Source organism: Telluria mixta (genome assembly GCF_029223865.1).
GTDB lineage: Bacteria > Pseudomonadota > Gammaproteobacteria > Burkholderiales > Burkholderiaceae_D > Telluria > Telluria mixta.
This window is the reverse complement of record NZ_CP119520.1, coordinates 5,083,832-5,199,174: the sequence shown is the minus strand read 5'-3', so window position 1 is coordinate 5,199,174 and position 115,343 is coordinate 5,083,832. Positions and strand designations below refer to the sequence as shown.

General features: G+C 69.2%; 95 protein-coding genes and 1 pseudogene (2 of these 96 running past the window's edge). 43 read left to right on the top strand and 53 right to left on the bottom strand.

The features are described 5' to 3' along the window. The 4 genes from P0M04_RS23050 to gcl all read right to left on the bottom strand — a co-directional run. Positions 1–1,220 carry the 5' portion of a glycerate kinase type-2 family protein gene (locus tag P0M04_RS23050; RefSeq protein ID WP_259449451.1) on the bottom strand. 46 nt of this gene lie to the left of the window's left edge, so only the first 1,220 of its 1,266 coding nucleotides appear in the window; it begins with the start codon at positions 1,218–1,220; the stop codon falls past the left edge of the window. 153 nt (positions 1,221–1,373) lie between these two features. Then, positions 1,374–2,258, bottom strand: a complete 885-nt coding sequence (locus tag P0M04_RS23045; RefSeq protein ID WP_259449452.1) for a 2-hydroxy-3-oxopropionate reductase — start codon at positions 2,256–2,258, stop codon at positions 1,374–1,376. 23 nt (positions 2,259–2,281) lie between these two features. After that, positions 2,282–3,073 (bottom strand): hydroxypyruvate isomerase, encoded by a 792-nt coding sequence (gene hyi / locus P0M04_RS23040; protein ID WP_259449453.1) that lies wholly within the window; start codon positions 3,071–3,073, stop codon positions 2,282–2,284. A 15-nt stretch (positions 3,074–3,088) separates the two neighbouring features. Then, positions 3,089–4,858 carry a glyoxylate carboligase gene (gene gcl, locus P0M04_RS23035; RefSeq protein WP_259449454.1) on the bottom strand — a complete coding sequence of 590 codons (1,770 nt, stop codon included), beginning with the start codon at positions 4,856–4,858 and terminating at the stop codon, positions 3,089–3,091. A 124-nt stretch (positions 4,859–4,982) separates the two neighbouring features. Between gcl and P0M04_RS23030 the strand changes: the two genes are divergently transcribed. Further along, on the top strand, positions 4,983–5,888 hold the full coding sequence (locus P0M04_RS23030; protein ID WP_259449455.1) for a LysR family transcriptional regulator: 906 nt from the start codon (positions 4,983–4,985) through the stop codon (positions 5,886–5,888). Between the two features lie 9 nt (positions 5,889–5,897). Here the strand turns inward: P0M04_RS23030 and P0M04_RS23025 are convergent, their stop codons facing one another. From P0M04_RS23025 to P0M04_RS23015, 3 genes are all read right to left on the bottom strand, one after another. Beyond that, entirely contained in the window at positions 5,898–7,943 is a 2,046-nt protein-coding gene (locus tag P0M04_RS23025; protein WP_259449456.1) for a GGDEF domain-containing protein, read from the bottom strand. A 93-nt stretch (positions 7,944–8,036) separates the two neighbouring features. Then, a complete protein-coding gene (gene map / locus P0M04_RS23020; RefSeq protein ID WP_259449457.1) occupies positions 8,037–8,804 on the bottom strand; it encodes a type I methionyl aminopeptidase in 768 nt (255 codons plus the stop codon). Beyond that, complete coding sequence (locus tag P0M04_RS23015; RefSeq protein WP_056124858.1) at positions 8,801–9,010, bottom strand: ParD-like family protein; 210 nt, start codon at positions 9,008–9,010, stop codon at positions 8,801–8,803. The genes map and P0M04_RS23015 overlap by 4 nt, the downstream gene beginning before the upstream one ends. Before the next feature lie 144 nt (positions 9,011–9,154). Between P0M04_RS23015 and P0M04_RS23010 the strand changes: the two genes are divergently transcribed. Further along, positions 9,155–10,945 carry a bacterial transcriptional activator domain-containing protein gene (locus P0M04_RS23010; RefSeq protein WP_259449458.1) on the top strand — a complete coding sequence of 597 codons (1,791 nt, stop codon included), beginning with the start codon at positions 9,155–9,157 and terminating at the stop codon, positions 10,943–10,945. A 6-nt stretch (positions 10,946–10,951) separates the two neighbouring features. Here the strand turns inward: P0M04_RS23010 and P0M04_RS23005 are convergent, their stop codons facing one another. Continuing rightward, positions 10,952–11,896, bottom strand: a complete 945-nt coding sequence (locus tag P0M04_RS23005; protein WP_259449459.1) for a LysR family transcriptional regulator — start codon at positions 11,894–11,896, stop codon at positions 10,952–10,954. Between the two features lie 106 nt (positions 11,897–12,002). Here P0M04_RS23005 and P0M04_RS23000 point away from each other — a divergent pair, with 106 nt between their 5' ends. Together P0M04_RS23000 and P0M04_RS22995 are read left to right on the top strand one after the other, a co-directional pair. Continuing rightward, on the top strand, positions 12,003–12,416 hold the full coding sequence (locus tag P0M04_RS23000) for an HAD family hydrolase (RefSeq protein ID WP_259449460.1): 414 nt from the start codon (positions 12,003–12,005) through the stop codon (positions 12,414–12,416). A gap of 110 nt (positions 12,417–12,526) precedes the next feature. After that, the gene (locus P0M04_RS22995; protein ID WP_259449461.1) at positions 12,527–13,825 is read left to right on the top strand and encodes an NAD(P)/FAD-dependent oxidoreductase; all 1,299 of its coding nucleotides are present in this window, start codon (positions 12,527–12,529) and stop codon (positions 13,823–13,825) included. Positions 13,826–13,839: 14 nt separating this feature from the next. Here P0M04_RS22995 and P0M04_RS22990 read toward each other — a convergent pair whose 3' ends face one another. After that, positions 13,840–14,580, bottom strand: coding sequence for an SDR family NAD(P)-dependent oxidoreductase (locus P0M04_RS22990; RefSeq protein ID WP_259449462.1), 741 nt, complete (start codon positions 14,578–14,580; stop codon positions 13,840–13,842). 120 nt (positions 14,581–14,700) lie between these two features. On the opposite strand from P0M04_RS22990, the gene P0M04_RS22985 reads away from it, so the two are divergent. Beyond that, on the top strand, positions 14,701–15,582 hold the full coding sequence (locus P0M04_RS22985; RefSeq protein ID WP_259449463.1) for a LysR family transcriptional regulator: 882 nt from the start codon (positions 14,701–14,703) through the stop codon (positions 15,580–15,582). Positions 15,583–15,683: 101 nt separating this feature from the next. Continuing rightward, a complete protein-coding gene (gudD, locus tag P0M04_RS22980; protein WP_259449464.1) occupies positions 15,684–17,024 on the top strand; it encodes a glucarate dehydratase in 1,341 nt (446 codons plus the stop codon). Positions 17,025–17,042: 18 nt separating this feature from the next. On the opposite strand, the gene P0M04_RS22975 is transcribed toward gudD, so the two are convergent. From P0M04_RS22975 to P0M04_RS22960, 4 genes are all read right to left on the bottom strand, one after another. Beyond that, positions 17,043–18,326 (bottom strand): glycoside hydrolase family 28 protein, encoded by a 1,284-nt coding sequence (locus P0M04_RS22975; RefSeq protein WP_259449465.1) that lies wholly within the window; start codon positions 18,324–18,326, stop codon positions 17,043–17,045. 89 nt (positions 18,327–18,415) lie between these two features. Next, positions 18,416–18,634: a hypothetical protein gene (locus P0M04_RS22970; RefSeq protein ID WP_259449466.1), complete on the bottom strand. Its 219-nt coding sequence runs from the start codon at positions 18,632–18,634 to the stop codon at positions 18,416–18,418. A gap of 145 nt (positions 18,635–18,779) precedes the next feature. Further along, positions 18,780–20,414, bottom strand: coding sequence for a ShlB/FhaC/HecB family hemolysin secretion/activation protein (locus P0M04_RS22965; protein ID WP_259449467.1), 1,635 nt, complete (start codon positions 20,412–20,414; stop codon positions 18,780–18,782). Between the two features lie 16 nt (positions 20,415–20,430). Then, entirely contained in the window at positions 20,431–28,938 is an 8,508-nt protein-coding gene (locus P0M04_RS22960; RefSeq protein ID WP_259449468.1) for a YDG domain-containing protein, read from the bottom strand. A gap of 444 nt (positions 28,939–29,382) precedes the next feature. On the opposite strand from P0M04_RS22960, the gene P0M04_RS22955 reads away from it, so the two are divergent. The 3 genes from P0M04_RS22955 to P0M04_RS22945 all read left to right on the top strand — a co-directional run bounded on the left by P0M04_RS22955 (position 29,383) and on the right by P0M04_RS22945 (position 32,178). Beyond that, a complete protein-coding gene (locus tag P0M04_RS22955; RefSeq protein WP_259449469.1) occupies positions 29,383–30,237 on the top strand; it encodes a universal stress protein in 855 nt (284 codons plus the stop codon). A 116-nt stretch (positions 30,238–30,353) separates the two neighbouring features. Further along, complete coding sequence (locus tag P0M04_RS22950; protein ID WP_259449470.1) at positions 30,354–30,779, top strand: hypothetical protein; 426 nt, start codon at positions 30,354–30,356, stop codon at positions 30,777–30,779. 211 nt (positions 30,780–30,990) lie between these two features. Continuing rightward, complete coding sequence (locus P0M04_RS22945; RefSeq protein ID WP_259449471.1) at positions 30,991–32,178, top strand: PEP-CTERM sorting domain-containing protein; 1,188 nt, start codon at positions 30,991–30,993, stop codon at positions 32,176–32,178. Positions 32,179–32,233: 55 nt separating this feature from the next. Here P0M04_RS22945 and P0M04_RS22940 read toward each other — a convergent pair whose 3' ends face one another. From P0M04_RS22940 to P0M04_RS22930, 3 genes are all read right to left on the bottom strand, one after another. Further along, entirely contained in the window at positions 32,234–33,352 is a 1,119-nt protein-coding gene (locus P0M04_RS22940) for a YncE family protein (protein ID WP_259449653.1), read from the bottom strand. Between the two features lie 159 nt (positions 33,353–33,511). After that, entirely contained in the window at positions 33,512–34,351 is an 840-nt protein-coding gene (locus P0M04_RS22935) for a creatininase family protein (RefSeq protein WP_259449472.1), read from the bottom strand. Between the two features lie 119 nt (positions 34,352–34,470). Beyond that, positions 34,471–34,722, bottom strand: coding sequence for a hypothetical protein (locus tag P0M04_RS22930; protein ID WP_259449473.1), 252 nt, complete (start codon positions 34,720–34,722; stop codon positions 34,471–34,473). 181 nt (positions 34,723–34,903) lie between these two features. Here P0M04_RS22930 and P0M04_RS22925 point away from each other — a divergent pair, with 181 nt between their 5' ends. The 5 genes from P0M04_RS22925 to P0M04_RS22905 all read left to right on the top strand — a co-directional run bounded on the left by P0M04_RS22925 (position 34,904) and on the right by P0M04_RS22905 (position 38,413). Further along, positions 34,904–36,112 carry a cation:proton antiporter gene (locus tag P0M04_RS22925; protein WP_259449474.1) on the top strand — a complete coding sequence of 403 codons (1,209 nt, stop codon included), beginning with the start codon at positions 34,904–34,906 and terminating at the stop codon, positions 36,110–36,112. Positions 36,113–36,137: 25 nt separating this feature from the next. Then, the gene (locus P0M04_RS22920; RefSeq protein ID WP_259449475.1) at positions 36,138–36,683 is read left to right on the top strand and encodes a DNA-binding protein; all 546 of its coding nucleotides are present in this window, start codon (positions 36,138–36,140) and stop codon (positions 36,681–36,683) included. Positions 36,684–36,753: 70 nt separating this feature from the next. Beyond that, positions 36,754–37,014: a hypothetical protein gene (locus P0M04_RS22915; RefSeq protein ID WP_259449476.1), complete on the top strand. Its 261-nt coding sequence runs from the start codon at positions 36,754–36,756 to the stop codon at positions 37,012–37,014. After that, positions 37,002–37,622 (top strand): ABC transporter ATP-binding protein, encoded by a 621-nt coding sequence (locus P0M04_RS22910; protein ID WP_259449477.1) that lies wholly within the window; start codon positions 37,002–37,004, stop codon positions 37,620–37,622. The genes P0M04_RS22915 and P0M04_RS22910 overlap by 13 nt, the downstream gene beginning before the upstream one ends. Continuing rightward, positions 37,619–38,413 carry an ABC transporter permease gene (locus P0M04_RS22905; RefSeq protein WP_259449478.1) on the top strand — a complete coding sequence of 265 codons (795 nt, stop codon included), beginning with the start codon at positions 37,619–37,621 and terminating at the stop codon, positions 38,411–38,413. Before P0M04_RS22910 ends, P0M04_RS22905 begins: the two co-directional genes overlap by 4 nt. Before the next feature lie 6 nt (positions 38,414–38,419). On the opposite strand, the gene P0M04_RS22900 is transcribed toward P0M04_RS22905, so the two are convergent. Next, complete coding sequence (locus P0M04_RS22900) at positions 38,420–39,181, bottom strand: class I SAM-dependent methyltransferase (protein ID WP_259449479.1); 762 nt, start codon at positions 39,179–39,181, stop codon at positions 38,420–38,422. A gap of 90 nt (positions 39,182–39,271) precedes the next feature. Here P0M04_RS22900 and P0M04_RS22895 point away from each other — a divergent pair. Together P0M04_RS22895 and P0M04_RS22890 are read left to right on the top strand one after the other, a co-directional pair. Beyond that, a pseudogene (locus P0M04_RS22895) lies at positions 39,272–40,068 on the top strand (helix-turn-helix transcriptional regulator). A gap of 29 nt (positions 40,069–40,097) precedes the next feature. Further along, positions 40,098–41,105, top strand: a complete 1,008-nt coding sequence (locus P0M04_RS22890; RefSeq protein WP_259449481.1) for a ferritin-like domain-containing protein — start codon at positions 40,098–40,100, stop codon at positions 41,103–41,105. On the opposite strand, the gene hpnA is transcribed toward P0M04_RS22890, so the two are convergent. Continuing rightward, a complete protein-coding gene (gene hpnA, locus P0M04_RS22885; RefSeq protein ID WP_259449482.1) occupies positions 41,102–42,103 on the bottom strand; it encodes a hopanoid-associated sugar epimerase in 1,002 nt (333 codons plus the stop codon). The genes P0M04_RS22890 and hpnA overlap by 4 nt on opposite strands. 146 nt (positions 42,104–42,249) lie before the next feature. Here hpnA and ispH point away from each other — a divergent pair, with 146 nt between their 5' ends. From ispH to P0M04_RS22855, 6 genes are read left to right on the top strand one after another with little or no spacing between them, the layout of a single operon-like run. After that, on the top strand, positions 42,250–43,194 hold the full coding sequence (gene ispH / locus P0M04_RS22880; protein WP_259449483.1) for a 4-hydroxy-3-methylbut-2-enyl diphosphate reductase: 945 nt from the start codon (positions 42,250–42,252) through the stop codon (positions 43,192–43,194). Positions 43,195–43,210: 16 nt separating this feature from the next. After that, positions 43,211–44,353: an adenosyl-hopene transferase HpnH gene (hpnH, locus tag P0M04_RS22875; protein WP_259449484.1), complete on the top strand. Its 1,143-nt coding sequence runs from the start codon at positions 43,211–43,213 to the stop codon at positions 44,351–44,353. Continuing rightward, positions 44,353–45,549, top strand: coding sequence for a bacteriohopanetetrol glucosamine biosynthesis glycosyltransferase HpnI (gene hpnI, locus P0M04_RS22870; protein ID WP_259449654.1), 1,197 nt, complete (start codon positions 44,353–44,355; stop codon positions 45,547–45,549). The genes hpnH and hpnI overlap by 1 nt, the downstream gene beginning before the upstream one ends. A gap of 35 nt (positions 45,550–45,584) precedes the next feature. Next, positions 45,585–47,015, top strand: a complete 1,431-nt coding sequence (gene hpnJ, locus P0M04_RS22865) for a hopanoid biosynthesis associated radical SAM protein HpnJ (RefSeq protein ID WP_259449655.1) — start codon at positions 45,585–45,587, stop codon at positions 47,013–47,015. Next, complete coding sequence (gene hpnK, locus P0M04_RS22860; RefSeq protein WP_259449485.1) at positions 47,012–47,926, top strand: hopanoid biosynthesis-associated protein HpnK; 915 nt, start codon at positions 47,012–47,014, stop codon at positions 47,924–47,926. The genes hpnJ and hpnK overlap by 4 nt, the downstream gene beginning before the upstream one ends. Beyond that, positions 47,923–48,948 carry a lysylphosphatidylglycerol synthase domain-containing protein gene (locus P0M04_RS22855; protein ID WP_259449486.1) on the top strand — a complete coding sequence of 342 codons (1,026 nt, stop codon included), beginning with the start codon at positions 47,923–47,925 and terminating at the stop codon, positions 48,946–48,948. Before hpnK ends, P0M04_RS22855 begins: the two co-directional genes overlap by 4 nt. Here P0M04_RS22855 and P0M04_RS22850 read toward each other — a convergent pair. Continuing rightward, entirely contained in the window at positions 48,930–49,541 is a 612-nt protein-coding gene (locus tag P0M04_RS22850) for an MlaC/ttg2D family ABC transporter substrate-binding protein (protein WP_259449487.1), read from the bottom strand. The two genes, P0M04_RS22855 and P0M04_RS22850, sit on opposite strands and share 19 nt — an antisense overlap. 113 nt (positions 49,542–49,654) lie before the next feature. Between P0M04_RS22850 and hpnN the strand changes: the two genes are divergently transcribed. Continuing rightward, positions 49,655–52,279 carry a hopanoid transporter HpnN gene (gene hpnN / locus P0M04_RS22845; RefSeq protein ID WP_259449488.1) on the top strand — a complete coding sequence of 875 codons (2,625 nt, stop codon included), beginning with the start codon at positions 49,655–49,657 and terminating at the stop codon, positions 52,277–52,279. After that, complete coding sequence (locus P0M04_RS22840) at positions 52,276–53,016, top strand: MlaA family lipoprotein (protein WP_259449489.1); 741 nt, start codon at positions 52,276–52,278, stop codon at positions 53,014–53,016. Before hpnN ends, P0M04_RS22840 begins: the two co-directional genes overlap by 4 nt. On the opposite strand, the gene P0M04_RS22835 is transcribed toward P0M04_RS22840, so the two are convergent. The 7 genes from P0M04_RS22835 to P0M04_RS22805 all read right to left on the bottom strand — a co-directional run bounded on the left by P0M04_RS22835 (position 52,980) and on the right by P0M04_RS22805 (position 61,185). Beyond that, positions 52,980–53,675: a phosphorylase family protein gene (locus tag P0M04_RS22835; RefSeq protein WP_259449490.1), complete on the bottom strand. Its 696-nt coding sequence runs from the start codon at positions 53,673–53,675 to the stop codon at positions 52,980–52,982. The two genes, P0M04_RS22840 and P0M04_RS22835, sit on opposite strands and share 37 nt — an antisense overlap. A gap of 3 nt (positions 53,676–53,678) precedes the next feature. Then, complete coding sequence (shc, locus tag P0M04_RS22830; RefSeq protein ID WP_259449491.1) at positions 53,679–55,691, bottom strand: squalene--hopene cyclase; 2,013 nt, start codon at positions 55,689–55,691, stop codon at positions 53,679–53,681. Positions 55,692–55,705: 14 nt separating this feature from the next. Then, the gene (gene hpnD / locus P0M04_RS22825; RefSeq protein ID WP_259449492.1) at positions 55,706–56,554 is read right to left on the bottom strand and encodes a presqualene diphosphate synthase HpnD; all 849 of its coding nucleotides are present in this window, start codon (positions 56,552–56,554) and stop codon (positions 55,706–55,708) included. Between the two features lie 13 nt (positions 56,555–56,567). Next, on the bottom strand, positions 56,568–58,346 hold the full coding sequence (gene dxs / locus P0M04_RS22820; protein WP_259449493.1) for a 1-deoxy-D-xylulose-5-phosphate synthase: 1,779 nt from the start codon (positions 58,344–58,346) through the stop codon (positions 56,568–56,570). A gap of 137 nt (positions 58,347–58,483) precedes the next feature. Then, positions 58,484–59,374 (bottom strand): LysR family transcriptional regulator, encoded by an 891-nt coding sequence (locus P0M04_RS22815; protein ID WP_259449494.1) that lies wholly within the window; start codon positions 59,372–59,374, stop codon positions 58,484–58,486. 14 nt (positions 59,375–59,388) lie between these two features. Continuing rightward, positions 59,389–60,438, bottom strand: coding sequence for an NAD(P)-dependent alcohol dehydrogenase (locus P0M04_RS22810; RefSeq protein ID WP_259449495.1), 1,050 nt, complete (start codon positions 60,436–60,438; stop codon positions 59,389–59,391). Between the two features lie 138 nt (positions 60,439–60,576). After that, on the bottom strand, positions 60,577–61,185 hold the full coding sequence (locus tag P0M04_RS22805) for a hypothetical protein (RefSeq protein ID WP_259449496.1): 609 nt from the start codon (positions 61,183–61,185) through the stop codon (positions 60,577–60,579). Between the two features lie 51 nt (positions 61,186–61,236). Here P0M04_RS22805 and P0M04_RS22800 point away from each other — a divergent pair, with 51 nt between their 5' ends. Continuing rightward, complete coding sequence (locus P0M04_RS22800) at positions 61,237–61,596, top strand: winged helix-turn-helix domain-containing protein (RefSeq protein WP_259449497.1); 360 nt, start codon at positions 61,237–61,239, stop codon at positions 61,594–61,596. Between the two features lie 124 nt (positions 61,597–61,720). Here the strand turns inward: P0M04_RS22800 and P0M04_RS32925 are convergent, their stop codons facing one another. The 6 genes from P0M04_RS32925 to P0M04_RS22770 all read right to left on the bottom strand — a co-directional run bounded on the left by P0M04_RS32925 (position 61,721) and on the right by P0M04_RS22770 (position 68,787). Continuing rightward, positions 61,721–63,370 (bottom strand): pilus assembly protein, encoded by a 1,650-nt coding sequence (locus tag P0M04_RS32925; RefSeq protein WP_371877893.1) that lies wholly within the window; start codon positions 63,368–63,370, stop codon positions 61,721–61,723. A gap of 2,354 nt (positions 63,371–65,724) precedes the next feature. Next, positions 65,725–66,294, bottom strand: coding sequence for a PilX N-terminal domain-containing pilus assembly protein (locus tag P0M04_RS22790; RefSeq protein ID WP_259449499.1), 570 nt, complete (start codon positions 66,292–66,294; stop codon positions 65,725–65,727). Next, positions 66,291–67,337 (bottom strand): PilW family protein, encoded by a 1,047-nt coding sequence (locus P0M04_RS22785; RefSeq protein WP_259449500.1) that lies wholly within the window; start codon positions 67,335–67,337, stop codon positions 66,291–66,293. Before P0M04_RS22785 ends, P0M04_RS22790 begins: the two co-directional genes overlap by 4 nt. A gap of 8 nt (positions 67,338–67,345) precedes the next feature. Next, entirely contained in the window at positions 67,346–67,918 is a 573-nt protein-coding gene (gene pilV / locus P0M04_RS22780; RefSeq protein ID WP_281042076.1) for a type IV pilus modification protein PilV, read from the bottom strand. A gap of 9 nt (positions 67,919–67,927) precedes the next feature. Continuing rightward, positions 67,928–68,383, bottom strand: coding sequence for a GspH/FimT family pseudopilin (locus P0M04_RS22775; protein WP_259449502.1), 456 nt, complete (start codon positions 68,381–68,383; stop codon positions 67,928–67,930). Then, positions 68,377–68,787 carry a type IV pilin protein gene (locus P0M04_RS22770; RefSeq protein ID WP_281042075.1) on the bottom strand — a complete coding sequence of 137 codons (411 nt, stop codon included), beginning with the start codon at positions 68,785–68,787 and terminating at the stop codon, positions 68,377–68,379. Before P0M04_RS22770 ends, P0M04_RS22775 begins: the two co-directional genes overlap by 7 nt. Before the next feature lie 155 nt (positions 68,788–68,942). Here P0M04_RS22770 and P0M04_RS22765 point away from each other — a divergent pair, with 155 nt between their 5' ends. After that, the gene (locus tag P0M04_RS22765) at positions 68,943–69,428 is read left to right on the top strand and encodes an MgtC/SapB family protein (protein WP_259449503.1); all 486 of its coding nucleotides are present in this window, start codon (positions 68,943–68,945) and stop codon (positions 69,426–69,428) included. A gap of 3 nt (positions 69,429–69,431) precedes the next feature. Here P0M04_RS22765 and P0M04_RS22760 read toward each other — a convergent pair whose 3' ends face one another. From P0M04_RS22760 to P0M04_RS22685, 16 genes are all read right to left on the bottom strand, one after another. Then, positions 69,432–70,724, bottom strand: a complete 1,293-nt coding sequence (locus P0M04_RS22760; RefSeq protein WP_259449504.1) for an ATP-binding protein — start codon at positions 70,722–70,724, stop codon at positions 69,432–69,434. A 123-nt stretch (positions 70,725–70,847) separates the two neighbouring features. Further along, a complete protein-coding gene (gene galB, locus P0M04_RS22755; protein WP_259449505.1) occupies positions 70,848–73,373 on the bottom strand; it encodes a beta-galactosidase GalB in 2,526 nt (841 codons plus the stop codon). Between the two features lie 115 nt (positions 73,374–73,488). Further along, on the bottom strand, positions 73,489–76,626 hold the full coding sequence (locus tag P0M04_RS22750) for an EAL domain-containing protein (protein ID WP_259449506.1): 3,138 nt from the start codon (positions 76,624–76,626) through the stop codon (positions 73,489–73,491). Further along, the gene (locus P0M04_RS22745) at positions 76,623–77,681 is read right to left on the bottom strand and encodes a chemotaxis protein CheB (RefSeq protein ID WP_259449507.1); all 1,059 of its coding nucleotides are present in this window, start codon (positions 77,679–77,681) and stop codon (positions 76,623–76,625) included. The genes P0M04_RS22750 and P0M04_RS22745 overlap by 4 nt, the downstream gene beginning before the upstream one ends. Next, positions 77,678–79,825 carry a hybrid sensor histidine kinase/response regulator gene (locus P0M04_RS22740; protein WP_259449508.1) on the bottom strand — a complete coding sequence of 716 codons (2,148 nt, stop codon included), beginning with the start codon at positions 79,823–79,825 and terminating at the stop codon, positions 77,678–77,680. Before P0M04_RS22740 ends, P0M04_RS22745 begins: the two co-directional genes overlap by 4 nt. A gap of 7 nt (positions 79,826–79,832) precedes the next feature. Next, positions 79,833–81,467 carry a methyl-accepting chemotaxis protein gene (locus P0M04_RS22735; RefSeq protein WP_259449509.1) on the bottom strand — a complete coding sequence of 545 codons (1,635 nt, stop codon included), beginning with the start codon at positions 81,465–81,467 and terminating at the stop codon, positions 79,833–79,835. A 15-nt stretch (positions 81,468–81,482) separates the two neighbouring features. After that, positions 81,483–82,088 carry a chemotaxis protein CheW gene (locus P0M04_RS22730; RefSeq protein ID WP_259449510.1) on the bottom strand — a complete coding sequence of 202 codons (606 nt, stop codon included), beginning with the start codon at positions 82,086–82,088 and terminating at the stop codon, positions 81,483–81,485. After that, positions 82,085–83,395, bottom strand: coding sequence for a CheR family methyltransferase (locus P0M04_RS22725; RefSeq protein ID WP_259449511.1), 1,311 nt, complete (start codon positions 83,393–83,395; stop codon positions 82,085–82,087). Before P0M04_RS22725 ends, P0M04_RS22730 begins: the two co-directional genes overlap by 4 nt. Continuing rightward, positions 83,382–83,891, bottom strand: a complete 510-nt coding sequence (locus tag P0M04_RS22720; RefSeq protein ID WP_259449512.1) for a chemotaxis protein CheW — start codon at positions 83,889–83,891, stop codon at positions 83,382–83,384. Before P0M04_RS22720 ends, P0M04_RS22725 begins: the two co-directional genes overlap by 14 nt. Before the next feature lie 300 nt (positions 83,892–84,191). Beyond that, positions 84,192–85,166, bottom strand: a complete 975-nt coding sequence (locus tag P0M04_RS22715; protein ID WP_259449513.1) for an HDOD domain-containing protein — start codon at positions 85,164–85,166, stop codon at positions 84,192–84,194. Positions 85,167–85,308: 142 nt separating this feature from the next. After that, positions 85,309–85,812 (bottom strand): response regulator, encoded by a 504-nt coding sequence (locus tag P0M04_RS22710; protein ID WP_259449514.1) that lies wholly within the window; start codon positions 85,810–85,812, stop codon positions 85,309–85,311. Further along, complete coding sequence (nosR, locus tag P0M04_RS22705) at positions 85,790–87,139, bottom strand: response regulator c-di-GMP phosphodiesterase, NosR family (protein ID WP_259449515.1); 1,350 nt, start codon at positions 87,137–87,139, stop codon at positions 85,790–85,792. The genes P0M04_RS22710 and nosR overlap by 23 nt, the downstream gene beginning before the upstream one ends. Before the next feature lie 16 nt (positions 87,140–87,155). Next, positions 87,156–87,986, bottom strand: coding sequence for an HDOD domain-containing protein (locus P0M04_RS22700; RefSeq protein ID WP_259449516.1), 831 nt, complete (start codon positions 87,984–87,986; stop codon positions 87,156–87,158). Further along, positions 87,983–90,568 (bottom strand): EAL domain-containing protein, encoded by a 2,586-nt coding sequence (locus P0M04_RS22695; protein ID WP_259449517.1) that lies wholly within the window; start codon positions 90,566–90,568, stop codon positions 87,983–87,985. The genes P0M04_RS22700 and P0M04_RS22695 overlap by 4 nt, the downstream gene beginning before the upstream one ends. 135 nt (positions 90,569–90,703) lie before the next feature. Next, positions 90,704–92,089 carry an oxygen-independent coproporphyrinogen III oxidase gene (gene hemN, locus P0M04_RS22690; RefSeq protein ID WP_259449518.1) on the bottom strand — a complete coding sequence of 462 codons (1,386 nt, stop codon included), beginning with the start codon at positions 92,087–92,089 and terminating at the stop codon, positions 90,704–90,706. A 12-nt stretch (positions 92,090–92,101) separates the two neighbouring features. Next, complete coding sequence (locus tag P0M04_RS22685) at positions 92,102–93,292, bottom strand: NnrS family protein (protein WP_259449519.1); 1,191 nt, start codon at positions 93,290–93,292, stop codon at positions 92,102–92,104. 198 nt (positions 93,293–93,490) lie between these two features. Here P0M04_RS22685 and P0M04_RS22680 point away from each other — a divergent pair, with 198 nt between their 5' ends. The 4 genes from P0M04_RS22680 to P0M04_RS22665 are packed head-to-tail and all read left to right on the top strand — an operon-like array spanning position 93,491 to position 97,683. After that, the gene (locus P0M04_RS22680; protein WP_259449520.1) at positions 93,491–95,794 is read left to right on the top strand and encodes a nitric-oxide reductase large subunit; all 2,304 of its coding nucleotides are present in this window, start codon (positions 93,491–93,493) and stop codon (positions 95,792–95,794) included. A gap of 22 nt (positions 95,795–95,816) precedes the next feature. After that, the gene (locus P0M04_RS22675; RefSeq protein WP_259449521.1) at positions 95,817–96,221 is read left to right on the top strand and encodes an Rrf2 family transcriptional regulator; all 405 of its coding nucleotides are present in this window, start codon (positions 95,817–95,819) and stop codon (positions 96,219–96,221) included. Next, positions 96,218–96,433 (top strand): DUF2249 domain-containing protein, encoded by a 216-nt coding sequence (locus P0M04_RS22670; protein ID WP_259449522.1) that lies wholly within the window; start codon positions 96,218–96,220, stop codon positions 96,431–96,433. Before P0M04_RS22675 ends, P0M04_RS22670 begins: the two co-directional genes overlap by 4 nt. Beyond that, positions 96,433–97,683 carry a hypothetical protein gene (locus P0M04_RS22665; RefSeq protein ID WP_259449523.1) on the top strand — a complete coding sequence of 417 codons (1,251 nt, stop codon included), beginning with the start codon at positions 96,433–96,435 and terminating at the stop codon, positions 97,681–97,683. Before P0M04_RS22670 ends, P0M04_RS22665 begins: the two co-directional genes overlap by 1 nt. Here the strand turns inward: P0M04_RS22665 and P0M04_RS22660 are convergent. Both P0M04_RS22660 and P0M04_RS22655 read right to left on the bottom strand, forming a co-directional pair. After that, on the bottom strand, positions 97,594–98,340 hold the full coding sequence (locus P0M04_RS22660; protein ID WP_259449524.1) for a PEP-CTERM sorting domain-containing protein: 747 nt from the start codon (positions 98,338–98,340) through the stop codon (positions 97,594–97,596). The two genes, P0M04_RS22665 and P0M04_RS22660, sit on opposite strands and share 90 nt — an antisense overlap. 13 nt (positions 98,341–98,353) lie before the next feature. Continuing rightward, on the bottom strand, positions 98,354–100,519 hold the full coding sequence (locus tag P0M04_RS22655; RefSeq protein WP_259449525.1) for a phosphocholine-specific phospholipase C: 2,166 nt from the start codon (positions 100,517–100,519) through the stop codon (positions 98,354–98,356). A 240-nt stretch (positions 100,520–100,759) separates the two neighbouring features. Here P0M04_RS22655 and P0M04_RS22650 point away from each other — a divergent pair, with 240 nt between their 5' ends. The 5 genes from P0M04_RS22650 (at position 100,760) to P0M04_RS22630 (ending at position 107,450) form a co-directional block, all read left to right on the top strand. After that, positions 100,760–102,310 (top strand): L,D-transpeptidase family protein, encoded by a 1,551-nt coding sequence (locus P0M04_RS22650; RefSeq protein WP_259449526.1) that lies wholly within the window; start codon positions 100,760–100,762, stop codon positions 102,308–102,310. Positions 102,311–102,374: 64 nt separating this feature from the next. Next, positions 102,375–104,141, top strand: coding sequence for a PHA/PHB synthase family protein (locus P0M04_RS22645; protein ID WP_371877311.1), 1,767 nt, complete (start codon positions 102,375–102,377; stop codon positions 104,139–104,141). 34 nt (positions 104,142–104,175) lie between these two features. After that, a complete protein-coding gene (gene fabI / locus P0M04_RS22640; RefSeq protein WP_259449658.1) occupies positions 104,176–104,937 on the top strand; it encodes an enoyl-ACP reductase FabI in 762 nt (253 codons plus the stop codon). 3 nt (positions 104,938–104,940) lie between these two features. Further along, a complete protein-coding gene (locus P0M04_RS22635; RefSeq protein WP_259449527.1) occupies positions 104,941–106,347 on the top strand; it encodes a bifunctional enoyl-CoA hydratase/phosphate acetyltransferase in 1,407 nt (468 codons plus the stop codon). Beyond that, complete coding sequence (locus P0M04_RS22630) at positions 106,344–107,450, top strand: acetate/propionate family kinase (protein ID WP_259449528.1); 1,107 nt, start codon at positions 106,344–106,346, stop codon at positions 107,448–107,450. Before P0M04_RS22635 ends, P0M04_RS22630 begins: the two co-directional genes overlap by 4 nt. Here the strand turns inward: P0M04_RS22630 and P0M04_RS22625 are convergent. Continuing rightward, positions 107,438–108,142: a Crp/Fnr family transcriptional regulator gene (locus P0M04_RS22625; protein ID WP_259449529.1), complete on the bottom strand. Its 705-nt coding sequence runs from the start codon at positions 108,140–108,142 to the stop codon at positions 107,438–107,440. The two genes, P0M04_RS22630 and P0M04_RS22625, sit on opposite strands and share 13 nt — an antisense overlap. A 127-nt stretch (positions 108,143–108,269) precedes the next feature. Between P0M04_RS22625 and P0M04_RS22620 the strand changes: the two genes are divergently transcribed. From P0M04_RS22620 to P0M04_RS22585, 8 genes are all read left to right on the top strand, one after another. Continuing rightward, positions 108,270–108,662, top strand: a complete 393-nt coding sequence (locus P0M04_RS22620; RefSeq protein WP_259449530.1) for a ribonucleotide reductase subunit alpha — start codon at positions 108,270–108,272, stop codon at positions 108,660–108,662. A 65-nt stretch (positions 108,663–108,727) separates the two neighbouring features. Further along, positions 108,728–109,738, top strand: coding sequence for a ubiquinone anaerobic biosynthesis protein UbiU (gene ubiU, locus P0M04_RS22615; protein ID WP_259449531.1), 1,011 nt, complete (start codon positions 108,728–108,730; stop codon positions 109,736–109,738). Positions 109,739–109,758: 20 nt separating this feature from the next. Continuing rightward, entirely contained in the window at positions 109,759–110,646 is an 888-nt protein-coding gene (ubiV, locus tag P0M04_RS22610; protein WP_259449532.1) for a ubiquinone anaerobic biosynthesis protein UbiV, read from the top strand. Then, positions 110,643–111,044, top strand: a complete 402-nt coding sequence (gene ubiT, locus P0M04_RS22605) for a ubiquinone anaerobic biosynthesis accessory factor UbiT (RefSeq protein WP_259449533.1) — start codon at positions 110,643–110,645, stop codon at positions 111,042–111,044. Before ubiV ends, ubiT begins: the two co-directional genes overlap by 4 nt. Positions 111,045–111,056: 12 nt before the next feature. Continuing rightward, positions 111,057–111,455 (top strand): putative zinc-binding protein, encoded by a 399-nt coding sequence (locus P0M04_RS22600; RefSeq protein WP_259449534.1) that lies wholly within the window; start codon positions 111,057–111,059, stop codon positions 111,453–111,455. Between the two features lie 55 nt (positions 111,456–111,510). After that, positions 111,511–113,976, top strand: coding sequence for an adenosylcobalamin-dependent ribonucleoside-diphosphate reductase (locus P0M04_RS22595; RefSeq protein WP_259449535.1), 2,466 nt, complete (start codon positions 111,511–111,513; stop codon positions 113,974–113,976). Between the two features lie 88 nt (positions 113,977–114,064). After that, entirely contained in the window at positions 114,065–114,313 is a 249-nt protein-coding gene (locus P0M04_RS22590) for a heavy-metal-associated domain-containing protein (protein ID WP_259449536.1), read from the top strand. Then, the gene (locus P0M04_RS22585; protein WP_259449537.1) at positions 114,306–114,506 is read left to right on the top strand and encodes a hypothetical protein; all 201 of its coding nucleotides are present in this window, start codon (positions 114,306–114,308) and stop codon (positions 114,504–114,506) included. The genes P0M04_RS22590 and P0M04_RS22585 overlap by 8 nt, the downstream gene beginning before the upstream one ends. A 34-nt stretch (positions 114,507–114,540) precedes the next feature. Here the strand turns inward: P0M04_RS22585 and P0M04_RS22580 are convergent, their stop codons facing one another. Both P0M04_RS22580 and P0M04_RS22575 read right to left on the bottom strand, forming a co-directional pair. Then, complete coding sequence (locus tag P0M04_RS22580; RefSeq protein WP_259449538.1) at positions 114,541–114,924, bottom strand: hypothetical protein; 384 nt, start codon at positions 114,922–114,924, stop codon at positions 114,541–114,543. A gap of 188 nt (positions 114,925–115,112) precedes the next feature. After that, a protein-coding gene (locus tag P0M04_RS22575; RefSeq protein ID WP_281042074.1) for a methyl-accepting chemotaxis protein crosses the window boundary here: on the bottom strand, positions 115,113–115,343 show its end. The gene runs 1,329 nt beyond the window's last position; the window shows 231 of its 1,560 coding nt (coding positions 1,330–1,560); the start codon falls outside the window, past its right edge — the gene reads right to left on this strand; it ends in the stop codon at positions 115,113–115,115.

Sequence of the window (115,343 nt, the reverse complement as noted above, 5' to 3'; positions counted from 1 at the left end):
GGCCCCGTGATCAGGGAATCGCCCAGCGCCCGGAAAAACGTGTGCGCATCGTTGTTCTCGAGGCTCGCGCGCGGCGGCAGGCCGCGTTCCCAGCCGCGGGCCAGCGTGTCCGGCGTGACGAACGCGCCGGCGATTTCCTCGGCGCCGTCGACGCCGTCGGTGTCCCCGGCCAGTGCGTGGATGTCCGGCGCGCCGTCCAGCGCGACGGCGAGCGCCAGCAGGAATTCAACGTTGCGGCCCCCGCGGCCGTTGCCGCGGATGGTGACGGTCGTCTCGCCGCCGGACAGCAGCACGCACGGTCCCGCGACCGGCTGGCCGTGGCGGCGCGCCTGCAGGGCGATGCCGGCCATGACCTTGGCCACGTCGCGCGCCTCGCCTTCGATGCTGTCGCCGAGGATCAGCGGCGTCACGCCGGCCTTGCGCGCGACTTCCGCCGCGGCCTCCAGCGCCATCTGCGGCGATGCGACGATGTGCGTTTCGACATGTTCCAGGCGGCGGTTGCCCGGCTTGACCGTCTCGCCATCGCCGGATTCCAGCAGGCGGCGCGCGCCCGCCGGCAGGTCGATCCCGTAGCGGCGCACGACTTCCAGCGCATCCGCGCAGGTCGTCGGGTCGGCCACCGTGGGACCGGAAGCGATGTCCATCGGGTTGTCGCCCGGGACATCGGAAATCAGGAGGTTGACCACGCGCGCCGGGTGGCAGGCCGCGGCCAGCCGTCCGCCCTTGATGGCGGACAGGTGGCGGCGCACGCAATTCATTTCGGTGATGCTGGCGCCGGAGGCGAGCAGCGCGCGGTTGATCGCCTGCTTGTCTTCCAGCGTGACGCCCTCGCCCGGCAGCGGCAGCAGTGCGGAGCCGCCGCCGGAGATCAGGCAGATCACGAGGTCGTCCGCCGACAGGCCGCGCACCGTGCGCAGCATGCGCTGGGCGGCTTCGCGGCCGGCGGCATCGGGGACCGGATGGGCGGCTTCGACGATTTCGATGCGCTCGCACGGCACGGCGTAGCCGTAGCGCGTGACGACGAGGCCCGACAAGGGCCCTGCCCAGCTGCGTTCCAGCGCCTGCGCCATCGCGGCGGACGCCTTGCCGGCGCCGATCACCACCGTGCGGCCCTTCGGTGGCGCCGGCAGGTTGCGCGGGATGCACAGCGCGGGCTGGGCCGCGTCGACGGCGGCGGTGAACATGCTGGCCAGCAGTTCGCGTGGGGTCATCGTAGTCATCGTTGTCTCCATTTGGTTCCCGAGTGCCGCCTCGAATCGGACGGCTTTTGTAGGGTGGGCGGTTCTCCGCCCACGCGTTCAACCAGACCGTGAATGGCCGTAGTGTTCGTCCGTGCCCGAGCCGGTTGAACGCGTGGGCACGTGGTGCCCACCCTACGAACCGATCTCGAAGTTCGACATGATCTCCAGCGCGCGCACCATCGCCGAGTGGTCCCAGCTGCCGCCTTCGTGCGCGGCGCAGGTGTTGAACAGTTCCTGCGCGGTGGCGGTGTTCGGCAGCGCGACGCCCAACTGGCGGCCGGTGGTCAGCGCCAGGTTCAGGTCCTTGCGGTGCAGGTCGATGCGGAAGCCCGGCGCGAACGTGCGCTTGACCATGCGTTCGCCATGCACTTCGAGGATGCGGGAGTTGGCGAAACCACCCATCAGCGCCTCGCGGACGCGGGCCGGATCGGCGCCGGCCTTGGCGGCCAGCAGCAGCGCCTCGCCGACGGCTTCGATCGTCAGCGCCACGATGATCTGGTTCGCGACCTTGGTGATCTGGCCGTCGCCGTTGCCGCCGACGAGCGTGATGTTCTTGCCCATCTTTTCGAACAGCGGCTTGACCGTCGCGAATGCCGCCTCGCTGCCGCCGACCATGATGGTCAGGCTCGCGGCCTTGGCGCCCACTTCGCCGCCCGACACCGGCGCATCCAGGTATTCGCAGCCCAGCGCATTGATGCGGCGGGCGAAATCCTTCGTGGCGACCGGTGAGATCGAGCTCATGTCGACGACGATCTTGCCGGCGGTCAGGGCCGAGGCGACGCCGTCCTTGCCGAACAGGACCTCGTCCACCTGCGGGGTGTCCGGGACCATGACGAAGATGATGTCCGCCTGCGCCGCCACTTCGGCGCCGTTCAGGCACACGCGGGCGCCTGCTTCGACGAGGGCCGACGGGGTCGGGCCGACGGTGTTGGTGAACAGTGTGTGGCCGTCGTTGATGAGGTGTCCCGCCATCGGGGCACCCATGATGCCCAGGCCGATGAATCCGATGTTTGCCATGATGTGTCTCCTTCGTGTATTGCTTAGTTGGCCAATTGAGCGGCGAAATTGGCGATCCAGTCCAGGCCCGCGCGGGTGTCGGCGGCGGGCTTGTATTCGCAGCCGATCCAGCCGTCGTAGCCGATGCGGTCGAGGTGTTTGAACAGGAACGGGTAGTTGATCTCGCCCGTGCCCGGCTCGTTGCGGCCAGGGTTGTCCGCAACCTGGATGTGCGCGATGCGGGCCAGGTGCTTCTCGACCGTCTTCGCCAGCTCGCCTTCCGTGCGCTGGGCGTGGTAGACGTCGTACTGGACGAACAGGTTGTCCGCGCCGACCGAGTCGATCAGGTCCAGCGCCTGCTGCGTCGTGTTCAGGTAGAAGCCCGGAATGTCGTACGTGTTGATCGGCTCGATCAGCAGGCGGATGCCGGCCTGCTTCAGCTGCGTCGCCGCGTAGCGCAGGTTCTCGACGAGGGTGCGGCGCACGGTGCCTTCGTCGACGCCGGCCGGCGCGATGCCCACCAGGCAGTTCAGCTGGCGGCAGTTCAGCGCTTTCGCGTAGTCGATGGCGCGGGCGACGCCCTCGCGGAACTCGGCCTCGCGGCCCGGCAGCACGGCGATGCCGCGCTCACCCTTGTCCCAGTCGCCGGCCGGCAGGTTGTGCAGGACCTGCGTGAGGCCGAATTCCTGCAGGCGTTCCGCCAGCGCCTCCTTTTCGAAGCCGTACGGGAACAGGTATTCGACGCCCTTGAACCCCGCATCGCGCGCCGCTTCGAAGCGGTCGAGGAACGGCAGTTCGTTGAACAGCATGGTCAGGTTGGCAGCAAATCGTGGCATGTCTTTCTCCTTGCTTCAGGCGCGGATCGCGGTCGGTGCGTCGCCCGGATGGTCGGCGAGCGGCTCGAATTCGTTGATGGCGTCGATCTCCGTGCCCATCGAAATATTGGTCACGCGCTCCAGGATGATCTCGACGACCACCGGCACACGGTGCTGGGCCATCAGGCGGCGCGCTTCGGCGAACGCCGGCTGGATGTCGTCGACGTGGCGAACGCGGATCGCCTTGCAGCCCAGGCCTTCGACGACGGCCACGTGGTCGACACCGTAGGAGCCGAGCTCCGGGGCGTTGATGTTCTCGAACGCCAGCTGTACGCAGTAATCCATGTCGAAGCCGCGCTGCGCCTGGCGGATCAGGCCGAGGTAGGCGTTGTTCACGACGACGTGCAGGTACGGCAGCTTGAATTGCGCGCCGACGGCCAGTTCCTCGATCATGAACTGGAAGTCGTAGTCGCCGGAGATCGCGACGACGTCCGTCTTGGCGCCGGATGCCACGACACCCAGTGCGGCCGGCACGGTCCAGCCCAGCGGGCCCGCCTGGCCGCAGTTGATCCAGTTGCGCTCCTTGTACACGTGCAGGAACTGCGCGGCGGCGATCTGCGACAGGCCGATCGTGCTGACGTAGGTCGTGTCCTTGCCGAAGGCGCGGTTCATCTCTTCGTACACGCGCTGCGGCTTGATCGGGTTGTTCTCGAAGTGCGTCTTGCGGAGCATCGTGCGCTTGCGTTCCTGGCACTGCGCGACCCAGGCGCTCCTGTCCGGCAGGCCGCCGATGGATTTCATGCCGCTGGCCACGTCGATCAGCAGGTCCAGTGCGGCGCCGGCGTCGGAGACGATGCCCAGGTCCGGCCCGAACACGCGGCCGATCTGGGTCGGTTCGATGTCGATGTGGACGAACTTGCGGCCCTTCTTGTAGACGTCGACGGAACCGGTGTGGCGGTTCGCCCAGCGGTTGCCGATGCCGATCACGAAGTCGGATTCCAGCATCGTCGCGTTGCCGTAGCGGTGCGACGTCTGCAGGCCGACCATGCCGGCCATCAGCGGGTGGTCGTCGGGGATCGCGCCCCAGCCCATCAGGGTCGGGATCACGGGCACGCCGACGATCTCGGCGAATTCCTGCAGCCTGGCGGCCGCGTCGGCATTGAACACGCCGCCGCCGCAGACGATCAGCGGACGCTCGGCGGCGTTCAGCATCGCCAGCGCCTTTTCGGCCTGGGCGCGGGTCGCGGCGGGTTTGTAGACCGGCAGCGGTTCGTAGGTGTCGATGTCGAATTCGATCTCGGCGACCTGCACGTCGAACGGCAGGTCGATCAGCACGGGGCCCGGACGGCCGGAGCGCATCAGGTGGAATGCCTGCTGGACGACGCGCGGCAGCAGGTCCGGCTCGCGCACGGTGACGGCCCATTTCGTGACCGGCTTGGCGATCGACTCGATGTCGACGGCCTGGAAGTCTTCCTTGTACAGGCGGGCACGGGGTGCCTGGCCCGTAATGCATAGGATAGGTATCGAATCGGCCCAGGCGGAGTACAGGCCCGTGATCATGTCGGTGCCGGCCGGACCCGACGTGCCGATGCAGACGCCGATGTTGCCGGCCTTGGCGCGGGTATAGCCCTCGGCCATGTGCGAGGCGCCTTCCACGTGGCGGGCGAGCACGTGCTCGAAGCCGCCGTTCTTCTTCATCGCCGAGTAAAACGGGTTGATCGCGGCGCCGGGCACGCCGAACACCGTACTCACACCTTCCTTGCGCAGCACTTCCGCCGCTGCGTCGATTGCTCTCATTCGGGCCATGTTCTCCTCCGTTGCTATGGTTAGTCTTGGACTGATGACCCAGCATAGCCATAACCCACGGCAAGTTGAATTGCTGCTATTATCGGCTCTGTCGATACTTTAAGTATTGAATGGGATAAAAGGCATGGACCGCTACACCGAAATACGCAGTTTCGTACTCATCACCGAAAAGGGCAGTTTCGCCGGCGCCGCCCTGGCGGAAGGCGTGACGCCCGTCGTCATGGGCCGCCGCCTGGACGGTCTCGAAAAACGTCTCGGCGTGCGCCTGATGCACCGCTCGACGCGCGGCCTGACGCTGACGGCGCTGGGCGAACAATTCATCGAACCGTGCCGCCAGCTGCTGCGCGATTTCGACATCACGGAAAACAGCATCAGCGCGGGCCGCAGCACGGTGCGCGGCCACCTGGTGGTGTCGGCGCCGGCCGCGTTCGGCCGCAAGCACGTGGCGCCGCACGCGCCCGCCTTCCGCGCCATCCACACGGAACTCAAGATGTCGTTCAACTTCACGGACAGCGTCGTGGACCTCGTGCGCGAAGGCTACGACATGTCGATCCGCATCGGCGAGGTGACGGACCCGAACTACGTCGCGATTCCGCTGTTCCCGAACCGGCGCGTCGTGTGCGGCACGCCCGACTACTTCGAGCGCAACGGCGTGCCGCGCGCACCGGAAGATCTCGCGCGCCACAACTGCCTCGCCTTCAACCTGCAGGGCGGCCAGCAGCGCGGCTGGACGTTCCAGCGCGACGGCAAGCTGTTCGCCGTGCGCGTGGACGGCGACCTCGCGTGCAACGACGGCGAGCTGTTGTTCGACTGGGTGAAACAGGGATTGGGCATCGGCTGGCGCTCCACGTGGGAGATCCAGGCCGAGCTGAAACGCGGGGAACTCGTGACGGTGCTGGACGACTACGCGGTCGGGAACTACCCGATCCAGGCCGTGTTCCCGCAGCAGCGCTATTTACCGGCGAAGATCCGGCACTTCATCGACCACCTGAAGGCGGTGTACAACACGGCGGGATATTGGGAGTCCTGACGACGGCAGTCAGGCGGCCGCCCGGACCGGCGGCGCGGCCGGCCCCATGACGGTCGCCAGCGCGAGCACGCCGTCCGCGGCCGCCCGCGTCAGGTCCGCATCCGCCGCGGCGATCACGTACGGCGCCAGCACGGCGGCGTCGAGGATGCCCACCGCCCGGTTGCGCCCGCCCTGCTTGGCCGCGTACAGGCACAGGTCGGCGAGATGGACCAGTTGCTCCCAGTCCGGATCGACGTCGCCCGGGTTCAGGGACTTGGGGCAGAAGCCGATCGAGATCGTCACGTTCAGCGCGCGGTCGTCCAGGGCGATCGGCGTGCCGCCCACGGCCGCGAGCACGCGCGCGCACACCTGGCGGGCCTCGTCCGTGCCGATGCCGGGCAGGTAGGCGAGGAATTCCTCGCCGCCCCAGCGCACCAGAACATCCTGTTCGCGCAAGGTGGCGCCGAGCCGGGCCGCCACGTTCTTCAGCACGACGTCGCCCGCGCCATGGCCCAGCGTGTCGTTGATCGACTTGAAGCGGTCGACATCCATCAGCAGGAACACGCCGCCCGTGCGCCCTTCCGCGCCGGCGCGCCGTTCGGACGCGGCGCCCGCCTTGCGGTGGTGATGCGGCACGACCTGTTCGTAGAAGTAGTGGCGGTTGAAGAGCCCCGTCAGCGAATCGCGCGTACTTTGCAGGAACAGCTGCTCGTTCTTCTGCTGCAGCGATTTGTTCGCCTTCGCCACGCGCCGGTACAGGAAGGCGATCATGACGATGGCGACGCCCGCCGTCGCGCACAGTGCCACCCACAGGCTGCGCTGGCGCCGGGCGTTCTGCAGGTCCGCCGCCTTCAGCATGCTCTCGTGGTGAAGCGCGGCGAGTTCGCTCTGCTTCTTCTGGTTGTCCCGGGCGCGCTGCAACGCCTCGTAGGACAACTGCTTTTCCTTGCGCCACGCGGCCAGCGACACGGAGCCGGCTTTTTCGTAGATCGTCAGGGCGGCTTCGCCGAAACCGACCTGGCCCAGCGCATGGCCGTAGTTGAGCAGCATCCGAACGTACTGGTCGTCGTTCTTGAGCGCCTCGAGCGCCTTGTCGGCCATGGCCCTGCCCTCGGCGATATTGCGGAAGTAGATCTGCGTGAGTCCGAGTTCGAACGTGGCGAGCTGGATGCCGTAGTCGTCGCCGACGGCGCGCGAAATGCGCAGCGCCGCAGCGGCGGCCCGTTCCGCCTCGCCGAAGCGCCGGCTCTGCATGTAGAGCTCCGCCAGGTTCGCCAGCGGCACCGCCAGGCGCTCCTGCGCATCGAGCTTTTGAAGAAGGTCTACCGCGGCCTTCAGCGCGCTCTCCGCCCGCTTCGGATTGCCCGTGCGCGCGGCCGTCGCGTACTCGGCGAGGCGCGCATGCGCGAGCTGGCCTGCAATGCCGCGGGCGCGGGCGGCGGCGATCATCTCGTCGGTGCGCGCCAGCGCGTCGGTGTATTTGCCGACGCCGGCCAGCAGGCGTGCCTGTTCGCGCAGCGCCATCTGCAGCGCGTCCGGATCGTCGCCGGCCCGCGCGACGTCCACCGCCCGGGTCACGAATTCGATGCCGCTGGCCGTGTCGCCATCCTCTTCCGCCAGCAGTCCCTGCGTGACGAGCGCCTGGGTTTTCAGGTACGGGTCGGCCGAATCGTCCGCGAGCCGGGCGGCCCCCTGGATCAGCCGGCGCGCGGCTTCCTGGTCGTGCACGTACATGGACAAGGCATACGCATGGCTCAACATCGCCCGCGCCAGCAAGTCGTCGTCGTGCAGTTCGCGGCCGAGCCGCTCGGCCCCGAGGGCCGCATCGACGGCGCGATTCTTGTCCTTCAGCCACCAATACGCGCGGCTCGTCGCGACGAGCACGTGGCCCAGTTCGCGTCCCGTGTGCGTTTGCCGCAACGCGTCCAGCCGGTGCAGCGCCGCGCGCGGCATGACGTAGGCCTCTTCGCGGATGACGGTCAAGTCGCGGGTGAAGTCGTCATACGGTTCGCCGGATTGGACCACGGCTGCCTGGCAGACGAGCAGCAGGCCCAACAATATCCGGCGTACAACCATGCTTCCTCCAAACGTAGCCCTGAATAGTAACATCAGGAAACGTCAGATTCCACAAATCAAGTTGTAACGTGTCTATTGACCCACGGAAACGTATTAGTCCATCATCGTTTCCCCGGCCCGCAAGGTCAGCACGCGCACGCCGTTGCGCGTCACGGCCACGGTATGCTCGAACTGGGCGGACAGCGCGCCGTCGCACGTACGCACCGTCCAGCCGTCATCCTCGGTGCGCACGGCGTGGCGGCCCGCGTTGAGCATCGGCTCGATCGTGAACACCATCCCTTCGCGCAGCACGAGGCCCGTCTGCGGGCGGCCCCAGTGCAGCACCTGCGGCGGCTCGTGCATCTCGCGCCCGATGCCGTGCCCGCAGTATTCGCGCACGACCGCATAGCCGTGGCGGCGCGCATGCCGCTCGATGGCATGGCCCACGTCGCCGAGCCGCGCGCCGGGACGCACGGCGCGGATACCCTTCCACATCGCCTCGTACGTCACCTGCACGAGCTTCTTCGCCGGCGCCGCCACCTCGCCGACGAGGTATGTCTTGCTGGAGTCGGCGATATAGCCGTTCTTTTCCAGCGTGATGTCGAAGTTGACGATGTCCCCGCTCTGCAGGATCTCCGCCGGCGACGGCACGCCGTGGCACACGACGTCGTTGCGTGACGCGTTCAGCGCGAACGCATAGCCGTACTGGCCCTTGCTGGCCGGGCGCGCACCGAGGGTGTTCACGATGAAGTCGTCGACCAGGTCGTTCACCTGCATGGTCGACATGCCGGCGAGATCCAGCCGGTCGAGCTGTGCGAACACGTCCGCCAGCAGCTTGCCGGCCGCCGCCATCAGCGCGACCTCCTCCGGCCGCTTCGTCATGACGCCACCTTGAGCGCCTGTGGCACGACGCCCGCCGCCCTCAGCTCGCGCGCCATGATCTCGTTGAAGCTCTGCGTCGGATTCAGCTCGCACAGCATGCCGATGCGGACCCAGAACGCGGCCTGCGCGTTGATCGAGCGGCACGACACCGTGCTCGCCTTGCGGATCTGGTCGTGCAGTTCGTCTTCGATATTCACGATGCCCATCATATGCTCCATATACAATCCATATATGGAGTATATATTGGTGTTGCCTACCCGGCAAGTCATTTATTGACATAACATACAAAGACCGTGTCACAATCGTTGCCGGCCGTGCACCGGCATGGCTCATGCGGGAAAGGACAGGTCATGTCGATTCGCTCCGTCGCGCTGGCTGCCGCCGGCCTCCTCGTCGCTCTGCACGCCGGCGCCGAGCCGGCCGGTTCCGTCGCCGCTTCCCCTGCCGATGCGGTCCAGAGCATCACCGTCACGTCCCAGCGGAACCCGTCGAAATGGTTCCGTGCGGAGAGCCAGCACGTAATCCTGTATTCCGACACCAGCCAGGACGAAGCGCAGCGCCTGCTGGACAACCTGGAGCGGCTGGACGACCTGCTACGCATCTACACGAAGGGCTATGCCAGGACCGGCGGGCCGGAAAGCAGGATCACGCTCTACTACACGGCGCGCTTCGACGATCTCGCCCGACTGGGCGCCGGGCTTGGTTCGCCGTCGCGGGAAACCGTCGGCGTCTACAGCAGCTGCAACGACGGTGTGGCCGGATTCGGTACGCAGCTTGAGACCATCGACACGCTCGACAACGACAAGCTGGCCCGGTATCCGTTGAACGTCAGCCTGTCATTCCTGTTCGAGGCGTATGCGCGGCATTTCCTGTACCGGCACACCGACCTGCGGGCCCCGACCTGGTTCATCGACGGTTTCGCGCACTATTTTTCGACCGTGCGCTTCACGGACAGCCGCATGGCGGTCGGACGCTGGCCGACCATCCTCGGCCGCTACTTCGGCCTGCTGGACGGGGAAATGGGCAGCTACGCCCTGTACTACCGCGATGTGCTGGAGCAGAACGAGAACGCCGGCGTGGGCCCCGACGGCCGCATGCGCCAACAGGTCGAGTATGCGGCGCGGTCCTGGCTGCTCGTCCACTACGCCCTGTCGTCGGAAGACAACCGGCGCCGCCTGGGCGCCTACCTGAAGGCGTTCCATGATGGGGTGCCGTCCGTGCAGGCGTTCGAGCGGAGCTTCGGCATCCCCGTGGACGACCTGTCGGCGGCGATGTGGCGCTACCGCCTGAAAGGCTTGCAGGTGCTGCACGTCGACCGGCCGGGGCTGCCGCGCGCCGTCGTCAACGTCGATGTCCTGCCGGAAGCGTCGTCCGACTACCTGCTGGCCGAGGCCGCGCTGAAATCGTGCCCGTCCGGCGCGGCCCGGCAGGCGACGATCGAACGTGTGCTCGACGGGGCGCCGCCACCGGGTCCGTCCGCGAGCGTGCAGGTGCAGCGCACGGTGGCCCGCGCGCTGATCGACGCCGGCCGCCCCGCCGACGCGCTGCCCTACCTCGACGCGGCGCTGCGCAAGGACGACGCCGACGCGGACCTGCATGTGCTGGCGGGCCAGGCCCACCTGCGCCTGGCCAGGGGCGGCGCCGCCGACAGGACATTGCGGCTGGCCGAGGCACGGCGGCGTTTCGCGCGCGCGCTCGAACTCGCCCCCGCCCTGCCGGGCGCCGCACTCGGCAAGCTGTCCGTCGACATCATGGCCGGCGGCGATCCCGGCCAGGACGCCATCGACGACGTCCTGACGGCCTGGCACGGCAGCCGCGACGTGGGGGGCCTCGGCCGTACCGCGGCGCTCGTCTACGCCTGGCGCGGTGACGGCATCCGCGCCGCAAACCTGCTGCGCTCGATGGCCAGCAACGGGCGCGACCCGTACACGGCGGCCTGGGCCGCCGCCTGGCAGCGCCGGCTCGACGCCGGCCTGACCCGCGATGCGATCCGCGCCGGACTGGCCGCATTTCCCTGGTCCGGTCCTGCGTTCCGCGAATGGACAATCGATGCGACGGCAGATATCAACAGGATCGAACTGAGCGCCGGCCTGCAGAAGGTGGGAAGGTTGTTCTTCGCCCCGCCGCAGCCATTTCAATGACGTCCGTCACGCCGGGTCGCGGCGCGGCCAGGCCAGGTTTTCCAGCTCGTCCGAAATGACCTGCTGGCCGTGCTCCACCATGAATTCGTGGAACGACGCGGCCACGGTCGGAATCGCGCGCGCCGCCTTGTGCATCACGTGCCATTCCCCCTGCACGACGACGCCCGGCACCGGCAGGACGCTGAGCAGCCGGTTGCGCACTTCCAGCGTGCACGCGTGGACGGACAAAAAGGCGACGCCCAGCCCCGCCGCCGTCATCTGCTTGATCGCCTCGTTGCTCGACAGCTCCGAGCTGATCGCCAGCGCCACGCCCTCTTCCTCGTAGCGCCGCTCGATCGCCGCGCGCGTGCCCGACCCGCGTTCGCGCACGAGCAGGTTGTGGGCGGCGATGTCGGCCAGCGTCACGTTGTCCTTTGCCAGCAGCGGGTGGCCCGGCGCGACGAAGAACGCCATCGGATGGCGCGCGAAGCGGCTCGCGCTGGTCGGGAATTCGCGCGGCGGCGTGCCCATGATGGCGAGGTCGATCTCGTCGCGCGACAGCATGCCGATCACCTCCGGGCGCGAGCCCACCTGCAGCTTGATGCGCACGTGCGGACGGCCCGTCGTGAAGCGCACGAGCATCGGCGGCAGCAGGTGCTCCGCCGTCATCACGGCGCCGATGCGCAGCGTACCGGACGTGACGCCCTTCAGTGCCGCGATCTCGTCGCCCGCCTCTTCCCACAGGCCGAGGATGCGCTCCGCGTAGCCCACCAGCAGCTCGCCCGCGGCCGTCATCTGGATGTTGCGGCCCTGGCGGCGCGTGAGCGGCAGGCCGGCCGCTTCCTCCAGCAATTTCAGGTGCAGCGACACGGCCGGCTGCGTGACGTGCATCGCCTCGGCCGCGCGCGACACGCTCTGGTGACGCGCCACCAGCATCAGCGCCTGCAGTTGTTTGAAGCTGGCTGGATACATAAGCTATACCTTATCGAATTCTAATAAAGATTTATTTTTATTTTATCCCGCCCAGCCGTATAGTAAAAACAATTCAAGCGACAATGACCTGCAAAAGGAGATCATCATGACGGCACAAGCGTTCATCTTCGACTTATCCGCATTCCGTTCGACGGACATCCCGGCCGACGCCGAGCGCCTGCTCGACCAGGCGATCGAAGACGGCCTGCCGTGCGCCCTGATCTCCGAACTGCCGCACCAGCAGGCGGGCGAACAGCTGCGCCGCCGTTTCGGCGACACCGCGCACCACATCTTTTCCGTCGTCCTGACGGGCGCCGATTTCGAAGCGCGCGGCCACAAGGCCCCGTATTCCGTGGTCCTCGACCAGCTGGGCGTACAGCCCGACGCAGCGCTGGCCGTGACGACGTCGCCGCGCGCCATCGCGGCCGCCCGCACCGCGCGCATCGGCGTACGCACGCCCAAGGCGATCGTCATGCGCAAGGACATGCGCAAAGTAGCGATGCAGACCACGACCCACTAAAGCAGTCTTCCCGGCATCCGGCGGGCGCTGCTCCCGCCGGATGCGCGAACGCAGCGCGGCGCGGGGAGCCCCCGGTGCCGCATCGATTCGAAAAAAGAAGGGAGCACACCATGCAGTCCATCGTCATCGTCGGAGGCGGCGTCGCCGGCCTCGAACTTGCCACCCGCCTGGGACGCCGACTCGGCGCCCGCCACCGGGAACGCGTGATCCTCATCGACAGCGCACCGACCCACTTCTGGAAGCCCCTGCTGCACGCCGTCGCCGCCGGTACCATTGACCCGGCCGACCACATGATCGACTATGCGCGCCAGGCCATCGACAACCACTTCACGTTCGTCTGCGGCGAAGTGATCGACGTCGACCGCACCCGCCGCACGCTTACCGTCCGCAGCCGTTTCGACGACGCGCCGGATGCGCACACCGTCATCGATTACGAACGGCTCGTGCTGGCCTACGGCTCCGTCACGAACTTCTTCGGCATCCCCGGCGCGCAGGAACACTGCCTGGCGCTCGACAGCGTGACAGGCGCCGAAGCGTTCCGCCAGCGCTTCCTCGGCCTGTGCGCCCAGGCGGGACGGCGCCGCAATGCCCGCACGGATGCCGGCGCGCCGCTGCTGGACATCGTCATCGTGGGCGCCGGCCCGACCGGCATCGAACTGGCGGCCGACCTGCGCCACACGGTCGACACGCTGGCCCACTACGGCCTCGCGGGACTCGAATCGCCGCACCAGGTGCACATCCGCATCGTCGAGCGCGGGCCGCAGGTGCTGCCGTCGCTGGATGCCGAAGCCTCGGGCCTGGCCGTGCGCAAGCTGCGCGCGATGGGCATCGAGATCTGCACCGACACGGCGATCGCCGAGGTGCGCGAGGACGAGGTCATCACGACGGACGGCCGCGTGTTCCCCGCAGCGATCACCGTGTGGGCCGCCGGCGTGAAGGGGCCGCGCTTCAGCACGGGCCTGAACGTGGCGCTGAACCGCAACGACCAGGTGGTCGTGGATGGGCACCTGGCGAGCGTGACGGATCCGGAGATCCACGCGATGGGCGATTGCTGCACGCTGCTCAATCCGGACAAGACGGCGATGGCGCCGCCCAGCGCCCAGGCCGCGCGCCAGCAGGCCATCTACCTGGCGACGCTGCTGACGCACAAGGCGCCGGACGCGCTGCCGGGCTTCCAGTACCGCGACTACGGCACGCTCGTGTCGCTGGGACAGGCGGGCGCGGTGGGCATCCTGCGCCGCGCGATCGGCCAGCGCCACCTGCACGTCAAGGGGCCGTTCGCGCTGGCGATGTACGGCCTCACCTACCAGCGCCACGTGATGGGACACCTCGGCCTGGTGCGGATGTGCGGCAACCTGCTGGCGCGCTGGTTCCGGTCGAAGATGCTGATGCCGGTGCGCTGGCACTGATACCGGCGGCGCGGCTACAACCGCGCGAGGCGCGCGCCATCGACCCGCAGCGACGCGCCGTCGACGAAGCGGGCCTCGTCGGTGAGCAGGAACGCGATGGCGGCGGCGAGGTCCTCGGGCGCGCCCACGTCGGCCTTGTCGATGACTTCGACGCCCGCCTTCACGTTCGGGTTATCCCACAACATGGGCGTGTCGACGGCGCCGGGCAGCACGGCATTCACGCGGATGCCTTTCGCCTTGCCCTCCAGCGCCGCCGAGCGCGTGAGCGACAGCAGCGCCGCCTTCGCGGCCGCATACGGCGCGACGAGGGGCTCGGTTTCCACTGCATGCACGCTGGAGACGTTGACGATGGCCCCGCCCCGGCGCATGCGCAGGAAGGCCTGCTTGGTGAAGAAGAAGGCGCCCAGCAGGTCGACGTCGAGGATGCCGCGCCAGTCCTGCTCCGTCTGTTCTTCAATTTTCTTGAACAGCATCGTGCCCGCGTTGTTGACGACATAGTCCCAGCCGCCGAGCTGGCGGATCGTGGCATCCACGGCGGCGACGACCTGGTCCTCGCGCGACACGTCGCAGGCGATGGTGGCCATGCGGGCGGGATCGAACTCCTTGCCCAGGTCCGCGCGGACGGCGTCCAAACGGTCCAGGTGCAGGCCCGCGAGCATCACGCCGGCCCCGTCCTGCAGCAGGCGCCGCACGGTGGCCCGGCCGATGCCGCCGGATGCGCCGGTGACGATGGCGATGCGCTGGTCGAAACCCATTGTCCCCTCCTGTGCACGTCCTGGATCCGGCACGACGATACCACGGGCTACCGGAGGGGCGCGCATCGATTACACATCGGTCATAATTGCGGTCGCCGCCAACCATCGCCCAGGAGACCCATGTTCGAGATCAGCCAGCTCCGCTGCTTCGTCGCCGTCGCCGAGGAATTGCATTTCAGCCGCGCAGCGGAGCGCCTGAACATGACGCAGCCCCCGCTGAGCCGCCAGATCCGCCTGCTGGAACACCATGTCGGCGCCCAGCTCCTCGAGCGCAACAGCCGCACGGTGAGGCTGACGGCCGCCGGCAAGGCCTTTTTCCCGGAAGCGGCGCGCATTCTCAGGATCGCGGAGGAAGCGATGTTTGCCGCCCGCCGCGCCGCGAAGGGCGAACAGGGCATCCTCGCCATCGGCTTCACGTCGGCGTCCGGCTACAGCCTGCTGCCGGAAGTCGTGCGGCGCCTGCGCGAGCGCTCGCCGGGCGTGTCGCTGACGTTGAAGGAACTCGTCAGCACCATGCAGGTGGAAGCACTGAACGCGGGCGAGCTTGACCTGGGCCTGATGCGTCCGCACCCCGTCAGCGGCGACCTGGACAGCCAGTTGATCGCGACGGAAGCCCTGATGCTGGCCATCCCCGACAGCGACGCCGACCTATGGCCTCTCGAACCGACCCTGGCCGACCTGCACGGCCGCCCGTTCGTCATGTATTCGCCGTACGAGGCGCGGCCGTTCTACCAGATGCTGAGCGAGCGCTTCGCCCGCGCGGACGTGGTGCCGGAGGTCGTAGAGCACATCGGCCAGGTGCACACGATGCTGGCGCTGGTGCGCGCGGGGATCGGCGCCGCCCTCATCGCGGAAGGCGCGGCCCGGCTGAAATTCGACGGCGTCGTCATGCGCCGGATCGCCACAGAGCCCGTCGACACGGTGTGCACCTATCGCCGCAACCATGACAACCCGGTACTGCAGCTCTTCCTGGACGAAGTACTGCCGACATTCCGGACCTGATGAATTCAATTTTTGGATGATTGCCATCCTAATTTGGTTTGCTGGTGAATTGATGTAACGATATCATGGGGAACGATTTGTTCCTTACCGATACAGCCAACATGACCACCATCGTTACCAGCGCCCCCGTCGTCACCGAACTGCGCGTCGTCCCCGTCGCCGGCCAAGACAGCATGCTGCTGAACCTGTCCGGCGCGCACGGCCCCTGGTTCACCCGCAATATCGTCATCCTCAAGGACAGCGCGGGCAATACGGGCCTCGGCGAGGTGCCGGGAGGCGAAAAGATCCGCCAGACCATCGAAGACGCGCGCCCCCTCGTCGTCGGCAAGACGCTGGGCGAGTACAACAACGTCCTGAACGCCATGCGCGCCGCCTTCGCCGACCGCGACGCGGGCGGCCGCGGCCAGCAGACGTTCGACCTGCGCACGACGATCCACGCCGTCACGGCCGTGGAATCCGCCCTGCTCGACCTGCTCGGGCAGTTCATGGGCGTGCCCGTCGCCGCGCTGCTGGGCGAAGGCATGCAGCGCAACGCCGTCGAGATGCTGGGCTACCTGTTCTACGTGGGCGACCGCAAAAAGACGGACCTCGCGTACCGCGGCGAGCCGGATGCGGACAACGACTGGTTCCGCCTGCGTAACGAGCAGGCGCTGACGCCGGACGCCATCGTGCGCCTGTGCGAGGCCGCGCGCGACCGCTACGGCTTCAACGACTTCAAGCTGAAGGGCGGCGTGCTGTCGGCCGACGACGAGATGGATGCGATCGTCGCGATGCACGAGCGCTTCCCGGATGCGCGCATCACGTTGGACCCGAACGGCGCGTGGTCGCTGGCGGAAGCGATCCGCGTGTGCCGCGACAAGCACGGCATCCTCGCGTACGCGGAAGACCCGTGCGGCGCCGAGAACGGTTTCTCGGGGCGCGAAGTGATGGCCGAATTCCGCCGTGCCACCGGCCTGCCGACGGCGACCAACATGATCGCCACGGACTGGCGCCAGATGGCCCACTCGATCCAGCTGCAATCCGTCGACATCCCGCTCGCCGACCCGCACTTCTGGACGATGCAGGGCTCCGTGCGCGTGGCGCAGTTGTGCCAGATGTTCGGCCTGACGTGGGGCTCGCACTCGAACAACCACTTCGACATCTCGCTCGCCATGTTCACGCACGTGGGCGCGGCGGCGCCGGGCAAGGTCACGGCGATCGACACGCACTGGATCTGGCAGGACGGCCAGCGCCTGACGAAGGAACCCCTGAAGATCGAGGGCGGCCTCGTGCACGTTCCGGCCAAACCGGGCCTCGGCATCGAGCTGGACGAGCTTGAACTGGAAAAAGCGCACCAGGCGTATAAGAACATGGGCCTGGGCGCACGCGACGATGCCGTTGCGATGCAATTCCTGATCCCCGGCTGGAAGTTCGACAACAAGCGCCCCTGCCTCGTGCGCTGACCGACGAACCGGCAAGCCTTACACGACGTAGGGCTTGCCGTTGACCACGACGTTCTCCACCACCGGCTTGCCCGCGTCTTTCACCTGCAGCCGCTCGTCGGTTAGTTGCAGATCCATGTTCCGCAGCACGAGCCCGCCGATGTCGGTCTGCCCCGGGTTCGGCGCCACGATGCCGAAGGCGCCGAAGCGGCCGCGCAGGCCGTCCAGCACGAGGCCCCGCACGCTCGAGCGCGGCGGCGCCTCGCCTTTCAGGTCGAAGTACTGGCTCCACGGCCGGATCGCCACGATCTCGCCCTTGCTTGACTCCAGCACGAGGTCGCGGAACGTAATGTCCTCGTAGCGCTGCGGCGTGTCCGGCCGCAGCTTCAGGTGCGCGATGGCGCCCACGTCCTGCACGCGGCAACGCTCGACGACGACGTCACGCACGACGGTCGCCTCGCTCCCGCACGTGAACAGCGCATGGCCGCGCCGGAACGTGCAGTTGCGCACGCGGATGCGTTCCGTCGGCGGGCTGTCCTTGTCCTCGAGCGCGTGCGGACCCTTCGTACCCTTCGCGGCGATGCAGTCGTCCGTCACGGAAAAACGGCAGCCGTCGACGAGCACGTCCTGGCAACTGTCGATGTCGATGCCGTCCGTGCTGGGGGCCTGCACGTAATCGTCCGGCACCTCGAAGGCCGCGTTCCTGACGACCACGTCGCGGCAGCGGTACAGGTGCAGGTTCCAGAACTGTGAATCCTTGAACGTGATGCCGTCGATGGTCACACCGCGCGAGCCTTCGATGACGGCCAGCCGGGCACGCGGCACGTCCAGGTTGCGGAAGTTGCCCTTCTCCTTCGACGCGTTGCGCAGTTTCCAGAACTGGTCCCAGATCGGGCGGCCGGCGCCGTCGAGCGTGCCCTCGCCCGTGATCGTCAAGCCGTCGCAGCCCGAGGCATTGATCAGGCCCGGATTGAACCGCTCTTCGAAGTGGCCCTCGATGCGCGTGCGCTGGACGGGGAAGTGGCGCATGTCCGTCGAGCAGCGCAGCACGGCGCCCTGGTCGAGGTGCAGATGGACGCGAGGCTTGAGGAACAGCGCGCCGCTGACGAAGACGCCGGAGGGCACGACGACCGTGCCGCCACCCTGCCCGGCCAGACGGTCGATGGCGGCCTGGATGGCGCGCGTATTGACCGTGGTGCCGTCGGCGACGGCACCGGTGTCGGCGATGGACACGCGCTTGCCGTCCGACGCCGCATGGCTCCAGAGCGGGAAGGACAGCAGTGAGAAGGCGAAACGGCGGCGAGAGAATGAAGGCAATGGCATGGTGGTCCGGATCGTGGTCAGATCCGGTTCATGCTAAAGCAGCCGCGCCGTTTGTGCGGCTCAATTCGCTGATCGATTCGCCGAGCGATTCACCCGAACAGCGATCTGAACGCCCACACGATCGTCTTCGCGACGAACTGCGCGAACGGCAGGGCCAGCACGACCAGCAGGATGATCTGCGCGACACGGAGGACGGGCTCGAACGCATGCCAGTCGCGGTGGATGTGCGGCATGTGGAAATGCGGGCGGTGGATATGCGACAGGTGCAGGTGAGCTTTTACGCGGCCGGGTGCGATTCCGAATTTCATCTTTGTCTCCGCTATATGTATATGCAATTCGAGCATATGCTTGTGCGGCGCGCTCTGCCGATGATTTTTTCGATCGCGCGGCGGTACGACATTGACAGAATCAATTTGCCGTTCCGCCGGTGTGAACTATTCTTAAAGGCTGTGCTCAGAAGCGATAGGCGACGTTCGCCAGCACGGCCGGCGAATGCGTGGCATCGTCCGTCTGCGACGCGCCGCCGTGCGAACGCCACGCCACCGTGACGCCGGCCGCCCACGCATCGCGCGCATAGCGCACGCCGATACCGCCGCCGCCCAGGGAACGGTGGTTGTCCAGCGTGGTCCACGGCGACTTGTTCAAGGTGACGCGGCCCGCATCGTAGAACAGGTAAGGCACCACGGCACCGACCGCATAGCGGACTTCCGTCTGCGCCACCCAGCCCATGTCGCCATAGCCTTCGCCGTTCGGGTAGGCGCGCACGCCGTTCACGCCACCCAGGCCCAGCTTCTCCGACGAATCCAGGTTATGGCCCGTCCACTGCGCCGACACCCGCGCGTACACGTCCAGGCGGTCATTCAGCGACTGGATGCGCGCCAGGTCCAGGTTGAAGCGGTTGAAGCCGCCCGCCGAACGGGCGCTGGCGGAATCGATCGCCTCCGTGTCGCCATTCATGCCCAGCTGGCCGCGGGTCCAGCTCAGCGCGCCGAACGTGATGCCGGCGTGGAGGAACTGGTCGCGCACGTCGAACGACAGCGTCACGGGGACGACGGTGCTCGATTTCTGCGTGTTCGTCAGCGTGGCATCCTGGCGGTCGTGCAGGCGCTTGTGGTCGACGCTGGCCGACAGGGTCAGGTTGCGCACCTGCGAACGCACGATCGGGTACGACAGGCCCACGCTGGCCACGTCGGCCGTGCCGCGCGCGCCCAGCGCGGCAAAGCTGCCGGCGAGGTCGTAGTAAGAATGCGTGTAGCTGGCACGGCCGCGCAGGCCGCCGTAGCCCAGCGGCGCCGAATAGGCCAGGGAGCCGAACCACATGCCCTCCTGCGTGTACAGCGCCTGCGCGGCGATCTGGTCGCCCAGCATGAACGGGCTGTCCACGTCGACGCTCGCGTGCGCACGCATGCGCCCCGTCGCGCGGGTGCCGTAGTTGTCCAGGCCCGCCTCGCCCTTGTAGCGGTGGTCGCGCTTCACGTCGACGAGCAGGTCGCCGGTGCCCACTTCCTCGCCCGGCCGCACGAGCGGCACCGTGCGCACGCCCGGCTGGTCGTCCAGCAGCAAGGTCACGCGTTCCAGGCGGCCGCTTTCGATGATGTCGCCGTGCGGCAGCGCGGACAGGAAGCCCTGCGCGCCGCCGATGAACGCCGGTTCGCCCTGGGCGACGACCTTGCCATAGCGGCCTTCCAGCACCTCGATGCGCAGCTCGCCGCTGGACAAGTCCTGCTGCGGCAGGTAGGCGCGGGCGAACGGGTAGCCGGCCTGCTGGTAGTGCGCCGTCACGCGCGCGGCCAGGGCCGCGAGGCCGGCGAAGTCGAACGACTTGCCTTCCACGGGACCGATGGCTGCCAGCAGCGCGTCGCTGCCGATGCGCGTATTGCCGCTGATGACGACGCGGCGCAGCAGCACCTGCTGGCCGCCCGCCTGCACGGGGGCCGCGGCAGGAGTCGGTTGCACGGCGGGGACGGTGCCCGTGCGGGGCTGCGGCAGTTGCCGCGCGTTTTCCTGCAGCGACGTCTGTTGCGCCAGGGCCGGCAGGGATGCCGCGACCAGCATGGCCAGCGGCAGGAGTTTCAGGTGATGAGTCATGCGTTGTCCATGTTCGTTACGGGTTCGTGGCGTCCTTGCCGCCCGACTGGTCGTTGCCGGCCGCCGGCATGCGGATGCCGCCGGACACGACGAGCACGTTCAGGAATTTCACGTCGCGACCCGCGGTCAGCGCCTGGCTGGACGACTGGCGGCGGTTGGTCGCGCTGACGGTCGAATCGCCGCCCTGCCCGTCCGCGGCCGCTGCGCCGCCACCGCTTACTGCGCCCGTTTCCGGGACCGCGAGGTAAGCGAGGCCGCCGGCGGACGGCGCCGGCAGCACGGGCGCGAGACCCAGCGACTGTGGTGCGATCGTGGCCGCTACCACCGAAGCGGTCGCGGGAGCCGGTGCCGGAGTCGGGACCGGCACGGGGGCCGGCACCGGGGCCGGCGTCACGACGACGGGCGTCGGTTCCGGCGTCGGCACCACCACGACCGGGGTCGGCTCGGGCGTCGGCGTCGGGGTCGGCGTCGGCGTCGGCGTCGGCGTCGGCGTAGGGACCGGGGTCGGCGTCGGAACCGGTATCGCGGTGGCGATGATGGTGCCGGTCGTCGCCGTGCGGCCGTCGAACGCGTAGTTGCCCGCGTCCGCGCCCGTCAGCGCGAGGCCGTTCACATCCACGGCGATGCCGGTGCCGGCCATCGCCTGCGCGAACTGCGCGGTCGCCGCGTTGCCGTTCACGGCCACGTTGTCGCCCGCGATGGTCCCCTCGAGCGTGCCCGGTGCCGTCAGGGTTGCCGCCGCCGTGCCGTCCGCCGTCTTCTGGGCGACGGCCGCGCCGGTCACCGTCAACGTCTTGCGGTTGATGTCCGCCGTGGCCGCGCGCTGGATCTCGGCCGCGTAGTTGCCCGCGTCCGCGCCGCCGATGCTGCCGGTGAGCGCAACGGTCTTGCCGCTGCCTGCGTTCTTGTCGCCGAATGCGCCGGTTGCCGCGACCGTCACCGCGTCGCCGGCCACGAGGCCCGCCAGCGTCGCGTTGGCACTGCTGACCGTGGCCGCCGTCGTGCCGTCGTACGTCTTGTTGTCCGCGGTGATGCCGGACACCGTCAATGCCTTCGGCGTGATGGCGGCAACGGACGTGGACTGGCCCGTGATCACATAGTTGCCGGCATCGAGACCGTCGAACGTGTTCGCCAGGGTCACCGTCTTGCCGTTGCCCGCGTTCTTGTCCGCGAACGTGCCGGTGGCGCCGACGCGCACGTCGTCGCCCGCGACGAGGCCCTGGATGACCGCGCCGCCCGTCGCCACCGTGGCCGCCGTCGTGCCGTCGTAGACTTTGTCCGACGCCGTGATGCCCGCCACGGTGGCGGCCTTCCGGCCGATCGACGCCGTCACGCCGCCCGGCAGCGCCAGGCTGTAGTTGGCCGCGCGGCCCGTGCCGTTTTCCAGCACGCCGCCGCCGACCGTGACGCCCTTGGCGGAGCCCGCGTTCTTGTCCGCGAACGTGCCCGTCAGGCCCGACAGCACCAGCGTTTCGGTGCCCACGAGGCCGGACAGCGTGCCGCCCGCAAGCGTCGCGGCTGTCGTGCCGTCGTAGGTCTTGTCCTGTGCCGTGAGCCCCGTCAGCGTCAGCGCTTTCGGCGTGATGGCGGCGACGAGATTGGCCGGCAGGGTGATGCTGTAGTTGGCGGCGCGGCCCGTGCCGTCCCCCGGCGCGCCCGTCACGGAAACCGACTTGTTGGCGCCCGCGTTCTTGTCCGCGAACGTGCCGGTCATCCCGGACAGGTCCAGCGTCTCGCTGCCGACGAGGCCCGTGAGGGTGCCGCCCGACAGCGTGGCCGCCGTCGTGCCGTCGTACGTCTTGTTCGCGGCCGCCAGGCCCGTCAGCGTGACGGTCTTCGGCGTGATGCTCGCCGTCGTCGCGGCTGGGCCGGTGATCGTGTAGTTGCCCGCATCCGCACCGCCGAACGACGTGGCCAGCGCCACCGTCTTGCCGCTACCGGCGTTGGCGTCGGCGAAGCTTCCCGTCGCGCTCACGGTGACGTCGTCGTTGCCGACCAGGCCCGCCAGTTGGGCGTGCGCCGTCGAGACGGTGGCCGCCGCGGTGCCGTCGTAGGCCTTGTCGGCCGCCGCGATGCCGGACACGGTCAGCGCCCTGGCCGCGATCGACGCGGTGGCGCTGGTCGGCGCCGTCAGGCTGTAGTTCGATGCGCGGCCCGTGCCGTCGGCAAGCGTGCCGCCGGCGATCGCGACCGTCTTGCCGGTCCCCGCGTTCTTGTCCCCGAAGGTGCCCGTCAGGCCCGTCACGCCCAGCGTTTCGCTGCCCACGAGGCCGACGAGCGTGCCGCCGGCCAGCGTGGCCGCCGTCGTGCCGTCGTACGTCTTGTCCGCGGCGGACAGTCCCGCCAGCGTCAGCGCCTTCGGCGTGATCGCAGCCTGCGTCGCCGCCTGGCCCGCGATCGCGTAGTTGCCCGCATCCGCGCCGCCGTACGTGCTGGAGAGCGTCACCGTCTTGCCGCTGCCGGCGTTGGCGTCGGCGAAGGCGCCGGTCGCGCCCACCGTGACGGTGTCGCCCGCCACGAGGCCGGCCAACTGCGCCTGCGCCGTCGATACCGTGGCCGCCGTCGTGCCGTCATAGACCTTGCTTGACGCCGTGATGCCGGACACCGTCAAGGCCTTCGGGGTGATGGAAGCGGACAGGCCCGCCGGCGTGGCGATCGCATAGTTGGATGCCAGGCCGGTACCGTCCGTGATGGTGCCCGACACGGTCACCGCCTTGTTCGTGCCGGCGTTCTTGTCCGTGAACGCGCCCGTCAGGCCGCCAAGATTCAGCGTCTCGTTGCCGACCATGCCGGACAGCGTGCCGCCCGTCAGCTGGGCCGCCGCCGTGCCATCGTAGACCTTGTTCGACGCCGTGAGGCCCGTGAGCGTCAGCGCTTTCGGCGTGATGGCGGCCGTCGTGGACGCCTGGTCCGTGATGGCGTAGTTGCCTGCATCCGCGCCGCCGTGCGTGCTCGCCAGCGTCACCGTCTTGTTCGTCGCTGCATTGGCGTCGGCGAACGTGCCGGTCGCGCCCACGGTCACCGTGTCGCCGGCCACGAGACCTTGCAGGGTCGCGCCGCTCATGGACACCGTGGCCGCCGTCGTGCCGTCGTAGGCCTTGCTTGCTGCCGTGATGCCGGACACCGTCAGCGCCTTGGGCGTGATCGCAGCCAGCGCCGTCGTCTGACCGCCGAGCGTATAGTTGGCCGCGTCCTGGCCGGACAGGCCCGTCGTCAGCGCCACCGTCTTGCCGGTAGCGGCGTTCTTGTCGGCGAACGCGCCGCTCGCGCTCAGGCCGACGTCGTCGCCGCCGATCGCGCCGCCCAGCGTCGCCGCCGCGACCGACACCGTGGCGGCCGTCGTGCCGTCATAGACCTTGCTTGACGCCGTGATGCCGGACGCCGTCAAGGCCTTCGGGCTGATGGAAGCGGACAGACCCGCCGGCGTGGCGATCGCATAGTTCGATGCCAGGCCGGTGCCGTCCGAGATGGTGCCCGACACCGTCACCGCCTTGTTCGTGCCGACGTTCTTGTCCGCGAACGCGCCCGTGAGGCCGCCGACGTTCAGCGTCTCGTTGCCGACCATGCCGGACAGCGTGCCGCCCGTCAGCTGGGCCGCCGTCGTGCCGTCGTAGACCTTGTTCGACGCCGTGAGGCCCGTGAGGGTCAGCGCTTTCGGCGTGATGGCGGCCGTGGTGGAGCCCTGGTCCGTGATCGCGTAGTTGCCTGCGTCCGCGCCGCCGTGCGTGCTCGCCAGCGTCACGGTCTTGTTCGTGGCCGCGTTGGCGTCCGCGAACGTGCCGGTCGCGCCGACGGTCACCGTGTCGCCTGCGACGAGACCTTGCAGGGTCGCGCCGCTCATGGACACCGTGGCCGCCGTCGTGCCGTCGTAGGCCTTGCTTGCTGCCGTGATGCCGGACACCGTCAACGCCTTCGGCGTGATGCTGGCAGTCGCACTGGTCTGCCCGCCGAGCGTGTAGTTGGCCGCGTCCTGGCCGGACAGGCCCGTGTTCAAGGCCACCGTCTTGCCGCTGGCGGCGTTCTTGTCGGCGAATGCGCCGCTCGCGCTCAGGCCGACGTCGTCGCCACCGATCGCGCCGCCCAGCGTCGCCGCGGCGACCGACACCGTGGCGGCCGTCGTGCCGTCATAAATCTTGTCGGATGCCGTGATGCCGGACACCGTCAAGGCCTTCGGGCTGATGGAAGCGGACAGACCCGCCGGCGTGGCGATCGCATAGTTCGATGCCAGGCCGGTGCCGTCCGTGATCGTGCCCGACACCGTCACCGCCTTGTTCGTGCCGACGTTCTTGTCCGCGAACGCGCCCGTCAGGCTGCCAAGATTCAGCGTCTCGTTGCCGACCGTGCCGGACAGCGTGCCGCCCGTCAGCTGTGCCGCCGTCGTGCCGTCGTAGACCTTGTTCGACGCCGTGAGGCCCGTGAGCGTCAGCGCTTTCGGCGTGATGGCGGCCGTCGTGGATGCCTGGTCCGTGATCGCGTAGTTGCCCGCGTCCGCGCCGCCATGCGTGCTCGCCAGCGTCACGGTCTTGTTCGTGGCCGCGTTGGCGTCCGCGAACGTGCCGGTCGCGCCGACGGTCACCGTGTCGCCGGCGACGAGACCTTGCAGGGTCGCACCGCTCATGGACACGGTCGCCGCCGTCGTGCCGTCGTACGTCTTGTCGGATGCGGTGATGCCGGACACCGTCAGCGCCTTCGGCGTGATGGCAGCCAGCGCCGTCGTCTGGCCGCCGAGCGTGTAGTTGGCCGCATCCTGTCCGGACAGGCTCGTGTTCAAGGCCACCGTCTTGCCGGCAGCGGCGTTCTTGTCGGCGAACGCGCCGCTCGCGCTCAGGCCGACGTCGTCGCCGCCGATCGCACCGCCCAGCGTCGCCGCGGCGACCGACACCGTGGCGGCCGTCGTGCCGTCGTATATCTTGTCGGATGCCGTGATGCCGGACGCGGTCAGGGCCTTCGGCGTGATCGTGCCGATCACGCTCGCGGGCACGGTGAGACTGTAGTTGGCCGCGCGGCCCGTGGCGTCGGCGAGCGTCCCGCCCGACACCGCCACGGTCTTGCCCGTGCCGGCATTCTTGTCCGCGAACACGCCGGCGAGGCCGGACAGGTCCAGCGTTTCGCTGCCCACGAGGCCGGACAGCGTGGCGCCCGTCAGCGTGGCCGTCGTCGTGCCGTCGTACGTCTTGTTCGCGGCACCGAGGCCGGTGATCGTCAGCGCCTTGGGCGTGATCGCGGCCATGGCGGACGCCTGGTCCGTGATCGTGTAGTTGCCCGCGTCCGCGCCGCCGTGCGTGCTGGCCAGCGCGACCGTCTTGCCGGTGCCGGCATCCGCGTCGGCGAACGTGCCGGTCGCGCCGACGGTGACCGTGTCGCCCGCGACGAGGCCCTGCAAGGTTGCGCCGGTCGTGGACACCGTGGCCGCGGTCGTGCCGTCGTACGTCTTGTCGGATGCCGTGATGCCCGACACGGTCAAGGCTTTCGCCGTGATGGATGCCGTGACGCCCGCCGGCTGCGCCAGCGTGTAGTTCGACGCACGGCCCGTATTGTCGGCGAGGGTACCGCCGGCCAGCGCCACGGCCTTGCCGGCACCGACATTCCTGTCCGCGAAGGCGCCGGTCAGGTTCGACACGGTCAGCGACTCGCCGCCCACGAGGCCGGACAGCGTGCCGCCCGTCAGCTGGGCCGTCGTCGTGCCGTCGTAAACCTTGTCGGACGCCGTCAGCCCCGTGAGGGTCAGCGCCTTCGGCGTGATCGTGGCCGTGTTGCCCGCGCCGGCCGCGTTCAGGCCCGGCAGGCGGTAGTTGTTCGCGAGGCCCGCGGTGCCGTTCGCCAGCGAGATCGCGCTGACGTACTGTGCGTCCGCGACGTCGGCGCTGTTGGCCGTGATGCCGGACGCGACGAGGTCTTCGCCCGCGACGAGGTTGCCGAGGGTGACGGTCGAGAAGTTCGCGGAGCCGTCGTACGTCTTGGTCGCGCCGAGCGTCACCGTGCGCTGCGTGATGCTGGCCGTCGCGCTGGCCGAGTTCCCCGCCAGCGTGTAGTTCGCCGCGTCCGTGCCGCCCAGCGCGATGTTGCTGATGCTGACCGAGTACGTACCCACGTTCTTCGAGCCGAAGCTGCCGGTGCCGCTGGCCGTGACGTTGTCGCCGGCGATGACGCCGGACATGGACACGGCCGCGGTCGCCGTGCCGTCGTACACCTTGTCCGATGCGCTCGGGGTCAGCGATTTCGGCGTGATCGTGTAGTTCCCGTTGTAGAAATAGCCGACGGCGTACGTGGTGCCGCCCGACGTGACGTTGCGCGGGTTGGTCGCGCCCGGCGTCAGCGTGCCATACGTGCCCACGTTCTTGCTGCTCGTATTGAACGCGGGCGCCGGCGACAGGCTGGCCGCCGTGAACCCGGCGGGACCGCCGACCGACGAGAAGCTCATGCCCGTCGCGAGCGTGGTGCCGTCGTAGACCTTGGTGCCGCCGCTCGCGCCGAGCACGTAGATCGGATTGGTCGACATGTCCACGGCCTGGTAGGACGCGTACAGGTACGAGTTGTTGGTGCCGCTGACGACGAGGTAGCCGCAGTTCGGATACGGGTTCAGGCAGCCGGACAGCTGCGGCGCCTGCGTGTAGGCGGACGGCTTCGGCGCGCCGTTGATGTACACGAGCCAGGCCGCGACCGACGGCCCCTGGAACGTGATCTGTTCGCGGCTGCCGTAGTTGACCATGCCGATCGCCCCCGCGTCGCGGTCGTCGTTCGTGATGTTGTTGCCGGTGGCGGTATTGACGGCGTTGATCAGCACCGTGCCCGCGCCGGGCGCGCTGCCGACGGTCGTCAACGTGCCCGAGCCGCCCTGGAAGCCGATGCCGAACTCCTTGACGCCGGTATCGCTCTGGCCCGTCATCATCAGGTTGCCGCTGCCGGCGAGGATCGTCGCGCCGGACTTGATGTAGATGCCGGCCTTGGTGGCGTCCACGCTGCCGCTGTTCGAGCCCAGGGTCGTCTTGCCGTTGATGGTGATGTTGCCGCCGGTCGAACGGATGGCGACGTTGTTGCCGATCGTGACAGCCGCCGAGCTGGTGTCGGCGTTGCGGGCGAAGTTGATGCCGCCGGATGCGCTGCCGCTGGCGCCGCCGATCAGGATCGTGCCGCCGTTCGACAGCAGGTTGGCACCCACGTTCACGCCGCCGGTCGTCGCGGCCGCCGCATTCGCCGACGACAAGGTCAGGTTCAGTTTCCCACTCGTCGACGTGATCGCACTGTTGACGAAGATGTTGCGGTCCGCGCGCAAGGTGAGCGCCGCGTCGGCGCCGCCCGTCTTGGCGATCGGGCTGGCGACGGTGATGTCGCCGCTGCCCGAGGCGACCGTGCCGTAGCTGGTGTTGCTGGACTGCGTCGTCACCGTCACGCTCGTGCCCTGGTTCAGCGCATTCGAGATCGTCGTGGCGCCGGCCGCGTTGATGGTGTAATCGTACGGGTCGACGAGCCATTCGCCGCCCTTGCCGGCAGCCGCGCCCGCGTTGACGGCGAGGCCCGGGGCCGTGGTCACGTACGCGGCCGACGTCTCGATGTTGCCGCCGTTGCCGCCCGCCGGTGCGCTCGCGTCGAAGGTGCCGCCCACGTTGGCGGAGCCGGTCTGCATGTCGCCCAGCAGCAGGATCTGGCCCTGCGCACCCGTCGCCAGCGTGCGCGCCTGCACGATGCCGCTGTTGTTGATGACGGAGCCGGACAGTTCGCCGGCCGACTTGGCCGTCATCAGCACCGTACCGCCGTCCGCGCGGATCGCGCCGCCGTTGTCGACGAGCGCATCCAGCGCGCCCTTCCGCACCTGCAGCTTGACGGGGCCGCCGAAGTCGACGACGACGTCGCTGCCTGCGCCCAGCAGTGCATTGCCGCTGTTGGTCCCTGCCTTGGCGGCGATCTCGCCCGTGTTGACGACGCGCGCCGCCACCAGCGCGACGTTGCCGCCACGCAGCTGACCCTGGTTCTCGACGGCCTGTGCGCTCGTGCCTTGCAGGTGGTAGCGTCCGGCCATGAAGTCGTCGTTGCTCATCGCCAGCGTGGACGCAAGCAGGCCACCCACGTTGACCTGGGCCGTCGGGCTGAACAGCACGCCGTTCGGATTCAACAGGAACACATGGCCGTTGGCGTTCAGGGCACCCTGGATCATCGACGCATCGGCGCCGAGCACGCGGTTCAGCGCGACGGCGTTGGCCGAGGGCTGGACGAAGTTCACGGTGTGGCCCTGCCCGACCGAAAAGCCGGCCCAGTCGATGGCCGCCTTGTTGCTGCCCTGGTTGACCGTGAGCGTCTTGCCCGCATAGTTCAACGTCGCCTGCCCGGCCGTGACGTGGCCACCCGTGGGCAATGGATCAGCAGCATGCGCGCCCGCCGCAGCGGCGGCAGCCAGCGCCATCAGCGCCAGCTGGCGGCGCCGGCGCGCGCGCCCGGTCGACGATTTGGTCCGCTTGGCGCCGAGTTCCGACACGACTTGCCAAATGTTTTTTGCTGCATTCCAAACGATGCGATAAATGCGGTTCACGTGAATTCCGGGCGGCAAAAGAGAATTCGCGTAGTGTAGGATATTTCCTATCAGGAAATCGCTAAAATCGATAAATTGTTCGCTAAGAGTCGCGCCTGGACAACGAATTACTGAAAAGAATTATCGCAACGATATGAAATACAAAGATAGGCGACGATAAATCCAGATTCACCGGATTTACTCATCAATTCAAGCAGTTAAGCGCGTGCGAAAAAGTTTCATATGACAGTCTTCATGCATGAAAATATGATGCATATACGGATATATTTATACACAAAAATATTCCGCCAAATATATTCGCTAGTTATCGAATTTCGATAATTGCGTCGTGAAAATTTAAATGCCGACGAGTTTTGTATCCTCATTTGATTTGATAAAAATCAAATGAATTCCTAACGCATGCGCCGCCATGGCATACCCTATTCGCATGCCGGAACCAACGCGATGATCAAGACCATTCTCATGCATGTGGACGGCGGCCCCGCGCAGGACAGCCGCCTGCGTGCCGCCGCCGCGCTTGCGAGCGCCTTCGACGCCCACCTCGTCGGCAGTGCCGACACCGGCATCGGCTGGCCCGACTACGCCCTCATCACAGGGGCCGTGGCCGCCACGACGGCAGGTACCGATTTCCAGAACCTGCGCGCCGCCGCCCGTGCGCGCCTGGACGCGTTCGACGCCGCAGCCGGCCGCCTGGGCGTGGCCTCCGTCGAGACCCGCATGGTCGAGGACGAAGCGCGCTACGCCCTGCTGCTGCAGTCGCGCTATGCGGACCTCGTCGTGCTGAGCCGCGATGGCCGGGCCGCTCCTGGCCGGGCCGATCCCGCGCAGCCCGCGCGCGCCCGCGCCCTGCCGGAATACGTGGCGCTGCACGGCGCCCGTCCCGTGCTGGTGGTGCCGCCGGAGGACGCGGACCAGCCCCTGCCCGGCACGGCCGTCGTGGGATGGGACGGCAGCATGCAGGCCATCGCCGCCATCATCGCGGCGCTGCCGCTGCTGGTGCGCGCGGACGGCGTCCGCCTGGCCCTCGTCAACCCGGACACCTTGAGCGACCTGCACGGCGAACAGCCGGGCGCCGACATCGCGCTGTACCTGGCACGCCACGGCGCGCGGGTGGACGTGGTGGTCGAACGCACGCGCAGCACGGTCGGCACCGCGTTGCTGGGCCTGGCGCGCGACTGCGGCGCGGGCCTGATGGTAACGGGCGCGTATGGCCACAGCCGCTATCGCGAAGGGATGGTCGGCGGGGTCACGCGCGAGCTGCTGGAAAAGTCCCGCGTGCCGCTACTGCTCGCGCATTGAGACGGTGCGATGGCGATTTACCGGAGACGGAATCCCTGGCTTTTGAGGCAGATCAAACAATAAACCCCGCGTCGCCCGGAAACTGCTCGTCAACATCGACGAGAGTGAGGTAGATCATGCATTTCCATCATCCCGACGCCGATCCGCTCGCGGCATGCGCGGCCCTGCGAACGAGTCGGGCGCGCCTGCGCGCCCGCATCGCCGCCCTGCGGGCGCAGCCGGACGACGTGTTCGTCCAGGATTTCCCGGCCGTCGTGGCGGCCGTCGAAGCCGATTTCCGCCGCGAAGAAGCGTTGCTGGAACGCCTCGGCGACGCCGCGCTGCACCCGCGCCGGGCCGACTACGCCGTGCTGCTGTGCGCCCTGCACCGCACGCTGCCCCAGATCGAAGGCGGCGACGTGGGACTGGGCCGCCAGGTCGCCGATGCGCTGGAGGCCGTGCTGTCGCTGCCGTGGGATGCCGGCACGGAGGTCGCCGCCGCCACGCGCCAGGCGCGGCCGCCGGGCACGCGGCCGCAGCATGTGCCCGCGCATCTGCATTGAGACAACGCACAATGTCACGATGTTTCCGCAGGAAACTTTTATTGATGTCGAGAATCTTTACATGTCGCCCAGGCATTGATTTTTGTTCAAAATAAATTTCCTTGAAGAACAGATAGTTATAGTTTTTGGCACGTTCCTTGCGTTAATACGGTGAGAAAAACAGAAGTGTCACAACACCTCCTCATCGTTTGATCAACTCAAAGGAAACAACATGCTGAAAACTACCCTGAATGCTGCAGTCCTGGCCGCCGTGAGCGCGATCGCACTGGCCCCGACCTTCGCGCACGCGTCCGTCCTCACGTTGACGACCGATAAAGTCGCCTTCGACGTGAACAACTCGGTCTCCGACACACTCGGCGCCAGGACCGCGAGCACGAACGGCAGCACCAGCGGCACGGCGAACACGAACATGGATGCCCAGCAGAAAGCCGCGGTCGCCCTGTTCGACAAGAGCAAGGGCGTGCTGACGGGCGCCACCGTCAATCTGGCGTCGACCTACAAGCAGACGACGAGCGTCACGGTGAACAACGGCGGCACGAATGCGAACGACAGCGGTACGTATACGGCTTCGGGCAAGGGCAGCAGCTCGATCAGCCTGGGCATCCCGACCGGCGTCACCGGCGCGTCGGCCTCGCAGAGCAATCTCCAGGATGGCTGCAGCTACACCGGCAAGATCAAGACGGGCTGCAACGACGGTGTCAGCTACAAGGAAGTGAACAACAACACGACGGTGGGCAGCAACTCGCTGAACGCCTACGTCGGCAACGGCAGCGGCAGCTTCCTTGCCGACCTGCTGGCCGTCTCGAACGTCGCCGAGACGACGTCGAACCAGTTCGCCACCGATGCCACGACCACGTCGACGATCAACTGGAAAGGCGACCTGAGCGCCACCTACACCTACCTGCTGCACGCTGCCCAGTCGTTCGACGGCAAGTCGGCGGTGACCGAGCTGACGCTGGATTTCGGCGACGTCTACCTTAATGACCTGGTGAAGGCCAAGGATTTCTCGATCGCGAACCTGGCCGACACCGACCGTGTGGGCCTGAAGCTGACCGGCGTGGCGGAAACCGACGCGAACAACGTGTTCTCGACCGACCTGTCGCTGTTCAACAATCTGGCGCAAGGCGGCTCGAACGGGTACACGGTGTCGTTCCTGGCCACCACGCTCGGCAAGAACACCGCGACATACAAGCTGACCCTGGCCGACGCGAATCCTGACGTCGCATTCGCTTCCGACAGCCTGGGCAAGGGCTATAACCTGACGCTGAACCTGACGGCGAACGTGGTGGAACGCCAGGCCGACGCCACCGGCGGCCAGGTGCCGGAACCCGCGTCGCTGATGCTGCTGGGCCTGGGTGCCGCCGGCCTTGCAGCAGCACGCAAGCGCCGCCAGTCCTGACCTGCCGCAGCGCGCGCGGCGACCATGACCGCGCGCGCTGCCGCCGATGAGCGGATCAGCGCAGGTTGCCCGTGTGGCCCAGCGAGTAGCGGCCCGGCTGCGGCCAGACCGTCAGGCCGTGCGGTTCGCCGCCGACCTTCACCTTCTGCATGTCGCCCGTCTTCGTGTCGATGCGGTAGACGACGTCGTCGAAGCGGCCAGACAGCCACAACCACTTGCCGTCCGCGCTGACGTTGCCCATGTCCGGGCTGCCGCCGCCCGGTACCGGCCAGTTCGCGACGATCTTGCCGGTGGCGAAGTCCAGCACGCCAACGCTGCCCTTGCCTTTCGGTTTGCCATGGATGCGGTGCGTGCCGCGGCTCGCGATGTACAGGTATTTGCCGTCGCGGCTCGGGTACAGGCCGTGCGTGCCGATGCCGACGGTGACGAAGCCGATCTCCTTCAGGTTGTCGCCGTCCACCACGTGCACGCCGTCCGCGTCCATGTCGGCGATGTAGAAGCGCTTGCCGTCGGGTGAAATGCGGATGTCCTGCGGCATGCCCTTCTTCGACGTGCAGATCTCGCTGGCGTCCGGCGCCGTCGGGTCGACGCCTTCGCGGAAGCGCGTGGACGGCATCGTCAGCTTCAGGTAGCCGAGCACCTTGCGCTCCACGAGGTCGATCTTCGCGAGGCTGCCGTCGAATTCGCACGTGAACAGCGCATAGCGGCCGTCGATCGAGAACTCCGCGTGGTTGATGCCGCCGCACTTCGGCACCTCGATCGCGTACTGCATCGCCATCGTGTGCGGGTCGCGGAAGTCGAGACGGTGGCGCGCTTCCGCCACGACGATGGCCGACCTGCCGTCCGGCGTGAAGTACATGTTGTACGGGTCGTCGACCGGGACGTTCGCCCCGGGCTTGCCGGTACGCGGATCGATCGGCGTGAGGCTGCCCTCGGCGGTGCGCTCGGCATTGTTCGCGACCCACAACGTGCGCAGGTCCCACGACGGGATCACGTGCTGCGGGCTCTTGCCGACCTTGAAGCGGTCGACGACTTTCATCGTCGCGGGATCGATGACGCTGACGTCGTTCGAACGCAGGTTCGGCACGTACACGCGTTCCAGGTCGCCTTTCACGGCGGGGCTCAGCTGCCTGATCTCGCTGTAGACGTTGTCCGGATCGACGACGCGCGGCATGCCGGGCACGGACACGACGGCCGTGGATGCGGTGTGTGCCGGCGCGGGCACGGACGCGGGCGCGGTCGCATCGACGAAGCGCGACGCGACGACGCCGCCGGCCACGACGGCCAGGGCCAGGACGGCACCGATGGTGGTTTTGGATGACACGATGGCTCTTTACTTTCGATGGGAGGGATTCGGAATCGGTTCGCGGGCGGCACGGATCGCGGCGACCGACGCATCGACGATGCGTTCGACGCCGATGCGGCCGAGGTCCGCCGTGGCACGGGTCGGATCGCCATGCACGCCCGCGCGCACGCCGCCGCGGCTGCCCGCCGCGCTCTGCGCGGGACGCACGAGCGCCGGGTCGGCGGCCAGCGACAGCGCCGTGTCCGCGAGGCCCGCGTGCGTGCCGATCTCGGCGTCCGTGAAGCCGCGCTGTTTCAGGTCGGCGTTGAACGTGGTCGTGGCGGCGTCGTAATAGGCGCCCAGCGCATGGGCGCGGCAGCCGCCGCTGCGGTTCACCCGCGCGGCGGCCTTCGCTTCATTCGTTTGATAGCCGCCGTGGTCGCCCAGGAAGAACACGTCGCGCATACCGTGCTGGCACAGGCTCTTCGCGGTGGATTCCAGCAGCGCCTCGAACGCGGCGTCCGGGATCGAGATCGTGCCGGCGAAGCGCATGTGCGCGGCCGGCGGCGCGATCGCCCCTTCCGGCACGTAGGCGACGACGGGCGCGACGACGGCATCGCCGAGCTTCGCGGCGATGCGTCCCGCCAGCACGCGGGCGCGGACGTTGTGCTTGCCGAGGACGATGTGCGGGCCGCTCTGCTCGGTGCCGCCGATGGGCACGAGTGCCGTCGTGGTGCCGGCCGCGATGCGGTCGCGCAGTTCCGGCGACGTCATGTCGTCGAGATAGACGCCGGGAGATACCGACGAGGCGGCAAACCCTGCGAGAGGCAGGGCAAGGCTGGCAATCGCCAGCGCCCGCCGGACGACCGAAGTGTGCAGGTGAAGCATGTGATCCGTGTTCCTGATGCTTTACAACTATTGTAGAGCATCCGTGCCGACGGGGCGGAACGCGGACCGGGAAATTTTATTACAGGACCATTACAGTTGGATCCTGGTGACAGTGTGCCTCAACCCTCGCGGCGGCTCGTGCCGCGGTCCGCCGTCGCCGCGGCATTGTCCGGCGTCTGGACGGCGTCGCCGGTGCGATCTGATTGCATGCTGTCGCCCGCCCGTGCGGCGTTGCCCGTACCCCCGGGGACCGGTTCCGTGGCGCTGCCGTGACTGCTCTGCGGCCTGCCCGGCGGGTTGACGTTGCTCTCCGGCGCCGCCGCCGGGAAATCCGTGTAGCGGCCTGACTGGTTGCGTTTGTCTTCTTTCATTGCAGCCTCCTGAGTGATCACCCTGCATGTGGGTACGGCACCGACCGTGGCCAATCAGACATTGCGACGCCGGCGTGTAGGAAGAGGACTATCACTTTTGCTAGTCATGAAATCCTTTTCATATGTTCAATTTCTCGCTACCATCCCCATTACATAATTACGTAATACAACAAGGAGACCCATGAGCACCACCGAAATCTTCCTGCTCGCGATGCTGATCATCTTCGTCGTGCCCTATGCCATCTGGCGCCTCTTCCGCACGGATTACGTCGCGCCGCTCGTCATCGTCCAGATCATCATGGGCGTGGTGCTCGGCCCCGGTGTGCTGGGCGCGGCATTCCCCGAATATCATAAATTCGTGTTCAACCCGGACGTCGTGAAGACGCTGAACGGCATCGCCCAGTGGGGCGTCATGCTGTTCGTGATGCTGGCCGGCATCGAGCTCGACCTCAAGAAGGTATGGACCTACCGCCGCGAGAGCGCGACGACGGCCGGCCTGGCGCTGGGCACGCCGCTGCTGTTCGGCTGCGCGGCCGCCGTGCTGCTGATGGCCTATCCGGGCTGGATGGGCGCGAAAGCGGCGCCGTGGCAGTTCACGCTCGGCACGGGCATGGCTTGTGCCGTGACGGCGTTGCCCATTCTCGTGCTGCTGATGCAGAAACTCGACATCCTGCGCCTGCCGATGGGTCAGCGCATCCTGCGCTACGGCAGCCTGGACGACGTCGCGATCTGGGGCGTCCTCGCCCTCATCCTGCTGGACTGGGAACGCATCGGCCGCCAGCTCGGCTTCCTCGCCGCGTTCGCCGTGCTGACGTTCGTATTCCGCCGCCTGATGACCCGCCTGGACCGGAGCGACCGCTGGTACGTGGCGCTGATCTGGCTGATCGCCTGCGGATTCGGCGCCGACTGGGCCGGCCTGCACTTCATGGTGGGCGCGTTCCTGGCGGGTGTCGTGATGGATGCCGACTGGTTCGAACAGGAACACCTGGATATGCTCTTCCAGAACATGCTGCTCGTGCTGATGCCCGTGTTTTTCCTCAGCACCGGCCTGCGCACGAAATGGGACCTGGGCGGCTACGCCGTGTTCTTCGCCGCCGGCCTGCTGCTGTTCGCCTCCGTTGCGGGCAAGCTGGCCGGCGCCCACGTCGCCGGGAGGATCCTGAAATGGAAGGACGGCGAGGCATCGATCATCGGCTGGCTGCTGCAGACGAAAGGCCTCATCGAGATCATCTTCGCCAACATCCTGCTCGACAAGCAGATCATCACGAGCGAGACGTTCACGGCGCTGCTTTTGATGGCCGTCGGCAGTACAATGCTGACTGTCCCGGTCGTGCATCCGAAACTGAATCGCGTGCAGCACCGCGGACTGGTGAATCAGGCCAGTTCCTGATCGGATTCGACGAAGTGGAGTACTCATGGCGCGCAGCGGACTTACGAAATCACAGGTCAGGGAAGCCCGCGACCGGCTGCTGGCGGAGGGCCGCCACCCCTCCGTCGACGCGGTGCGCCATGCGCTGGGCGACAGCGGGTCCAAGTCGACCATCCACAAATACCTGAAGGAGCTGCGTGCCGATGACGGCACCGCGGATGCCGTGCCGGGCATGCGCCGCGAAGACACGGGCCGCGCGCTGCACGCCCTCGTCGACGAAGTGGCCGACCGCCTGCACGCCGACTTCGACGAGCGCATGCGCATGCTGCGCGCCGCCCACGACGAGGCGCTGCGCGCGCGCGACCGCGAACTGGCGGAACTGCGCAGCACCGTCGCCACCCTGACCGCGCGTGTAAAGCAGCTGGAGCTGGAAGCGCAGTTCGGCGCCGACGAGGCGCCCCTGCGCCACTGGCAGGACCGCCCCGGCGTGCCGGGCGGCTTCGGCCACTTCGACAACACCCTGCTGAACTCCCGCTCCGCAGTACGCGACATCTCCCCGTTCGACCTGATCCGCGCCGCCGCCCGTTCGTGATCGCCACCGCACGGACGCGCCGCCGCGGACGTGTTACAACGTGACGACCGATCGGACTGGAGAGCGAACGATGCTAAAACTGGACAACATGGACCGCGCGCGCGTGGACCGGCTCGGCGCACTGGCGGCGCACGTCGTGGAACACGCACTGGCCTCGGGGCTGGCCTGGGACGAAGCGATCCTCGCCTTCGGCATCGCCGCCACGGCCCTCGCGATGAAGGCCTCCGACCAGGGCGCCGGCACGCCCGAGCAATGCGCCGCGCAGGCCGAGCGCCGCCTGAAATCCGGCATGACGCAGAGCGCGGACGTGTTGCGCGCATGGCTGGGTTGAGCGCGACAGTCCTCTTGTCCGCACGCGACCTGGTCTCGCCGTTCGGCGGACCATTCACGTTCGACGTACACGCGGGCGAATGCATCGCGATCCAGGGTCCGTCCGGCGCCGGCAAAAGCGTCCTGCTGCGGATGCTGGCCGACCTCGACCCGCACGACGGCGACGCCCTGCTCGACGGCCGGGCCGCGTCGTCGATGTCCGCACCCGACTGGCGCGCCGCCGTCGTCTACCAGGCGGCCGAACCGGCATGGTGGGAGGATACGGCCGGGGCGCACTTCGCCAATGCCTTCCCGGCCTTCATGGACAGCACGCTGGCCGCCCTCGGCCTGTCCCCGGCCCTGCTGGACACGGAGATCACGCGCCTGTCGACGGGCGAGCGCCAGCGCCTCGCCCTCGTCCGCTCGCTGGCCCGGCGCCCGCGCGTGCTGCTGCTCGACGAACCGACGGCCGCCCTCGACCCCGACGCCGTCGCCCGCGTGGAGGCGCTGCTGCGCGACCGGCTGGCGGACGGCATGGCCGTTCTGGTCGTCACGCACGCAATGGAGCAGGCGCGCCGCCTCGCGCAGCGCATCTTCCGGCTCGAACACGGAAAGCTGACGACGACATGAATGCGATCCATCTGGGCACCTGGGACCTGGTCGCGGCCGCGATCCTGATCGTCCTGGACGCCGCGCTGTCGCTCGCACTGGGCCTCGGGCTGCACCGCCAGATCCTCGTCGCGGCCGTGCGCATGGTGGCGCAGCTGGCCATCGTCGGCCTCGTGCTGCGCCACGTGTTCGCCACCAGCTCCGCGGCGGCGACGCTCGCCGTCGTGCTGTTCATGATCGCGGCCGCCGCGCGCGAAGTGGCGACCCGGCCGAAGCAGCGCTTGAAGCGCCACATGAACTACCGGATCAGCGCCGCGGTCGTCTCGTGCGCCGGCGTCGCGACCGTGCTGCTGGCACTGACGACGGCCGTGCGCCCGACGCCGTGGTACGAACCGCGCTACGCGATCCCGCTGATGGGCATCGTCCTCGGCAGCGTGCTGAACGCCGCCAGCCTCGCGCTGGACGGCATCCTCGACGGCGTCGTGCGCGAGCGCGCCCGCATCGAGGCGCGGCTCGCACTCGGGACGCCGTTCCGCGTGGCCATCGGCCCGCTCGTGCGCAACGCGACGCGGCGCGGCATGATCCCCGTCGCGAACCAGATGTCCGCCGCCGGCATCATCACCCTGCCCGGCATCATGACGGGCCAGCTGCTCGCGGGCATGGACCCGATCGAAGCCGTCAAATACCAGATCCTGCTGATGTTCCTGCTGGCCGGCGCGAGCGGCCTGGCGTCCGTCGGCGCCGCGCTGCTGGCCGTGCGCGCCCTCAGCGACGACCGGCAGCGGCTGCGCGTGGACCGCTTACTTGGCTAAGGGCGGCTAGACTGGACGGGCCGCGATGAGGACCGTGTCGACCGTGAAGCTGCCGTCCTCCCCGATCTCGAAATAGTCTTTTACTTCGCTCGCCGCGCGCGCCTGCAGCGAACGGATCGCGGCCACGTGGACGTCGGGCGTGCGCATCCGCGCGATCCACGGACCGAACTCCAGGCGCAGCCTGTACGTGACCACGTCATCGACCGCGAAGCCGACGGCCGCCAGCGTCGTCTTCCATTCTTCCACCGACGCGTTGCGCACGTGGGACGGGTCGCGCAGCAGTTCCAGCGTCTGCAGCCACGTGTCCAGCAGCGGCACGCCGGGCGAGACGACGTCCATGAACAACGCCAGGCCATCCTGCCTGACGACGCGGCGCATCTGCGCGAGCCCGTCCCGGAACGCGCCCCAGTGGTGCGCGCTGTAGCGGGTGGCGACGACGTCGAACGACGCATCCGGACACGGCAACGCCTCGGCCGCCCCCTGCTTCGTGACGAGATTGTCCAGGCCCCGCTTGCGGGCTTCGCCGGCGACCGTCTCCAGCATCGGCGCGGACAAATCGTACGCGACGACCTTGCCGACCTGGCCCGCCATGCGGAACGCCACATGGCCGCCGCCGCAACCCATGTCCAGCGCGACGGCATCCGGCCGGTGGCCGATCAGGTCCGCCATCCGCTCCAGGTCGGCGCCGGCGGCGTGCACGGCGCTGGTGAGGTAGGCCTCGGCGCGGGAATCGTATTGTTCGAGGACGGTGGCGTCGTGGTTGTGCATGTTGGCTCCAAGGGTTTTTATCGTGGGGCTATTGTCTGCCCGGCCAATTCCTGTTACAAGGAGCCTGCTTATCCTAGTATAAGGAGCACCATGACCGACACGCACCAGCGCCAGATGCTCGGCGCGTTCATCCGCGCCCATCGCGCGCGCCTGACGCCCGCCAGGCCCGGCATCCGTCGCCGCACGCCAGGCCTGCGGCGTGAAGAACTGGCCGACGCGGCCGGTCTCGGCGTCACATGGATCACGTGGCTGGAACAGGGCCGCGACGTGCAGCCGTCCGTGGCGGCGCTGTCGCGCCTGGCCGACGCGCTGCAACTGTCCACGGCCGAGCGCGCGTCGCTGTTCGACCTCGCCGGCAAGAAAGACCCGCGCGCGGCGCCCGATCACGTCGACGACCTGTCACCCGCGTTGCTGGCCTTGCCAGGGCTGATGTCCGCGCCGGCCTACCTGCTCGACCACACGTGGACGGCACGCGCCTGGAACGATGCGGCGGCCGCGCTGTTCGTCGGCTGGCTGGACGCGGACGCTGCCGACCGCAACCTGCTCCGCTACGTCTTCCTGCATCCCGCCGCGCGCGAGCTCATCGTGGACTGGGATACGCGGGCACGGCGGCTGGCGGCGGAATTCCGGGCCGACTACCACCGCCGGCCGGCCGACGGGGACATGCAGGCGCTGGTCGAGCAACTGTGCAGGGACAGTGTGCTGTTCGCACAGTGCTGGGACAAGCAGGACGTGCTGCACCGGGAAGGCGGCGAGCGGCGGTTCCGGCATCCCGTCCGGGGGAGCTGGGATTCGTGCAGACGACGTTGCTGGTGGCGTTGCAGATGGAGATCAAGCTGGTGTGCCTGGCAAGGGAACCTCGCGTGTCCGGGCCGGTCGATACGTAAAAGATGCGTTTCGTGTCGAAAGGATGTACATGGACGCCTACGCGACGGATGCGTTCGACGTTGCCGATCTGGTGCCCGGCTTCCGGCCTCCGCCGCAGCCCGCGCCCGGCCACGACGAGGCGCAACTGGCCGCGGCCGATGCCCGCATGCGGCACTGGCGCGACCCGGCCGGCGGTCCGCTGGTCCCCGGGTCGGCCCGCCACGCCGACGCCGCGTGCCGCATGTTCCACGACACCTTCAACCCCTACCGCCCCGCCGTGCTGGACTGGCCCATCCTGGAACCGGCAGTGCGCGACCGCATCGTCGCGCTGCCGATCTGGGACATCGCCGTCCAGACGGAAGGCAAGGCGCGCCTGCGCATGGCAGCCTATGCCGGGACCCTGCGCGATCCCGGCATGCGCGACGCCCTCGCGCTGAACGCGTGGGAAGAGCAGCGCCACAAGGACGTGCTCGCGCGCATGGTTGCAGCCTACGGCATCGACCTCGCGCCCGAACCCGTCCAGCGCCCGCCGCGCGATCCGGAATGGGCCTACCTCGTCACCGGCTACAGCGAATGCATCGACAGCTTTTTCGCGTTCGGCCTGTTCGCCCTGGCGCGGCAATCCGGCCTGTTTCCGCCCGCGCTCGTCGACACGTTCGAGCCCGTGATGCAGGAAGAGTGCCGCCACATCCTCCTGTTCGCCAACTGGGCCGCCTGGCACCGCGCCCGCCTGCCCTTCCTGCGCCGCGTGCGCTTCGAAGCGAAGGTCGCCGCCGTCTGGGCGTTCCTCGCGTGGGAGCGCATCGGCCTCGCACGCGCCATCGACGCGGACGCAGACGCCGATGCACGCGCGCAGGACAATAACTTCACGCTGCACGGCGCACAATCGGTGGCGGACGACGGCGTCGGCGTCCGCGACCTGCTCGCACTGTGCCTCGCAGAAAACGACCGGCGCTTTGCCGGGTACGACGAACGGCTGCTGCGCCCCCGCACCGTGCCGCGCCTGGCCCGGCTCGCGCTAAGGTTAACCAGGCTGACGAGGCTGTTCGGCCGCTAGTCGAGATAGCCTTCCCGCCCGAACCACGCGACCGCCGCCCGCACGCCGGCAACATACGGCCCGGGCCGGTAGCCCAACTCGCGCTCCGCCTTCCCGGACGAAAAGAACATCCGGTTGCGGGCCATCTTCAAGCCGTCCACCGTCAGGAACGGCTCGCGCCCACGCAGCCGCGCGATCGCCTCGGCCGCGTGCGCCAGCGGCACCAGTGGCGCGGCCGGCAGTCGTACGCGCGGCGGCCGGCGGCCCATGAGTTGCGCGATCTCGCCCAGCAGCTCGCACAGCATCACGTTCTGCCCGCCGAGGATGTAGCGCTCGCCCACGCGCCCATGCGCGAGCGCGAGCAGGTGACCTCGCGCCACGTCCTCGACGTCGACCACATTCAGTCCCGTCTCGACGAACGCCGGCATGCGCCCCCGCGCCGCCTCGACGATGATGCGCCCCGTGGGCGTCGGCCGCACATCGCGCGCACCGACCGGCGTCGACGGGTTGACGATCACGGCCGGCAAGCCGTCCTGCGCGACCATGCGCTCGACGAGCCGTTCGGCCGCTACCTTGCTGCGCTTGTACGCGCCGATCGCTTCATGCTCCGCCAGCGGCTCGTCTTCCGTGGCCGCCACGGTCGACGGCCCCACCCGCAACGTGGCCACGCTGCTGGTGACGGCCGCGCGCTCGACCCCGGCGGCCAGCGCGGCCCGCATCACGGTCGCCGTGCCCTCCAGGTTGTTGCGCGCGATCTCGCCAGGGTCCGGCGCCCACAACCGGTAATCCGCTGCGACATGCAGCAGGAAGCGCACCCCGGCCAACGCACGCCCGACCGCGGCGGCGTCGCGCATGTCGCCTGCGACGATCTCGGCGTCGAGTCCCGACAGATTGCGGCGCGGGCTGCTCGGGCGCACCAGGGCACGGACGGCATACCCCTCTGCCAGCGCCGCGCGCGCCACGGCGGCACCGACGAACCCGGCCGCGCCCGTGACCAGCACGAGGTCCCTCCCCGCCACGATGGCCTCCTTCCGGCATCCATCCGCAACGCATTCTAACGAAATATGCGATGCGCATACGCATCTGGATCAAACGCGGCGTGCGAACTTGCGCGCCGGCGCGGACTCCAACCTGCACCGAACGGAAAGCACCGCAGAGAACCGTCATGCATGTGATCCTAGCCCAGCCGCGCGGGTTTTGCGCGGGCGTCGTCCGAGCCATCGAGATCGTCGAGCGCGCACTCGAACGGCATGGTGCGCCCGTGTATGTGCGTCACGAAATTGTCCACAACAAAGCCGTCGTCGACGGGCTGCGCACCAAGGGCGCCGTGTTCGTCGAGGACCTGGACGAAGTGCCGCCGCGGGCGGTGACGATCTTCAGCGCCCACGGCGTCGCGCGCACGGTCGAGTCCGATGCCCACGCGCGCGCCCTGCGGGTGCTGGACGCGACCTGCCCGCTCGTCGCCAAGGTCCACATCCAGGGGCGCCAGTACGCGGCCAGCGGCCGGACCGTCATCCTGATCGGCCACCCCGGCCACCCGGAGGTGGAGGGCACGATGGGGCAGATCGACGGCCTCGTGCTGCTCGTGCGCGACGAGCGCGAGGCCGAGGCCCTCGACCTGCCGCCCGACACACCGGTCGCCTACGTGACGCAGACGACGCTCAGCGTGGACGACACGCGCGGCGTCATCGCGGCCCTGCGGCGGCGTTTCACGGACATCGTCGGTCCCGACGTGCGCGACATCTGTTATGCGACGCAAAACCGCCAGCGCGCCGTGCGCGACCTGTGCCGCCAGGTCGACGTGCTGCTCGTCGTCGGGGCGCCGAACAGTTCGAATTCCAACCGGCTGCGCGAGATCGGCGCGGAGACCGGCACCCCGACCTGGCTGCTGGCCGACGGCGGCGAGCTCGACCCCGCCTGGGTGGCGGGCGCGGCAGTGGTCGGGATCACGGCCGGCGCGTCCGCGCCCGAGGCCATGGTCGAGAACGTGATCGACGCCCTGCGCGCGCTCGGGCCCGTCGAGGTGTCGACGATGAACGGGATCGAGGAACACATCGAATTCCGGCTGCCGCGCGCGCTCGCGGACGAACCCCGGACCGGCCTGGACTGATTGCGAGGATACCGGCATGGCGATCCCGTTCCTGCAAAAAGCCCTGGTCGGCGCCTACGTGCTGCGCAAGCACCTGGCCGGCGAGCGGCGCTATCCGCTCGCATTGATGCTCGAGCCGCTGTTCCGCTGCAACCTGGCATGCGCGGGCTGCGGCAAGATCGATTATCCGGGCGAGATCCTCGACCAGCGCCTCTCGGTCGACGACTGCCTCGGCGCGGTGGACGAATGCGGGGCCCCTGTCGTCTCGATCGCGGGTGGCGAGCCGTTGCTGCACAAGGACATGCCCGCGATCGTCGCCGGCATCGTGGCGCGCCGCAAGTTCGTCTACCTGTGCACGAACGCGTTGCTGCTGGAGCGGCAACTCGACCAGTACCGCCCGAGCCCGTTCTTCACATGGTCCGTGCACCTCGACGGCGACGAGGACATGCACGACCGCTCGGTCTGCCGGCCGGGCGTGTACCGGCGCGCGGTGGCCGCCATCCAGCGTGCCAAGGCGGCGGGTTTCCACGTCAACGTCAATTGCACGCTGTTCGACGATGCCCGCCCGGAGCGGGTGGCGCGCTTCTTCGACACGTTGAAGGAGATGGAAGTCGACGGCATCACCGTGTCGCCCGGCTATGCCTACGAACGCGCGCCGGAACAGCAGCATTTCCTCGCCCGCAATCGGACGAGGCAATTGTTCCGGGACATACTCGCACGCGGCGAAGGCGGACGCCGCTGGGCGTTCAGCCAGTCCAGCCTGTTCCTCGACTTCCTCGCGGGGAACCAGACCTACCGCTGCACGCCGTGGGGCAACCCGACGCGGACGGTATTCGGCTGGCAGCGCCCCTGCTACCTGCTCGGCGAAGGCTATGCCGCATCGTTCCGGGAATTGATGGACGACACCGACTGGGACGCGTACGGCACGGGCCGCTACGAGAAATGCGCGGACTGCATGGTGCACAGCGGCTACGAGGCGAGCGCCGTGCGGGATACGCTCGCCCGTCCCCTCGTCGCCGCCCGCGTCGCGCTGCGGGGCGTCGTCACCGACGGGCCGATGGCACCCGACATTCCGCTGGGTGGCCAGCGGCCCGCGCAACACGTGCATGCGCAGCAGGTCGCCATCCGGCTGGAAGAGATCCGCGGCCGCAAGGCCGGGCTCAAGAGAGGCGCCCGATGATGCCGTCGTTCGCCACGCTGGCCGGCACGGCGCTGACGGTGCTCGCGACGCTGTACGCGCTGGCGGCCCTGTTCTGCCGCGGCCGCGTCCGCCGCGTCGACGTCGTGCGCGTCGGCCTCGTGCGCGCCGACCGGCAGCCCGCCTGGACGCCCGTCACCGTGCTCAAGCCCCTGTGCGGCGCCGAGCCCCGGCTGGAAGAGAATCTCGCCGGCCTGTGCACGCAGACGCATCCACATGTCCAGCTCGTGTTCGGGGTCCGCGATCCGGCCGACCCGGCCATTGCCGTCGTGGAGCGGCTGGCCCGGCGCTTCCCCGCCGTCGACATGCGGCTCGTCGTCGACCCGCGCGACCACGGCAGCAACCGCAAGGTAAGCAACCTCATCAACATGATGCAGGCCGCACGCCATCCCTGGCTCGTGCTCGCCGACAGCGACATCGCCGTCGGGCCCGATTACGTGGCGCGCGTGACCGCGCCGCTGGCCGAGCCGCAGGTCGGCATCGTCACCTGCCTGTACCACGGCCGGCCGCTGGACGGCTTGTGGCCGCGGATCGGCGCACTGTTCATCGACACGTGGTTCGCACCGTCGGTCCGCGTCGCGAGCAGCGGCGGCAGCTGCGCCTTCGCGTTCGGTGCGACGATCGCCGTGCGGGCGGCGACGCTGCGGGCGATCGGCGGCATCGAGGTGCTGAAGAACCGCCTGGCCGACGATTACCGGCTCGGCGAACTCGTCCGCGGCCTGGGCCTGGAGACGGTGCTGTCCGACGTCAACGTGGGAACCGACGTGACCGAACGCAGCCTGCGCGCGCTGTGGGCACGCGAGCGGCGCTGGATGCAGACGATCCGCTCGCTCAATCCGCTCGGCTACGCCTTGTCCTTCATCACCTTCACGCTGCCGATGCTGCTCCTGGGCGTGTACCTCACGCCGACGGCGGGGAACGCGGCGCTCGCACTCTGCGGTGCGACGGCGCGCATCGGCCTGCACTGGCGCAGGCCGGCGCCGGATGTCCCCGCCCCCGGTCATGCGTGGCATGCCCCGCTGCGCGACGTCCTGTCGATGCTGGAGTGGGCGAGCGCCTTTGCCGGGACGACGACGCACTGGCGGCAGCACCGCCTGCCCATCGACACGGGCCGGGCGGCGGCACCGGACCGGCCTTCCGCCGCGCCCGCTTCGCACGACCGGCCGTCCTGGCGCTAACCATCATGGACACCACGGACATGACGACGGCAATGCTGAAAACCCTGTTCCTGCAGGCACCGTCGTTCGACGGCTTCGACGGCGGCGCCGGCTCGCGCTACCAGGCGAAGCGCGAGATCCGCTCGTTCTGGTATCCGACCTGGCTGGCCCAGCCCGCCGCCCTCGTGCCCGGCAGCCGGCTGCTCGATGCCCCGGCGGACGGTCTGTCCGTCGCCCAGGCGCTGGACGTCGCGCGGCAATACGACCTCGTGATCATCCACACGAGCACGCCCTCGTTTCCGGGCGACGTGCGCTTCGCCGCGATGCTCAAGGACATCCATGCGGCCGTACGCGTCGGCATGGTCGGCGCCAAGGTCGCCGTCGATCCCGGCGGGTCGCTGCAGGCAGGCAGTGCCGTCGACTTCGTCGCGCGCGAGGAATTCGACTACACCTGCCGCGACATCGCGGGGGGCCTGCCGCTGGCGGAGGTCGATGGCGTCAGCTGGCGGGATGCAGGCGGTGCGATCCATCACAACCCGCCCCGCGCGATCATCGAAGACATGGACGCGCTGCCGTTCGTCGCGCCCGTGTACCGGCGCGACCTGAACATCCGCAATTATTTCATCGGCTACCTGAACTATCCGTACGTGTCGCTGTACACGGGACGCGGATGCCGCTCGCGCTGCACGTTCTGCCTGTGGCCGCAGACCGTCGGCGGGCATCGCTACCGCACGCGCTCCGCGGACAACGTGCTCGCGGAAGTCCGCTGGATCCGGGAGAACATGCCGGAAGTGAAGGAAATCATGTTCGATGACGACACGTTCACGGACTTCCGCCCGCGCGCCGAAGAAATCGCACGAGGTCTCGGCAAGCTGGGCGTGACGTGGTCGTGCAACGCGAAGGCGAACGTGCCCTATTCGACGCTCAAGATCATGAAAGAAAACGGCTTGCGGCTGCTGCTGGTGGGCTACGAGTCCGGCGACGATCAGATCCTCCTGAACATCAAGAAGGGATTGCGGACCGACATCGCACGGCGCTTCGCCGCCGACTGCCGCGCGCTCGGGATCACCGTGCACGGTACGTTCATCCTCGGCCTGCCCGGCGAGACGAGGGAGACGATCGCGAAATCGATCGCATTCGCCAAGGAGATCAACCCGCACACGATCCAGGTCTCGCTGGCGGCGCCGTACCCGGGCACCCGGCTGTACGAACAGGCGCTGGAAAACGACTGGATACCGCCGCACAAGACCATTCCGCTCGTCGACGGCAGCGGCGTGCAACTGGCCGCGCTCAGCTATCCGCACCTGTCGAGCGACGAGATCTACCATGGCGTGGAACAGTTTTACCGCAGCTTCTATTTCCGTCCCTCGAAGATCTGGGAAATCGTCAGCGAGATGCTGCAGAGCTGGGACATGACGCGGCGGCGCCTGCGCGAAGGCGTCGAATTCTTCCATTTCCTGCGCGCCCATGGCGCTTCCCATTCATGAGCACGCTGCGTGGACGGGGCCTCATCGTCACCGCCGACGACTTCGGCCTGCACCCGAGCGTGAACGCGGCCGTCGAGCGCGCGCATCGGGACGGTATCCTGACCGCGGCCAGCCTGATGGTGGGCGCGCCGGCCGCCCGGGATGCGGTCGACCGTGCGCACGCGTCGCCGGGACTGCGGGTCGGCCTGCACCTCGTCCTGGCCGACGGCGCGTCCGTACTGCCGCCGCGGGCGATCCCCGATCTCGTCGATGCGCAGGGTCGCTTCGGTGCGCGCATGGTACGCGACGGTGCGCGCTTCGTCTGCCTGCCGCGCGTACGCCGCCAGCTGGCGCTGGAGATCCGTGCCCAGTTCGAAGCGTTCGCCGTCACGGGTCTTGCGCTCGACCACGTCAATGCGCACAAGCATTTCCACCTGCATCCGACGGTCCTGTCGCTCATCATGGGTATCGGACGCGAGTTCGGGCTGCGGTCCGTCAGACTGCCGCGTGAAACGGGACCGCCCGGGATATCTTCGACATGGTGGCTCCGTCCCTGGCTGGCGCTGCTCGAAGCCAGGCTGGACGCCGCCGGCATCCGCCACAACGACTACTTAATGGGCACCCACCAGTCCGGGCGCTTCGACGAGGCGGCCTTGCTGGATGCACTGTGCAATTTGCCGACGTCCGGCATCGGCGAGCTGTACCTGCATCCGGCGCTCGCGTCGGGCGCGGCGATCGCGCCTTCGATGCGCGGCTACCGCCACGCCGCCGAGTTCGCGGCCCTCGTCTCGCCGCATGTGCGAGCGGTGTGCGGCGCCCTCCGCGCCCAAGGCTGGCGCTTCGGCGGATTCACGGACCTTGTCGCAGCGGCAGGCGACCCGCGTGGCACATGGGCCGACGATGCCGTCACGGGCGGCACCGGCGGCCCATGAGCCGCACCGGCACGATGGGCTGGCTGGCCTGGTCGGCATCCATCGCCGGGCTCGCGCTGCTGGCCGCGCTCGTCGTCGCGGAAGGCTGGTCCGGCATCGTGGGCGCGTTCGAGCGGGCCGGCTGGGCGCTGCTGCTCGTCGTGCCGGCCCGCGTCGTCACGCAGGCGCTCGACACCCGCGGGTGGCGGGTGCTGCTCGCGCCGTTCGACCCCGGGCGCGCGGCGGGCCCGCTGTTCCTGTTGTGGGTCGCGTTCGTGCGCGAGGCCGTCAACCGGCTGCTGCCGGTGGCGAACATCGGTGGCGAGGTCGCCGGGGTGCGGCTGGCCTGCGTGCGGGTGTCCGACACGGCGGGCGTCACGGCCAGTGTTGTCGTGGAAGTGTTGCTGACCATCGTCGTGCTGTATCTCTTCTGCGGCGCCGGTGCTGTGCTGATGCTGAAGCTGGCGGCCGGGCCGGGCCTCGTCGGCATCGTCGCGGCGGCGCTGGCGCTGTCGCTGCCGCTACCATTGCTGGCGTGGTGGCTGCTCCGCCATGGCGCGCCGTTCGCGCGGCTGGAACAGTGGGCGCTGCGCCTGCTGGGGCCGCGGAACCGGATCGCGCCGCACCTGGACGGCGCCGCCATCGATGCCGCCATCGGCCGCCTGTTCCGGCAACGCGGCCGCCTCGCGCGGGCGGCGGCGTGGTCGCTGCTGGCCAACGTACTGGGCACGTTCGAGACGTGGTTTGCGCTGGCCCTCCTCGGCCATCCCGTCGGCCTGCAGGCCGCGCTCGCCATCGAGGCGCTCACGCAGGCCGTGCGCCACGCCGGCTTCATCGTGCCCGCCGGCCTGGGCGTGCAGGAAGCCGCCGTGCTGTTGTTCGGCCAGCTGGCCGGCGTGGGCGGGGATGTGGCGCTGTCGCTGGCACTCGTCAAGCGCATGCGCGAAGTCGCGACCGGCGTTCCCGCCCTCGTCTCCTGGCATTGGTTCGAGGTGCGCCGGCTGCGCCTGCTCAGGGTCCTCGCTCAGGGTCCCCGGTTGTGAGCAGCCAGGTACCTGACGAGGCCGTCGATACCTTCCGCCGTCAGCCGGGCCGCGAACTGCTGGCGGTACACCTGGATCATCCACGCGCCCATCATGTTGATGTCGTAGATCTTCCAGCCGGCCGGCGTTTTATGCATCCGGTAGTCGATCGGCATCGTGTCGCCGCCCGTGACCACGGTGGTCCTGACGACGGCGTCGGTGGCGTTCGGGGCGGGACGGCCCGCCGGCGCGTAGCGGAACTGCATGTTTTCCTGCTGGATCTGCGTCAGCTGGATGGCGTACGTGCGCGCCAGCAGGGTCTGGAACTCGCGGAACAGCGCCTCGCGCTGGGCCGGTGTCGCCTGCGCCCACGCGCTTCCCACCGCGTACTGCGTCGTCAGCATGAAGTCGGTGGACGGCAGGAAGTCGCGCCGCACGATCGCCAGCGTCCGCTCGGGGTCGCCCGCACGCGCGCCGGGGTCGCCGCGGATGGCCGTCATGACCTTGTCGATGGTGCTTCTCAACGTTTGTTCCGGCGTGCGCTCGGCCGTCTGCCCGGCACAGGCCAGCGGCATCGAAAAGACAAAGGCGAACAGGAATGGAGACAGTTTCATGGGAGCCTCGATCAACACGTCCATAGGACCGTCTACCGGCCATCCGTGTTCCCGCGCACGGCTGCGCCAGATCATGCGGTGACCCGGGCCGCATCCGGTCTAATGAACGCACCATGCTGACTCACCAGATTGCCAGGCTCGTCCACCTGTCATGCCGCCACCCGTGGGCGGTGGTCGGGGCGTTCGTCCTGCTGGTCCTTGCATCCGGGCTTTATGTCGCGCGCCATTTCGCGATCAATACGGACGTTGGGCAGTTGATCGACGCGAACGCCCCGTGGGCCCGGCGCGACGCCGCCATCGCCGCCGCGTTCCCGAACCGGGGCGACACGACCCTGGCAGTCGTCCGGGCGCCCGCGCCCGAGTTCGCGGCGCAGGCGGCCCGGGAACTGGCCGACCGCCTGCGCCGCCAGCCCGCGCTGTTCCGCGCGGTGGACCTCGGCGCCGGTGACGATTTCTTCTGCCGCAACGGCTTGCTGTACCTCGACGCCGCCGAGGTCCGCGACCTGACGGCGCGCCTCGTCGACGCGCGTCCCCTGCTCGATGCGCTCGCGCGCGACCCGTCGCTGCGGGGCATCGCGAACCTGCTGTCGGTCACCTTGGGCGCGCCCCTGCTGACGGGCCAGGTCACGCTCCCGCAGATGGCGCCGCTGCTGGCGCGCAGCGCCGCGACAGTCGAGGACGTCCTCGCCGGACGGAACGCCGCCCTGTCCTGGCAGGCACTTGCAACCACCGGCGCAGCCACCGAGCCCGGCCTCGTGGAAGTCCGGCCCGTGCTCGACTACGCCGCCCTGCTGCCGGGCGCCGCGTCCAGCGACGCGATCCGCGCGGCCGCCGCCGACCTGCGGCTGGCCGAACACTATGGCGCCCAGGTCACGCTGACGGGGCCCGTGCCGCTGTCGGACGACGAGTTCGCCTCGCTGCAGGAAGGCTCGCCGCTCGTCGGCAGCATCCCCGTCGTGATCGTGCTCGTGCTGCTGTGGCGCGCGGTGCGTTCGGCACCGCTCGTGCTGGCGCTGTGCATCACGATGCTGGGCGGCCTGGCGCTCACGGCCGCGCTGGGGCTCATCATGGTGGGGGCGCTGAACCTGATTTCCATCGCGTTCGCGATCCTGTTCGTCGGGCTCGGGATCGATTTCGGGATCCAGTTCGGCATGCGTTTCCGCGAACTGCGGCGTGTGCGGCCCGGTACCGGCACGGCGCTGCTGGCGACGGCGCGCGCGCTCGCGCTGCCGCTCACCCTCGCGGCGACGGCCACCGCGTTCGGCTTCCTCGCCTTCCTGCCGACGGCCTACCGCGGCGTGGCCGAGCTGGGGCAGATCGCGGGCGTGGGCATCCTGTGCGTCGCCCTGCCCGCCTGCCTGACCGTGCTGCCCGCGCTGATCCGCATCAGCGATCCGCCGGCGGGGCTGCTCGCGCCCGGCTACCCATGGCTGGCCGGCATCGACCACGCGCTCCAGACCCACCGCAAGACGGTGCTGGCGGCGACGCTGGCGCTCGTCGGGGCCGGCATTCCCCTGCTGTGGCGCCTCGAGTTCGACTTCGATCCGCTGCACCTCAAGAACCCCGGCAGCGAGTCGATGGCGACGCTGGCGTCGCTCGCGCGCGGCACCGACATCGGCCTCGACAACGTGCAGGTGCTCGCCCCGTCGCTGGCGCAGGCGACCACGCTGGCGGCGCGCCTGGAACGCCTGCCCGACGTCGCCCATGTCCTGACGGCGGCCAGCCTCGTCCCCGACGGCCAGACCGGCAAACTGGACGCCATCGCGGCCGCCGCCGCCCGCCTGCTGCCCGTGCTGGAGATGTCGCCCATCGCACCGGCGTCGGACCCGCAGCGCGCGGCGGCGCTGCGCACGGCCGCGCTGTCGCTGCACAACGCGGCGCTCGACCATCCCGGGCCCGGGGCGGCCGAAGCGTCACGGCTCGCGCGGGCGCTCGCTGCCCTGGCACGGGCGGGGCCGGCCGCCCGCGACCGTGCCGACCAGGCGCTGGCGGGAACGCTGCGCCTCGCGCTGGACGCCCTGCGCCTCGCACTGCAGCCGCAACCCGTCACGCTGGCGACCCTGCCCGCCCCGATGCGCCGCAACTGGATCGCGCCCGATGGCCGCGCGCTCGTCGACGTCAGCCCAAGGCGGCCGACGGGGCCGACGGGAACGAGCCGCGAGGACGCCAGCCGGCTGCGCCGCTTCACCGATGCCGTGCTGCGCATCGCGCCGGATGCGGCCGGCGGGCCGATCTCCGTGCGCCATGCGGCGGACCTGATCATCGCCGCGTTCGTGCAGGCGGCGCTGCTGGCCGTCGTCACCATCGCGCTGCTGTTGTGGATCGCGTTCCGGCGCGTGGGCGACGTGCTGCTGACGATGGTGCCCCTGCTCGTGTCGAGCCTGGTCACGCTGGAGGCCTGCGTGCTGCTGCGCATCCACCTGAATTTCGCGAACATCATCGCGCTGCCGCTGCTGCTGGGCGTCGGCGTCGCGTTCAAGATCTATTACATCATGGCGTGGCGCGCGGGGCAGCCGGCCCGGCTGGAACATCCGCTCACGCAAGCGATCGTCCTCAGCGCGGCGACCACCGGCACCGCATTCGGCAGCCTGTGGCTGTCGCACCACCCCGGCACCGCCAGCATGGGCAAGCTGCTGGTGCTGGCGCTGGTCTGCACCCTGATCGGCGCCGTGTTCTTCCAGCCCGTCCTGCTGGGGCAGCCCCGCGCCCCGGCTCCTGCCGAACGAGGACCGCCATGACCCATCCGCCGCCGCGCCGGCTCGTTGCGACCACGCTGCTGTTACTCCTGTCCGGCTGCGCCACCGGCCCGGAACGTGACAAGGCCGATCCGCTGGAACCGCTCAACCGCGCCACGTACCGCTTCAACGACTCGCTCGACCGCCACATTGCACAACCGGTCGCGCGCACGTACAACCGTGCCGTGCCGCGCTTCGTCCGCACCGGCGTCGAGAATGTCTTTTCCAACCTGGGCGACGTCACCGTGATGCTGAACGATTTCGCCCAGTTGCGCCTGATGGACGGCATGAACGACCTGATGCGCGTGGCCGTCAATTCCACGTTCGGGCTGCTGGGCGTGCTCGACATCGCCACGCCGGCCGGCATCGCCAAGCGCGACCAGGACTTCGGCCTCACGCTGGGCCACTACGGCGTACCGGCCGGTCCCTACCTCGTGCTGCCGCTGTTCGGCCCGAGCACGTTCCGCGACACGGCCGGCTTCGCCGTCGACCAGTACGGCTCGCCCGCCACATACGCGAAGCCGGCGCTGCGCAACACGCTGTGGGGCGCCGACTTCGTCAGTACCCGGGCCCGCTACCTGAACGCGACCAACCTGCTGGAGCAGGCCGCGCTGGACCGCTATCTGTTCGTGCGCGATGCCTACCTGGGCCGGCGACGCGCGCAGCTCGACGAAGGCAGGGAGACGCCGCTGCCAGACTATGGTCAGAACGATGGCGGCAAGGACGACGTCACCAGATAGCGCCCCAACGCCGGCCCGAGCCGCGCGCGCACTCGCAACAGCGAACGCCGCGCCACCCACGCCTCGCCCGCCAGCACGCACAGCGGCACGATCTGCCCCGGCGCACCGGCCAGGCTGCGCAGCACGGGCCAGACCCCGCCGACGTCCAGGCCGGCCAGCGCGGCCGCGGGCACGTTGCGCCAGGCCGGATCGAGCACGACGCGGCACGCCGCGAACGGCAGGCCGTGGCGCCGTGCGGCCAGCGCGGCCGCATGGGTTTCCATATCCACGGCGATGGCGCCCGCCTCACGCCACAGGGCGGCCTTGGCGGCGGCCGTGGCGAGGGGCGCGTCCGTGCCGGCGAGCAGTCCCGGCCGGGCGCCCGTCACGCGGTCCAGCAGCACGCGCGACCAGTCAGGGTCCGTCGCGATGACGCCGTCCGGCGTCAGCACGCTCGTGGCCACGACGCAGTCGCCGCTGGCGAGTTCCGGGTCCAGGCCGCCGGCGCACCCGAAGCTGATGATGCCGCCCCAGCAACCGTCGCCGTCCAGCATCGCGTGCAGCCGCTGCGCGACCCGCCACGGCCCGGGGCCATGGATGCACACGACGCCGGGCCCGTCCGCGATCGCGGCCTCGAACGGCATGCCGCAGACGGCGAGCACGCGCGCCGCATCGGCCACGGCTCACATCCCGAAGGGAACCCGCCCGCTGCCGCCGGCCCGCAGGTTGCGGTAGCGGGCCAGCGCCCACAGTGGAAAGTAACGGGCGTACCCGTGATAGCGCAGGTAGAACACGCGGGGAAAGCCCGTGGCCGTGTGCTGCGGTTCGTCCCACAGGCCGTCCGCGCGCTGCCGGTCGACGAGCCAGGCGATGCCGCGCGCGACGGCCGGCGTGTCGACGGCGCCCGCTGCCATCAGGCCCAGCAGCGCCCATGCCGTCTGCGACGCCGTCGACGGCGCCCACGCGTGGCCGGCATAGTCGAGCCGGTAGCTGTCGCCGCCCTCGCCCCAGCCGCCGTCCGGATTCTGCACGTACGCGAGCCAGCGGGCGCCCCGGGCGACGGGCGCCGCATCGGATGGCAGGCCGGCCGCCGCCAGGGCGCACAGCGCGCACCACGTGCCGTAGACATAGTTCACACCCCAGCGCCCGTACCAGCTCCCGTTCTTCTCCTGCCGGCGCAGCAGCCAGCCCAGTGCCCGCGCGGCCGGCGACCGGCGCCGCGCACAGGCGCCCGGCTCCAGCTGGGCCAGCATCGACAGGCAGCGCGCGGACACGTCGGCCGTCGGCGGATCCAGCAGCGCGCCGTGGTCGGCGAACGGGATGTGGTTCAGGTAATGGTGCGTGTTGTCGGCCTCGAACGCGCCCCAGCCGCCGCCCCTGCCCTGCATGCCGACGATCCATTCGCGGGCGCGGGCGACGGCGTCCGCGTACCGGTCCGGCAACGGTTGCGGTTCGACGTGCGCGGCCCGGTGCATGGCCATCGCCACGACGGCGGTGTCGTCGACGTCGGGATAGCACGCGTTTTCGTACTGGAACGCCCAGCCGCCGGGACGCACGTCCGGCCGGCGCGCGGCCCAGTCGCCGGACCGGTCGAGGATCTGCAGCGGCAGCAGCCAGTCGAGTCCGCGCCGCGCCGCGGCCAGCGCGGACGGCGTGCCCGCTTCCAGCAGCGCGTGGCACATCAGCGCCGTGTCCCACACGGGCGACAGGCAGGGCTGGCAATAGGCTTCGGCACCGTGGTCGACGAGCAGCCGGTCGATGGCGCGGCGCGCGGCGGACGACTCGGGCGCATCCGGCGGCAAGCCCAGCACGTCGAGCATCTGCACGGCGTTGACCATCGCGGGGAAAATGGCGCCCAGGCCGTGCTCGCCGTTCAGGCGCGCACGCACGAACGCGGCCGCCTGCTCGACCGCGCGCCGGCGCAGGCGCGCGGGCAGGCGCGGCGCCAGCAGGCGCATCTGCGACTCCAGCGTGCGGAACAGCGCGAACCACATGCGGTCCTGGTGCGGCGCGCGCGGCGCCAGCCCGAGGCTGGCCGGCGGCGCAAGGAACAGTTCCGCGACGCCCACGGCGCGCGGATTGCGCGCCCGCGGCCGCAGCGCGCCCAGCACGAGCAGCGGCGTCAGCACGGTGCGGGTCCAGTACGAGACCTTCGACAGGTGGAACGGCGACCAGCGCGGCAACAGCGCGATCTCCACCGGCATCACGGGCACGGCCGACCACGGCATCTCGCCGAACAGCGCCAGCAGCATGCGCGTGAAGACATTGCTGCGTTCGGCGCCGCCGTGGTCCCGGATCGCCGCACGCGCCCGCACCATGTGCGGCGCGCCCGGCGGATCGCCGATCATCTTCAGCGCAAAATAGGCCTTGACGCTGGCGCTCGGGTCGAACGCGCCGCCGTGGAACAGCGGCCAGCCGCCGTGGTCGCCCTGGCGCCGGCGCAGATACGTGCCGATCTTGCGCTCAAGGGCCGTGTCCGGCGTCTCGCCCAGGTAGTGCACCATCAGCACGTACTCGGCGGGGATCGTGACGTCCGCTTCGAGTTCGTAGACCCAGTGGCCGTCGTCGCGCTGGTCGGACAGCACGGCCGCGAGCGCCGCGTCGATGGCCGGCTCCAGGCGTGCGCGGCTGGTGAGTGTGCGTTCCGCTTCGACGGCGCCGGCCTGCGCCATGGACCGGAATGACGAGTAGCGCATGACATCCCCCGTGGCTACCGGAGCGCGTGCCGCACCAGGATGCCGACCTTGGCCAGGCGTCCCAGCCGGACAGGCGTGCGCGGACTGCCCCACCCGCGCGCCGCGAGCCGCGCCAGCAGGGCCGCATACACGGCCCCCATGAGGCGCGGCGCCCGGGCCGCACTGCCCCGGTGGCGGCGCAGTACGAAGTCGGAGGCGGCGTAGTGCCGGCGCGCCTGCGCGGCCAGGTCGGCGCACGCCCGGGGCAGCGCCGGATGCGCCGCGATGTCGTCCGCGCCGGCCGCGCACACGCGGGCTTCGACGCCGGCCGCGAGCAGCAGTTCGCGCGGCACGTAGGCGCGGCCGATGGCGGCGTCCTCGTCGATGTCGCGCAGGATATTGGTCAGCTGCAGCGCGCGGCCCAGGTGGTGGGCGAGCAGGAGGCCGTCGTCCTGCGGCAGGCCGAATACGCGCACGGACAGCCGCCCGACGGCGGCGGCGACGCGATCGCAGTACAGGTCGAGGGTGTCGGCCGGCGGTGCGCAGATGGGGCGGTCCTGCGCATCCATCAGCATGCCGTCGATCACGGCGTGGAAGTCGGCGCGCGCGAGGCCGTACGCGGCGATGTGCGGCGCCAGCGCGCGCAGGCGCGGGGCCCGGCCGCCGGCGTACGCGGCGTCGACGTCGGCCCGCCACCGTTCCAGCGCGGCGCGGCGTTCACGGGGCGGCGCGGGGCCGTCGGCAATGTCGTCGACGGCGCGGCAAAACGCGTAGATGCCGAACATCGCCGCGCGCCGCGGCGCGGGCAGTACGCGCATGGCGATGCCGAACGAGCTGGCCGGCGTGTGCACCGGCACGGTGAGCGCATCCGTTTCGGGGAGCATGGGGCACCTCAAGCTAATCACTATTTGCTACGAGCAAAGGCGCATCGGCACGATAAAGCTGGCGGATGGCACCCGCGATGCCGGCCGCGTCGAGCCCGGCCGCGCCCAGCAGCGCGGCGGGGTCGCCGTGCTCGATGAACATGTCGGGCAGGCCCAGCATTAACAGCGGCCGCTGGATGCCGGCGGCGGCCAGCGCCTCCGCCACGGCCGCCCCCGCACCGCCCATGACGGCGCCCTCCTCGACCGTCACGAGCTGCGCATGATCGCGCGCCAGCGCCGCCACGAGGTCGGCGTCGAGCGGCTTCACGAAGCGCATGTTGGCGACTGTCGCCCCCAGTTCCGTCGCGGCGTCGAGACTCGGCGCCAGCATCGGCCCGAACGCGAGGATCGCGATGCCGGACCCGCGCCGGCGCACCTCGCCGCGGCCGAACGGAATGGCATCCAGGTCCGGTGCCGGCCCGACGCCCGGTCCCGGCCCGCGCGGATAGCGCACGGCCGCCGGGCCGGGATGGCGGTAGGCGGTCGTCAGCATGCGCCGGCACTCGGCTTCGTCGGACGCCGCCATCACGACCATGTTCGGCACACAGCGCAGGTAGGCGATGTCGTAGTTGCCCGCATGCGTGGCGCCGTCCGCGCCGACGAGGCCGGCACGGTCGATCGCGAACGTCACGTCCAGGTGTTGCCGCGCGACGTCGTGGATCAACTGGTCGTAGGCACGTTGCAGGAACGTGGAATAGATGGCGACGACGGGTTTCATCCCGTCGACGGCGAGGCCGCCCGCGAACGTGAGCGCATGCTGTTCGGCGATGCCGACGTCGACATAGCGGTCGGGAAAGCGCTGGGCGAAGCGCACGAGGCCGGAGCCTTCGCGCATGGCGGGTGTGATGCCGACGAGGCGCGGGTCGTGCGCGGCCATGTCGCACAGCCAGTCGCCGAACACGTCCGTGTACGCGGGTCGGCCGCGCGCGCCGTCCGGCAGGCCCTTCCCGGGATCGAAGCGGCCGGTACCGTGGTACAGGGTGGGCGCCGCTTCCGCGCGCGCATAGCCCTTGCCTTTGCGCGTGACGACGTGCAGCACCTGCGGGCCCGTGCGCCGCCGGGCGGCCTCCAGCGCGGGAACCAGGGCATCGAGATCGTGGCCGTCGACCGGGCCCGAGTACGCCAGGCCGAGCGCCTCGAACAGCGATGCGCCCGGGCGCACGCGGCCGGATGCCAGATCGGACAAGTGACGGTCCAGCGCGCCCACGGCGGGAGAAATGGACATGCCGTTGTGATTGACGACGACGAGCAGGCGCAGCGCAGGGTCGATACCGGCGTTGTTCAGCGCTTCGAACGCCATGCCGGCGGACAGCGCGCCATCGCCGCAGACGGCCACGACATGGCGATCATCGCCCTGCAGCTTCGCGGCCAGCGCCATGCCGAGCGCGGCGGACAACGCCGTCGACGAATGCGCCGTGCCGAAGCAGTCGTGCACGCTCTCGCAGCGGCGCGGGAAGCCCGAGAGACCGCCGGCCTGGCGCAACGTGTGCATCTGCGCCCGACGCCCCGTCAGCACCTTGTGGCCATAGCTCTGGTGGCCGACGTCCCACACGATGCGGTCGCGCGGCGTGGCGAACACGTAGTGCAGCGCGATCGTCAGTTCGACTGTCCCCAGGTTCGACGCGAGATGGCCGCCGGTGCGCGCCACCGTGTCGACCAGGAAGCGGCGCAGCTGGCGCGCCAGCGGCTCCAGGCGCGCGCGGGGCAGCGCACGCAATGCGGCGGGGTCGTTGATTGCCTCGAGCAGGTCCATGCGGTCCTCCATGCGGCGTGCGACAGGCACCGCAGGCGACCCATTCTAGAACATCCCGGCCATCCGTTCAGGTATTCGGTTCAACCGTGCGCCGGCCTCTTCGGAGATATGGTATGCACGAAAAATCCCAGCAGAAATCAGTCCTTGTGCCGGATCGCATCGAGCACGACGGCCAGTGCGCGCGACGCATGGCGCCGGCTCGGGTAGTAGGCATGCAGGCCGGGGAATTTCGGACAGCAGTCCGCCAGCACGCTGACGAGGCGGCCGGCCTGCACATGCGGTGCCGCCATGTCCTCGGTCATGTAGGCGAGGCCGCTGCCGGACAGCGCCGCGTTCAGCATCTGGTAGACGCCGTTGAACGTATAGCGGCCGCGCACGCGCACGTCGACGGCTTCGCCGCGATCGAGCATCTCCCACGCGTACACGCCGCCGCCGGCGAGGCGCAGGCGGATGCACTCGTGCTTCATGAGGTCGTCGATGGATGCGGGCACCGCGCGGTGCGCGAAGTACCCGGGCGCGCCCACGACAAGCGTCTGCGTGTCGGGCGTGAGGCGCACGGCGATCATGTCCTTCTCGACCTGGTCGCCCCAGCGCACGCCGATGTCGTAGCGTTCCGCGGCCACGTCCACCATGCGGTATTCGGCACTGATCTCGAGGTGGATGTCCGGGTACTGCGGCAGCACGGCGGCGAGGCGCGGCCACAGCACGTTGTCGATGACGTGGTCCGTCGCCGTGATGCGGACGGTGCCGGCGGGCCGGTCACCGAGCTCGCTGACGGCGGCGATCTCCGCGTCGATCTCTTCCAGCCGCGGCGCCACGTTCTGCAGCAGGCGCTCGCCGGCCTCGGTGGGCGACACGCTGCGCGTCGTGCGCGTCAGCAGGCGCACGCCCAGCCGCGCTTCCAATGCACGGATCGTGTGGCTGAGGGCGGACTGCGTCATGCCCAGTTTTACGGCCGCGCGCGTAAAACTGCGTTCGCGCGCGACCGCGAGGAAGACGAGGATGTCGCTGAGGTTATCGCGTGCCATGCCGCGATTCTAAATCAGGCGCCCAGCGTCGCGTTGTCGATCACGAAGCGGTACTTCACGTCGCCCTCGAGCATGCGTTCGTACGCGGCGTTGATCTCGTCGGCCCGGATCATCTCGATGTCGGCGACGATGCCGTGCTGCGCGCAGAAGTCCAGCATCTCCTGGGTTTCCGGGATCCCGCCGATCATCGAGCCGGCCAGCGCGCGGCGCTTCGTGATCAGGTTGAACACCTGCGGCGACGGGTGCGGCGTCGCGGGCGCGCCGACCAGCACCATCGTGCCGTCGCGCTTGAGCAGGTTCAGCCAGGCGTCCAGGTCGTGCGGCGCGGCGACCGTGTTGACGATCAGGTCCAGGCGCTTCGCCCGCGCGGCCATGGCGGCGGCGTCGCGCGACACGACCACCTCGTGCGCGCCCAGCGCCTCGGCGTCCGCGCGCTTCGATTCGGACGTCGTGAAGGCGACGACATGCGCGCCCAGCGCGCGGGCCAGCTTGATGCCCATGTGGCCCAGGCCGCCGATGCCGACGATGCCCACCGTCTTGCCGGGACCCGCGTTCCAGTGGCGCAGCGGAGAGTAGGTCGTGATGCCGGCGCACAGCAGCGGCGCCACGGCCGCGAGCTGCGCTTCCGGATGGCGCACGCGCAGCACGTAGCGCTCGTGCACGACGATGCGCTCGGCGTAGCCGCCCAGCGTGTGGCCGGGTGCGTCAGCCGTCGGGCCGTTGTACGTGCCGACCATGCCGTCGCAATAGTTTTCGAGGCCATCCTCGCAATCCGCGCAGTGCCGGCAGCTGTCGACCATGCAGCCGACGCCGACCAGGTCGCCTTCCTTGAAACCCTGCACGTGGGCGCCGACGGCGGAGACTTTACCGACGATCTCGTGGCCCGGCACGCACGGATACAGGGTGCCGGCCCACTCGGCCTTCACCGTGTGCAGGTCGGAGTGGCACACGCCGCAATAGGCGATCTCGATCTGCACGTCGTGCGGACCAGGTGCGCGGCGGGTGATGTCCAGGGATTCGAGCGGTTGGTCGGCGGCGTGGGCGCCATAGGCCTTGACGGTCATGGATGATCCTTTCGTAAGGTTGTCGTTTGCATCGCAGGCCGACGATGGTAACGGCAAACCTCCCGCACGGGACCGGCCGGGATTGCTTGACCTTATGAACTGGATTCATGAATCCGCAGCGGAATCATGTCCGGCGCGTCATGAAAGATCGTTGCGGCGGGGAGCCGGCGTGGGCAGCAGCCCCAGCATGCCCTTCAGTGCGTACAGGACGACGAGCGCGCCCAGCATGTCGCCGGCCGCCATGACGGCGAAGCCCTGCGCAAGGTCGACCTGGTCGCCATGGAGCCAGAACCACAGGTGGTGCATCAGCGGGCTGGCCACGCCGAACAGCGGCACGAGCAGCAGCAGGCGGCGCGACGTCAGGTTCGACAGCGACGCCTGCATCCCCAGCACGCGCAGCGCGAACACATACACCAGGTAGGGCGCGAGGGCCGAGCTGATGCCGCCCGCGAACGAGCGCAACGGGTCGTCCGGATACAGGTGGAAGAAGCACTCGCACCACGACCCGACCAGAACGCCGACCGCACCCGGCAAGCCCAGCAGCAATGGGCACAGCAGCCGCGCGCCCGCCGGCAGGTAGATCCAGCCCACCCCGCGCATGAACTCGACGTTGGGGAACACCCAGTCCTGCAACCGCGCCAGGAGGAGATAGAACACCACCGAGCCGACGACGCTCGCGCAGGCGATACGGGCGCGCTCGGACACGCCGGGTCCGGCGCCGTGACCAGGAGTTAAGGGGGATGGCATGATGCTCGGTAGGTAATGGAGTTCGTGTGGCTCTCGCATTATAATCTGCGCATGAGCAAATCTAACCGTCCCGCCGACATCTATCTACGCTTTCTGCAACTTGCGGAAGCCTTGCGCGGGTTGCCGTCCCTCCCCTCGCTCGACCCGCTGGAAGAACGCATCCTCGGCACCGTCGCGCGCGCCATGCAGGAAGGCGAACGCCTGTGCGTACGCGACATGATGGCCAAGAAGGAACTCGGCGCCCCCGCCACCGTGCACAGCCGCCTGACGTCGATGCGCGAAAAGGGCTGGATCATGCTGACCGATACCGAAGACACGCGGCGCAAGCAGGTGACGCTCACGCAGGCGGCGCTGGCGCACTTCGACAAGCTGTCGAAGTGCATGGTCAAGGCGGTCGAGAAGGCCGGTTGAGCTAGCGTTCGAACGTCGTCCCCGCGGAGGCGGGGACCCAATTTTGCCAGCGCTGCCGCGACGCATCGAACTTGGCGGGATAGCGCCGCTGGCGCTATCCCGCCTGCGCAGGAACGACGTCGTGTTAATCCCCCGCCGTATAGGTATACACCCGCTTGCGCTTCTGCGCGATCGCCGGTCGGATCCGTTGCGGCGAGATCGACACGCTGGCCCCCGCCGACGCCGCGCCGCCCTTCTGCACCGCGCCCAGCACGACCGACACCGCCTTGCCGCCGATCGGCACGCTGCTGGCCTTCACCGGCGACGGCGGCAGGCCGCCGCCCACGAAGACCGACGAGCGCGCGCCGCCGCACAGGCCCGGCACGTTGATGGCGCCGGAGCCGTTCAGCAGGTTGACCCAGTAGCCGCGCGCCTCGCCCAGCGACGTCGAACAGCTCGCCGCATCGGGCGGCACGGGACGGTTGGTACTGAACGTGACCATGCCGCTCGCGATCAGCGCCGACGTCACCACCTGCTCGCCCTGGCCGTACTGGTTCAGGTCCATGAACCAGCCCTTCGTCCCCGAATTCGGCAATACCTTCGCGGCGGCGCAGTCCGTGTTCGTCGTGTAGTCCGTCATGGCGTCCATGTTCGTCGCGGGCGTCCCGGAGGCCGCCGCCAGGTCGTCCAGGTAGACGTAGAACCGGTTCGTCACGTTGGCGTACGGGTATTGCGACTGCAGCGGATGCTCGCGGTCGCCGCTGCCCAGCGCCACGTAGACCCTGCCCTGGCTGGCCAGCAGCGCGGGCGTGAACAGGAACTTGCGGCCGGCACCCGTCGTGTACGCGACCTTGCGCGCCGTCCAGGCGTCGCCCGCGAGCGGCGTGCGCCCGGCGTAGCTGCCCACGAAGTCGACGCGGTAGATGCCGCCGCCCAGGTCGGCCGCGTAGGCATAGTCGGGATAGCCGTCGTTGTCGACGTCGACGAGGGCCACGTCGGCCGCCACGCCGCGGTCGGTCGGGAACGAACGGATCACCGCGCCCGTGTTCGCGTCCAGCACGTACACGAAGCGGCCCTTGCCGCTGCCGCATGCGGGCGATGCCGTGTCGGCGTCTTCGCAGGCATCGTAGCCGCCGCCCACGACCAGCACCGGCGTCGTCGTCGAATACCCCTTGATGAAGGCGACGTTCGGCGTCGACCAGGTCTGGCCGACGCCGGACATCCCGGCCGTGCAGCCGATGTCGTCGGTCAGGTTCGGGCAGCCGGCCTTCCACTTGTACACCGGCTGGTCGGGATGCGTCACGTCCAGGCCGTACAGCATGCGCCCGCCCCGGCGCATCGACGGGAAGATCCACACCCTCGAATTGTCGGCGTTCTGGTACAGGCCGATCGAGCCGTCGAAGAAGTAATCCTTGCGCGCCGGCGCCGGCGAGATCGCGCTGCTCAGGTTCGGATAGCTAACGAGCGGAGAATTGTCCATCAGGCGCTGCAGGCGGCCGAAGAATTCGGGTGCGACGAACGACCAGGTCTCGACGCCGGTATTGGCGCTCACCGCGTGCAGCGCGCCGTCGTTGGCGCCGTAGAACACGCGCACGCCGGTCGTGCCGCCAAAGTTCACGGGCAGCGGGCGCGAGTGGATCACGTCGCCGTGGATCGAAGGCCGCGTCGTCGTCGTGGCGCCGGCGCCCTTTTCGTTGTTGACGTCCGCGCCCTGGATGAAGTTGACGAGGTTCGCGGACAGGCCCGTATTGGCCGTGTTGAACGTGGCCAGCGTCGTGCCCGACAGCGTCAGCATGTTGCGGTTGACGGCCTGGTTGCCGCTCCACGCGCCGGCCACGTTACCCTGCCTCAGGATCTCGGCCGCGCCGCCCTTTTCCACCTGCGGGCCGTCCGGCAGGTCGGAGTACGGGCTCACGCCGTCCGGTGCGCAGGCGCCGGACGGGTCGGGGTTGATACCGAGGCCGCTCCAGTACGTGCCCGAATCCGACGTCCAGTAGCTCGCCGCGCACGGCGTGACGAAGCCGGTCAGCGTGTTGACGGCGATCTTGCCGTTGACGTCGCCCAGCTCGATGTTGGCGCCGCTGGCGATCAGCTGGTAGCGCTTGAGGTTGCCGAACCAGCGCGGCTTCGCGTCCGGGTCGGGGCGGAACATGCCGATGAAGACCTGGTTCTCGTTCTGCGACCGGTTCGTGGCGTTGACCGGCAGGCTGGTCGAGGCGAACGTCGTGTTCACGGCCTGGATCTCGATGATGATCTGGCGCAGCGCGTCGAGGATCGCCTGCTCGTTCTTCGCGGCGAAATACTTGCCGCCGCCGGCCTTGGCCATGCTCATCAGCAGGGCCGTGTGGGTGGCGTTCGGCTGGGCGTTGTAGACGTCGATCGTGTACGTCGTCACGGGCGACCGCACGGTCGACCCGGTGACGGGGACGCCCTTGTCGTGCAGCAGGCGCGACCATTCGTCGGCGTTGCGCGGGCCGGTGTCGGTCGACGTAGTCCCGGTCGGGACGTCGGTCAGCACGATGTTCGTCCCGACGATGTTATAGGCGCTCGTGCCGGCCGGGCAGGATGCCAGCGTGGTGCTGGTGGGCGTGTTGTTGTACGTGCAGCTGATGTTGGTGCCGGTGCACGACGCGGCGTAGTCCGGCGTCGACGTCGGCGGTGTCGGATAGCACTGCGACGTCATGCCCAGGTTCGTGGTCGTCGTGTAGGCCGGCGTCGTCGTGTCGCTGACCGACGTGGGCGTCACCGTCTGCGTGATCGTGTACTGGCGCTTGCTCGTCGCGGTCTGGGTGACGTTCACCTGGCGGTAGCCGCTGCCCTGGCAGCCGCTGGCGTTGCTGGCCAGTGCACCGGAATACGTGCAGGTGCTGTTGGCCGGGCAAGACAGGCCGCCGAAGTCCGTCGTCGCCGCCGGGTTCCAGTTGCCGGCTGCGGTGCCGACGCCCGTGTAGCAGCCGGCGCCCCGGCTGTTCGCATCCAGGCTGGCGGTGGCGGTGGCGGTCGCCGTGGTTGCGGTGCCGACCGGCGCGCCGACCGTGTACGAGCAGCTGTACGTCGTCGTGGTCGTGCTGTTGCCGTTCGTGGTCGTCTGCGTGGCCGGGCAGGTCAGGTTGCCGTGGTCGCTCCCCGGGACGTCGCCCGCCGTCGCGTAAAAGCCGGTCGTCGTCCCTGTGGACGTCGTGACCGTCCCCGGCACGGGCTGGCCCGGGCTCGTCGTGGCCGGGTGATACACGGACTGCGTCACCGTGTACGACCGGCTGCCGGCCGGACAGGCGATGGGATTCACGTTCGCCGTCGCGGCGCCGATCGAGCAGCCCTCGGTGTAGCTCGCGCACTGCGCCGCGTACGCGTCCACCTCGCCCGCCGCGGCCGCCGGGCTCGCGTAGCAGGCGTTGGTGACGCCCAGGTTGCTGGTCGTCGTCGCGTTCTGCGTCGTGAAGTTCGGCAGGCCGAGCTGGCTCACGGTGCTGCCGTTCAGCCCGTTGAGCAGGGCCGTGTTGGCCGCCGTGTCGCTGGCCGGCCCGGAAGCATTCGGGTTGCCGATGAAGATCACGAAGCTCTTGCCGCACGTGTTCGCGGCTGTCAGCGGCGAGCGGAACGTCGAATACGGCGTCGTGTAGCCGGCGGCGTCGGCAATGCTGGCGATGACGCCGCCCGGCGAATACGCGTCGGCGCCCGCGAAGTAGTTATAGACGTCGTACATCAGGTCGCCGTACGGCGTGTGCGAATTGCGCTTCTCGTTCGGTGAATTGATGTTGTCGTAGATGGTCGAGAGCTGGCTCGTGAAGCTCGTCTTGGCCGAGTTGTCCAGCGGGCGGATCGCGGAGCGGATGAAGCCGCCGTCGTCGTTGGCGTTGCCGCCCGTGACGAATTCCATCAGGCCCAGGCTGACCGTGCTGTCCAGCGTCGTCAGCAGGTTGCTGATCGCGCGCGCTTCCGACTGGCCCTGCTGCAGGCCGCCCGGCCATTGCTGGCTCTGGCGGGCCCAGTTCGACGTGTTGTCGAGCACGATCAGGATGCGCGGGTTGATGTTGTTGCCGGCGGATGCGCCGGTGAAGATGTCGATGTCGTCCGCCGCCGCGACGATGGGCAGGCCGGCGAGGCACGCGGACAGCGCCAGCGCGAGTGTGGGTCGGATCATGGTCTTGCTCACGGTTGCGGACAGTTGGTGGCGACGTCGTCGCGCGAGATGCGCACGCCGACGCCCTGGACGACCTTGACGGAGGCCTGCGTCGCGTCGTCGGTGGCGACCGCGCTCAGGTCCCAGACGCTGTTGTCGCAGTCGGAATTGCCGTCGTTGGCACCGGCCACGCCATGCATCTGGGAGGCGCCGACCGCGCAGCCGATGTCTTCGTCGTCGTTCAGGTTGAGGTCGGAATTCTTGATCGGCTGGACCTTCACGCAGCTGGGCGGCGGGCTGAGGGTGACCTTGATGTCGGTCCTGCCGTCGCCGTCGGTATCGACGCAGCGCTGGTTCGGCGCGCCGCACGTGTTCGACAGCGCGCTGTTCGGCGTCTGGGTGAACGTGGGCGAACTGATCGTCTCTTCCAGCACGGCGTGCGCGGCGGCGAGGGCCTGGTCGCGGCGCTGCATGTTGCCGACCACCTGCAGGTTCGAATTGCCCAGGTTGACGCTGGCCAGCGCCAGCATCGTGAGCAGCAGGAGCATGATCAGGGCGGTCACCAGGGTGATGCCCCGCTCGCGGCGCGGCGTCCTCATGGCTGTTTCCTTCCCACTGGATTGGCCAGGGTCACGAACGTCTGGAACACGTGGCGCTTGTAGCCGTCGTTGAACGGCCCGGCCGTGCGTGCGGTGCCGTCGGCGGCCGTGCCGAGGTTGTAGGTTTTCGAGTCGGTCCAGCCGGGCGTCGTGCTCGGGCTGCGCGCCAGCACGTGCAGGCGCACGGCGACCACGTTGCGCCAGTTCGAGACCGCGCACGCCGGCAAGGTGCACCCGTTGGCGCCGGCGGGCGAGCTCGTCGTGACGCCGACACTCCCATTGCCGCTCGTGTCGATGCCGTATTCGAGCTGCAGGTTCTCGACGCCCTCCGCCAGCGGCACGGTCTTGAACTTCAGCTGGTTGTCGACATAGCGCAGTTCGGCGCGCTTCAGGGTCGGGATGCCGTCGCCCGGCTCGTCGTTGTTGGCGACGAAATAGATGTGCGTCTGGTAGCGGCGCGTGACGGCCGCCGTCGTACAGTCGCGCCGGGTGCGCAGCAGCTGGGCCGGGTCGATGTCGAGCGCATACCAGTCGGCCGGGTCGGCCGAACCCAGCTCGCCCGCATCGCTGCACAGCGACGCCTGGAACAGCGGGCCGGCCGGATCGTTGGCGCTGCAGTTCGGATCCCCGCTGACGCAGGCGCGCGTGTGGCGCACGACGATGAGGGCCGTGCCGGCGCGCACGTCGGACACGCAGGACGGCAGCGTATCGGCAGGGCTGAACCCTTGCACGTGCAGCGGCAGCATGGCCTTCAGCGCGGCCAGCGTGGCAGCGCACGGGTCGGGGACGGCCGCCGGGTCAGGCAGCAGGGTCGGGTCGAATTCGCCGTAGAAGCCGGCGTTGCGCAAATCGTTTGCGAGCAGGTCGACGGCATAGCGGCCGCTCTCGATCTGACGGTTGGCGCGCTCGACCTCGGCCTGGGCGCGGCTGTTGTGGAAGAACAGCGTGACCATGCCGACGACGATCAACAGGCCCATCGTCACGGACACGAGCAGCTCGGGCATCGAAAAGCCGGCGGACCGGCGCTTGGACAGGACAACCATCGCGTCTCCTAAATGCACGAAGGCAGGCCGATCGCCAGCTGCACGGCGATCGCGCGCCGGTTGGCGTCGTCCGCACCGTACTGGTTGGCGCCGCACGCGAGCCCCGGCGCCCTGGTCGGATGCAGCCCCTGCCACGCGACGCTCACGCGATAGATGCCGGGCTTGCACACGCCGGCCGCCGGGTCGGGCGCCTGCAGCTGCTCGACGCAGCCGCGCGCATCGATCATCGCGCCGGTTGCCGTGCCGGCGCCCGACTGCTCGGCGGCGCCTTTCAGTTCCTGGCTCCATTCGCACTGGTCGCGCGCGGTGCCGACGGCCACGGTGGTGCAGTCGGCCGGCTGGGTATCGCTCTTGCCGAGCGGGGTTTCCGTCACGTAGTCGGCCGCATGGGCCGGGTTGCCGAGGATGCGGGCGCGCATGTCATCCACCAGCACGACGGCCTGCGCGCGCTGGTAGGCCTCGATCGATCCCACCTGCACCTTGGCCTGCAGCGCGGCGATCCCCAGCAGGCCGAACGCGAGCACGACGACGGTCACGAGCACTTCGACAAGGCTCAGGCCCGCGCTGGGAAGTGGCGGCACGGTGCGCATTCAGCACCCCGACGCCTGCAGGCGCGGGCGCCCGCTCAGGTCCACCTGCACGCAGCGGTGGCTCGCAGCGCCGTCGACGGCGATGTCGAACGACGGCGGCGTATCGCTCGCGACGCGGCCGTTGGGCAGGTACACGACGGCGGTCGGGCCGGTGATCGTCGCACCCTGCACGGCGCCGTGGTTCGCGACCGGGTGCCCGGTGTCGGACGGATTCGGGATGCGCCAGCCGGCCTGCCACGTGTCGGCGGCCGGCTGCAGGGTGACCTGGGTAGCGCGCTTGATCGCTTCGCTGCGCGCGAGCACGAGGGCAGCGTACAGGTCGGTGCTGGTGGCGCGCGCACGCTGGCCGGCCACGAGCCCCTTGAAGGACGGCGCAGCCATGGCCGACAGGATCGCGGTGATGGCCACGACCGTCAGCAGTTCGATCAGCGTGAAGCCGCGCGCACGCTTTACCATAGGTTGGTCGGCGTCCGGGCGCCGCTGTTGTCGATGGTGAGGTTGCCGTCGCCGGCCTGGCGCGTCCCGAGCACCGGCGTGGCCGTGATCGTGAACGACGGCGGCGGACCGCCGGCGGCGTCGATGGTGATCGTATAGTAACTCGCGACCTCGGCCGGCACGGGCAGGTTGAGTGCGGTCGGCGTGCCCCCGTACTCGTGGGCATCGGCGAAGTACTGCGCCTGCGCCTGCGCCAGGTTGAGCAGATACGCCTGCGCCGCCGCGCGGTTGCCGCGCACGAGATATTTGCCGTAGGCGGGCAGCGCGATGGACGCCAGGATGCCGACGATCGCCACCACGATCAGGAGTTCGATCAGGGTGAAGCCGCTGCGACGCGAAGGAATGAACGGAATTCGGTAAGACATGGTGGACCTCATGGGGTGCGTGGGCCAACATTACATATTTCCACATGGAAATTCTATCAGAATGTGTCACTCCGTGGCATATGCACGACACTTGATTCAACAAGACTTTCGCGCGCACGCCGTACAATAGTATCCCCTCGACAACAAACCGACGCATGGACTACCTCGAAATCCTGCTGCGCCTGACGGTCTCGGTCCTGGTCGGCGGCCTGATCGGCCTGGACCGCAACCTGCACGGCAAGCCCACGGGCATCCGCACGCTGGGGCTCGTCTGCCTGGGCGCCTGCGTGCTGACCCTGGCCGGCGCCAACTTCCTGACCGGCGACGGCCAGGCCGACCCATCCGCCGTCAGCCGCGTGATCCAGGGCCTGGTGACGGGCATCGGCTTCCTCGGCTCGGGCGTGATCATCCGGGAAAACGGCAGTGACCGCGTGCGCGGCCTGACGACGGCCGCGTCGATCTGGATCACGGCCATCCTTGGCATCCTGTGCGGCATGGGATCCTGGCAGATCGCCGCGATCGCCCTCGTCCTCGTGTTCGTCCTGTTCGTGTGCGGCAAGCCGATCGAGCGCGCGCTGCACCGGCGCTGGCTGGACAAGCCGGAGAAGGAGAAGCAGGCGATCAGCCTGCACGAGGAGTGAGCGTCAGGCCGTCGGGGCTTCCGTCACCGACGACGGCGGCATCACCGGCAGCTTGATCGTGAAGACGGTACCGACGTTCGGCTTCGACGCCACGTCGATCCGCCCGCCATGCTTGTTGACGATGCTGTACGACAGCGACAGGCCGAGGCCCGTCCCGCTGCCGACCGGCTTGGTGGTGAAGAACGGTTCGAAGATGCGTTTCAGGTTCTCCTGCGGGATACCGCAGCCGTTGTCGCTGATCTTCACCCACACCCAGCCGTCGTTCGACCCGGTGGCGATCGTGATCACGCCCTTGCTCTTGATGGCCTGGGCGGCGTTGACGAGCAGGTTCATGAACACCTGGTTCAGCTGCGAGGCCAGGCACTTGATTTCCGGGAGCTTGCCGTAGTGTTTCTCGACCGTCGCCTTGTACTTGATCTCGTTGGCGACGATGTTGAGCGTCGTGTCGAGGCCCGAGTGCACGTCCGCGTACTGCCAGTCGTTCTGGCCGACGTGCGAGAAATCCTTCAACGCCTGGACGATGTCCTTCACGCGCTTCAGGCCATCCATCGACTCGCTCACGAGGTCGGCGATGTCGTCCTTCAGGTAGCCGAGGTCGGCCTGGCGGTTGATGGCATCGATCTGCGCTTCCAGCGCCGAGCCGGGCGCCGCCTTGTGCACGGCCTCGCCGTACGCGTCCACCACGTTCAGCAGGGTGTCCACGTAGTGGCGCAACGTGCCCATATTGGAATTGACGAAGCCGATGGGGTTGTTGATCTCGTGCGCGACGCCCGCCGCGAGCTGGCCGATCGACGCCATCTTTTCCGACTGCAGCAGCTGCTCGTGCGCCTCGCTCAGGCGCGCGATCAGTTGCTGCTGTTCCTGCTCCATGCCCTTGCGCGCGGTGATGTCGGTCAGCGAGCCGATGACCTCCACCGGCGTGCCGTGCTCGTCGCGGATCAGGCGCAGGCGGTCGTGCATCCACACGTACTCGCCGCTGGCCGTGCGGAACCGGTATTCGTACGTGCGTTCGCCTTCCACGAACAACTGGGCCAGGCTGGAAAAGATCGCCGGGGCGTCGTCCGGGTGGAGATGGTCGAACCAGAAGTTCGGGTCGGCCAGCATCTCTTCCGGCCGGTAGCCGAGGACGTTGTACGCGTTGTTGCTCACGAACGTCATCTTGAAGTCGCCGCTGGGCACGGTGGCGTAGATGATCGCCGGCGTGTTGTCGATCAGGTATTGCAGCCGGACGAGCGGCGACGTGGCCTCGACCGGCGCTGGGCTCGACGACAGCGATTCAAAGACTTCAAATTCCATGGCGATGGCTCGGCGTATCTACGGAGATTCTATTATCCGGAGGAAACGCCGAGTGTGGGGGCTTTCTTGAAACTCTTGCATGCAAGAGTTTCGGTTGCTATCGCCTGATTACAACAGTTGCCCTTACTGCGCCTGGCTGTCCAGCGTCACCTGCGCCCCTTCGAGGCCGTCGGCGCTGGCCGTCAGGGTCAGCTTGCCGGCTTCGCCCGCCTTCGTCTTCACGATGGCCAGGGCCAGGCCGTTGTACGCCTTGCGCTGGGGCGACTGGAACGCTTCCAGGTCGGTCGCGTCGCCATTGTCCGTTGCGACGATCTCGCCCGGCCCGGACAGCTTGAACGTGATGCGGTCATGCGTGCGCGGCACGGGGCGGCCGTCCTTGTCCGCGATCGTGACCGTCACGAACGACAGGTCCTTGCCGTCCGCGCGGACCTGCGCACGGTCGGCCGACACGAGCAGCTTCGCGGGTTTGCCCGTCGTCGCGACGGTATCCTCGGCCCAGCGCTTGCCCTTCCTGTAGACGACGGCCTTCAACGTCCCGGGCTGGTACGTGACGTCGTCCCAGCGCAGGCGGTAGTCGCGCGGGCCGCGCTTCTTGCGGCCGAGCGATTTGCCGTTCAGGAACAGCTCCGCCTCGTCGCCCGACGTGTACAGGTGCACCGGCGTCACCTGGCCCACGCGCTCCGGCCAGTTCCAGTGCGGCAGCAGGTGCGCCATCGGCAGTTCCGGGCGCCAGCGGGCCTGGTACAGGTAGAAGCGGTCTTTCTTGAAGCCGGCCAGGTCGATGATGCCGAAGTACGAGCTGCGCGACGGCATCGCGATCTTCTTCAGCGTGGCCAGTTCCTGCGCGGCGCGCGCCTGCTGGGCGGGGTCGGTAAAGTTCAGCAGGTTCGTCGTGTCGTCGTTGTACGGCGTCGGCTCGCCGAGGTAGTCGAAGCCGGTCCACACGAATTCGCCCGCGACGAACGGGTTGTCGTCCTGGCCCTTGAATTCGACGTCGGGCGACGTCGCCCACGGCGGTGCCGTCAGGTCGTAGCTGCTCACCTGGAAGTTCGCGGCGCCCTTCGATTTGTCGTCGCTGACCGGGAAGAAGTATTCGCCGCGCGAGCTGATCGTCGACGCGGTCTCGCTGCCGTAGATCGGCAGGTAAGGCGCGGACGCGTGCATCTTGCCGTATTCGCCCGGCTTGTAGTTGTAGCCGAAGATATCGACCACGTTCTGGAAGCCGTTGTAGCCGGAGTCGGTGTGGTTGTACGCCGACGTGACGGGACGCGTGCGGTCTTCCCCGCGCGCGATCTCGGCCAGGTGCGCGGCCAGTTTCCAGCCTTCCGGCTTGCCCTGTTCCGGGATCTCGTTGCCGGTGCTCCAGGCGATCACGCTCGGGTGGTTGCGGTCGCGCCGGATCTGCGCGCGCAGGTCCTTCTCGTGCCATTCGTCGAACGACGTGTGATAGTCGTTCGGCGTCTTCTTCTCGTGCCACATGTCGAACGCCTCGTCCAGCACGACGAAGCCCATGCGGTCCGCGAGGTGCAGCAGCTCCGGCGCCGGCGGATTGTGGCTCGTGCGGATCGCGTTCGTGCCCATCTCGCGCAGCAGTTGCAGCTGGCGCTCCAGTGCGCGCTCGTTGATCGCACTGCCCAGCGCACCCAGGTCGTGGTGCATGCACACGCCGTTCAGCGGCACGCGCTGGCCATTCAGCAGGAAGCCGTTCTTCGCGTCGAATACGGCGGAGCGGATGCCGAACGGCGTCTCGACGACGTCCGTCACCTGGCCGTTTTCCGTGACGGTCGTGACGGCCACGTAGCGCTGCGGGCTCGCGATGCTCCACAGCTTCGGCTGCGGCACCGTCAGGGTCTGCGTGAGCTGGGCCTGGCGGTCGCTCTCGACCTTGGTGACCTTGGTCGCCGCCTGGCGCGCGACCGGCGCCGCGCCGCGCTTGCCGGCCGCGTCGAGCGTGTAGATCTCGGTCGCGACCTGCACCTGCGCCGCGCGGCCGTTGCTTTCCACCGTCGTCTGTACCGACACCGTCGCCTGGGCCTTCGACACCTGCGGCGTCGTCACGAACGTGCCGTACTGGGCCACGTGCACCGGCGCCGTCTTGACGAGCCACACGTGGCGGTAGATGCCGCCGCCGGGATACCAGCGCGACGATTTCTCCGGGTTGTCGAGGCGGATCGCCACGACGTTGTCGCTGCCCGGTTTCGCAAACGGCGTCAGGTCCACGCGCCACGACGCGTAGCCGTACGGCCAGCCGCCCACGTACTGCCCGTTGACCCAGACCTTCGCGTGCGACATGGCGCCGTCGATGTCCAGGTAGACGCGGCGGCCGGCATCGCCCGCCGGCAAGGTGAAGTGCTTGCGGTACCAGCCCACGCCCCACCATGGCAGCTTGCCCGTCTCGCCCGGGTATTCCTGCTTGAACGGGCCTTCGACGCCCCAGTCGTGCGGCAGGTCGAGCTTGCGCCACGCGGCGTCGTCGAAGCCCGGCTGGGCGGTCGCGTCCGGCGCGGTGCTGCCGCCCGGATCGCCCTTCGCGAAGCGCCAGCCGGCGTCGAACGACAGGCGCTCGCGGACGTCGGCGGCATGGGCGGCGCCGCACAGCAGGGCGACGCCGAAGGCAACGATGGTGAGGGAACGGGGAAGAAGCGTCATGGTCTCGTCGTTATGGTTATGAGAAGGGAAACCTGAAGTATGAGCCAGCCTCCCCCGCCCACCTATATGAAATGGGCCGGGCGGGTATCCAAAAGCGCGATAGCAGCCTCCTCCTTCACGGGTTCCCGTGCAACCGTTTCGCCTCGAATTCCGCGAACGCCTCGCGCACCGCCTCGTCCAGTTCCGTGTCGATCCACGGCTTCGTCAGGAACTTGAAGATCGCGCCCCGGTTGACGGCGTCCGTGACCGACTGCAGGTCCGTGTACCCCGACAGCACCATGCGCACGGCGAGCGGATACATCTGCTTCACGCGCGCGAGGAATTCCGTGCCGCTCATCCCCCGCATGCGCTGGTCGCACACGATGACCCCGACCTCGGTCGTCGCGAGGATCTCGAACGCCTCGCGCGCGCTGCTCGCCACCAGCACGCGGTAGCCGCTCTGGCGCATCGCGCGCCGGATCGCCGCCAGCAGGTTCACCTCGTCGTCCACGTACAGCATGGTACGGTGGTAGGGCTGCGGCTGCAGTTTCTCCAGCGCGAGCGCCTTCTCCTCGCGCAGCATGCGCTCGCAATCGTCCGCGGACGCGGGCCGCCCGAACAAATAGCCCTGCACCTCGTCGCAGCCGTTCTGCGCCAGCAGCGCCAGCTGCCCTTCCGTCTCCACGCCCTCCGCGATCACCTCCAGCCGCAGGCCGTGGCCCATTGCGATCACGGCGCGCGAGATTGCCAGGTCGTCCGGGTCGGACGTCAGGTCGCGCACGAACGACTGGTCGAGCTTCAGGCGGTCGACCGGGAAGCGCTTCAGGTAGTTCAGGTTCGAATAGCCGGTGCCGAAATCGTCGATGGCCAGGCGCACGCCCATGTCCTTCAGCTTGCACAGGATGTCGACGGTCTTCTCCGGGTCTTCCATCGACGCGCTTTCCGTCAGCTCCAGTTCCAGCAGCTTCGGCTCGAGTCCCGTCTCGGCGAGGATCTTCGCGACCGTGTCCACGATCCGCTCCGAGAACTGGCGCGCCGACAGGTTCACCGAGACCGGCACCGCGCGCAGGCCCTCGCGTTGCCAGGCCATCGACTGTTCGCACGCCAGGCCCAGCACCCGCTCGCCGATGGGCAGGACCATGCCCGTCTCCTCGGCCAGGCCGATGAAGCGGCCCGGCGGGATCAGGCCCAGTTCCGGATGCTGCCAGCGCAGCAGCGCCTCGAAGCCGATGAGCTGCCCGGTGGCGAGGCTCGCCTGCGGCTGGTAGTAGACGATCAGCTCGTCGCGCTCCAGCGCGCGCCGCAGCGCGTTCTCGAAGCGGAAGCGCTCGTACACGCCGTCGTTGAGCTCGGGCCGGTAGAACGCGTAGCGCTCGTCCTTGCTGGCCAGCGCGCGCTGCAGGGCCGCCTCCGCATCCTGCGTGAGGCCGTCGTAGTCGTCGGCGTCGTTCGGGAACAGCGCGATGCCGATGCACGGGTCCAGGTGCACGTTCTCGCCGTCGTGGACGAACGCCTGGTCCATGCGCTCCAGCACCAGGCGCGCCAGCGCGGCCAGCTCCGCCTCGTTCGCGCGCAGCGCGGCGAGCGTGAACGTGCGCTCCCCCGTGCGCGCGACGGTGAGGTCGGCGTCCTGGAGTTCCCCCAGGCGGGTGGCGGCCTGGCGCAGCAGCGCCTGTTCCGCTTCCAGCCCGACGCTGGCCCGGATCACCTGCAAACGCGTCAGCCGCAGCAGCATGTAGCCGAGCAGCGGCTTGCCGTCGATGACGCGGGCCTGCATCTGGCGCACGCGGTCGCGCAGCAGCACGTCGTTCGGCAGACCGGTCTCGCGGTCGAAGTTGGAGAGATAGCGCAGGCTCTCTTCCGCGCGGCGCAGCTCCGTCACGTCCATCCCCGCCGTGACGACGTACTGCACGCTGCCGTCGACGCGGCGCAGCATGGTCGACGACCAGATCACGGCGCGGACGGACCCGTCGCGCGCGACCCATTCGCCGCTCTGCTGCACCGGGACGGCGCCGGCCGGCGACGCATTGAACTCGATGGGCGCGTTGTCGGCGCGGCGGAACAGGTCGCGGAACGGCCGCCCCAGCACCTCCTCGGCGCGCCAGCCGGACGTCTGCTCGCAGGCCGGATTGAACAACCGGATGCTGCCGTCGCCGTCGACCACGCAGACGAGCGCCCCGGACAGGTTCACGACGGCCGCCAGCAGCGCGCGTTCCGACTCGAGCGCGGCGGTGCGCTCGTCCACCAGGCGCTCCATGTTGCCGTACAGGTGCGCGCGCTCGACGGCGACGGCGATCTGGCTGCCCACCGTCTCGAGCACCTGGCGGTCGTCCTCGGCCAACGGGCCGTCGCCGACGGTCAGGCACATCATGCCGCGGCTGCGCGTGCCGGTCGACAGCGGAATGCGCAGGCTCGGGAAACCGCGGCAGGTGGAACGCGCCACGGCGCCGGTCACCGGCGGTGAGCAATGACACGGCTCCATGACCGCGCCGGTGCCGTCGCGCGCGACCGCGAACGTGGGCCGGCCGTCGTGGTCGTGCAGGCGGATCGTCGCGCCGGTGACGCCCGGCAGGTCCAGCACGCGGTCGAGCGCACGCTCGGCCACGTCCTGCTCCGACAGCACCGGGTTGATCGCTTCCGCAACCCGGTACAGCCCTTCCAGCGACTGGTAAGAATGGGCGATGCGCTCCTGCTGGGCGCGCAACTGCTCCGTCATGTGGATCGCTTCCTCGTACGTGGAGATGAGGAGGTCGAAGATCTGCTGGCGTTCCGCCGTGATGAAATGGGTCTGCCCGCCCAGGTTGATCTTCATCCCCAGCTGCACCCGCTCGTTGGAACGCAGCGCGCGGTTGGCGAGGATGAAGCGGATGCGCCCGAGCAGGTAGTCCGCCTCGAACGGCTTGCGGATGAAGTTGTCCGCGCCGCAGTCGAGGCCCTTGATCACGTCGTACAGGCTGGAGAGGGACGTGAGCAGGATCACCGGCACGTCGAGCAGGCCGGCATCCTGCTTGATCGCCCGGCACATCTCGAAGCCGTCCATGCGCGGCATGTTGATGTCGGTGACGATGAGCGTCGGCGGTCGCTGTCGGGCAGCCTCCAGGCCCGCGCGGCCGTCGGAGGCGACGCGCACGCGGTAGCCCGCGGTTTCCAGCAGTTGCGCCAGCTGGCGGGCCTGGGTGGCGCTGTCCTCCACCACCAGGATCTCGATGTCGTTCGCGCTGTCCCTCATTTGGTCGGAATCGCGTTCGACGACATTGTCGGGAGACGTGCTCATGGATGGTCTCCATTCGTTGGGAAAACAGAAGACGGAAACGGCTCGGCCGGCAACCGCGCCAGCACCTTGCCGATTTCCGCGGGCTCGAGCACCAGCATCGCGGCGTCCAGCCGCAACGCCTCGCCCGGCATGCCGTAGACGACGGCGCTCGCGCGGTCCTGCGCGATCGTCAGCGCGCCGTGTTCGCGCAACACCTTCAATTCGGCCGCGCCGTCCTTGCCCATACCGGTCAGCAGGACGGCCGCGGTGGCGGCACGCAAGTCGGGATCGATGGCGCGGAACAGGTGCGACACGGACGGGCGCATGCCGTGTTCCGGCGGCGCCGGCACGAGCCGGCCGACGAGCCCCGGGCCCAGCGCCGCCTGCCAGCCTTCCGGGACGAGGCATGCGCGCCCGCCGGTCAGCGGCGCACCGTCCTTCAGCACGTCCACCGGGTAGCCGCTGGCGTCGGCCAGCCAGGTCGCCAGGCCGTCCATGAACCCGGGCGCGAGGTGCTGCACGATCACGACGGGCAGCGGGTAATCCTTCGGCAGTTCGGCCAGGATGTCGCGCAGCACGGTCGGGCCGCCCGTCGACGCGCCGATGGCGACGAGGCGCCGCGGCGCCCCCTGCAGCGGACGCGCCGCGCGCCGCGCATCGCTCCAGCGCCGCACGACGCGCACCTCGGCCATCGCCTTCACCGTGCGCACGAGGTCGCGCGCGCGGTCGGCATGCGCCGGGTTGCCGATGCCGGGGGGCCGCCGCACCAGCACCAGCGCACCCGCCTCGATCGCACGGAAGCTGGCGTCGACTTCCGCCCGGTCGTCGCTGCCGCTGACGACGACGATGCGCGTCGGGCAATCGCGCATGATGCGCCGGATCGCTTCGAAGCCGTCCATGCGCGGCATGTGCAGGTCCATCGTGATCACGTCCGGCTGCAGCTCGCGTGCGAGTTTCAGCGCTTCCTCCCCGTCGGCCGCGCAGCCCACGACCGCGAGGCCCGGGGCCGTGCCGAGAATGTGCATCAACAGCGCGCGCACGGAGTTCGAATCGTCGACGACCAATACCCGGATCATGATCCCTCCATCCCCGCCACGCGGCGCACCGTCGCCAGCAGGCGGTCCTGGTCGAAGCTGCCCTTGGTGAAATACGCGTCCGCCCCGGCGCGCAGCCCGGCCTCGCGCTGCTCGGGCGTCTGCAGCGACGTCACCAGGATCACGGGCAGCTCGGCGGTGGCCGGCGTCGCCCGGATGCTGGCGGTGAGCGCGAGGCCATCCATGTTCGGCATCTCGACGTCGCTCACCACCACGTCGTAGCGCCCCGTGCGCAGCCGCGATTGCGCGTCGAGGCCGTCGACGGCCGTGTCTACCGCATAGCCGGCGCCTTCCAGGATGTGCTTGAGCAGCAGGCGCGACGTCACGGAATCCTCCACGACGAGCACCTTGCGCGGCCCTGCCGTCGGCGCCGGCGCGGCCGCCGCGGCGGCGTTCGCGAGTCCGCGCGCGCCGATGTCGTCGAGCGCGATCACGGGCGCGAGGGTGCCGTCGCCCAGCTGCGCCGCGCCGCTGAACCAGCGCACCCGGCGCAGCAGCGGGCCGAGGGGCTTGGGCAGCAGGTCCTGCTCGGCGACGATGGCGTCGACATGCAGGGCGAACGCCTGGCCGCCCGCCTGCGCCGCGATCACCACGCCCTCTCCGGCTGCGGCGCCGCCGCCGGGCCGCGTCGTGCCGAACAGCGCCCCGAGGCGCACGAGCGGCAGCACGCGGCCGCCCATCAGCACGGTCTCGCGGCCCTCGACGGTGCGGACGGCCGCCTGCGCCGCGCTGCGCACGGCTTCCAGGCCCGCAAGCGGCAGCGCGTAGCGGTGGCCGTCGACTTCCACGACCAGCGCGTGCAGGCTCGCCACGCCCACCGGCAGCAGCAGTTCGAACGACGCGCCGGCACCCGGCACCGTGCCGACGACCAGCTGGCCGCCGGCGGCGGCCACCTTGTCCGCCACGATGGCCAGGCCCACACCGCGCCCGGACACGGACGTGACCTCGGTCCGGGTCGACACGCCGGCGCGCAGCGCGAGCTGCAGGCGCTGCTGATCGCTCATCTGCGCGAGTTCGGCGGCATCCACGCCGGCGCGGCGCGCGACCGCGTCCGTGTCGATGCCGGCGCCGTCGTCGCGCACGCGCACGCACACCATGCGCGCGTCGCGCTGCGTCACCGCGATCTTGATGCGCCCGGCCGGATCCTTGCCGGCGCGCGTGCGCTGGTCGGGCGTTTCGATGCCGTGGTCGACGGCATTCGTGACGAGATGGATCAGCGCTTCGCGCACGACGCCCAGCACGCGCCGGTCGAGGTCCACGTCGGCGCCGAAGGTCTCGAGCCGCACCTGCTTGCCGCGGCCGCGCGCGAGGTTGCGCACGAGCGCGGGCAATTCGCCGAACGCGGCGGCGGCCGGCACCAGCGCCGTTTCCAGCACCGCATCGAACAGGCGGGCGCGCACCGCATGCAATTCCTTGCCCGTGTTTTCCAGCCCGGTGGCCAGCTGCGCGCAGGCGAGCTCGATGCGCACGGCTTCGTCATCGAAGGCAGCGGGCCCTTCGCGGCGCCGGGTCGCGATCCCGGCCGCGAACAGCCGCAATTCGTCGACGTGATGGCGCAGCTTCAGTTCGACGGGCAGCAGGCCTTCCGCGTGGGCGCGGATCGAATCGATGCAGCGGCCGTCGACGCGGATGCGTTCGTCGGTCCGGTTTTGCTCCGCCTCTTCGACTGGCTCGTCGACGGATTCCGGTTCTTCCGGCGCAGGCGCTGGCGCAGGCGCAGGTGCTTCGGCCGTCTGCACCGGCGCCTCGCCCGCGGCGGCGTCGACCTGCGCCGCCAGCAGGCCGGCCACCTTGCGGCTGCGCAGGCCAGGCGCGTCGACGACCTGGCGCGCGGCCGCGGCGGCCCGGTGCAGCAGGTCGAACTGTTCGGCCGTGGCGCGCGCGCGCACGACGGGCAGCATGCCTTCCAGCGCATGGCACAGGCGCTCCAGTTCGAGCTCGTCGACCGTGCGCGCCGCGCCCTTGAGGGTGTGCAGCACCTTCAGCAGGCGCTCGACCAGGACGTCGCGCTGGCCCACGCCCGCCTGCTCGAGCGCCACCAGGTTCACGTCGATCTGGGCCAGGTGCTCGCGCGCCTCCTCGCCGAAGATGGCGCGCAACCGTTCCCGGAACGCTTCGTCGCTCATCGCGGGATCAGAACTGGAAGCGGTCGATGGTCTGGCGCAGCGACTGCCCCAGCGCATGCAGGTTGCGCGCCGACGCCTCCGCCTGGCGCGAGCCGGCCGCGTTTTCCGTGCTGGCCTGCTGGATGTTCTCCATCGCCAGCACCACCTGGTCCATGCCGGCCAGCTGCTGCTGGCTCGACACTGCGATCTGCACCGCCGCCTGCGCCGCCTCCGTCATGGTATCCGCCAGTTCGCGGATGGCCTCGCCGGCCTGATTCGTCTGCTCGACGCCCTGCGCGACCGTCCTGGCGCCCTGCTCCGTGATCATCACGGCCGCGCCCACGCTCTTCTGGATCTCGCCCAGGATCTCGCGCACCTGGCGCGTGGCCTGGCGCGACTGCTCGGCGAGGCTCTTGACTTCCTGCGCCACGACGGCGAAGCCGCGGCCATGTTCGCCGGCCTTGGCGGCCTCGATGGCCGCGTTCACGGCCAGCAGGTTGGATTGCTCGGCCAGGCCCGCGACCGTCGCGGTGATCTCGCCAATGGCGTGGCTGCGCTCGGACAGGCGCACGACGGTGCTCGCGATCGCCTCCATCTTTTCCTGGATCGATCCCATGCCCTTCACGCTGTCCTCCAGCGCGCGCCTGCCGTCGGCAGCCGTGCGCGCGGCCCGCTGCGCCGCCTCCGACACGGTGCGCGACTTCTCGGACGCCAGCAGCGACGTCTGCTTGACCTCCTCGACCGTGGCGGTGGTCTCGCTCACGGCGGCCGCCGTCTCGGCCGTGCTGGCCGCCGCCTGCGCGCTGCTGGTCAGGATCTCGCCGGCGGCCCCGGTCAGCGTCGCGACGCCGCGCGTCGTCTCGGCCGCGAGCACACGCCACGACTGCACCATGTCGCCCAGCGCGCGCATCAACTGCCCGACCTCGTCGCGGCTCGTGCCGGCCGGGACGTCGGCGCGCAGGTCGCCCGTCGCGATGCGTGAGGCCACGGCGGTCGCGTCGCGCAGCGGGACGGCGATGGCGCGGTTGAGCCAGACCGTCTTCGCGAACGCCAGCGCGACGACCGCCAGGTTCAGGACGATCAGGGTCGCGCCCGCGGTTTCCACGAGCGCCTCGCCGTCGCGCATCCGCGACCGCGCTTCCGCCATCTGCTTCGTCGCGATCTCGTCGGCGACGGTCCGCAGGCGGTCGAACGTGTTCTGCAGGCGCCCCGTCGCGGCCTCGCCGGCGGCCGCGCGCTGCCCGGCCCGCACCTGCGCGAGCACCTCGTTGTCGCGCACGTTGTCGTACTCCTGGTAGGCGTTGGCGAGGCGCGCATAGTCCGCCGCAAACGATTGATCGGCGTTCTTGTGCTCGGCGAGCTCGCCGAGCAGCCCCCGGATCGCCGCTTCCTCGGCCTCGAGCTGGCGTCCGAAACCCACCTGGGTGACGCTGCCGGCGACCAGCGTGGACAGCAGCGCCACGCGTTCGCGGTTGATGGCGCTGCGCAGTTCCAGCACCTTCATCGTGACCGCCAGGTCGTCGTTGTACAGGCGCTGCTGCAACGCCCGCTGGCGCGCGAGTCCGTTCCAGGACGAGTAGCTGGACAACACCATCGCCACGACGATCAATCCGAAACCGACCATCAGTTTCGCGCGGGTGGAAAGGTCGGCAAGGGCGCGCATGGGAATCTCCTGTTGTTATTGGTGGTCCGTATTCACGGTCAGCGCGGCATCGGCGAGCAGGCGCCGCGCGTCGAGCAGCGCCGTGCGGTCGGGGGCGACGCCGAGCAGCCAGCTGGCGTCCTGGCCGGCCAGCAGCGGCTGGTCGTGCCCCAGGTGCTCGTGCGGGAAGTGGCGGGTGCCGTCGATCGCGTCGGCCAGCACGGCGAAGCGGTTGGCCTCGCCGCGCAGGACGATCAGCGCGCCCGGTTCGGCCAGCTCGGTGAGCGGCAGCGCGAGCAGCACGCGCAGGTCGACGACGGCCAGTACCTCGCCTTCCCACATCGCGATGCCGGCGACGACGCCCGGCACGCCGGGCAAGGCGGTCAGCGGCAGCGCCGGCAGCACGCGCGCGACCCAGGCCGAATCGAACGCATAGCGCTCGCCGCCGCAGCGGAAGGCCAGCACCTCGATGCCCGTGGGTGCTGCCGGTTCCGGCGCGGCGCCCGCGGCGGCCAGCGCGGCCGCGCGCTCCGCGAGCAGGCGCTCCTGGGCCGTGGGGTCGAAGCGATCCAGCGCGGCCAGGCCCGCGCCCGCCGCTTCGAGCCGGCGCGACAGGGCTTCCCAGTCGAAGGCGGCCGTCATGACATGCGCTCCAGCCAGGCGCCGGCGGCGCCAAGCAGCTCGGCGTCGGCACCGGCCAGCCGCCGGCAGTCGCGCAACAGGCTGCGCGCGCGCGGCCGCCGGCCCGCGGCGTCTTCGATCAGCGCCCACAGGTAATGGCCGAACGCGCTGTCCGGTTCGAGATACAGAAGGCGCCGCGCGCAATGGCGCGCGAGGGCCAGGTCGCCGTGCTCCAGCGCGAACAGCGCGGCGCGCTGCTGCAACGGGGCCGACAGCGCCTCGGCCTCGACGGCACGGCGCAGGCATTGCAGCGCCTCTTCGCGCGCGCCCGTTTGCGCCAGCGCGTGCACGCGCGCCATGGCCGTATCGTCCGCCGCGACCGGCGCGGACGGCCTGGCCGCCGCCAACGGCTCGGGACGGGGGACGGGCGCGGGTGCCCGCACGACCGGCGCGCCGGCAGCCACCGGCGGCACCGGCGGCACCGGCGCGGGCGCGGGCAATGCGTCCTTGCGGAAGAACACGGCGTCCTCCAGGTACACGGGCGTAAAACCCTGGAACAGCCGGGTCGACGCCTCGCTCGCATTCACGACGAGCCAGCCGCCGTCGACGAGGCTGTCGCGCAGCCGCGCGACGACGCGCGCGGCCTGGTCCGGCCCGAAGTACATCAGCACGTTGCGGCAGAAGATGACGTCCAGCGCGGACGGATAGGTGTCGCTCGCGAGGTTCAGGTTCGCGAAGCGCACCTGGGCGCGCAGGGATGCATCGACTTCGTAGCGGCCGTCGCCCAGCGGCCGGAAGAACGCGGCCAGGTCGGCCGGGTCGGCGCGGCGGAACGACCAGCGCCGGTAGATGCCCGTGCGGGCGACGTCGAGGAAGGCGTCGTTCAGGTCGGTGGCGAGGATGTCCACCCGCTCGGGCGGCAGCTGCGGCACGCCGCGGCGCAGCGCCAGCGCAATCGAATACGGTTCCTCGCCCGTGCAGCAGCCGGCGCTCCAGATGCGCAACGGGCGCGCCGCACCGCGCGCCAGCAGCGTGCGTGCCTGGTCGCACACGAGGTCGAACGCGCGCGGCTCGCGCAGGAAATACGTCTCGCCGATGGTCAGGAAGCGTGCGCACAGGGCGGCGCGCGCGTCGTCCCACGGCCCCGCCAGCAGCCACGACGCGCAGGCCGCGGCGCCCGGCAGGCCCAGCGCGTCGGCCATCCGGTCCAGGGCGGCGTCGAACTGGCGGCGGCGCGGGCCCGCGAACGTCAGGCACGTCGCGGCCTCGACCCGCTGCGCCGCGAGGTCGAGCACGTCGGCGACGACGGTGTCGTCAGTGGCACTCACCTGCCGCTCCCAACGCCTGCGTCAACTGCGCCCGTTCGTGATCGAACAGGAACCGGGCCGGGTCGACCACGAGACAGAGCCCGTCCGGCAGGCGCACCACGCCGTCGACGTAGCCGGCGGCGCCCGCGGCATCGGGCCAGGCGCTGTCCGGGACCGCCGTACCCGGGCCGACGACCGCGTCCACCACGAGCGCGCACAGGAAGCCGTCCATCTCGACGATGAGAAATTGCTGGGTGGGCGAGATCACCGTCGGGCGGCCGGTGGCACGAAGGGCGAAATCGAGGACGGTGACGGTGTCGCCGCCCACGTCGAGCACGCCGAGCACGATCTCCGAAGCGCCCGGCAACGGCACCGGCCGCGCGCTGAGCACGGCCCGCCGCACCGTTGTCAGCGGCACGGCAAAGCGCTGCCCCCGGCAAATGAACTCAAGGACCTGCATGGCTGCCGGTTGCCGCGCCGGCAACGCCGCTTCGGACGCAAAAGCGGAGGGATTCATGACCATCTCCTGTCGATGCGATGCCATGCGACCGCTGGCATTCCTCGCATGAGCCTGATCGTAGCGGACCTTGAGAGCGGCGTCTCACCGCGGCCGTGCATGCTATGGATGTATGTACAGGTTCTCCATGCAGGAAGAATGGCTAAACCTGTAGATTTCCTGAAATTTCTAGCAATAAATCGCCCACGCGCATCTTAAAATACCGCAAATTCGATAATTCTGTCGCAAATTAAACGACAGGGGTTATCGATATAATGTTGCGGAAAATTGACATTCCACACGAAGCGTGTGGGTAATCGATTAGCTTTCGACGTGAGCCAGCTTGCCGAGGCAACGGCGCTGGAAGCTGTCGAGTCCATCCGTGACGAGGGCATCGTCCTCCGTCACGGCGCCGGCATCGATCAGCAGCCGCAGCTTGGCGATGCGGTCGCCCTGCGCGAGCGCCCGCGCGAGGTTGGATGCGTCCGGCGCGCCCGCCTGTTCGATGGCAAGGGCGACCTCCGCCGGGAATTCCCAGTGGCGGGCGATGCCGGCCGACATCTGCCGCCCCAGGGCGAGCAACTGGCTGCTGAACCCGGTGGAACCGGGCACGGCGCGGTCCGGGCACAGGCGGAATGCGACGATCAGGCCGACGTTCTGCATCAGGCCGGAAAGGTACGCTTCGAATCCACCGGCGGGAATCCCCGGCGCGATCAGGCTCGCGGCCAGCGCGCACCGCTCGGACTGTTCCCACACGTGCGGCGCGACCCGGCGCGCGAAACCGTCCGAGTCCATGTTGATGACGGGCCGGAACGCGACGCGCGCCAGCACCATGCGCAGGCCGTTCTGCCCCAGCAGCTTGATCGCGGCGCCGACCGTGTCGACCTTCGTCATGGGGCGATAGAACGCGCTGTTGGCCTCGCGGATCACTTCCGCCACGAGCACGGGGTCCTGCACGACGAGGCGCGACAGGTCGCCGGTCGACACGTCTTCCTCGCCCAGGCTGCCCAGCAGCTGGGGGATGACTTCGGGGACGCGCGGCACGAGCCCGGCCGCATCGTCCGGACGGGCCGCGAGCGCGCGGACCTCGTCGAGGATACCGTTTTCCACGTCGGGAGCGGCGTCGAAACGGGCCGAGCCCGTCAGCCAGCGGTAATAGGCCGCATCGATGTCGTGGCCGATGCGCTCAAGCTGCCGTGCCTGCTCCAGTTTCTGCTCGCCGGCCTTGGCCGCCGTCGCCGCGGACTGGCTGGCGCCGCCGTCCGAACCGCCCATCAAACGAGAAATCCAACCCATACCGTCACCCCCGCGCCAACGTACATTGTTATGCGCTGGATTGTGTCAAAGAAATTGCCTTATGGCAATTCAATCCACATAGTGGTAACGATTTCAAGACGCCAAGACGGGATTTCCCACCGATCCGGACGGGATCGCGGGCTCAGAACAGGCGGATATTGCCGTCTTCGTCCCAGTCGACGCGGGTGATGCCGGGCTCGTCCTGTTCCAGGCGCCGCAGCACATCGTCCCGTCCGCCGGCCGGCGCCGGGCGCGACGGCGCGAACCGGTCGCGGCGCGCAAACGCTTCGCGCACGGTCGCGACGAGTTCTTCCTGCTGCCACGGCTTGGCCAGGTAGCGGAACACTTCGGCGCGGTTGACGGCATCGGCCACTTCGAGGATTTCCGTCGTCGCGGACACGACGATGCGAACCGCTTCCGGCTGCAGGCCTTTCATGAGCTGGAGCACGTCGGCGCCGTTCAGGCCGGGCATGCGGTAGTCGGAGATGACGACGTCGAAGTCCTGTTCGCCCGCGCGCAGGACGGCCGCTTCCGGTTCGTCGAACGCTTCGATCACGACGTCGTCCGGCGGGAATGCCGCGCGCAGGGTGCGCCGCAGGGCGCTCAGCACGGACGGTTCGTCGTCAAGAATGAGAATGCGGCGCATCGGGAGACCCTGACTTCACGTAAAGTTGCAATTCGATCGACGAGCGGCGCTCGTATTCGGCGAGCTGTTTCAGCATCCGGTCGGACAGGACATGGTCGGCCGACAGCAGCAGCGTCCCTTCCGGGGATACCAGGTCGCGGGTGAGCACCATGCCCGGCTTGAGCTGGGCCGTGCCCAACGCGACTTCGGCGATCACCTCGGCCACGCTGCGCCCGGTGCGGATATCGTAGAACGCTTCGACGACCTCCGGATCGTAGCGCTTGCCGCGGCTTTCCGCGACGAGTTCCGTCGCCTGCGCCGCATCCGCCCGGCGCTGCGCGAGCAGGCCACGCTGCAGCGCCTCGAAATCGTGGGCCACCGCCAGGATGCGCGCGCCGAGCGGGATGTCGAAGCCGCCCATGCCTTCCGGGAAGCCGGCGCCGTCGAAGCGCTCGCGGTGGGCGCCGATGATGCGTGCCGCCTCACGCAATTCCTCGAGCGGCATCAGGATCTGTTCGCCCAGCTGCGGGTATTTGCGGTAGAGCCCGAGGTTGTCGCCTTTCAGCACCGATTCGGGGATGCCGATCAGGCCGTCGGGAAATCCGGTTTTGCCGATTTCGTGCAGCAGGCCCGCCACGAAGATGTCCTGCGCCTCGCGGGCCGGCAGGCCCATGCGGATGGCGATGCGGCGCGCCAGGTCGGCGACCCGGCGGCCGTGGCCGGGCACGGCGCCGGCGCGCGTCTCGACCATGCTCGAGAACACCTTGATGAGCGTAAGGAAGTTGTTCTTGAGGCGTTCGTGCGAGGCCTGCAGCGATTTCTGGGCCGCGGACAGTTCCGCCGTCCGGTCGCGCACGCGCTGTTCCAGGTTCGCGTTCAGGTCGCGCAGCTGCTCGTTCTGCTGGCGCGTCAGTTCTTCCAGCCGGATCTTTTCGCGTTGCAGCGACTGGCGTTCCAGCGCGTCGCGCACGACGAGCAGCATCGCATCCTCGTTCCACGGCTTCGTGATGTAGCGGTAGACCTCGCCGCGATTGATCGCGCCGATGGTGGCCTCGTGGTCGGCATGGCCCGTCAGCAGCAGGCGTAGCGTGTCCGGCCAGCGCTGGCGCACGCGTTCGAGGAATTCCGTACCGTTCACTTCCGGCATCTGCATGTCGGAAATCACGATGTCGACGTGCTCCTCTTCCAGCACGGCCCACCCGGCCGCGGCGCTGCCGGCAACCAGGACCTTGTAGTTTTCGCGGCGGAACAGGCGGCGCAGCGAGGCGAGGATATTCGGCTCGTCGTCGACGCACAGGATCGTGCCCGCGGGCGCATCCGTGCGCGCGGTGGCGGAAAACATGTTCATGACTGAGTATTGTCGTTCATCGCTGATCTTGCATCAAAAGCCGGCATGCTTCCTCGAATTGCCCTTCCGTCTCGCGGCACACGGCGGCCAGTTGTTCCGGCAGCAGCCCGAGGTTGGCCGCCGCCACGCCGGCCATGCGCCCGTTTGGATCGAGCGCATGTACCAGCCCGTTCGCCACGTGCACGACGCCGGGGATGTCGGCCAGGTCGGCCGCGGCCGGTGCGTGGTGCTGGCCGATCGCGCGCTGGATCACCGGCGGGAACTTCCACGCCTCGGCGAGCAGTTGGCCGGCGCGTTCGTGGTCCACGCCGAGCACGCGCAGCTCGACGGCGGATAGGTCCGCCCCATCGTACTCCGCGATCACCCGCGCATACTGCTCGGGGAAGCTGGTCGCCAGCACGAGCCGGCCGATGTCGTGCAGCAGCCCGCCGATGAAGGCCGCGTCCTGGTCGAGCCCCGCGTGGCGCGCGAGGCTGCGGGCGCACAGCGCGGTCGCGATCGAATGGCGCCAGAAATAGGCCACGTCGACCCTGGGCTGGCCGGCGGCGCCGAAGCGGTCGATGACGTTGCCCGCCACGGCCAGCGCCCGCGCGCTGTCGAACCCGAGCACGACGATCGCCTGCTTGACCGTTTTCACCCTGGCGGGCAGGCCGTAGAACGACGAATTCGCCAGGCGCAGGATTTTCGCGGCCATCGCCTGGTCGCGCGACATCTTCTCGGCCAGGGTCGTGACGTCGACGTCCTCGCGCCCGAACGAACTGATCAGGTCGAGCACGACGGACGGCAGCGCCGGCAGGTCGCGCAGGCGCTGCACCACCTGGGTGAGTTGAACCACGCTCGTCGTCATGCCGGCGCCGCCATCCGGTCCTGCTCGATGACGATCAGCCAGCCCCGCGACTGGGTGCCGTTGCCCATCGGCTGCATGCGGGCATGAAGCCGATGCTCGCCGAGCCGGTGTTCGAACGCGAAACTCGAACCTTCCGGCAACGGCTCCGGCAGGCCGGGGAACAACTGGCGCAGCTCGCATCCCAGCACCGCGCCCTGCACCTGTCCCTGCGCCGCGAACAGCCCGTGCGCCGCGCGGTTGGCCAGCACGATGGTGCCGGTATCGTCGCTCGCCAGCACCGGCACGGGCACGTTGTCGAGCGCCTCGTGGACGATGTCGAGGCTGATCTCGCCCCGTTCGATGTCGCTCTGCTGGCGCGCCAGCACGGATTCCAGCTGGCGGTTCACGGCCGCGAGCTTCTGGTTCGCCGTGCGCACTTCCAGGGTCAGCACGCGGTTCTCGTTGGCCATCGCGCCGTACGCGACCGCCTCCTGGATGTGGCTGCGCAACTGCTCGTCGTCCCAGGGCTTCGTCAGGAATTTGTAGATCGCGCCGCCGTTCACGGCGTCCGTCACCGTCTGCAGCTCGGTATAGCCGGACAACACGATGCGCACGGTGTCCGGATACAGCCGGCGCACCTCGCGCAGGAATTCGACGCCGGTCATCTCGGGCATGCGCTGGTCGGACACGATCACGTCGACGGTGTGTTCTTCCAGCAGCTTCAGGCCTTCCCTGCCGCTGTTCGCGGTGAGGATGCGGTAGCCGTCGCCGCGCAGCAGGCGGCGCAGCGACGACACGATGCTGGTCTCGTCGTCGACGAGCAGCAAGGTCGGCTGCGTGCGGTTGAAGCGCAGCAGGCGCGGCGCCAGGCCGGGGCCCGTCTGCAGTTGCGCGGTCATCGCGTCGAACGGCACCGGCCCCGACACGAAATCGCCCTGCACCGCGTCGCACATGTGGCGCGCCAGGAAATCGCACTGGCCTTCGCGCTCGACACCGTCGGCGACGACGCGCATGCCCAGGCTGTGGCCCATCGTGACGATCGCATCCACGACGGCCGCCGCGCCGTCCCCGTCGGGCACGCGCGCGATGAACGAACCGTCGATCTTGAGCACGTCGATCGGCAGGCGCTGCAGGTTGACAAGGCTCGATGAACCGGTCCCGAAGCCGTCGAGGCCCAGCCGGATGCCCTTGTCGCGCAACGCGCGCAGGCAACCGGCCAGGCGGTCCACGTCTTCCGCCAGCAGGTTCTCGGCCAGTTCCAGGTCCAGGCAGGTCGGCGGCACGCCCGCCTCCGCGAGCGCGAGCAGGATCGTCCCTTCCAGGTCGCACATCGCGAGCTGGCGCGCCGTCAGGTGGACGCCCACGCGCAGCGCGGTGTGTCCCTGCGCACGCCACTGCGCGGCGTGCGCGGCGGCGCGGCGCAGTACCCAGTCGGCCAGCGCGCCGCCCAGGCCGCACTCTTCCGCCACGCCGAGCAGGGTGGCCGCCGGCACCGCGGCGCCGTCATGGTCCAGGCAGACCGTCGCTTCCACGGCGCAGATCGCGCCGGAGACGAGGTCGACCCGCGGCCGGTAGCGCAAGGACAGGCCGTCGCCCGCGAGCGCCTCGCGCAGCGCGAAGCCGATCCGCATGCGGTCGAGGCCGCCATCCGCGGGCAGCGTATCGTCCCAGCACTGCGTGCCGGCACCCGCTTCCTGGGAGCACGCGAGCGCGCGGTCGGTGGCGAGCAGCAGGTCTTCCGCCGTGGCGCCGCTCAGGGGGAACGCCGCGGCGCCCACGCAGCAGGTCACGTACACGCCATGTCCATCGTGTTCGAACGGCTCCGCCACCGCCCGGACGATGTCCTCGATGCGCACCGCCGCCTGCGGTTGCTGCGTCCCTTCCAGCAGCAGCAGGAACTTGTCGCCGCCGTCGCGGGCGACCGTGACGTCGGGCCCGGCGGCGCGCTCGATGCGCCGCGCGATCTCGACCAGGATATGCTCGCCGCCTTCGCGGCCGACCAGCGCGTGGACGCGCTTGAACAGGTCGAGCTGCAGCGCCGCCACGTGCACCGGATGCTGGACGCGCGCCGCGCGGCGCAGCGCGTGTTCGAGGCGGTCGCGGAACAGGGCGTGGTTCGGCAGGCCCGTGAGCACGTCGTGCGTCAGCGTGAACTGCAGGTCGCGCTGCGACACCGTCTCCATCGTCACGTCGCTGCCCAGGATCAGGAGACCGGCGCCGCCCTGCGACTCGCTGTGCGGCACGGGTTGCGCCACGAAGTCGACGTAGCGCTGTTGCGGTGCGCCGTCGGGACCGGGCAGCCGCACCGGCCAGGCGCGGTGCACGACCGGTTCGCCCGTGGTCAGCGCGGATTTCAGCAGCGCCACGACGCCCTGCTCCGCCACTTCCGGAAGCGCGACCTCCATCGGCAGGCCGATCAGGTCGGCGCGTCCCACCAGGCGTTTGTAAGCGTCGTTCGCGTGGGCGAACACGAGGTCGGGACCGACGACGAAGGCGACGAAGCCGGGCGCATGTTCGAGCCATTCGAGCGCGACATAGCCCTCGGGGCAAGGCGGCGTCGACGGCGTCATGGGCGCGGGTAGATGTGAGGTGGCTGCATTCATGGCAGTTTGGCAATACTCGATAAGCTTGAGAAGAATCAAGCCGTATGTCGAGAATATAGAACATTGCCGTAGAGAATGTTCGCCTATTTGCAGAAACTGTGTCGTCGTGAATACAGTCTGGACTCTCTGCCAAGCCTACACGGTGCGCGAATACTGCATCCTTTGCAACGGCACGGCAGCGGGCTTGCCGAAATAGTCATCGAACACCATGCAGATATTACGCACCAGCAGCCGCCCCTTCGGCGTGACGTCGATGCGGTCCGGCGCCACGGTCAACAGGCCGTCCTGCGCCAGTTCGGCCAGCCGTGCCAGCTCCGGCGCGAAGCGCGCTGGGACGTCGACGTCCCAGCGCGCCGCGAGGTCGCGCAGGTCGAGCGCGAAGTCGCACATCAGCTTCTGGATCACGTCGCGCCGCAACAGGTCGTCGCCGGACAGCGCCAGCCCGCGCGCCACGGGTAGTTCGCCACGATCGAGGCGCGCGTAATACGGTTCGAGCGATTTCTCGTTCTGCGCATAGGTGCCGTTCACGGCGCTGATGGCCGACACGCCGCAGGCAACCATGTCGATCTCCGCATGCGTCGAATAGCCCTGGAAATTGCGGTGTAAAGTACGATCGCGCTGGGCGCGCGCGAGTTCGTCGTCCGGCCGGGCGAAGTGGTCCATGCCGATGTAGACATAGCCCGCTGCGCCGAGCCTCTCGATGCACAGGCCCAGCATCGCCAGCTTCGTCGCGCCGTCCGGGAGATCCTCGTCGCGGATCAGCTTCTGCGACTTGAACAGTTGCGGCATGTGCGCATAGTTGTAGACGGAGATCCGGTCCGGCGCCGCGGCGACGACCTTGTCCAGCGTGGCCGTCATCGTCGTCACGTTCTGCAGCGGCAGGCCGTAGATCAGGTCGATGCTGATGGAGCGGAAGCCCGCGTCGCGCGCGGCGGCGATGGCGTCGCGCGTCAGCGCTTCCGGCTGGATGCGGTTGACGGCGCGCTGCACGTCCTCGTCGAAGTCCTGCACGCCCAGCGACAGACGATTGAACCCTTGCCTGCGCAACGTGCGGATGCGGCGCGCGTCCACGGTGCGCGGGTCGATCTCGATCGAGAACTCGCCGACGTCGTCGGCCGCGAACGTGTAACGGCTGCGGAGAATGCCCAGCAGGTCGCCCATCTGGTCGTCACTGAGGTAAGTCGGCGTGCCGCCGCCGAAGTGCAGCTGCTCGACGACGGCGCCGTCCGCGAACAGCGCGGCCTGCATGTCGATCTCGCGCAGCAGGTAGCCCAGGTATGTCGCGGCCTTCGCGCGGTCGTGCGTGATGATCTTGTTGCACGCGCAGTAGTAGCACAGCGATTCGCAGAACGGGATGTGCACGTACAGCGACAGCGGCTTGCCCGGCCGTGCGGCGGCGGCAAACTCGCCGGCGCCGAACGCCGGGGTAAAACGGTCCGCGGTGGGGTACGACGTGTAGCGCGGACCGCGCTGGGTCATGCGGGCGATCAGGTCGGCGTCGAATTCGATGGTGGGATGCATGGTCACTCCGGTTCAGCCTTCACGGCCGTCGATGCGGGCGGAGGTCAGGTAAGGCACATAGACCGCCAGGTAGGCGAGGAAGGCGGCGGTCCAGCACATGGTGGCGAGCACCAGGCCCGCATCACGCCAGGCCGGCACCACGCCGGCGGCGAAGCGCAGCACGACGGCCGCCTGCACGAGCACAAACATCGCGGTCTCGCCGCGGCCGGCCTTCAGGGGACGGCCCGTGTGGCCCAGCGCCGTGCGGGTGATCATGCCCATGATCAGGCCGGCGAGCGCGCCGACCGTCAGCACGTGCAGCGCCGCGCTGCCCGTGACGACGCCGTACTGGGCCAGCGCCAGCAGCAGGAAGCCGAACGGGATCCAGAAGTACGAGACATGCAGGATCCACAGCAGCGGATTGCGCCACGTGCGCCACGGCTGCCAGCCGAGCAGGCGGACAGCCTGGCCGACGGCCGCGAACAGCGCGAGGCTGGCGGTGACGGGAGCCGGCAGGCCGAACGTCCATGCGAGACCCGCCAGCACGGTCAGTGCCAGCGCCCATGTGTCGCGGCGCGCATCCTGCACGGGCAAAGTGCCCGGCGCGCCGTTGCGAGTGAACATGGGGATCACGCGACCGCCGATCACGATCTCGATCACGACGATCAGGAGGATCGCGGCGTGCACGGGCGCCAGCGGATCCGCGCGGAGCCAACCCAATGCGGCCGCGTGATAGCACACATTGGTCAACGTGAGCAGCGCCAGCAGGCCGACGAGGAACATGTTGCGCATGTTCCCCGACTGCTTCAGCACGCGGAACAGCGGCCACGCGGCGACCGGCAGGAACGCGGCGTCCACGACGGCACCGATGACGGGCGGCGCGGCCAGCATGGCGATCCGCCCCGCCACCCACACGGCGGCGATGGCGGCCAGCGCCTTGCCGCGCGGGGTCCACAGCTTCGTCCAGTTGTAGCCGGCCGTGTACAGGAAGCCGACGACGACGGCCAGCGCGAAGCCGAACACCATTTCGTGCATGTGCCACAGCATGTCGATGCGCACGGGCAGCCGCACGCCCGCCTGCGCCGCGATCCACAGCGGCACGGCGAGCGCGCCGAACGCGGCGGCCAGCAGGTAGAACGGGCGGAACCCGAGCGCGAACAGCGGCGCGCCGTGGCCGGCAGGTGGCTGCGCCGGACGGGCTTCTTCGATGGTCATGAGGGCCATGGCGGCCTCCTTTTAAGTGGTATCTCGGCTGCATGTTAGAAGCCGCGGCCGCACCGGACAATCGGCCAAAGTGACTAGTCCGTACGCATTCCTAAACTGGGTCAAGCATTTCAAATAAAGCTGCATTTGCAATGCAACTATTGCCGTGTTTCGCCGCACAATGCGGTGTATCGATCAACCACAGTGAAGGAAAAAGCCATGCACGCTACACGCAGACTATGGACCTGGCTGGCGATCATCTGCGTCCTGTCTTTCGGCACGCTCTTGTTCGTGGGCCGGGAGATCTACCTGAAGGCGCCGCCGATCCCCGGACAAGTCCTCGACCACCAGGGCCACGTCATCTATACCGGCGACCAGATCAAGCGCGGCCAGCAGGCCTGGCTCGCCGCCGGCGGCCAGCAGCTGGGCACCGTCTGGGGCCACGGCAGCTACGTCGCGCCCGACTGGTCGGCCGACTGGCTGCACCGCGAAGCCGTCGACCTGCAGGACCGCCTGGCCCGGCGCGACCACGGCCAACCTTACGCACAGCTGGATGCGGCCGCACGGGGCGGCATCGACGCGCTCGTGAAAGAAGCCCTGCGCCGCAACACCTATGACGCGGCCGCCGACACGTTGACCCTGTCGGCCGAGCGCACCGCCGCCATCGCGGCCGTCGCGAGCCATTACGCGGGCCTGTTCGGCACCGATCCGAAACTCGACAAGCTGCGCGAGCAGTACGCGATGAGCGCCGGCTCCCTGCCCGCGCTTGAGGATCGCAAGGCGCTGACCGCGTTCTTCTTCTGGTCGTCCTGGTCGGCGGCCACCGACCGTCCGGGCGAATCGGATCTGTCGTACACGAGCAACTGGCCGCACGAACCCCTCGTCGGCAACACCCCGACGGCCGGCGCCGGCATCTGGTCGGTCGCCAGCATCATCGTCATGATCGGCGCCATCGCCGGCATGGTGCTGTTCCACTCCGCCCAGCCGGAAGAAGCCGATCCGAAACCGCCCAAGGACGACCCGCTGTTCAAGCTGAAGGCGACGCCGTCGATGAAGGCCACGCGCAAATACTTCGCCGTCGTCGTCGCACTGATCCTCGCCCAGGTAGGCATGGGCGTGATCACTGCGCACTACTCGGTCGAGGGCCACAGCTTCTTCGGCGTCCCGCTGGGCGACATCCTGCCGTTCACGATCAGCCGCACGATCCACACCCAGTTCGCCGTGCTGTGGATCGCCACCGCGTGGCTCGCGACGGGCCTGTACATCGCGCCCGCCATCTCCGGCCATGAGCCGAAGTACCAGGCGCTCGGCGTGAACCTGCTGTTCTACGCACTGCTGTTCATCGTCGCCGGTTCGACGGCATGCGGCTGGCTCGGTACGCTGCAACACCGCGGCGTCGACTTCAGCTTCTGGCTCGGCAACCAGGGCCTCGAATTCACCAGCATGGGCCGCGTGTGGCAATACCTGCTGTTCGTCGGCCTGCTGTTCTGGGCCTTCCTGCTGGGCCGCGGCCTGTGGCCCGCATTGCGCCGCCCGTCGGAAAGCCGCGGCCTGATCGCGATGGTGTTCCTCGCGGCCGTGTGCATCGGCGGCTTCTACGCCACGTCGCTGACCTGGGGCCAGCATACGCACTACGCCATGGTCGAATACTGGAGGTGGTGGCTCGTGCACCTGTGGGTCGAAGGCTTCTTCGAAGTGTTCGCCACGGCCGTCATCGCCCTGCTGTTCACCCGCCTGGGCCTGATCCGCGCGGCCAGCGCCAACGCCGCCATCGTGCTGGAGACCATCGTGTTCCTGTTCGGCGGCATCCTCGGCACGCTGCACCACCTGTATTTCACGGGCACCCCGACGGCCGTGATCGCGATCGGCGCCATGTTCTCGGCGCTGGAAGTGGTGCCGCTGTCGATGATCGGCATCGAGGCGTACCGCAATTACCAGCGCACCAAGGCCGCGCCGTGGGTGGCAAACTACCGCTGGGCGATCCTGTGCTTCATCGCCGTCGGCTTCTGGAACACGGTGGGCGCGGGCCTGCTGGGCTTCTCCATCAACACCCCGATCGCGCTGTACTACATGCAGGGCCTGAACATGACGGCCGCGCACGGCCACGCCGCCCTGTTCGGCGTGTACGGCATGCTGGGCGTGGGCCTGATGCTGTTCTGCCTGCGCGGCCTGACGGACCGCCTGGCCTGGTCGGACGCGCTGCTGAAACCGATGTTCTGGCTGCTGAACCTCGGCCTCGCGATGATGGTGTTCATGGCACTGGTCCCGGCCGGCATTTACCAGGCCTGGGCCAGCATCACGAAAGGCATGTGGTTCGCACGCTCGCCGGAAGTGATCCACTCCCCGTTCATGGAAAACATGGTGTGGCTGCGCGTGCCGGGCGACATCGTGTTCGCGGTGGGCACCGTGTTCCTCGCGCTGTTCGTGCTGCGGGCGATGCGCCGTCCGGCACGACCGGTCGAGGTACCCATCGAGATCGCCGGCCGGCCCGCCGCCAGGGCCCGCGTTTCCACCAAGGCCTGAACCCACGGGCGCCGGAGCGAACATGCGTCTCACCGAACATACCGACTACGCCCTGCGCGTGCTGATGTACCTCGGGGCCAACGGGGGCCGGCTCGCCACCACCGGCGAAGTGGCCACCCTGCACGGGATCTCCCATCATCACCTGACGAAGATCGTCAACGAGCTGGGACACGCGGGCTTCATCGAGACCGTGCGGGGCCGCTGCGGCGGCATCCGCCTTGCCCGCGCGCCCGCGGACATCACCGTCGGCGACGTCGTGCGCCACACGGAACCCGATTTCCACCTCGTCGCCTGCCTGGACGGCCGCGCCCGCGCGTGCCCGCTGGCACCGGCGTGCGTGCTGAAAGGGGCGCTGTGCCGCGCGACGGCCTGCTTTCTCGAGTCGCTGGACGGCATTGCGCTGTCCAGCCTCATCGGACCATCGTGAACGATTATCTCGACCTGCGGGCCCTGCCCGCCCCCGAACCCATGGAGCGCGTGCTGGACGCGCTCGATGCTCTCGCCGACGGCGCACGGCTGCGCGTGCTGCTGGCGCGCGAACCGCACCCGCTGTACGGCATCCTCGCGCGCTCCGGCTACCGCTGGCAGTCCGCCTGGCGGGACGACGGCTGCCTCGTGACCATCGCGCGGGACGCCTGATGCGGCGCGCCCTCGACACCACCCGCCTCCCGCCGCCCACCGTGCCTCTCGCGTTCCTGCTGGCGGCGCCCTGGTTCGGCGTGGCGGCGGGCGTCGTCGTCGCGTGGCATGGCGCGGCCGTCGTCGCGTCGCGCTGGTTTGCGCCCGCGCTGGCGGCCGTCCACCTCGTCACGCTGGGCTTCCTCACGATGACGATGGCGGGCTCGCTGCTGCAGATGATCCCTGCCGTAGCCGGACTGCCGCTGCGCGGGACGTGGCGCCCGGCCGCCTGGAGCTGTCCGCTGCTGGGCGCCGGCGCGGCGCTGCTGGCGGCCGCATTCCTGTCCGGGCATGCGCTGCTGTTCGCGCTGGCGGGCGCCACGCTGCTGGCGGCGTTCGGTGCGCTGCTGGCCTGCCTGGTGCCCTCGCTATGGCAACGGACCCGCGCCGCGGCGTCCACCGCCCACATCGCCGGCGGCATGCGCGCGGCCGTCGCGGCGCTGCTGGCGTGCGTCGGGGCCGGCCTGCTCCTCGCGGGCTGGCTCGCAGGCGGTCCGGCCGTCCCCGTCCTGCCGCTCGTCGATACCCACGCGGCGCTGGGCCTGGCCGGCTGGGTGCTGCCGCTCGTAATGGCCGTGTCGTTCCAGGTGATCCCGATGTTCCAGGCGACCGACCCGTTTCCGCCGCCCGCCGCGCGCGTGCTGGCGCCGCTCGTGCTGCTTGCGCTGGCTGGATGGATCGCGGGCCGCTGGCTGGACGCGCCCTGGCGCGCCGTGCCCGCGCTGGCCGGCGCCGCGCTCGTCACCGCCTATGCGGGCCTGGCGGCAGCCCTGCTGCTGCGGCGGGAACGCACGCGCACCGCGGCAGGCACGCGCTACTGGCTGCTGTCGCTCGCGTCGCTGACCGCCGCGGCCTGGATGTTTGCCTGGCCGGGCGAGACATCGGATGCCCTCGTCGGCGTCTGCTTCCTCGCGGGCTGCGCGATGTCAGCCGTGAACGGCATGCTGTACCGGATCGTCCCGTTCCTTGTGTGGCACCAGCTGCGCGCGCGGCTGCCGGCGGACGTGGCGGTGCCGAAGTTCGCCGAACTCATCGCGCCCGACCGCCTCCGTACGCAATGCCGCTGGCACGGGGCGGCCGTCGCGGTGCTGGTTGCCGCGTGCGTGGTGCCGCCGCTTGCGTCAGTCGCCGGCGTGCTGCTGGCCATCGCCTGCCTGCGGCTCGGGCTCGACCTGGCGGCGCCCGTGATGCGGCATCGCCTGTCGCTTTGACCGGCGCGACCAGCCCAGCATGCCGAGTCCCAGCGCGAACACCGCCGCCGTGCCGGGTTCCGGCACCTCGCCTGCGGGCGGCGCCTGCAGCACGAACGACAGGTTGTCCGCATAGCCGTCATTGTCGCCCGAGACGAGGCGCTCCATCGACAGCCAGAACGACAGCCTGCGGGTGCCCGTCGGCACGAAGCCGTCGGTCTCGCGGTACATCAGGCCAGTTTGATTGTTGCGGTCCTGCGGCGTCACCGGTCCGAGCATCGAGTTCCCGATCTCGTTGTCGAACTCGTCGAGGAACTGCACGTAGAACAAGGCGTTGTCGTCCTGGTCGGCCCAGCCGCCGAGCCAGCCCGTCAGGGCGTACGAGGTGGCGCGGGTCGTCGCCAGGCCGAAGTCCAGCGTCTGGTACCCGACGGCATACTGGCCGAATCCGGCGAACATCTTGTTGCCGCGCTCCAGCGGTCCCGGTTGCGTGGGCAGCACCCAGTTGCTGCCGTAGTCCACGGACTGGAACGTGTTGTAACCCGCGTAGCCGGTCCAGCCGGCGGTACCGGCTTCGGCATCACCGTTGACGACGAGGTTGCTGCCGTAGACGACGGCGGCCTGGCTGTTGCAGGCCGCGGCCAGCAGCGCCGCGGCAATGAGGAAGCGAACGTGCATGGGAGTCTCCTGATCAAACGACACGGTACTGGTCGAGCTGCGCCGCGCCCCGCATCGCCGGGTCGCTGATCGACGGCAGGCCGTTTTCGAGATGGCCCGCGAAACGCCGCAGCCAGCCGGGCATGCCGCTCACGCGCACGCTGAAGTCGTACCAGTTGGCGGTCTGCGCCAGCGACAGGCGGAGCGTGCTGCGCGACCGTGCGAGCACGCGCACGTCCGGAACACGGATCGTCGTGTACTTGTTAGCGGTCAGCTGGAAGATGCACGGCTGGCCGCCGTTGTTCACGAAGTCGACGACCAGCTCCCCGGCCCGGCGGTCGGCGCGCACGACCAGCTCCGGCAACGCGGCGTCCGCGGCGCGGCGCACGTCGCCCGCGATGTGCCGGTGGAAGCCGTTCGGCCCCAGCAGCCACAGGTCGTAGGCGGCACCCGTCGTCCAGCGGCCCGTCAACTGCTTGCCCGCCTCGACGGTGTAGCGGCGCGGGATCTGATCCAGCGCCAGGCGGTCGTACACGTGGAAAACGGCCCCCGCCTCGCCCGCGTTCTCGAACGTCAGGTCGATCAGGCTGCCCGCGACAGCCGCCTGCACCTGCAGCTCGTACGGCAGCGCACGCGCCGGACGCACGCCGGCCGCCTGCACGGGTGCCGACAGGGCCGTCGGGATCGCCGGAACCTTCGTGCTGCCTAGGCTCAGCGCCAGCGCGCGCCGGGCGGCCGTGTCGGGCAAGGCCACCGCGCTGTCGTTCGGGTTCACGAAGTCGAAACAGGACAGCAGGTTGCCGCTCACCGCGCGCCGCCATGGGCTGATGAGCGGCTCGCGCACGCCGAAGCGCGCCTCGATGAAGCGGACGATCGACGAGTGATCGAACACCTGCGAATTCACCCAGCCGCCCTTCGTCCACGGGGAGATGACGTACAGCGGCACGCGTGGGCCCAGGCCGTACGGGCGATGCAACGTGCGCGCGTCGGCGCCGTTCAGGATATGGTGGTATTCGCCAGTCGTGTCGACGGTCGATGCGCCGGCGAACCGGGCCTGCGCCGGATCGGGGCTGTACGTCGTGTACGACGGGACCGCGGGCGGCGGCATGTGGTCGAAGAAGCCGTCGTTCTCGTCGAAGTTGATGATGAAGACCGTCTTGCTCCAGCTCTCCGGATTGGCCGTCAGGGCGTCGAGGACGCGCGCGATGTAGTCGGCGCCCGATGCGGGGCTCGACGGCCCGGGGTGCTCGGAGCCCTCGGCGGTCGCGACGACCCAGCTCACCTGCGGCAACCGGTTGGCCAGCACGTCGGCCTTGAGCAGGTCGAGATCGCGCGTGCTGACGCCGCGGCTGCGCAGTGACGGCGAATAGCCGGGCCGCTGGTACCACGCATTGCGGAACGAGCGGAAGCCGGCCAGCGCATTGTCGGTGAAGTTGTCCGCCATGTTCTGGTAGACCTGCCAGCTGATCCCGGCCGCTTCGAGGCGCTCCGGATACGTGGTCCAGCGATAGTCGGTGTTCGGATCCGGATTGAAGTCGTCGTGGCTGTTGTCGGTCGACGGGCCGCCCGCGGCGCCCAGCGGGTCGTTGTGGCCGGTGAACAGGAACAGCCGGTTGGTGTTGGTGCCGGTCTGCGTCGCGCAATGGTAGTGGTCGCAGATCGTGAAGGCGCGGGCGAGCGCGAACTGGAACGGCACGTCGGCCTCCGCGTAATAGCCCAGCGAATGGTTCTGCTTGACCGTGCACCAGTCGTTCATGCGGCCGTGGTCCCACGCCAGTTGCGCATCGAGCCACGCGTGCGGCGTGCCGGCCACGCGCATGACCGGGAAGTCCTGCACGGTATTCAGGCGGAACGGCGCGATGGCGCGGCTCTGCGGCCAGTCGGGCCGGCCGGGTACCGGCGCGCCGCCGACCGTCTTCTGCACGAAGACCGTCTTGCGGTTGAAGAGATTCTGGCGGTCCATCACGGGAATCGGGAATGGATCGCCGAATCCGCGTACGCCCTCCAGCGTGCCGAAATAATGGTCGAAGCTGCGGTTCTCCTGCGTCAGCACGACGATGTGCTCGACGTCCTGCAGGCTGCGGGTGCGCTGGTTGGCCGGCAGGGCCAGCGCCCTCTGGATGGCGGGCGGGAGGGACGCGAGGACGGCGCTGGCGCCGCCGGCCTGGGCCAGCGTACGGAGGAAGCCGCGGCGGCTCATGCGTGCACCATCGGGACGGGGAACGCGAGATCGAAATATTGCATTTGGTTCATCCAGGTTGATTATTTGAAATGACGAATTTGATGCTCAGCAGGGGTCAAGCGTAGGCGGCGATGATGAAATGTTGATGACAAAATAATTTTCCGCGGAAAGACCGACGTTTTCGGCGAATGTAACGGCCAGCAGCCGGTTTGACCTGCATCAATGACGCCGCACCAGGCCGCCGTCTATCGTGCTTGCATGAACGTCATTGCCTCCCGCTGGATCTGCTGCCTCCTGTTCGCCCTTGCCCCCGCGCTTGCCACCGCTGCCCAGACCGCACCGCGCGGTCCCGTCGACGCCCGCGTGCTTGCGGCGCGGCTGTATGCCGGCGCCGCGCCGCCGTCCTGGCTGGGTGACGGCGGCGGCCGCGCGCGCGAAGCCGTGCGCCTGCTGCGGGACGCGCCCGCGCACGGCCTCGACCCGGCCCGTTACGACGCCGAGGGCCTGGCCTCCCGGCTCGACGCCGGCGTGGACGTCGCCGCCGCCCTCGCCATCGAGCGGGACCTCAGCACCGCCATGCTCCAGTACCTGGCCGACCTGCACTTTGGCCGTCTCGCGTCCGGCTATCGCCTGCCGTCCGACGACGCCCCCGCCTTCGACCCCGTGGACCACCTGCGCGATGCGCTGCGTACCGGACGCATGCCGGAGGCAGTGGACGCGGCTTCGCCGCCGATCCCGATGGTGCGCCGGGTGGAGGCCACGCTTGCCCGCTACCGCGCCCTCGCCGCCGCGCACCCGCACTGGCCGGACCTGCCGCCCCTTCCCGCCAGGCGGATCGAACCAGGCACGCGCTATGCGGGCATGGCGCTGGTGCGCGAGCGCCTGCGCCTGTTCGGCGACCTGGACGACGACGTGCCCGACGGCGACGTCTACACACCGGCGCTGGCGGCCGCCGTGCGCCGCTTCCAGGCGCGTCACGGCCTGGCGGAAGACGGCGTGCTGGGCGCCGGCACGCTGGCCGCGCTGGCGGTATCGCCGGCCCGGCGCGTGACGCAGCTGGAATTGACGCTGGAGCGCCTGCGCTGGCTGCCGCGTCCGCCGCAGGGCCGCGTGGTGGTCGTCGACGTGCCGGCCTACCGCCTGTGGGCGTTCGACGGCCACGACCCGGCCGGACAACTGCTTGAAATGCGGGTGATCGTGGGCGCGGCCGCGCGCACGCCCACGCCGCTGTTCATCGGCCAGATGCGCTACGTGGAATTCAATCCGTACTGGAACGTCCCGCGCAGTATCGAAACGGCCGAGATCATTCCGAAGCTGGCGCGCGACCCCGGCTACCTCGCGCGCAACGACATGGAAGCGCTGTCCGCTTCCGGCCGGGTATTGCCGGACGCCGGCGCACTCGCCGCCCTGCGCGCGGGCACGGCGCGGGTGCGGCAGCGCCCGGGACCGAAGAATGCGCTCGGCGCGGTCAAGTTCGCCATGCCGAACCCGATGAACATTTATCTGCACTCCACGTCGGCGCAGGAGCTGTTCGCGCGGTCGCGGCGCGACCTGAGCCATGGCTGCATCCGCGTCGAGCACCCGGCCGCGCTCGCGCAATTCGTGCTGGCCGACCCCGAACGCTGGGGTATGGAGGCCGTGGCCGCGGCCTTGCGTCCGGGCCGGACCGTCACGGTGCCGCTGCGGGAGACGGTCCCCGTCGTGCTGTTCTACGCGACGGCGCTCACGGACCGCGACGGCCGTGCCCTGTTCAGCGAAGACATCTATGGCCTCGACGAGCAACTGGCGCAGGCGCTGCGCGCGGATTGACGATGCTTCAAGATTTTGATTTAGATCAATGATCTGAAATCGATCGAACCGGTAAGGTGGGCGCATGGACAAATTCAACCCGCATGCCCCCATTCCCCCGTCCGCCGATCCCTGGGACGACATCGAACCGCCCACCGTGACCGACCGCATGCTGCATGCGGCGCTCGGCCGCGTGACATCCGGCATCTCGCCCGCCGCGCTGGCGCTCGCGTGGGTGGACTGGAGCCTGCACCTGGCCCAGTCGCCCGGCAAATGGGCCAGGCTGTGTGACAAGGCCTTGCGCAAGGCCGGCCGCTTCGGCGACTACGCGGCGCGCGCCGCGGTCGGACAGGTGGCACGCTGCATCGAACCGCTGCCGCAAGACCGCCGCTTCGACGGCGAGGCCTGGCAGCGCTGGCCTTTCAACGTGATCCAGCAGGGCTTCCTCCTCAACCAGCAGTGGTGGCACAACGTCACGACCGGCATCGGCGGCGTCGCGCCGCACCATGAGCAGGTGGTGGCGTTCGTCGCGCGCCAGTTGCTGGACATGATGTCGCCCGTGAATTTCATCGCGACGAACCCGGAGGTGCTGCAGGCGACCGCGCAACAGGGCGGCATGAACTTCGCGAAAGGGATGGGCTACCTAGCGGACGACTGCTGGCGCATGCTGACGGACTGTCCGCCGGCCGGCGCCGAGGACTTCGTGCCGGGCCGCCAGGTCGCCGTCACGCCCGGCCGCGTCGTGCTGCGCAACCGGCTGATGGAGCTGATCCAGTACGCGCCCGCGACACCGGACGTGCACGCGGAACCCGTGCTGATCGTGCCGGCATGGATCATGAAATACTACATCCTCGACCTGTCGCCCCGTAACTCGCTCGTGAACTACCTCGTCGGCCGGGGCCACACGGTCTTCATGATCTCGTGGCACAACCCGGGCGAGGAAGACCGCGACCTGGGCATGGACGACTACCTGCGCCAGGGCGTGCTCGCGGCGCTCGACGCCGTGAACGCGATCGTCCCGGACCGGCGCGTGCATGCCGTCGGCTATTGCCTGGGCGGGACCTTGCTCGCCATCGCCGCCGCGTACCTGGCCGGCCGGCGCGACGAGCGCCTGCGCTCGCTGACGCTGTTCGCCGCCCAGACGGATTTCACGGAGGCGGGCGAACTCTCGCTGTTCATCGACGACAGCGAACTGAATTTTTTGGAAGACATCATGTGGCGCCAGGGCTACCTGCAGACGCGCCAGATGGCCGGCGCCTTCCAGCTGCTGCGCTCCAACGACCTCGTATGGTCGCGCATCGTCAACGACTACCTGCTCGGCCAGCGTCCGCCGATGAACGATTTGATGGCGTGGAACGCGGACGCCACGCGCATGCCCTACCGGATGCACAGCGAGTACTTGCGCCGGCTGTTCCTGAAGAACGACCTGTTCGAAGGGCGGTACCACATCGACGGCAGGCCCGTCGCGCTGGCCGACATCCGCGCGCCGCTGTTCGTCGTCGCCACCGAGACGGACCACGTGGCGCCGTGGAAGTCCGTCTACAAGATCAACCTCGTCGCCGACGCCGACGTGACCTTCGTCCTCACGAGCGGCGGCCACAACGCGGGCATCGTCAGCGAACCGGGCCACCGGGGGCGCCATTTCCGCCTCGCCCGCCGCACCGACGGCGACCGGTACCTGGCGCCGGACGAGTGGGTTGCCGCCACGCCCGCGCGAGACGGCTCGTGGTGGCCTGCCTGGGTCGACTGGCTGGAGGCTGGCAGCACCGGCCGCACCGCACCGCCGGCGCCGGGCGCGGCCGGCTACGCGCTCCTCGAGCCGGCCCCCGGCCGCTACGTGCTCGAACGCTGACCCCTTACTGGAGATTCACATGCAGAACGCTCTCATCGACCTGCGCGGCAAGCGCGGGCTCATCCTCGGCATCGCCAACGACCGCAGCATCGCCTGGGGTTGCGCCCGCGTCATGGCCGCGTGCGGGGCCGAACTGGCGGTGACGTACCTGGACGAGCAGGCCGAACCCCACGTGCGCCCGCTGGCGGAGGCACTGCGCGCCCCGCTCGTGCTCCCGTGCGATGTGCGCCAGCCGGGCCAGCTGGAAGCCGTGTTCGACGCCGTGCGCACCGCCTGGGGCACGATCGATTTCGTGATCCACGCGATCGCCTATGCGCCCAAGGACGACCTGCAGGGCCGCGTCGTCGACTGTTCCGCGGCAGGCTTCGCGCTGGCGATGGACGTGTCGTGCCACTCGTTCATCCGCTGCGCGAAACTCGCCGAGCCGCTGATGCCGCACGGGGGCTGCCTGCTGACGTTCACGTTCTACGGCGGCGAGAAGGTCGTCCCGCACTACAACCTGATGGGTCCCGTAAAGGCCGCGCTGGAGGCGTCGGTACGGTCGCTGGCCGCAGAGCTGGGCAGCCGGCGCATCCGCGTCAACGCCGTCTCGCCGGGCCCGATGGGCACGCGCGCGGCGTTCGGCCTCGAACACTTCGACGAACTGCTCGGCGACGCCTGGTCGCGCGCGCCCGAGCACATGCTGGCCCGACTCGACGACGTGGGCGCGGTCGCCGCGTTCCTCGCCAGCGACGGCGCGCGCCTCGTGACGGGCAACGTCGAATACGTCGACGCCGGCTACCACGTGATGGGGTGAACGATGGACACGATCAGCAACCGCACGTTCGACGAACTGAAGGTCGGCGACAGCGCGAGCCTCGCGCGCACCCTCACCCGGGCCGACATCGAACTGTTCGCCGTCGTGTCGGGCGACGTCAACCCCGCCCACCTGGACGAGGAGTACGCCCGCAGCAGCATGTTCCATGAAGTGATAGCGCACGGTATGTGGAGCGGCGCCCTGATCTCCACGGTGCTCGGCACCCAGCTGCCCGGTCCGGGCACGGTCTACCTGGGCCAGTCGCTGCGCTTCCTGAAGCCGGTGGGGCTGGGCGACACCGTGACCGTCCTGCTCACCGTCGCCCGGCTCGATCCGGAACAACATCGTGTGACGCTCGACTGCACGGTGACGAACCAGGATGGCCTGCGGGTGGCCACGGGCACGGCGGAAGTCATCGCGCCGGCCGAGAAAGTCGCGCGGCCCCGCATCGCGCTGCCGGAAGTGCGCCTGCGCGAGCGCGGGAGCCGCTACCGCGCGCTGCTGGCGGCCGCGCAGGATGCGCCGCGCGTGGCCACGGCCGTCGTCCACCCGGTCGACACGGTGTCGCTGCTGGGCGCCGTCGAAGCGGCGCGCGAAGGCCTGATCACGCCGGTGCTGGTCGGCCCGGAAGCCAGGATCCGCCAGGCGGCCGAGCTGGCGAACGTCGACCTCGCGCCGTACCGCATCGTGCCGACAGCGCACAGCCATGCGGCTGCCGATACCGCCGTGGCGCTGGCGCGCACGGGCGAGGTGGGCGCCATCATGAAAGGCGCGCTGCACACGGACGAATTGATGCACGCGGTCGTCGCCCGCGACACCGGCCTGCGCACGGGCCGCCGCATCAGCCACGTGTTCGCGCTGGACGTGCCCACGTACCCGCGGCCCCTGTTCCTCACGGACGCCGCCATCAACATCTACCCGACGCTGGAGGACAAGCGCGACATCGTCCGCAACGCGATCGACCTGGCGCACGCGCTGGGCATCGCGGCGCCGCGCGTGGCGATCCTGTCCGCGCTCGAGACGGTGTACCCGAAGATCGCGTCGACCATCGAGGCGGCCGCCCTGTGCAAGATGGCCGACCGCGGCCAGATCGAGGGCGCGATCATCGACGGGCCCATGGCGTTCGACCTCGCCGTGTCGGAGGAAGCGGCGCGCACCAAAGGCTTCGTGTCGCCCGTGGCCGGCCGCGCCGACATCCTCGTCGTGCCCGACCTCGAAGCGGGCAACATGCTGGCCAAGCAGCTGGAGTACCTGGCGGAAGCGCAAGTGGCCGGCATCGTACTCGGTGCGCGTGTACCCATCATGCTCACCAGCCGCGCGGACGGGCCGCTGGCCCGCCTCGCCTCGTGCGCATTGGCGTCCCTGCTCGTGCGCCACTCGACGGCTCCCGCGGTGATCGGATCGCCATGAACAGGGGTTACGCTTGCATCAACGCCGGTTCGTCCAGCATCAAGTACGCCGTATATGTGGAACGCGGCGCGGATCTCATCGCGACCGCGCACGGCCAGGTGGAAGGCGATGGCGGCCCCGCGCAACTGGGCGTCGTCATCGACCAGGTCGAAAGCCACCTCGCGCCGGCCCGGCTGGCGGCCATCGGCCACCGCGTCGTCCACGGCGGCAATGCCCATGCGGGGCCGGCCCTCGTGACGCCGGCGCTGCTGGCAGAATTGCGGGCCCTGGCCCCGCTGGCGCCCCTGCACCAGCCGCACAACGTGGCGGGCATGGAAGCGATGGCGCACCTGCATCCGGGCCTGCCGCAGGTCGCCTGCTTCGACACCGCGTTCCACCTCGGGAACCCGAGAGTGGCGCGCCTGTACGGCCTGCCGCGCGCGTTGGCGGATGAAGGCATGCTGCGCTATGGCTTCCACGGCCTGTCGTACACCCACATCGCCGAGGCGCTGCCCGCCATCGAACCGCGTGCCCGCGGCCGCGTCGTCGTCGCCCACCTGGGCAGCGGCGCAAGCATGTGCGCCATGGTCGACGGCCGGAGCGTCGCGACGTCGATGGGCTTTTCCGCGCTCGACGGCCTGCCGATGGCCACGCGCTGCGGCGTCCTCGACCCCGGCCTCGTGCTGCACCTGCTGCGCACGAAAGGGATGACGCCCGACGCGCTGGAACGGCTGCTGTACCGCGACAGCGGCCTGCTGGGTCTCTCCGGCGTCAGCGGCGACATGCGCACGCTGCTCGCCAGCGACGCGCCCGCCGCGCGGGAGGCGGTCGACGTGTTCGTGTACCGCATCGCGCGCGAGCTCGGCTCCCTGGCTGCGGCCGCCGGTGGGCTCGACGTGCTCGTGTTCACGGGCGGGATCGGCGAGCATGCGGCCGAGATCCGCGCCCGCGTGTGCGAACAGGCGGCGTGGCTGGGCGTGCGCCTCGATGCGGACGCGAACGCGGCCGGCGGTCCGCGCCTGCACGCCGCGGACAGCGCCGTTGCCGTGTGGGCGCTGCCGGCCGACGAGGAAGCCGTGATCGCACGCGAGACGAAACAGGTGGCGGACGCTTATCCCTCGTAGGCGCGCAGGCCGTCCGCGTTCAGGATCGCAATGTCGCGGCCGTCCACGCGCACGAGTTCGCGCCGCGTGAGATCGTTCAGCACGCGCGAAAAATACTCGGGCGTGATGTTCAGGCGCGACGCGACGAGGCGCTTGCTGACGGACAGCCGCACGGTCGCGCCGGATTCCGGCGCATCCTTCAGCAGGTAACCGACGACGCGCTGGCCGCCCGTGTGCAGGGTGTACGACTCCACGTCCGCCACGAGGCCGTGCAGGCGCCGGCTCATCCCGGCCAGCATGCGGCGGGCGAAGGCCGGACTCCGTTCCAGCTCGGCGAAGATGGCTTCCTTGCGGACGTGCAGCAGCAGGCAGTCTTCCAGCGCCGTCGCCGTCACGAAGTACGGCTTGTCCATGAACATGACGGCTTCGCCGAACGTCTTGCCGGGACCGAGGATCTCGATGACTTTTTCCTGGCCCTGCGGCGAGATGAAGGCCAGCTTGACCTGGCCGTACAGGATCGAATGAAACCCCTCGCACGGGTCGCCCCGCTCGACGATGGCGCGGCCGCGGTCGACGTGCTGCTCGGTGGCGGCCGCGCCGACGGCGCGCAGCTCGTCCTCGCCGAGGTCGGAAAACAGCGGCAGGCGGCGCAGGAAGGTGCAGGGATCGATGGTGGCCACGGTCGCGGGAGGAAATAGTCGGGATGCCGCCATTCTCGCGCGTACGGGGGCCGCATGGGATAGTCCGGAATGACTAGGCGGGGTCCTCCATCGTGCCGACTTACGCGCGCGAGGAACGTCCCTACAATCGGACCATCTCCCATTCCCGGACTCACCCACCATGCAACTCTCGAATTTCTCCGATTTCCTCACCGCCGCGCGCGCCCAGCCGGAGGCGCAGCGCCTGCTGTTCGTCTTTGCGGTCGCCGAACTGCCGCAGACGCATACGCCGGGCCAGGCGCGCCGCTTCGAGGAAGGCCGCGGCGGCGCATTGTCTCCCGTGATGTGCGTCGACAAGGGGCTCGACGAGCTCGCGGATTTCACGATGCTGGCCGACGAGTCGCGCGCGACGGGCCAGCCGTGGGACATGGTCCTCGTCGCCGCGCTGGCTGGGGAACAGCAGGCGTCCGGCATCGACCGCGGCCTCAAGATGATGATCGACGCCGTGCACCGCGGCGCCATCGAGCGCTTCCTCGCGTTCGACCCGAACGGACACGCCGTGCGATTTGCTTAACCTCGTTTAAGGCGGCGTGGGTCGCTCGTAACTATGCTTCCTGCGTTACCGTTCACCCGCCCGCCATGACCTCTCCCTCCCTCGAACTCGTTTGTCCCGCCGGCAGCCTGCCGGCCCTCAAGGCCGCCATCGACCACGGCGCCGACTGCGTCTACCTCGGCTTTCGCGACGCGACCAATGCGCGCAACTTCGCCGGCCTGAACTTCTCCGAAGACGCCATCATCGAAGGCATCCGCTATGCCCACGACCGCAACCGCAAGGTCTTCCTCGCGCTGAACACCTACCCGCAGCCGGGCGGCGACGGTCCCTGGCGCCGCGCCCTCGACCGCGCCGCCACGCACGGCATCGACGCCGTGATCCTCGCCGACCCGGGCCTGATGGAATACGCGGCGCGCGTGCATTCCCAGCTGCGGCTGCACCTGTCCGTGCAGGGCTCGGCGACGAACATCGACGCCATCGCCTTCTACCACCGCCACTTCGGCATCGCGCGCGCCGTGCTGCCGCGGGTGCTGTCGTTGGCCCAGGCGGAAAAAGTCATCGAGCATTCGCCCGTCGAGATCGAAGTGTTCGGCTTCGGCAGCCTGTGCGTGATGGCCGAGGGCCGCTGCCAGCTGTCCTCGTACGCCACCGGCGAATCGCCCAATACACACGGCGTGTGCTCGCCCGCGAAGGCCGTGCGCTGGACGCGGACGCCGCGCGCGCTGGAGGCGCGCCTGTACGACGTCCTCATCGACCGCTACGGCGACGGCGAGCAGGCCGGCTACCCCACCCTGTGCAAGGGCCGCTTCGACGTGGACGGCGAGACCTATTACGCGATCGAGGAGCCCGCGAGCCTGAACACGCTCGAGATCCTGCCGAAGCTCGTGGCGGCGGGCGCGCGCGCCGTCAAGATCGAAGGCCGCCAGCGCAGCCCCGCGTACGTGGCCCAGGTCACGAAGGTGTGGCGTGCCGCCATCGACGCCTGCCTCGCGGAACACGGCCGCTACACGGTCCGGCGCGAGTGGATGACGAGCCTGGACAACGTCGCCGAAGGCAGCCAGCACACGCTGGGCGCCTACCACCGCCCCTGGAAATGACTTCGTACCGAAAGACCATCATGAAGATTGCCCTCGGGCCCCTGCAATACTACTGGCCGCGCGACACCGTGTTCGCGTTCTACGATGCGATGGCGGAGACGCCCGTCGACATCGTCTACCTCGGCGAAACCGTGTGTTCGCGCCGGCACGAATTGCGCCCCTCCGACTGGCTCACGCTGGCCGACCGCCTGGCCGCCGCCGGCAAGGAAGTCGTGCTGTCGACCCAGGTCCTGATCGAATCGCCGTCCGACCTCTCCGCCCTGCGCCGCGTCGCCGCCAACGGGCGCTTCCTCGTGGAGGCCAACGACATGGGGGCCGTCCACTGTGTCGACGGCCGCCCGTTCGTCGCGGGACCGCACCTGAACGTGTACAACCCAGCCACGCTCGCCCTGCTCGCCCGCGCCGGCGCCGTGCGCTGGGTCGCGCCGCTGGAGATGCCGTCCGCGAGCCTCGCCGCCATGCAGTCCGACCTGCCGGCCGGCGTGGAGACCGAGGTATTCGCCTACGGCCGCATGCCGCTCGCGTTTTCCGCCCGCTGCTTCACCGCGCGCCACCGCAACCTGCCCAAGGACGATTGCCGCTTCAGCTGCCTGGAACATCCGGACGGCCTCGTGCTGAACACGCAGGAGGGAAAACCGTTCCTCGTGCTGAACGGCATCCAGACCCAGTCCGCGAAGGTCTACAACCTCGTCGACGCGCTGCCCGCCATGCGCGCTCTGGGCGTGGGCATCGTGCGTCTCAGCCCGCAGTCGGCCCACATGGCGGACATCGTCGCCAGCGTGCACGGCGTGCTGACGGGGTCGCTGTCCGGCGCCGCCGCGCGCGAGCGCATGGGCGCGTGGATGCCCGGCGCCGCGTGCAACGGTTTCTGGCATGGCCGACCCGGCCTCGAGGAGGTCGCCGCATGAACGCTTCCCCCTACCGCCTGCCGGCGCCCGTCCGCCACGTCCTGTCCCGGTTGCCCGGCCGGCCCGGCGCCTGGCTGTTCGCGGCAGGCCTGAACGCCGGTTTGAAGCCCCACCTGGACGCGGACGTGCGCGCGCAACTGCTGCGCAAGCGACTGCGCCTGGCCGTGCTGGACGCGGGTGTCGCCTTCGACGTCGCGTGGAACGGGCGCTCGTTCGCGGCCGTCACATCGAAGACGGAACCGGACGTCGTCATCGGCGCAACCCTGTACGACCTGGGCCTGCTGGCCACGCGCCGCGAGGACCCGGACACGCTGTTCTTCAGCCGGCGCCTCGTGATGGAAGGCGATACGGAGCTGGGACTGCTCATCAAGAATACGCTGGACGCCATCGACCGTTGAAAGGAGAAACCCATGGGCCGTGACCGCACCGTTTTCCCCCTCGTCTATTCCTGCTCCGGCTGTTCCAGCGCGGCGCAGATGGCCAACCACATCGCGCTGGAACTCGACCGCGCCGACGTCGCCGAGATGTCGTGCATTGCCGGCGTGGGCGGCGACGTGCCGTCGCTCGTCAAGCTCGCGAAGTCGGGCCGGCCCGTCGTCGCCGTCGACGGCTGTCCGCTCGAATGCGTGCGCAACTGCCTCGCGCGGCATGGCGTCACGCCGGACCTGCACGTCCAGCTGGCGGAACACGGCGTGCGCAAGCGCTATCACATGCAGTTCGACGCGGCCGAAGCGGCTACCGTCGCGCGCGAGGTGGCGGACGACGTGGCCCTGCTGGCAGCGGAACGCCGAATGCTTCAACCAGTTTAAGGCGGGGCCGGCGCGCCTCGGGGATAGTGGACGCCTGACTATCACCGAGGATGACATGAACGCCAACGAATCCCTCTTTGCCGCATCCATGCCGACGCAGGACGTGTCGGCCGACGTACTGCGGGAAAAATACGCGAAAGGCGACGAGACGACCGTCGCGCAAGTGCGCGCCCGCGTGGCCCGCGCGCTGGCCGCGCACGAACCCGAGCCGCTGCGCCTGGAGATGGAGCAGCGCTTCTTGTGGGCGCAGGACCACGGCTTCGTGCCCGCCGGCCGCATCAACTCCGCCGCCGGCATCGGCCTGAAGGCCACGTTGATGAACTGCTTCGTGCAGCCCGTCGGCGACGCGATCAGCGGCCGCGACGGCGCCGTGCCCGGCATCTACGACGCTGTGGCCGAAGCGGCGGAAACGATGCGGCGCGGCGGCGGCGTCGGTTACGACTTTTCCGCGATCCGCCCAGCCGGCAGCCTCGTGAAAGGCACGCAGTCGCGCGCGTCCGGCCCCGTGTCGTACATGGCCGTGTTCGACGCGTCGTGCCGCACGGTGGAGTCGGCGGGTGCACGCCGCGGCGCCCAGATGGGCGTGCTGCGCATCGACCATCCCGACATCGAAGCGTTCGTCGCCGCCAAGGACGGCGGCGCGTTCAGCAATTTCAACCTGTCGGTCGGCGTCACGGATGCGTTCATGCGCGCCGTGCTGGACGACGGCGCCGTCGAGCTGACGCACCTTGCCGAGCCGGGACCGGACGACCAGGCGAACGGCGCACATCTACGCCCGGACGGCCGCTGGGTCTACCGCACGGTCCGCGCGCGCGACTTGTGGGACAAGGTGATCCGCTCCACCTACGACCATGCGGAGCCGGGCGTGCTGTTCCTGGACCGCATCAACGGCGAGAACAACCTGTACTACGCCGAGACGCTGGCCGCCACCAACCCGTGCGGCGAACAGCCGCTGCCGCCGTACGGCTGCTGCGACCTGGGCTCGCTCGACCTGACGAAGTTCGTGCGCCACCCGTTCACGCCGGAGGCGTTCTTCGACCTCGACACGTTCCGCGAAGTGACGGCGGTCGGCGTGCGCATGCTCGACCTCGCGCTCGATGCCACCGAATGGCCGCTGCCGCAGCAGGCGGCGGAAGGCCGCGACAAGCGCCGCATCGGCATCGGCTTCCTGGGCCTGGGCAGCGCGCTCGTCATGCTGGGCCTGCGCTACGACGCCGACGAGGGCCGCGCGTTCGCCGCCGACGTCACGCGCGCGCTGCGCGACACCGCCTACGACGCATCGGTGGACCTGGCGCGCGAAAAAGGCGCGTTCCCGCTGTTCGACCCGGCGCGCTACCTGGACGGCGCGTTCGCGCGGCGCCTGCCGGACGAACTGCGCGAGCGGATCGCCCGCCACGGCATCCGCAATTCGCACCTGATGTCGATCGCGCCGACGGGCACCATCGCCCTCGCGTTCGCGGACAATGCGTCGAACGGCATCGAGCCCGCGTTCTCGTGGGTCTACCAGCGCAAGAAGCGCATGCCGGACGACAGCACGCGCATCTACGAAGTAGCCGACCACGCGTGGCGCCTGTACCGTCACCTGGGGCACGATGTATCCGAATTGCCGCCGCAGTTCGTCACGGCGCTGGAGATGTCCGCGCGGGATCACCTGGGCATGATGGCGGCCGTGCAGCCGTACGTGGACGGCGCGATCTCGAAGACCGTCAACGTGCCGGCCGACTACCCGTTCGACGACTTCAAGGATTTATATACGGAGGCATGGCGCGCCGGCCTGAAGGGCCTCGCCACGTACCGGCCGAACGCCGTCACGGGCAGTGTGCTGAGCGTAGCGCCTCCTCCGCCTGCCGAGGCGGCGGACGCCGGAGTGCCGGACCACGTCGATCCGCTGCGCCGCCGCTTCGAAAGCCGACCGGCCGGCGAACTGGAATCCGTCACCTCGAAGGTCGAATACACGACGCAGGAAGGCAAGAAGACGGTGTATCTGACCATCAGCTTCATGCGCGTGGAAGGAAGGCTGAACGGGCGCGACCTCGTCATCGAGCGCCCGTTCGAATTCTTCATGCCTGCCAACCAGCGCAGCGACGGCCACCAGTGGATCACGTCCACGATGCGCCTGCTGTCGCTGGCCGCGCGCGCCGGCAGCTCCATCGCCAAGGCGCTCGCCGACATGCGCGCCGTCGTGTGGGAAAAGGGACCCGTGCGCTGCGGCCACCTGACGCGGGCGGACGGCGTGCAGGTGCCCGTGTACCACGATTCGGAAGTGGCGGCGATCGCGTTCATGCTGCAGCGGATCCTGATCCGCCGCGGGTTCCTGGATGCCTACGGCAACCAGGTGCCCGCCGACGCGCTGGATCGCCTGCTTGCGGGACGCGGCACCCCGGCGGAAGCACCGGCGCCCGAGGCGGCGGCGGTCGAAGAGACGGGCGCGAAATGCCCGGAATGCGGTGCGCGCGCGCTGCGCAAGGTCGACGGCTGCACGCGCTGCACATCGTGCCACTACCTGGGCGGCTGCGCCTGATTCGTAAAACCTGAAACCGGTTCAAGGACAGGGCCGGCATCCGGCCCTACTCTGACGGTGTACCAACGACCTACGCAAAAGGAGCATCATGCAACACGATTTCCAGTTCTCGGCCCCCCTCGCCTTCGCCGACATCGAACGCCTCACGAGCGCCCTGTGCACCCTGCCCGGCGTGCGCGGCATCGACCTCGAACCGGGCGGCCGCGAGATGCGCGTGGAGTTCGACGAAGGCGCCACGTCGACGCAGGCCATCACCGCCGCGCTGACGGGCGCCGGCTACGCGGAGGCAAACAGGGAACGCAGCGGTGGCTGCTGCGGCGGGTGCTGCGGTGGCTGAGAGCGTACGCCGCCACGCCTGGCTCGCTACGGCGATGACGGCGCCGATGATGCTGATGCCCGCCGTGCTGGCGTGGCAGGAGTGGGCGCACGGCGACCGCATCGCCACCTGGGCCGGCGCCGGCGTCGCGGCGCTGGCGATGGCCGGCACGGTGGCCGGCATCGATGCGCTGATGCGCCGCGACGATCGTTAGGAGCACCCGCGGATACGCTGCAGCGAGGCGCCTGTCAGTACCGCAGCAGCTCGCATTGCGCCATCGTGAAGCCTTTTCCAGGTTCTGGCGCAACCTGGGGAAACGTTACCGTGTAGCGCTCGGACTCCTCACCCGCAATACGGGTCGGCATAAAGTACCGGGCACTTCGCGAACGCGCCAGTCCGCACATGCCTCTCAGGATAAACATCGACGACGACACCGAACCGCCGGATCGCCGTGCTATCTGAACAGTCGACGAATCCGTTTTGCGCTCGATTTCGTGAAACGCCATGTCGAGCACCTTCCCATTCTCCACCGGGACGTCCTTCACGGACAGATGGAACAATGCTGGATCACTCGCCAACGCGCTCAGGGGCGCAAGTGCGAGGATGCCAGCAAGGACGACAAGACGCTTCATTCAACCTCCGGCTTTCAGTTCGAGACAGATACGGCATAGTTTATGGCCTTCATGTCTTGATTCCCGAAAATCTTGCCCATTGGTTAACGCGTGCCGGCAGATGCGCCGTACGGTACTGCCTGACGCTTCCCGCCTCGACGTTCCTCCCGCACCGCCAGCGCCAGACCGGCGCCGTCGAGTTGGTGCCGTCAGGCGCTCCTGGCCGCTTCCAGCCTGAACATGCGGATCGTGTCGTTCAGCGTATGCGCCTGCTCCTGCAAGGCCTGCGCCGCACCGGCCGCCTGCTCGACAAGGGCCGCGTTCTGCTGCGTGACGCTGTCCATCTGGCCCACGGCCTGGTTGACCTGCTCGATGCCGATGCGCTGCTCGTCGCTGGCCGCCGTGATGTCGGCCATGATCCCTGTCACCTTGCGCACGCT

Coding starts and splice junctions, on each gene's coding strand:
- P0M04_RS23045 (WP_259449452.1), bottom strand. CDS start 2,258: ATGGCAAACATCGGATTCATCGGCCTGGGCATCATGGGTGCCCCGATG.
- hyi (WP_259449453.1), bottom strand. CDS start 3,073: ATGCCACGATTTGCTGCCAACCTGACCATGCTGTTCAACGAACTGCCG.
- gcl (WP_259449454.1), bottom strand. CDS start 4,858: ATGGCCCGAATGAGAGCAATCGACGCAGCGGCGGAAGTGCTGCGCAAG.
- P0M04_RS23030 (WP_259449455.1), top strand. CDS start 4,983: ATGGACCGCTACACCGAAATACGCAGTTTCGTACTCATCACCGAAAAG.
- P0M04_RS23025 (WP_259449456.1), bottom strand. CDS start 7,943: ATGGTTGTACGCCGGATATTGTTGGGCCTGCTGCTCGTCTGCCAGGCA.
- map (WP_259449457.1), bottom strand. CDS start 8,804: ATGACGAAGCGGCCGGAGGAGGTCGCGCTGATGGCGGCGGCCGGCAAG.
- P0M04_RS23015 (WP_056124858.1), bottom strand. CDS start 9,010: ATGGGCATCGTGAATATCGAAGACGAACTGCACGACCAGATCCGCAAG.
- P0M04_RS23010 (WP_259449458.1), top strand. CDS start 9,155: ATGTCGATTCGCTCCGTCGCGCTGGCTGCCGCCGGCCTCCTCGTCGCT.
- P0M04_RS23005 (WP_259449459.1), bottom strand. CDS start 11,896: ATGTATCCAGCCAGCTTCAAACAACTGCAGGCGCTGATGCTGGTGGCG.
- P0M04_RS23000 (WP_259449460.1), top strand. CDS start 12,003: ATGACGGCACAAGCGTTCATCTTCGACTTATCCGCATTCCGTTCGACG.
- P0M04_RS22995 (WP_259449461.1), top strand. CDS start 12,527: ATGCAGTCCATCGTCATCGTCGGAGGCGGCGTCGCCGGCCTCGAACTT.
- P0M04_RS22990 (WP_259449462.1), bottom strand. CDS start 14,580: ATGGGTTTCGACCAGCGCATCGCCATCGTCACCGGCGCATCCGGCGGC.
- P0M04_RS22985 (WP_259449463.1), top strand. CDS start 14,701: ATGTTCGAGATCAGCCAGCTCCGCTGCTTCGTCGCCGTCGCCGAGGAA.
- gudD (WP_259449464.1), top strand. CDS start 15,684: ATGACCACCATCGTTACCAGCGCCCCCGTCGTCACCGAACTGCGCGTC.
- P0M04_RS22975 (WP_259449465.1), bottom strand. CDS start 18,326: ATGCCATTGCCTTCATTCTCTCGCCGCCGTTTCGCCTTCTCACTGCTG.
- P0M04_RS22970 (WP_259449466.1), bottom strand. CDS start 18,634: ATGAAATTCGGAATCGCACCCGGCCGCGTAAAAGCTCACCTGCACCTG.
- P0M04_RS22965 (WP_259449467.1), bottom strand. CDS start 20,414: ATGACTCATCACCTGAAACTCCTGCCGCTGGCCATGCTGGTCGCGGCA.
- P0M04_RS22955 (WP_259449469.1), top strand. CDS start 29,383: ATGATCAAGACCATTCTCATGCATGTGGACGGCGGCCCCGCGCAGGAC.
- P0M04_RS22950 (WP_259449470.1), top strand. CDS start 30,354: ATGCATTTCCATCATCCCGACGCCGATCCGCTCGCGGCATGCGCGGCC.
- P0M04_RS22945 (WP_259449471.1), top strand. CDS start 30,991: ATGCTGAAAACTACCCTGAATGCTGCAGTCCTGGCCGCCGTGAGCGCG.
- P0M04_RS22940 (WP_259449653.1), bottom strand. CDS start 33,352: ATGCCGCGCGTCGTCGATCCGGACAACGTCTACAGCGAGATCAGGCAG.
- P0M04_RS22935 (WP_259449472.1), bottom strand. CDS start 34,351: ATGCTTCACCTGCACACTTCGGTCGTCCGGCGGGCGCTGGCGATTGCC.
- P0M04_RS22930 (WP_259449473.1), bottom strand. CDS start 34,722: ATGAAAGAAGACAAACGCAACCAGTCAGGCCGCTACACGGATTTCCCG.
- P0M04_RS22925 (WP_259449474.1), top strand. CDS start 34,904: ATGAGCACCACCGAAATCTTCCTGCTCGCGATGCTGATCATCTTCGTC.
- P0M04_RS22920 (WP_259449475.1), top strand. CDS start 36,138: ATGGCGCGCAGCGGACTTACGAAATCACAGGTCAGGGAAGCCCGCGAC.
- P0M04_RS22915 (WP_259449476.1), top strand. CDS start 36,754: ATGCTAAAACTGGACAACATGGACCGCGCGCGCGTGGACCGGCTCGGC.
- P0M04_RS22910 (WP_259449477.1), top strand. CDS start 37,002: ATGGCTGGGTTGAGCGCGACAGTCCTCTTGTCCGCACGCGACCTGGTC.
- P0M04_RS22905 (WP_259449478.1), top strand. CDS start 37,619: ATGAATGCGATCCATCTGGGCACCTGGGACCTGGTCGCGGCCGCGATC.
- P0M04_RS22900 (WP_259449479.1), bottom strand. CDS start 39,181: ATGCACAACCACGACGCCACCGTCCTCGAACAATACGATTCCCGCGCC.
- P0M04_RS22890 (WP_259449481.1), top strand. CDS start 40,098: ATGGACGCCTACGCGACGGATGCGTTCGACGTTGCCGATCTGGTGCCC.
- ispH (WP_259449483.1), top strand. CDS start 42,250: ATGCATGTGATCCTAGCCCAGCCGCGCGGGTTTTGCGCGGGCGTCGTC.
- hpnH (WP_259449484.1), top strand. CDS start 43,211: ATGGCGATCCCGTTCCTGCAAAAAGCCCTGGTCGGCGCCTACGTGCTG.
- hpnI (WP_259449654.1), top strand. CDS start 44,353: ATGCCGTCGTTCGCCACGCTGGCCGGCACGGCGCTGACGGTGCTCGCG.
- hpnK (WP_259449485.1), top strand. CDS start 47,012: ATGAGCACGCTGCGTGGACGGGGCCTCATCGTCACCGCCGACGACTTC.
- P0M04_RS22855 (WP_259449486.1), top strand. CDS start 47,923: ATGAGCCGCACCGGCACGATGGGCTGGCTGGCCTGGTCGGCATCCATC.
- P0M04_RS22850 (WP_259449487.1), bottom strand. CDS start 49,541: ATGAAACTGTCTCCATTCCTGTTCGCCTTTGTCTTTTCGATGCCGCTG.
- hpnN (WP_259449488.1), top strand. CDS start 49,655: ATGCTGACTCACCAGATTGCCAGGCTCGTCCACCTGTCATGCCGCCAC.
- P0M04_RS22840 (WP_259449489.1), top strand. CDS start 52,276: ATGACCCATCCGCCGCCGCGCCGGCTCGTTGCGACCACGCTGCTGTTA.
- shc (WP_259449491.1), bottom strand. CDS start 55,691: ATGCGCTACTCGTCATTCCGGTCCATGGCGCAGGCCGGCGCCGTCGAA.
- hpnD (WP_259449492.1), bottom strand. CDS start 56,554: ATGCTCCCCGAAACGGATGCGCTCACCGTGCCGGTGCACACGCCGGCC.
- dxs (WP_259449493.1), bottom strand. CDS start 58,346: ATGGACCTGCTCGAGGCAATCAACGACCCCGCCGCATTGCGTGCGCTG.
- P0M04_RS22815 (WP_259449494.1), bottom strand. CDS start 59,374: ATGGCACGCGATAACCTCAGCGACATCCTCGTCTTCCTCGCGGTCGCG.
- P0M04_RS22810 (WP_259449495.1), bottom strand. CDS start 60,438: ATGACCGTCAAGGCCTATGGCGCCCACGCCGCCGACCAACCGCTCGAA.
- P0M04_RS22805 (WP_259449496.1), bottom strand. CDS start 61,185: ATGCCATCCCCCTTAACTCCTGGTCACGGCGCCGGACCCGGCGTGTCC.
- P0M04_RS22800 (WP_259449497.1), top strand. CDS start 61,237: ATGAGCAAATCTAACCGTCCCGCCGACATCTATCTACGCTTTCTGCAA.
- P0M04_RS32925 (WP_371877893.1), bottom strand. CDS start 63,370: ATGCTGACGCTGTCGGGCACGACGCTGGCCACGTTCAACACGGCCAAT.
- P0M04_RS22790 (WP_259449499.1), bottom strand. CDS start 66,294: ATGAGGACGCCGCGCCGCGAGCGGGGCATCACCCTGGTGACCGCCCTG.
- P0M04_RS22785 (WP_259449500.1), bottom strand. CDS start 67,337: ATGGTTGTCCTGTCCAAGCGCCGGTCCGCCGGCTTTTCGATGCCCGAG.
- P0M04_RS22775 (WP_259449502.1), bottom strand. CDS start 68,383: ATGGTAAAGCGTGCGCGCGGCTTCACGCTGATCGAACTGCTGACGGTC.
- P0M04_RS22770 (WP_281042075.1), bottom strand. CDS start 68,787: ATGTCTTACCGAATTCCGTTCATTCCTTCGCGTCGCAGCGGCTTCACC.
- P0M04_RS22765 (WP_259449503.1), top strand. CDS start 68,943: ATGGACTACCTCGAAATCCTGCTGCGCCTGACGGTCTCGGTCCTGGTC.
- P0M04_RS22760 (WP_259449504.1), bottom strand. CDS start 70,724: ATGGAATTTGAAGTCTTTGAATCGCTGTCGTCGAGCCCAGCGCCGGTC.
- galB (WP_259449505.1), bottom strand. CDS start 73,373: ATGACGCTTCTTCCCCGTTCCCTCACCATCGTTGCCTTCGGCGTCGCC.
- P0M04_RS22750 (WP_259449506.1), bottom strand. CDS start 76,626: ATGAGCACGTCTCCCGACAATGTCGTCGAACGCGATTCCGACCAAATG.
- P0M04_RS22745 (WP_259449507.1), bottom strand. CDS start 77,681: ATGATCCGGGTATTGGTCGTCGACGATTCGAACTCCGTGCGCGCGCTG.
- P0M04_RS22740 (WP_259449508.1), bottom strand. CDS start 79,825: ATGAGCGACGAAGCGTTCCGGGAACGGTTGCGCGCCATCTTCGGCGAG.
- P0M04_RS22735 (WP_259449509.1), bottom strand. CDS start 81,467: ATGCGCGCCCTTGCCGACCTTTCCACCCGCGCGAAACTGATGGTCGGT.
- P0M04_RS22730 (WP_259449510.1), bottom strand. CDS start 82,088: ATGACGGCCGCCTTCGACTGGGAAGCCCTGTCGCGCCGGCTCGAAGCG.
- P0M04_RS22720 (WP_259449512.1), bottom strand. CDS start 83,891: ATGAATCCCTCCGCTTTTGCGTCCGAAGCGGCGTTGCCGGCGCGGCAA.
- P0M04_RS22715 (WP_259449513.1), bottom strand. CDS start 85,166: ATGGGTTGGATTTCTCGTTTGATGGGCGGTTCGGACGGCGGCGCCAGC.
- P0M04_RS22710 (WP_259449514.1), bottom strand. CDS start 85,812: ATGCGCCGCATTCTCATTCTTGACGACGAACCGTCCGTGCTGAGCGCC.
- nosR (WP_259449515.1), bottom strand. CDS start 87,139: ATGAACATGTTTTCCGCCACCGCGCGCACGGATGCGCCCGCGGGCACG.
- P0M04_RS22700 (WP_259449516.1), bottom strand. CDS start 87,986: ATGACGACGAGCGTGGTTCAACTCACCCAGGTGGTGCAGCGCCTGCGC.
- P0M04_RS22695 (WP_259449517.1), bottom strand. CDS start 90,568: ATGAATGCAGCCACCTCACATCTACCCGCGCCCATGACGCCGTCGACG.
- hemN (WP_259449518.1), bottom strand. CDS start 92,089: ATGCATCCCACCATCGAATTCGACGCCGACCTGATCGCCCGCATGACC.
- P0M04_RS22685 (WP_259449519.1), bottom strand. CDS start 93,292: ATGGCCCTCATGACCATCGAAGAAGCCCGTCCGGCGCAGCCACCTGCC.
- P0M04_RS22680 (WP_259449520.1), top strand. CDS start 93,491: ATGCACGCTACACGCAGACTATGGACCTGGCTGGCGATCATCTGCGTC.
- P0M04_RS22675 (WP_259449521.1), top strand. CDS start 95,817: ATGCGTCTCACCGAACATACCGACTACGCCCTGCGCGTGCTGATGTAC.
- P0M04_RS22665 (WP_259449523.1), top strand. CDS start 96,433: ATGCGGCGCGCCCTCGACACCACCCGCCTCCCGCCGCCCACCGTGCCT.
- P0M04_RS22660 (WP_259449524.1), bottom strand. CDS start 98,340: ATGCACGTTCGCTTCCTCATTGCCGCGGCGCTGCTGGCCGCGGCCTGC.
- P0M04_RS22655 (WP_259449525.1), bottom strand. CDS start 100,519: ATGAGCCGCCGCGGCTTCCTCCGTACGCTGGCCCAGGCCGGCGGCGCC.
- P0M04_RS22650 (WP_259449526.1), top strand. CDS start 100,760: ATGAACGTCATTGCCTCCCGCTGGATCTGCTGCCTCCTGTTCGCCCTT.
- P0M04_RS22645 (WP_371877311.1), top strand. CDS start 102,375: ATGGACAAATTCAACCCGCATGCCCCCATTCCCCCGTCCGCCGATCCC.
- P0M04_RS22635 (WP_259449527.1), top strand. CDS start 104,941: ATGGACACGATCAGCAACCGCACGTTCGACGAACTGAAGGTCGGCGAC.
- P0M04_RS22630 (WP_259449528.1), top strand. CDS start 106,344: ATGAACAGGGGTTACGCTTGCATCAACGCCGGTTCGTCCAGCATCAAG.
- P0M04_RS22625 (WP_259449529.1), bottom strand. CDS start 108,142: ATGGCGGCATCCCGACTATTTCCTCCCGCGACCGTGGCCACCATCGAT.
- P0M04_RS22620 (WP_259449530.1), top strand. CDS start 108,270: ATGCAACTCTCGAATTTCTCCGATTTCCTCACCGCCGCGCGCGCCCAG.
- ubiU (WP_259449531.1), top strand. CDS start 108,728: ATGACCTCTCCCTCCCTCGAACTCGTTTGTCCCGCCGGCAGCCTGCCG.
- ubiV (WP_259449532.1), top strand. CDS start 109,759: ATGAAGATTGCCCTCGGGCCCCTGCAATACTACTGGCCGCGCGACACC.
- ubiT (WP_259449533.1), top strand. CDS start 110,643: ATGAACGCTTCCCCCTACCGCCTGCCGGCGCCCGTCCGCCACGTCCTG.
- P0M04_RS22600 (WP_259449534.1), top strand. CDS start 111,057: ATGGGCCGTGACCGCACCGTTTTCCCCCTCGTCTATTCCTGCTCCGGC.
- P0M04_RS22595 (WP_259449535.1), top strand. CDS start 111,511: ATGAACGCCAACGAATCCCTCTTTGCCGCATCCATGCCGACGCAGGAC.
- P0M04_RS22590 (WP_259449536.1), top strand. CDS start 114,065: ATGCAACACGATTTCCAGTTCTCGGCCCCCCTCGCCTTCGCCGACATC.
- P0M04_RS22580 (WP_259449538.1), bottom strand. CDS start 114,924: ATGAAGCGTCTTGTCGTCCTTGCTGGCATCCTCGCACTTGCGCCCCTG.